A 102,058-nucleotide genomic window follows, 5' to 3' on the forward strand; every position below is an offset into this window, starting at 1 on the left:
GAAAATAATCTGGCCGCCTTTCGCGCATGCCGGCCATCGTACATGCGGGCCTTGCGGAACAAGGAACGGGACGGCTGGAGCGGCCCCGATCCCACTTATAATCGCGGGTTTTGATGACGCGTATTTTGTCCATTTTAATGCCTAGCCGCTCCGCCGCCGCCAACCCGCCGCCTTCGGGCGCCCTGCCGGCCGCCTTCCGCTCGCGCGGCTGCCCCGCATGCTGAAGCGATTCGGCAACCCGGACGTCGCGAAGGCCGTCGCGAATCTCGTCTGGCTGGGGCTCGAACGGCTCACGCAGATCGGCGTCGCGATCGCGATCAGCGGTCTTCTGGCCCGTTATTTCGGGCCGGACGTGTTCGGCAAATGGCAGTATGCGAATACGCTTCTCCTCGTACTGGCGCCGCTCACCTGGGTGTGCGGCGCCGAAATCCTGGTTCCGACCATCGTCCAGCGCCCGCCCGCGCAGCTCGGCGCGGTGCTTGGCAGCGCCTTCGTGCTGCGCATCGGCGTGTCCGCCGTCGCGCTCGTCGCGACCTGGATCGCGATCGGCGCCGGCGCGTTCGACCCGCTCGTCGGCGCGATGCTCGCGGGCCTCGCGGTCACGATGGTGTTCCGCGAGCCGTTCGTCGGCGTGATCAACGCGTGGCTGCAGAGCCTGACCTACAGCAAGCCGCAGCTCGTGACCAGCATGCTCACCGCGCTGGCGAAGGCGCTGCTCGTCTGGCTGCTGGTCCGCGCGGCCGCCGGCCCTGCCCGCTTCGCGTGGCTGTGGGCGCTGGAGGCCGCCGTGATCGGCTTCGCGCTGCTGCTCTACTTCCGCCATCGTAACGGCGGCGCGCTCGGCTGGACGTTCGACAAACCGCTGTTCAGGCACTTTGCCACCGCCGGCACCGTGTTCTGGCTCGGCCTGATCTGCATGTACCTGTTCCTGAAGCTCGACCGCCTGATGCTCGAGCGTCACGTGTCGTTCGCCGACCTCGGCCGCTACTCGGCGGCCCAGCAGCTCAACGAGAACTGGATCACGCTCGCGCTGATGCTCGCGCAGACCATCGCGCCCGCGTTCGTGTACCGCGTGCAGGACGTCGCGCGGCTGCGCCGCAACATCGTCCGGCTGATCGCGATGACCGCCGGCCTGATGACGGCCGGTGCGCTGGTGCTGGACGCGGCCGCGCCGCTCATCGTCGGCAAGGTGTTCGGCCGCGGTTACGAGGCGTCGGTCGACATCTTCCGCTGGGCCGTCTGGCTGTCCGTGCCGGCCGGCATCGAGGCGATAGGCAATCTTATCGTTCTCAAATATCAAGCAAAATTCGTGTTGCTGGCGAAATGGGTGCTCGCGCTCGCGATCGCCGCGCTCGTCAACGTGTTCGCCATCCCCCGGCTCGGCCTGTACGGCGCGCTCGTCGGGCTGGCGGCCGGCTATGTCGCCGCCGCCGCCGTTAATTTTTATTACATTCGTTTCAAGCTGCGCCCATGACGTCTCCCGATTGCCCGCCCCCGCTCGACGATGTGGCCGTGCTGATGCCGGCCTACAACGGCCACGACGACGTCGTGCGCACCCTCGCGTCGTTTCGCGAGGACGCGCCGGTGCACGTGCTGATCGTCGATGACGGCAGCACGCCGCCGATCGTGGCGCCCGACCTGCCCGGCCTTGCGGTCGAGGTGCTGCGCATGCCGCGCAACGGCGGCATCGAGCGCGCGCTCGAGGCCGGCATCGACGCGCTCGCGGCGCGCGGCTTCCGCTTCGCGGCCCGCATCGACGCCGGCGACCTCGCCGCGCCGCGGCGCCTCTCGAAGCAGCGCGCGTATCTCGATGCGCACCCGCGCGTGGCCTGCGTCGGCATGTGGACCCAGGTCGTGTCACGTGCCGGCGAGCCGCGCTTCATGCTGACGCCGCCCGCCGACCCGCGCACGCTGCGCCGCACGCGCTTCCTGCGCTCGCCGCTCGTGCATCCGTCAGTCATGCTGCGCATCGACGCCGTGCGCGAAGTCGGCAATTACCGCGCGAAATATCGCGCGGCCGAGGATCTCGATCTTTTTTTACGGTTAATGCAACGCTACGATTGCGCGAACCTGCCCGAGCTCGGCCTCTACTACGAGCTCAACGAGGGCGGGATCAGCGCGACCAAGCGCCGCCGCCAGCTGATATCGACGCTATCGCTGCTGCTGCGGCACTTCAACGTGCTGAACCCGTACGACTGGGCCGGCCTCGCCAAGAACCTGCTGCATTTTGTTACGCCGTACCGTACGCTGCAGCGGATCAAGCAGACGCTGTTCGCGGCGCGGCCGTCCGCGTAGCCCGCCTCCGGCATTTTCGACGCTTTATTTTTTGCTTTTTTTCATGTCCGCTACCTCCTCGCTGCGCATCGCGCTCGTCTGCAACACGGCCTGGGCGATCTACACGTACCGCCACGGGCTGATCCGTGCGCTCGTCGCGCGCGGCGCCGAGGTCATCGTGATCGCGCCGCACGACCGCACGGTGCCGCTGCTCGAGCAGATGGGCTGCCGCTACGTCGCGCTCGCCGTCGCGTCGAAAGGCACGAGCCCGCGCGAGGATCTCGGCACGCTTGCCGCGCTGGTGCGCCATTACCGCGCGCTCGAGCCCGATCTCGTGTTCCATTACACGATCAAGCCGAACATCTACGGGTCGATCGCCGCGTGGCTCGCGCGCGTGCCGTCGATCGCGGTCACGACCGGCCTCGGCTATGTGTTCATCCAGAAAAGCCGTGCGGCGAGCGTCGCGAAGCGCCTGTACCGGTTCGCGTTCCGCTTTCCGCGTGAAGTCTGGTTCCTGAACCGCGACGATCTCGCGACCTTCACCGACGAGCAGCTGCTCGCGCACCCCGAGCGCGCGCGGCTGCTGCACGGCGAAGGCGTCGATCTCGACCAGTTCGCGCCGGTGCCGCTGCCCGCCGGCCGTGGCCCCGTGTTCATCCTGATCGGCCGGCTGCTGTGGGACAAGGGCGTGCGCGAATACGTCGAGGCCGCGCGCGTCGTACGGGATCGCTACCCGGACGCGCGCTTCCAGCTGCTCGGGCCGCTCGGCGTCGACAATCCGAGCGCGATCGGCCGCGCGGACGTCGACGCGTGGGTCGGCGAAGGCGTCGTCGAGTATCTTGGCGAGGCGCACGACGTGCGCCCGCACATCGCGGCGGCCGACTGCGTCGTGCTGCCGTCGTACCGCGAGGGCGTGCCGCGCACGCTGATGGAGGCGTCCGCGATGGGCCGCCCGATCGTCGCGACCGACGTGCCGGGTTGCCGCGACGTCGTCGCCGACGGAGAAACCGGCTTCCTGTGCCGCGTGCGCGACAGTGCGAGCCTCGCGGAGCAGCTGATCCGCATGATCGAACTCGGGACCGCCGGACGCGACGCGATGGGCGCGTGCGGCCGCCGCAAGGTGAGCGCGGAATTCGACGAGCAGCAGGTCGTCGAACGCTACCGGCAGACCATTCATACATTGACCGGCATCACACTCTGAAGGAGCGCATCAGCATGACCGCTAAAGGCACCATCCTCGTTACCGGCGGTGCGGGCTATATCGGCTCGCATACGGCCGTCGAGCTGCTCGACAACGGCTACGATGTCGTGATCGTCGACAACCTCGTCAACAGCAAGGCCGAGTCCGTCCGGCGCATCGAGCGGATCACCGGCAGGACGCCCGCGTTCCACCAGGTCGACGTGTGCGACGAAGCCGCGCTCGCGAAGGTGTTCGACGCGCATCCGATCACGGGCACGATCCATTTCGCGGCGCTCAAGGCGGTCGGCGAATCGGTCGCGAAGCCGCTCGAGTATTACCAGAACAACCTTGGCGGGCTGCTCTCGGTGCTCAAGATCATGCGCGAGCGCAACGTCCGGCAGTTCGTGTTCAGCTCGTCGGCGACCGTGTACGGCGTGCCGGAGCGCTCGCCGATCGACGAATCGTTCCCGTTGTCGGCCACCAACCCGTACGGCCAGTCGAAGCTGATCGCCGAGCAGGTCCTGCGCGATCTCGAGGTATCGGACCCGTCGTGGCGCATCGCGACGCTGCGCTACTTCAACCCGGTCGGCGCGCATGCGAGCGGGCTGATTGGCGAGGATCCGGCCGGCATCCCGAACAACCTGATGCCGTACGTCGCGCAGGTCGCGGTCGGCAAGCTCGAGAAGCTGCGCGTGTTCGGCTCCGACTACCCGACGCCGGACGGCACCGGCGTGCGCGACTACATCCACGTCGTCGATCTCGCGAAGGGGCACATCGCCGCGCTCGACGCGCTCGCGAAGCGCGATGCGAGCTTCGTCGTGAACCTCGGCACGGGCCAGGGCTACAGCGTGCTGGAAGTCGTGCGCGCGTTCGAGAAGGCGTCGGGCCGCCCGGTGCCGTATGAACTCGTCGCGCGCCGCCCGGGCGACATCGCCGAGTGCTACGCGAATCCGCAGGCTGCGGCCGACCTCATCGGCTGGCGCGCAACGCTCGGGATCGACGAGATGTGCGCCGACCACTGGAAATGGCAGGAGGGGAACCCCCGCGGTTTTGTATAATCCGCTGTCCATTTTTCGAGCGATCCCATGCTCAGCTTCGCGTCCGGCTTCATCGTCTCCCTGCTCGTCACGTTGTTCATCGTGCGCTATGCACATCTGCACGAGAAATTCTCGGTCGACAGCGACCTGGCCGGCGTGCAGAAATTCCACGTACGGCCGGTGCCGCGTGTCGGGGGCATCGGGATCCTCGCCGGGGTCGTCATTGCCGCGCTACTCGTGTCGCGGCGCTATCCGACGATCGCCGGCAGCATTCTCGGGATCGTCGCGTGCGGGATGCCGGCGTTCCTGTCGGGCCTCGTCGAGGACCTGACCAAGCGCGTGTCGCCGCGCGCGCGGCTGCTCTGCACGATGGGCGCGGCCGCGCTGGCGTTCTGGCTGCTGGGCATCGCGGTCAAGCGGATCAGCGTGCCGCCGCTCGACTTCCTGCTCGGCTACGTGGCCATTTCGGCGTTCATCACGGTGCTCGCGGTCGCGGCGCTGGCCAACGCGATCAACATCATCGACGGCTTCAACGGCCTCGCGTCGATGGTCAGCTTCATGATGTTCGCGTCGCTTGCGTATGTCGCATTCCACGTCAACGACCCGGTCGTGATGTCGGCGTCGATCATCATGATGGGCGCCGTGCTCGGCTTCTTCCTGTGGAATTTCCCTGCGGGGCTGATCTTCCTCGGCGACGGCGGCGCGTATTTCATCGGCTTCATGCTCGCCGAACTCGCGATCATGCTCGTGATGCGCAATCGCGAAGTGTCGGCGTGGTATCCGGTGCTGCTGTTCATGTATCCGATCTTCGAGACGTGTTTCTCGATCTACCGGAAGAAGTTCATCCGCGGGATGTCGCCGGGGATTCCGGACGGCGTGCATCTTCATATGCTCGTGTACAAGCGGCTGATGCGCTGGGCCGTCGGGACGAAGCATGCGCACGACCTCACGCGGCGCAATTCGCTGACGTCGCCTTATCTTTGGCTGCTGTGCCTCGTTGCGGTGATTCCGGCGACGCTGTTCTGGCGGCACACGGTGCACCTGTTCGTTTTTGTCGTGCTGTTCGCGCTGACGTATGTGTGGCTTTATCTCAGCATCGTCAGGTTCAAGGTGCCGCGGTGGATGGTGGTGAGAAAGGAAAGACGCGGGCAGTGAGTCCAGCACCCAAAACGAAAAAAGCGCCTCGCGGGGCGCTTTTTTCATGCTCGGGGCCAACGTGGGCGGCGTCCGCGGGCGCTCATTCGTTCGATACGGCTCGCGCCATCGGCACGCTCTGCAGCACCGGGGCGACGGTCGTCTGATATTCCGGCACCCAGCGCCGCAGATCCCGACGCACCTCGTCGTCGCTCAGCACGCGGTGCTGCATCAGCCACGGCAACAGCTCGTCAAGCAGATGGTCCGGCACTTCCCGCGCACGTGCAATCCGCAGCTTCGGATGCGGCGTGCGCGTGGTCGTCTCGTCGTCCGCGAGCAGTTCCTCGTAGAGTTTCTCGCCCGGACGCAGCCCCGTGAATTCGATCCGGATCTGCCCTTCCGAGAAGCCGTAGAGACGGATCAGATCGCGCGCGAGATCCACGATCTTGACCGGCTCGCCCATGTCGAGAATGAAGATCTCGCCGCCGTGCCCCATGCTCGACGCCTGCAGCACGAGTTGCGACGCTTCAGGAATCGTCATGAAGAAGCGTGTGATCTCGGGATGCGTGACCGTCACCGGGCCGCCCTTCGCGATCTGCTGCTGGAACTTCGGGATCACGCTGCCGGCGCTGCCGAGCACGTTGCCGAAACGCACCGTCTCGAACTGCGTGCCTTCGCTCGTCTGCTGCAACGCCTGGCACGCCATCTCCGCGAGCCGCTTGCTCGCGCCCATCACATTGGTCGGATTGACGGCCTTGTCGGTCGAAATCAGCACGAAATGGCGCACGTTGTGGCGGATCGCCGAGCGGGCGACGCGATAGGTGCCCAGCACGTTGTTGCGCAGCGCCTGCCACGCGTTGTGCTCCTCCATCAGCGGCACGTGCTTGTACGCGGCCGCGTGGAAAACGATATGCGGCGCATAGCGCGACATCACCTGGTCGAGCAGCAGCGAATCCTTCGCGTCGCCGATGATCGGTACGACAGGCTGGTCGGGGAAGCGCTCGCGCAGTTCCTCGGCGAGCCGGTACATCGCATATTCGGAGAGATCGAACGCGACCAGTTGCGCCGGCTTGAAACGTAGGATCTGCCGGCACAGCTCGGAACCGATCGAACCGCCCGCGCCGGTTACCATCACGACGCGGCCGCGCAGCAGCGCCTCGACGTGCGGCGTGTCGATCGTGACGGCATCGCGTCCGAGCAAGTCCTCGAGATCGATATTGCGCACCTGCGACAGGAACCCCTGCCCCGGCATCAGCGCGGTCAGCGATGGCAGCACCATCGCCTTCACTCCGGCGCGCACGCACAATGTCGCAACGCGGCGCTGTGTTTCAACGGATGCCGACGGAATCGCGATGATCGCGTATTCGACCTTCATCGCATCGGTCCAGTGCTTCAGGTCGTTGAACGAGCCGAGCACCTTGTAGCCGTAGATCTCGCGCCCCTGCTTGGTCGGATCGTCGTCGAGGAGGCCCACGAGACGCCATTCCCCCGAACGCGACAGTTCGCGCGCGAGGCTCGCGCCGGCCGTGCCGGCGCCGAGCACGAGCACCGGCTTGCCCTGCCCGACGAGCCCGCCGTACAGGTAGAACTCCTTCGTTGCGCGGTACAGCGCGCGGGCGCCGCCCATCGCGAGGAACAGCATCAGCGGCGACACGAGCAACACCGAACGCGGGATGATCGGCGACGGCTGGAACATCACGGCGCCGATCATCACGATCACGCCGCCGCCAATCACCGCCTTCGAAATCCGAACCAGGTCCGGAAGGCTCGCGAACACCCACAGGCCGCGATACAGGCCGAATACGTGAAACATCAGCGCGTAGACCGGCAGCACCCAGACGAGCGCCGTCAGCGCGCCGCCCATGAAATCGGACGGAACGCTGCCGTTGAATCGGACGAGATAGGCGAACAACCACGCGGCGGTGACCGCCGTCAGGTCAAACAGGAAAGCGCTCAGCGAAAGCCATGATGCTTTGGATCGCAACATCGGCAGGAAACCTCAAGAGTTATTTTCGGCGGCCGACTGAAACCGGCGCCAGCGCATGTCGATTACCAGTCCGATACATGCCAGGACGCCGTACCACGCGAAGAACGACAGCCACTGCTGCAGTTCCGGGCGGCCCTTTGCCCACACGGCGACGATTATGCCCGCGAGCATGATGAGGTACCAATAAAGAGCGGTCCGGCGGTGACCTACGCCCGCCCGGACCATCCTTTGATAATAATGCTCCCGGTGCGCTTGCCAGAACTTTTCGCCACGTAACAGACGTCTCAAAAGTGTTACAGATGCGTCGGCAATAAAGGGCGCGAACACCAGCGCCGGGAACCAGATCGGCCAGACGCCGGCCCGCCAGCCCCAATAGCCGAGCGCACCAGCCAGGAATCCGAGCGGAATCGAACCCGCATCGCCGAGAAACAGCCGGGCCGGATGGAAGTTCAGCAGCAGAAAGCCGAGCGCGGCGCCGGCGACAGCCGAGCCGGCCACGGCCAGATCCGGTGACGGCATCGGGCCGGTCAGCGCCGCGACCGCATATGCGCCGAAGCCGAACAGCGCCATGCCGCCCGCGAGGCCGTCGGCGCCGTCCATGAAGTTGTACAGGTTCGTCAGCCACACCATCGCGAAGCCGATGCCGACCAGCAGCCACCACGGTGCGTCGGCCGGGAACACGGCGATCAGCGCGACGACCGCCGCGAGGTGCGCCGAGAACCGCACGCGGGCGGGCAGCCCGCGCCGGTCGTCGATCTGCGACATCGCGGCGAGTCCGGCGGCGGCGACGGCGATCAGCCACAAGTGCGGCGCCAGCGCGAGCAGCGCAACGACGCAGACCGGTACGATGCCCCATCCGCCGACGCGCGGCGTCGGCAGCGTATGGAGCGAACGGTCGTTCGGAATGTCGGTGGCAAGGCGCCACGCGAGGCCGGTCGCGAGCAGCATGCGCAGGATGGCCGTGGACGCAAGTACGGCGGCGAACGTCACCGCAGCTGCAGTGATCCATGAGGGAGTTGCGAGAAGCATGTGTTTATATTTGGGTACCGCGCGAACGATACCATGTAGCGGTCGCTTCAAGTCCCTGCTGCGTCGTGAACGGAGGTTGCCAGTCCAACGTGCGTTTCACGTGGGCGGTATCGAGCCGCAAGCTACCCGTTAGACGGTCGACAGCAGCATGTCGACCAGTCAGTTTGCCAAGTGCATGCAACGCCGCAACCGGCACTGGAAACAGCCTCGTCGGCCTGCCGAGCACATCGCCGAGCGCGCGCAATAGCTCCACGATGGAAAGAGCGTCGTCATCGGCGATATGAAAGCACTCACCGGCAGCGCGTGGATCGCTTGCGCATCGAAGCAGGCTGTCGGCCAGATTTTCGACATACACGAGACTGCGGCGAGCGGTGACGCTCGCCAGCGGAAGCGGAATCGCCATGTCGACCGCTTTCATCAGCCCCAGAAAATTGGCGCCGACGCCTGGGCCATAGACGAGGGGCGGTCGCACAACGACGACTTCAAGACCTTGCGTTTGCCCGAATTCCCGGATCGCCAGTTCAGCCTCGAGTTTTGACATGCCATACGGATCTGTCGGCATCGCCTCGTCGTCCTCGCGCCACGGCCGTCCCGGCTCCCCCTCTCCCAGCGCCTTGATACTGCTTACCAATACCAAGCGGCGAGCACCAGCTCGCAATGCCGCCCTTGCGACGTTCAAGGACCCTTCGACATTTACCGCCCTGAAGGCAGCAAGCGGGTTCGCAACTCGATCCCGCATAACATGGACGCGGGCGGCTAGGTGAATAACGACATCGCAACGGTCGAGCCCAGGGAAACCATTCGCAACACCGGCAAAGTTGTCGTCGCCAATCACACACTCATGAACGTAGGACTCGCACACACCGGGCCGACGCACCAGCCCGATCACGTGATTGCCGTGTGCGTTGGCACGTAAACTGACGGCGCGACCCACGAATCCGTTTGCACCGCTGATCGCAATTCGCATCACGCATACCTTCCAATGAACGGCACGACTGCATGTCGCGCTGTTGCAGTATTCACGCCGCCACCGAACGGTACACGTCGCACGTTTTCTCGACCGTTGCGGACCACGTAAAGTCGGCTGCCCGGCGCAAGCCTTTCGCAACCAGTTCGCCACGCAGTGACTCATTGTCCAGCGTGCGTTCAAGGCCATCCGCGATCGCGTCAACAGCATACGGATCGACCTCCCATGCCGCTCCTCCAGCCACCTCGGGTAACGAGGTGACGTTCGAGGTCAGCACGGGCACGCCGCTCGCCATCGCTTCCGCCACCGGCAGACCAAATCCCTCGTAAAGCGAAGGGTACGCAAATACCGCCGCGGATGCGAACAACTGCACGAGATCGTTGCGGGACACATATCCGGGTGCGATCAATTGACCGCGCATGGCCAACGGTTCGATTTCCCGCATCAGCTCCGAATTCATCCAACCCTCGGCGCCGATCAACACGAGGGGAAACGCCTGGCGGACCGCAACCGGCAAGCGCGAGAACGCCTCCACGAGACGGCGCAGGTTCTTCCGGGGCTGAAGTGTGCATACCGATAGCACGAAGCCCTGGTAGCGCAATCCAGAACGCGATAGCACCGACTCGCATTCTTCCTCGCCCCGAGGCCTAAAACAGGGCTCCACGCCAAGATGGATCGCGATCACCTTGTCGTCCGGCAAACCGTAGATCTCATGAATGGCCTGCTTCGTGTAGTGGCTCACTGCAATCACGGCCCGCGCCTGCTCCAGAGTCCGAGGTAGTCCATCGTCTACGTATTTAACGGCGGCTTTGGGATGAAATTCCGGATGGCGACGATGCGATAGATCATGAATCGTAACGACGGTCGGTCCGCGATAGCGGGACGCGATGAAATTTGTCTCATGATAGATATAACCGCGAGCTGCAAACTCATCGCGCGGCCGCGCCGAAGCAAACCCTCTGAGCAATGTGCGGGCCTCATAGACTCCTGGAACATTCCGCGCCGCACGAACTGCTGACGCTACCGGCCCGCGGGTCAGCCGAGCCGCCTTTTTCAGCGCGGATTGATCGCACATCAATTCGCTAAGGCTGTCGTCCTCGTATACTTTCGGACCGATCCATCCTGCCAGAGCTTCGATATCCCGTTGCGTTCGCAGTCCTTCCAGCAAATGCTGGGTGTAGTAACCGACACCGCTTCTCGGAGGTCGCAGCGAATTCAGATCAAAAACGAGCTTCATGCGGTCCACTAACGACTGATTGGAGACTGTTTGAGGTTTGCCAGAGGCGGCAGTTAAACATCGATCGCTGCGCGCTTTTGCTTCGATTGCGAGATCCTCGTCGTGCCGCACCCGCAACGAATTGTGCCGAGTGGGAACGAAACCCACGGAATACGGACGTCATGTGAAGCAATAGCAGCCACGGACGGGGGCAATAGCTTAACACTCCGCCTGTCATGAAAGCGTGCCCGACAATCACCTTGCGCACCTCACCACTGCGACCTACTGCACGACGCCGCCCCAGTTCCTCCGACACGGACAGCGCGCTTACGTGCGGCGCGGGTTCAGGCTCGAAAAGGGCGCGATTATGTCGCCAAATGTAGTCAATGATGGTGCGAGCCCGTGCATCCCGGATCGATGCCAACCCAGAAGCCGCCGAAGCAGTCCGGTGCAGCCCCGGTGGGGCTGGTACAGGACTCGCCCCCGTCGGCGAACCACAAAAAGTTTGTAACCTAATGCGTCGGATGGGGCGGGAGCTAGCGGAATCTCGGCTACAATCGTCCATTGCACCATAGATTCCTGCCGCTTAAGTTCACATGAGCATTGTTCCCATCATCATCTGCGGTGGCGCGGGCACCCGCCTTTGGCCGGTATCGCGCGAAGCGTTTCCGAAACCCCTGCTCAAGCTGGCGGACGGTCAATCATTACTGCAAAAGACTTACCTTCGCGCGTGCGGCATTCCAGGCGTCGAGGAAATCGTCTTCGTCACGAATCGCGATACATACTTCCTGACCAAGGACGAATGCACTGAAATTCGCCACGACGGTGTGAAGATGGGGTTCGTACTCGAACCGGTTTCGCGCAATACCGCGGCAGCGATCGAAGCCGCTGCGCTGGTCGTGCGTGAGCGCCATGGTCCGGAAGCGGTCATGCTCGTCATGCCGGCGGACCATTTGATCAACGATCTCGCAGCGTTCAATGCGGCAGTCCAGAAGGCATCGGACGCAGCCAATGCCGGCAAGGTGGTGGCGTTCGGCGTGAAGCCGACCCGCGCTGAAACGGGCTTCGGCTATATCCAGTACGACCGCGGCACGCGTGAAGAAACTGACGCTTGCGACATCGTCAGCTTCGTCGAGAAACCGAACGCCGAAGTGGCTGCAAAGCTTGCGACTGACGGTCAGCATGCGTGGAATGCGGGCATTTTCTGTTTCGCCGCCCAGACGATGCTCGACGAAATGGAAACGCTGGCGATCGACGTTGCCGAGCCGGTCAAGCAAGCCGTTCCCGACGGAAGCTGGACCTCGATCGGCGAGGATTACGTCGTGGAACTCACGCGCACAGCATTCGAAACGGCAAAGGACATCTCGATCGACTACGCCGTGATGGAGCGCACGAAGAAGGCGGCAGTCGTGCCGTGCGACATCGGCTGGAGCGACATCGGCTCCTGGCTCGCCATCAGCGACCTGACCCAGCCCGACGATCAAGGCAACCGGATTGAAGGTGCCGCCCTTCTGCACGATACGTCGAACTGCTATTTCCGTTCCGAAGACCGGATGATCGGTGCCGTGGGTGTCGAGGATCTCGTGGTCGTGGACACCCCCGACGCACTGTTGATCGCCCGGCGCGACCGCGCGCAGGACGTCAAGCAAATCGTCGCGCAGTTGAAGCAATCGAATCACGACGCGTATCGAATCCATCGGACAGTTCATCGTCCGTGGGGCACTTATACGGTGCTCGAAGAAGGTGATCGCTTCAAGATGAAGCGCATCGTCGTCAAGCCCGGGGCGTCGTTGTCGTTGCAGATGCACCATCATCGCAGCGAACACTGGATCGTCGTGCGCGGATGTGCAGACGTCGTCAACGGTGAACGCGTCATTTCGCTACAACCGAACGAGTCGACATACATTCCCGCTGGGCACAAACATCGGCTGATCAATCCGGGTGTCGTCGACCTCGTACTCATTGAAGTGCAGTGCGGAGAATATCTCGGGGAAGACGATATCGTCCGCTTCGAGGACGTCTACGGACGGGCGCCTGCAACCTGACGCCAAGCGGCGCAATACTCAAGGGGGCGATACGATATCGCCCCCTGCCGTTTGCGCTCCTTTGGTGACCTGAAGCGATATGCACGTTTTACATTTCTACAAGACCTACCGCCCGGACTCGATGGGAGGGGTAGAAGAACTAATCGGCCAGGTATGCTCGGGCGCTAGCAAGCATGGAATCACCAGTGAAGTCCTGACCGTTAGCACGGACACGACTTCCGTCGACTTTGGCGACCATGTTCACCATCGAGCCAAGGTGAACGTCCAGATTGCGTCCTCTCCATTCTCGATTGCGGCATTCCAGCGCTTTGCCGAACTTGCCCGACGGGCCGATGTCATCCATTACCACTTTCCGTGGCCCTTCATGGATGTCGTCCATTTCGCCACGCGTTGTCGGAAGCCGTCTGTCGTCACGTACCATGCCGACATCACGCGGCAGAAGGTTCTGCTTCAGGCTTACAAGCCACTGCAGCGCCTCTTTCTGCGCGACGTCGATCGAATCGTGGCGACATCGCCAAACTACCTCGAGACAAGCCCCGTATTGCGTCAATTCAAGGACAAGGTTGACGTCATTCCGATCGGTCTCGATGAAACTCGCTACCCTACGGTCGACCCAGAGCGAGTGGCCTATTGGCACAACCGGGTAGGTTCAAAATTCTTCCTGTTCGTCGGCAATTTGCGCTACTACAAAGGCCTGCACATCCTGTTGGATGCGCTCGTCAATACGTCGATGAAGGTGGTAATCGTCGGAGCCGGGCCAGTCGAGAGCGAGCTCAAGGCCCAAGCCGCACGCCTCGGGCTGGGTGACCGCGCGATATTCGTCGGCGCGGTGCCCGACGAAGACAAGGTTGCCCTTCTGAGTATGTGCCACGGGCTCACGTTTCCGTCGCACCTCCGTGCCGAGGCATTCGGCATCTCGCTAGTCGAAGGAGCAATGTTCGGCAAAGCGTTGGTTTCCACCGAGATTGGCACGGGTACCTCGTATGTGAATGTCGCGGGCAAGACGGGACTGGTTGTTCCCCCGAACGATCCCGCCGCCCTGCGCGCTGCAATGACCACCCTGTGGAACGATTCCGACCTGGCTGCAACACTTGGTAAACATGCACGCCAGCGATTCGAGCAAAATCTAACCGCCGGACAGATGGTCGATCGCTACGTCGATCTTTACCATCAATTGTCCCGGTAAGGGTGCGACGGCGACGGCGGAGACACCAGCGCGGCCGAATCGCCTCAGGCCAATCAATTCCCTTGCAAGCAAACGATGTCGCAGCGCATTGATAAAACAACGCTCCTGAGCCGGCTGGAACAAGCCGGCATAAACAGAACCTTTACGATCGCATTTACCCCTCGCTGCGGCAGTACCGTCTTGTCCAATGCATTGACCGGCGCCGGCATTGGACGACCGACCGAGTACTTCCAGTATCCCTACTCCGAACAGTCTCCATTTGGTGTAACACCTGGGGAACGCTTCGAAGAAAATTTTGAAACGCTGGTGCTCGATCGAAGTGCCAATGGTATTTTCGGTTCAAAGATCATGCACGATCATCGTGCGCACCTCGATGACTGGTTGGCAAGCAGCGTTGACGGCTACGCAACGCTGGACGACATCCTGCCCAACCATCGCTGGGTTTATATCCGGCGAGAAAATTCGATCAAGCAAGCCGTATCCCTCTACATTGCGGACGAAACCGGTGTATGGCACATGCCGGCAGGCAGTGATTCAGGCACATCTCCGCCGGAAGTTCGATACGACTTCTTCGCGATCCTGACGAAGCTGATGATGCTTTTATCACATGAAGCTAACTGGGACGCGTATTTCGACAAGACCGGCATCCAACCGCTGCGGATGACGTACGAATCACTAATAGCTTCGCCGTCCAAGTTCCTTACGGCGATGGCCGATCATCTCAACGCTCCCGCGCACGAGATAACCAGCGCCCATTTGAGCCGCAGCGGAGGCCTGGATAAAATATCCGACCGAATGAGCGACGTTTATCGAGATATTCGTGAGCGCTTTACTAAAGATTTTCTCAACATCGGACGGCGTGATAATCGTGCAATGCTCGGCGCCGGCCTAGAGCGCTGGGTCGATTTCTTCGGCAACCAACGATGGCGAACCGAGGATCCCAAATAAGCGAGATATCTGCCGACACGCAGGTACCCTGCAATCAACACAATAGCTACCTGAGTTCATCCTCCTGCGCCCCTGATCATCGAGCGCATTCGGTCTTCGCGCGGCTCAGCAAGAAAGAGCTGCCGCCACGAATTGACGGTCCTGAACTCCACGAAACGATACGTCATCGCGGAAAGAAATACCATCGCCCCAATGAAGCAGACGATGCGTATCGCCCCCGCCCCGCCGAGATCGATCTGCAACGCGCGCAGTACGGGCAGATGCCAGAGATAGACGCTATAGCATCCCATGCCGAACACCTGCAACACACGGGAACGCAATAACCTTGCGAGCAGCGACCCGTCGCTCAGCGCAGTGACGATAAACAACGCCGACGCGATATCGAGCACGTTGTTCAGGACGGCCGTCCATTCCGCCGGAATCCGTTTGTCGAAGCACCCGGTAAAACCGCAAGTTGCCACAACCAGCAACGCCGTCGCAACAAGAGGCAGAACGCCGCGACCATTGTCCGATCACATAAGAGCGCGCAAGCCACATGCCGATAACGAACTCATCGAGTCGGCCAATGAGAAGTGCGTCGATGATCCAGTCCGGTCCGAAGAATACCGGGTAGTAAATTCTCCGGAGCAGCCTGACGCACAATGAGAAAACAATTGCAAAGCCAAGCAGTCGCGTCAAGCCGATCCGCTCTGCAATCGCGACCAGGAGTGGAAATATCAGGCTGAACAGCACTTCCGTTCCGATGGACCGGAGCGCTCAATTCGAAGATGGCGAGTACGTATCCGGAAAAAGCGGGAACGTAAAGGTCAGGCACCGGACGATCTCACGGATCGCCCGTTCATTTGCATTGACGAATTGTCCGCTCAGAGCGAACGTCGCCACCACGACCAGAATACATTGGCATCAGGCGAAGGAAGCGATGCCTGTAGAACTGAGCAACATCTTCGCGCCCGGTGAAGCTCCGTTTACCGGCCGCATACGGCAAATAGAGCACGAAACCCGAAAGGATGAAGAATAGGTTCACGCCCATCCAACCATTCCATAGTACCAGCTCAGTAGGCGTACCCCAAAGGCGCGGCGGCGTCGGCACAAGCACAAAACTCAAGCGATGCCAGACAACCGCAAGAATGGCGATTCCGCGCAGCCCATTGATCTCAGCAAGGCGGGGGATTCGAACTCCGTGCTCCGGAACAGTGGCCATGATTTCCGTCGATCACCCTTTACCGCCACGTCACGCGTATCGCAAATATCTGCGATACGCGTGACGCACGACCCAAATTTGCCGACTCGAACCTATTACAACAACTTCAACATTAGCGATTCGAAGCCCGGTAGTACGCGCAAGTTGCCATATCCGCTAATGTGGTCTCCGTCGAAGAACAGGGGTCTTCTGCCGTCATATGCTGAACACGCCTTATCCGAACACAGCATCGGCAGCGGATCCCAAGTATATACATTCGGCACCTTCGCTTCCATCTGCTCATACGATTTCAGAATCGGAGCTCGCATTTCATCGATTTCACTACGACTGATCAACGGACCGCGCTCACAAATCGGATTGTGCCGATTGAACCAATCCGAGCAACGATATGGAACCATACGGAAAATCGGCTTTGGCGCTTCCAGCACAACTTTGCCACCACGCTTCTCTATATCCTGCAGTATCGGAATGGCCTCTTCGACTGATCGAGTTCGGCCTTTGACTGCCTCGTCACCAAACAACTGATTCCGCGCAGTCTCATCGCCAAAATAAGCCCATTGATCGATCATTCGGGGCAAACGCAATGAGGGCAGGAAAACCACGTCACCAGGCTGCAGCTTCGCCAGCATATCCTTCAACGCCGAATCGCCGTACTGATGGCAGACCGGGTTTCCGTCCTCGCGCCACGGCTGCAAACTAAGGAACGGACAACCGGCATTGTTGTAAGCGTAAACCGTTACACCTGTTTGCACCACGAATTGCTTGAACATTCCCGAATAGGCCATCGCATGAGAGTCACCGATTACGAAGACCCGATGCGAACTCCTCGCCGGCAGATCGCAGTTTTTACGCGAATAGACCCAGAGCTGCCCGCCTTGCACGTCCTGAGGCGCGACGTCGGTATGACAACCGGGGAAAGCGGGACTCGTGTCGGTTCCATACGGATACCAATCGTCTCCGTGTCTAGTCACGGTGCTCAAGGAAAACTTGGGTTGAGCTTCAGCCATCATTGACGACAGCCCTGCGCCACCAATCATCAGGCAAAGTCCACATCCCACGATGACGAGGCGGGGAATTCGGGCTGCCGACAATCCATGTCGGAACGGTTCCTCAATGAATCGGTATGACGCCATCGCCAACGCGAACGTCAGCACAATGGCGCAAACGATCGCGAGCGGCGACTCAAGCCCCGCCGTCCAGCGCAACACGACGTAAACTGGCCAGTGCCACAAATAGAGCGAATAGGAAATTCGCCCCACAAAACGAGCCGGACCACTTTCAAGTACCGTCGAGATGAAACCCGCATGCTCGCGACGATACAAAAATCCCAGCAGGCCGACCGTGCCGATTACTGGAACGATCGCGCCTGGAAACGGATAATGATCTGACTTCGAAATCACGAGTCCGGCCATCACCGTCGCTAATGAGATCCATGCCCCTATCTTGACGCCCGCGGTAGCAGGCGCTCGAGTCGATTCATTCGTGATGAACCCGGAGAGCGCGAAACATTGGTACAGCAAAACGCCAGCGGCCAGCTCCCAGAATCGACCGAAAATGAAATAGAACGCTTGCGTTTGATTCGCCTGCCCGAGCCAGTGCCCCCACACGAATGACGCACCGAACGCCGCAGCAATCAGAATGACCGACAGATGTCGCCAGTTCTTTCGGGCGAGCCAAGCCCAGAACAAAAACGGAAAGGCCAGATAGAACTGCTCCTCAACGCCAAGCGACCAAGTGTGCGTGTATGGGTTGAATTCAGCGGTCGGAGAAAAATAGTCGTTGCCGACCGAGCCCAAAATGAAGTTACTCAGGCCGAAGAATGCATAGAGACCGGTCTTTTGGCTCTTATCACTCAGATACGACGACGGGATGAACAATGCGGAAACGAGTCCCGTCACCAGCAACACGACGATCAGTGCAGGCAAAATTCGCCGCATCCGCCGTGCATAGAACAACAGCAGAAATCGCCCGATCGAGATCGAACCGAGATTCGCGACCGAGGAACTGACGACGAATCCGGAGATCACGAAAAAGATATCGACCCCGGAAAATCCACCAGGAAGCCAATGGGCGTTCAGGTGGAAAAGCATGACGGACAATACCGCCAATGCACGTAGGCCGTCGATATATGGAAAATAGGCTGTCTTCGCACTCGCCATTGCTAGTTATCTTAAAAATTGGACGCCTTTATCACTGCCCGAGCGACATCCCACACAGGCAGGCCGCCTTGAATTATTGGATCTTGCTTACGAGATTGACGAAATTCCTTGCTACCCTGCTCGGCGAAAACTGCTCAGCATACCGGGTCGCATGTCTGACAAACGTCTCATAACTCTCGCCACCCTGACCGCGCCATGCAGCCGACGTGACTTTCTCCACTGCTTGAGCAAGCTCTGCGGAAAGACTGTTAATGCAGCCCGTGTCGACGAGTCGACCGAAGCCGTTCGTCACCGACGGTACGTTGGAGTTGTCGTAGGCGATGACATAGCATCCGTTGGAGATCGCCTCGACAATCGGTACTCCGAATCCTTCGTGATACGTCGGCAAGACGAACAAATCGGCATCCTGCAGGATCTCGTGCTTCTGCTCTTCCGAAGCGTTGCCATGAATGTTAACGTCGACGCGTCGGCCATACTGTCGCACCAGCGCGGCAATGATCGTCTCGATCTGCGCCAGAAGTTCAGGATCCGAAAACAACAGATTGCCGACCATATCGACTTTGAGTCCGCATGTCGGGTTCGATGCCAATACGTTGCTGAGCGCCATCAGCAACTCATGCGGCCCTTTCGACTTCACGAACCTGCCGATGAACGCGATGCGTACGATGTTATCCACAACGCTCGGCTTTCTCGATGGAGGGTGCGACATCGAGTGAATTGCAAGTGGCAACACCGTGGCAGGCGTGTTGATACCGGCCTTGCGGAGCACCTCGAGATTCGTATCGCTCACGCAGATGACGTGATCGGCCCACGCAATATTCGACATCTGCGAAAAGGACTGGTCGATCAGTGCACGACTTTCCGGTTTGACGAACTCCCGCGGCGTGACATTATGAAACACCACCAGACGTCGTGCGTTCGCCGGAACGATCGACAACAGATCGAACAGCGGATAGTAGATGCCGAAGTGAAAGATGACGACATCACTCGCCAGAAAATGCGGATCGAACGCAATATCCCTGACGTCAGACACCACCGTCGACGGAATGTCTTCATACTCGCATGCGTACGCGTACAAGCGAACGTCGTCGACACCGCTCTTGCGCAAAGCGCGTACTTCGTCACGGATGCTGTTGGAAATTGCGTCGTTCTTCACGCAAATTCCGTTCACGTATGAGACTTTCATTACGCAACCGAATTGAGGTGGTTGTTGATCGCAAGCGAATAAAGTGCCGAACTCTCGGATGCCATACGCGTTGCCGTAAACCGCTCCGCGAACAGGCGTTTTCCGGCAGCCCCCATACGCTCACGCAGTTCGGACGAGTCGACAAGCCGCCGAATTGCTTGCGCCAGCGACTTCGCGTCACCTGGTGTCACTAGTAATCCGTTGACATCGTGCGAAACCACCTCTGGCATCCCGCCCGCGGCGCATCCGATCACAGGCTTTCCTTCGCGCATGGCCTCGAGGAACACGAGACCAAACGATTCGAATCGACTCGGGGCGATAAAGACGTCGCATTCGGCATAAGCCGCGCGCACCACCTCATCCGGCACACGGCCCTCGAACGACAAACGATCGCCCCACTTGCGCCCAGCATCCGAATCGATAAAAACGTCCTTGAAGGGACGTCCGGTCGGACCCGGCAGCGTGTCATCACCGATCACCCGCACCTTCAGGTTCGGTGTTTCTGCGAGTACATCCGGAAGCGCCTCCAATAACACGTCAATGCCTTTGCGCGGCTCAAGTCGACCGACAAACAGCAGCGTGACAACATCGGGGTTTGACGTAGGCTTCCCCTTCGATGTGGGCGCATTTGCCGCAAGGCCGTGCGGCACGACGATCGTCTTCTGTTGATCGAATTTGAATCCGTACGCTGCCTCGATCTCGGTCACGATCGCCCGACTATTGGCGCGAACCGCGTTTACGCGAGTCATCATTTCCTGCTCCAGCGCGAGCATCGGCTTGCCGAACGACTTCATCCACGCGGCATCGGCGGCGTACTCGGGATGCGTCTGAATCCAGAAGTGCAGCGTCGTGTGCAAACTCGTCACTACCGGCCAACGACCGTCGAACAGGAATGCGCATCCCTCGCAGTCCCAGATCGGCGCTTCGACCACGCCGATCTTGCGATGCGACGCAATGCGCTCGACTTCCTCGAGCGCCGTTGCCGACCAGTTCCAGATGTGGGCGGGAATATTCCTCTCGACGGCATCGCTGGAACGCCCCATCTCTTTCGTTACGATACGGTGAATCCACGCCCCATTTTCGAAATCGACACGATTGAAATCCGGGCTCTGTGTAATCACGTGAACGATTCGGCCTTCCGAGCCGAGCCCTTCGGCAAGATCCTTGTTGAACGTGGCAATTCCACCTGCTTGCGCCGGCGGATAATCGCGTGCGATCAACACAATTGCGTCCTGACTCGAATCACCGAATGTCTGGAATTTCTTGAATTCGCCAGCGACACGTGCCTTCTTTTCGGCGGTGATCAGTTCCGCGTGCCCGTTCAATCCATGTTCAACGCCGGTATCCCAGGCGCGGGCATTCTCCTCCTTGAATTTGTCGAGTTCCGACTTGTCAAGACGGCCGCCGTCTATATGGAAGCGAATATCGTTTTGGTGCCCTTGCGAAAACTTCCGGTTGTCGTCGAAGATCTCGTCCAGCGGCAGATATTTGCGTGCGTGCTTGAGCGAAAAATAGATCTTGTTCTTGATCACCGGATACCGGTAACGCGTGATCTTGTGATCGTCGCGAACATGGCTCGGCGCAAATTTATGGTGCACGTACGCGTTCGACAACTGACGAATGACGTATCCGGCGTCGACCAATCGGCAGCACAGCTCCGTTTCATCGAGGTAGTACTCGATCTCCTCGTCGAAGCCGCCCACCTCCATCAGGGCTGACCGACGAAATGATGCGTTTGTCCCCTGAAGGTAAGGAAATTCATAGGATCCCGGAAAGCACAGATGCTCGGCACTCTTCTTTGCGGCCCAGTTCGAATTTCCCAAGCGATTGGCGGTACTGTACTCATACTGGAATGTGTAACCCGTCTGATCGAACACGAGCCCACCCGCACCGCCGATTTCTGGAGAGTCGTAAGCTGCCGCGAGTTGTGTGAGCCATTCCGGCTCCGGGATCGCATCGTCATCGATAAAGGCAACGACGTCACCTTCGGCCATGCAGATGCCGACGTTTCGAGAAACCGACAGGTTCGCGACCGGACACGTCCCGGCGCGGATGAACGACGACCAGGACGAAATCACGTCCGCCGACCCATCAGTCGACGGCCCGTTCACTACGATGACTTCGAAGTCACCAGCGTACCGAATCCAGCGAAAACTCTCTAACGTCTTCTGCAACAATGCGGCACGATTGAGCGTATTTATGACAATCGAAAAGCTCAACATGGGTTACCTCGATATTTCGGTACAGTGTTTGATGGTGATACTCGACAAAGCGGCGTCGCTCGCACATTCGGTGGTTCGGTATGCTTGCCGTTTCGTTTCGTCACGGCCATCGAGGGCCTGACCGAACGAAGGCAGGTGACGACTGCACTCGATCGCAGACGTTGCATCAGGCCGGTATCGCACGTTTCGCCACGATTTCAAATTCGTAGCAGTTTCCGTTGCGTCGTCCAGTCTGGATCACCGAAATATCGACAAACCCCGCCTCCTTCAGAATGGCCGACATGGATTCAGGGGTGAACATGTTGAAGTGAAAATCGCCATCGTAATCCTGACCACCGAACGTCACCTCGCGCAGGTACGCGTACGGGTAATCACCGTCGATGTAGTTCTTCATCATCGCCTGTGCATCGGGAACGACCGCGTGGAACTCGCCACCCGGCTTCAGAAGGCCGAACCAGTATGGCAACAACTCGCGGGCCATCTGCTCCTGAGGAAAATGCTCAAGCAAGTGCGCGGAGAAAATTTCAGTCAACTCACCATTCTTGAATGGCAGTTCGTCGACCTCCGAGACGATATCGACACCCGGCAATGCTCGGCGGTCGACATTCAAATAGCCATCCAGCGCGATATGGCCGCAACCCAGATTAAGCCGCAACTGACCGTTGCTGGCTGCTGCGGCCACCTTCTCCTTCGCGATGATTTCTGTCTTCGCCTTCAGTGTGTCTTCCTTCTCGCCCGGCGACGAAGCGCCATAGCGCATTTCGAACATCAATTCCCGGCGAACGAATTCGACGCGGCCAAGCAGATATCGAACAGAGTCGTCCATGCCGCCCAAGCGCTCGTCCAGGCGACGTACAAGCGCCTCGACTTCCGGCAGGCGTGCGTCCGCACTTTCGCGCTGCTTCGCCAATGCCTCATGGTCCGACGCCTTGCGTTCTTCGAGTACGGCCTTCAGTTGTTTGACGTCCGCATGAAGCCGTCGCAACGCAACGGGCACCGATCGTACGAGATTGTCTTGGTCGTTATCGATCAACCGTTGACGATCGTTCAACTCCGACAACGTGCGCAAGAGCATCGGAAGCTGATCTCGTTCATAAACGTCCTGACGATGCATGACGTCGGCGCGGAACTCAGGGAGCCGTATCGCGGCGACCACGATGCGTACGAGTCGGCCCACTACCGGCCAGTTCGCAACGGCTCGCACCACCTTTCTAATTTCAGCCTTCATATTCAATCAACTCTCAAAATACGCTCAATGATTCTCTGCCGCGACTAGGCGCGGTGCTCACGAAGTTCCGTCCCTGGCTTCCGTTCGACAGTGCGAAAGGTCTGCTGTATCGAGGTCGCCCTGAAGCTCCGTGCGTACACTCAAATCAACTTCCGGATCTTGCGCGCTGGAACGCCACCGTACAGCCAACCCGCCTCGACTTCGTCGCACGTCACGACTGCGCCCGCGGCGATCACCGCATGGTCGCCGATCGTACACGGGCCCGCGACGATCGCGTTGGATGCAATCCAAACCCCTTTCCCAATCACGATATCGCGCCCTTCCCGCGGATAGTCGTGCCGGGCGGACATCTGCTCAGTCAACGGATGCGTGCCCGTAATCAAACTGACGTTATGACCGAAGAACGTCTGATCGCCAATGACGATGCGCCCTGATGACACATTCATGAGCGTGTTCACCAATTGCACGCCCTCTCCAAGCGAGATGCGGTCCCATTCACCGCCGAACACGACCGGCGTCATGACCAGTCGCTGCGCGATTCCCGGCGTCATCCGCTCGATGAGGCGCTCGACGACAGAATCTGACTCCCATGGCACGGACTGCGACGCGTTTGACGATTGCTCCGCCGCCACGCGCCGGGCAACTTGAGCCATGAAGTCCGCCGATTCAGCAAGACGCGAGATGACACGATCGGTCACGGCTTCAATCAATCGTTCCCGGATTCTTGTCCTAAGACGCTCAAACATGTGAATATCCGACTGGCAACGACGCGATCGCTCAATCGAGCGAATGCATCGAAACATCGTAGTCCACGTGCACAACGCCCCACAAATCCCGCTTCACCATTTCGTCGGGGAATCGCACTGCGAACCGCGCGCCGCCTACGCAGTAATCAATCACGGTCGTGACGAGACTCTGCCCTCGATTTTCGGGATGCTCCGTGGTCACACCAACCCCCGCGATCAATCCATACTCGCCGGGACACAACGGGTTCGCGAAGGTGAATTCCATCATATGCTGGATATGCGGTGTCGCCTCCGACGGGAACACGTCCTGTACTGCGGAACTGAAATGCAGGATTTGTCGCCCCGATGAATCGGTGATGCCAAGCGCGAGGGAACTGCGCTCGGGAGGCGGCGATACCACGTGAAAGAAAACGCGAACGCGCATCTTCTTCTCGATGTCGATGGTGTCGCACTCATTGCCCTCCGGATCGATGACGCTGATATCGTCAATCCGGATCTCGCCGGTGCCGGTACGCAACGGCTCGACACGCGATGAAAATGCGCGCGTCCGGGCCTTGTCGGGGCGCACATGCGTACGCGTCGTCACCGGTTCGCCGGCCGTGGCTTGCGTATCCGCCGAGACGTCGTCATCATCGACTTCGGTGACGTCGATACCAGCTCGTACCATCCGGCTGAACACTTCACTCTGGTATGCGGCGCCGACCTGCTTCGAACTGCCGAGCAGTCGAACGCGCCCTTTCTCGAGCCAGAGGCCTCGATTGCAAAGTGCACGCACCGAATCCGCAGCGTGCGTCACGTAGATGAACGTCGTCCCTTCATCAAGCATCGTGCGGATCTTGTGCAGGCACTTGTTCTGAAAGTATGCATCGCCGACGCTCAGCGCCTCGTCAACGATCAGAATGTCGGGTTGCACGTAGACTGCGCATGCAAACCCGAGCCGCACTGCCATCCCGCTGCTGTATGTCTTGACGGGATGATCGACTGCATCGCCCAGTTCACTGAACCTGATGATTTCCGGCTGAGCGGCAATGGCCTGCTCTTGCAGCATGCCATGCAGCATGCAGAACTGGACGATGTTTTCGCGTCCAGACAGTTCCGGATTAAACCCTGCGCCCAGTTCGAGAAGCGCCGATACGCGCCCGGAGACATTGACCAAACCGGTACTCGGATTGAGTACGCCGGCAAGGACCTTCAGGAGCGTACTCTTGCCGCTGCCGTTTTCCCCTACTACACCGAATCGGTCGCCTTTCTCAAGCGAGAATGAAACGTCGTCCAGCGCACGAGTTTCGCGAAAATATTGCCTCTTGCCCGCCGACATCAACTCGAGCAAGCGATGTCGCGGCGAAGAATACGAACGGTAGATCTTGCTGATATTGCTCAGCTCGATAACCTTGGAGCGATCTTGTGTCGACATGAACTAACTCTTGACCTTTAAAGGACGTCTGCGAAGCCAGGCTTCAGCTTGCGAAAAATATATGCACCGATCGCAACGGCACCCACCGCTACAACGATCAGAATTCCGACATATTCCCAATTGAACGGAATCCCGGGAAACACGGCTTGCCGAGATGTCTCCACCATGTAGTAGAACGGATTGAGCGTCATGACGATGTTGCGCATCCAGATCATGCGCGATGCCTCCACCATCGTCGCCGGATACAGGATCGGCGTGAGCCAAAAGATGATGTTCGTGCAAAGCGGAACGATCGGCACCATGTCCGGGACATAGACCGAAATGGCCGAGATGCCATAGGCAAAGCCGATCGAAATCGCAAGCGAGAGAGCCCAGATAATGGGAAACATCCAGATCATGGCTCCCGGCACGACACCCTTAATGATCAACAGGCCGATTACGAAAACAAAAATGATGCCCTGACTGATCAGCGCCGACGTGAGTGGAATCAGCGGCAAGACCCAGACCGGAAACGCGATCTTGCTGATGAGATAGCTGTATTCCCGCAGGATGCCGGTGCTGCGCCCCGTCACTTCGGTGAATACTGTCCACAGCGAGAATGGCACGAAATAGAAAAGGGCAAACGGAATGTCACCGTATTGGGCCCCCATTCGTCCCCGCATCAGGATCGAGAACACGACCACGTTGATGAGGGAGTAAAGCAGCGGTACGCCGACGTTCCATGCCGTACCCGCGTACGAGCTGGCGTAGCGATTCTTCAGATCTCGCTTCGCAAGCATCCACGCCAACCTCAGTGAACTCCCGACGGAGTGATGTGCTTTGTCCTGCATCGGTTTTCGATACCCAATTAATTAGAGTCCCTTCGAAGGCGAACTCGAATGACACGCGCCTCGCGAACGTGTTGCGCGACGAACTCAGGCGCCTTTTAGCCCTTTTGCACGGGGCCGACGGAGATGGCGATCAACAGCGGTGACACGCGTCCCTTGCCCGGCTCCCGCTTGGCAAACTCATCATTTTATCAGCCACCTCGGCTGACAGACGACCGCTCGGCGACGAGCCCGCGGACAATCCCGCCGAGCCGCGCCGACATCTCGTCCCACGACCGGGCTTGGATCCACGCCGCCTGAGCACCGGCCTTGCTTCGCAGCAGCGAGGAATCGCCGAGCAGCGTAGCCAGATCAGCGGAAATCGCGCGCGCATCGGTGCCCGAGAACCGATGTACGAGGTCGCCGAGATCGTCAAAGATCGGTATCGGTGTGCAGGCCACCGGCCGATTGGCAGCCAGTCCGTACCGCACGGCACCGCTCGCCGATTCGGCCGTATCCTGATATGCAAACACGACGAGGTCGGCCGCATCCAGATACGCAAAGCTCTCGCGATCGGGCAGGAAGTCGGTAATCATCTGCACACGGCCTTCGAGATTGAGCGTCTTGATCAGATTGCTGCATCGTTCCGCCGTCAACTCCGAATCGCGAACCGGATACAGCGCGTTGACCATTAACAGACGCGCCTGCGGCAGCTCTTTTGACATCATCGAGAACGCTTCGATGATCTCCTCCAGGCCTTTGTGCGGAAGCAGGAATCCATACGTTGCAATTACCGGAGCATCGGCGGGAATGTTCAGCGCCGTCCGGCACGCAAGCCGGTCGGACGACTCGCGTGCATGCACGCCATGCGGAAACAGCGTCGCGTTATCAACGAGGCCCAACATCCGCAGCCGATTCAGGTCGTCGATACTATGCACGAGCAAGCGGTCGGCACCACGCAGCGCGCCAGCGATTTCCGACAGCGATGCCTGATAGTCCGGCGTATCGACATCCTTCGTCGAGTGAAAGGTAATCACGATCGGAATGTCGTGTGCGTTCGCATACTCGACGATTCGAGACGTCGAAGGCATGCTGAAGAAGCCGAAGTTGTGCTGCAACATGATCGCGTCCGGCCGGCATCGATCGAGTTCTGCCAGCAAGTCGTCGATGCGGCCACGCTGATCCGTCCAGCAGCGCGTCACTCCCGGACCGTCCTCGATGACGACGGCGGGATCGCGCGAGGCGAGAATCCTGACATCGAACCATGCCGGATCGAGACCACCGACCAGGAATGATGAATAGGTCGCGATTCCGCATTTCGTGTTCCACGACGAAATCCATGCGAGCCGCATTCGCCGAGCGGACCCAGGCTCCAGACGCCGGACCGACGCTTCCAGCGCCATCAGTCGCTCGGCACAACGGTCCCACGTGAAACGCGACTCGAGCAATGCACGACCGCGCTCCGCCTTTTCGGCACGTGTTTCAGCCGTCGCTTCACGCACCGCTTTCAGTTGAGCGACAAGACTGTCGACGTTGGGTTCCGCCCAGACGGAGTCGAACAACCCAAGGTGCGTCTTGGCGCGCTCGAACGTAAAGTCGACAAGCCACGCGGTCTCGGCCGTACAGAAGTCGGCCTGGCCACCAAACGCCGTGGTGATAACGGGTAGACCGAACCACATCGCCTCGCCCATGGGCAACCCAAAACCCTCCCCGCGAGACGGCGCCACGAATGCATGGCACCGTTGGTAAAGGTCCACGATCTCGCCAGCGTTCAGGTCTTCCTCGACGAGGACAATCTCCGGACAGTCGGGGTAGCGCCGGCGCAAAGCCTGGATCTGGGCAGAAACCTTATTGTGAGGATTGGGAAACGTCTTGATAGTCAGCGATACATCGTCGCGCGTGGTGAAGGCCTTCGCGAACGCGTCGAGCAACACGTCGACACTCTTGCGCGGAAAGCAGGATGATATGTGCAGAAAACGAAAGCCCTTTCCGAGCGGGCCGCGATATTCGAGCCGCTCGGCTCGGGCGACATGATCGACGCCATTGCCGACAGAAGCAATCAGCCCTGCATAGCCATTGTCTCGCATGACCTTTGCGACGAACGTCGATATCGCGGCCACTCCATCGAGATGCTCGTTGAATGCACCGACCCAGGCAGCAGGCAGTTCCGACTCTTCCCATGCGAAATGCAGGAAATTGTACAGTCCGTCCATGTCGTGAACGCGCGGCGGATAGAGGTCGCGGACCACAACGTCCGCACCACTGCGCTTGCTGCCACGCGCCGCGAGCTCGGGAAGCCCGCGGATCGCGCTGATTTTTCGAACGTCTGGCGCATAGTCGCCCGGCCCCTCAGTCGCAAACAAGCCGACTTCACCCGGATTTGCACGGTCCAGCGCGAAAGCCAGTTCTCGATTGGTCAGTGCGAGACTGTATGACGTCTCGAACGGCCCCTCGACTTGATAGCGTGGTGGACGCTCCCCATCGGTACGAGGGTACGTGTCGATCGGCTGCGGAATCTCGATACCGTGCTGGCGCAGGAACTGCTGCAACTGCTCCAGCAGCGCGGGACGCTCAAATTGTCGAACCCGCTTGCGCTGCTCGACAACTATCGCGCGACGCAGCGCGCGGTCTTCGGATACGGCGCGCAAAAGCGCGGCGACGGCTTGCGGGTGCTTGTCGTGAATGAGCAGCCCGGCGCCGCCAAGCGTCGACTCGATATTGCTACTCGCATACGCGATCACCGGTACGTCGAAAGTCATCGCCTCGATTAGCGGAACACCAAACCCCTCATGATCGCTGAGACACAGAAACGCACTTGCCGCCCGGTACCAGCCATAAAGATCCGCATCAGGAACCTTCCCCGCAAACCGAACGATCTCGCCCAATTCGAGCTCGTCGATCAGTTGCCGCAGTTCGAGATAGTAAGGCTCCTCTTCTCCGTACCCCCCGACAAACACGAACTGGAACGGCCGGGGCATCATTGCCCGCAGTTGGGCCGCTGCTTCGACGAGATCCCGATGCGCCTTGTTCGGCGAGATGCGGCCGACGAACAAGACCGTCATCACCTGTGACTGCTCCTGAACGAGCACATCGTTCCATTCTGCCGAGCGAATCTTTGCCGCATCGATCAGGAGCGGAATCGTCGTAACCTTTTCGTAGCCGCGTTCGGTCAGCTCTCGCGCATTGAGATCGGACACCGCGATTGCTGCCGCGAAGTGCTCACGAAACGCATCGAGTTGGGCACGGCCCTTGGCCGAATAATGTCTGAAAGGGGAACGCTCGTCGAAAAACGATTCGGGCGTAATGTTGTGATAGATCAGAATCGTCGTGCACGACAGATTCATGACCCACTCGTCCTGATCATGTCCCATCGAATGATGCAACAACATTACGTCTTCTTTGGACTCGGCGTACTCCCTGAAATAGCGGATACTGCCCGTCAGTTCCGGCGCGACGTGTTCGGCAAAGATATCGGATTCGAAACCCAGCTCGCGCAGCAGCGCCTGGATCATGAACATACTATTGGTCACGGCATCCGCAACGGCACTTCCGGAATGAAACTGATGGATGGCGCCCGTTCGCCGTGACTGCGCAGGGAATGACTTACCCTCGATGTCGGCCATGATTCCCGATACGGTGTTTGATGAACCCACTGCGCGTGTTACTCCGTTGTGCATGATGTAAGAGCTGCTACCTGATTTCGTCGCAGTCAAGGCGCAGCCGTTCCGCTATCGCGGCCCGGCATGGTAGCGGCACAGATTTCGGCAAGGCGTCCGGCAAGCTTTCGGGAGTCGACGCCTCTCATGCTTGCGTCGAGAAAACCATCGATGGTGGCTCGATCACATTGCGGCGCCCGTGCGGCAACCAGTTCAGCGTAGTTCCGGCGAGACACGCTCCCTTCCTTCCAGCGTGTAACCGAGATGGACTGCGCCCCGGCAAAGCGAGGAGCCGCCAGCGGCGCAAGTCGCGCCCAAAGTCGCGGATGGCGATCGCGCACCCAAAACACCACCGCCCGCGCCAATGCGCTCCGGCGCGCTGCTTCGCGAAGCAGCGAGATGCTGCGCCGCTTCAATACCGACCACGATGGATCACGCGCGAACCGGATTGCAGATTTCGCGACATGCGCCACAACGCGAACCGGAGCGGTGATGCGCCAGGACGAACTGGACAGAACCGAACTCAGTTGGCGCTCTGCCGCATCTGCATGCGCCTGCGCTGCGGATGCCTGATAACTGTTCCGCCGCGCACGCATCGTTGCCTCACGAGCCAGCGCCCGCGCCTGGACAAGCTCGGCCTCGAGCTCCTCTATGCGAGTCTGCAGCACCGCGAGAGCATCGGCCGACTGAGCAGGCTCGCCGGAAGCAAAATTTTGTGACGTTGAGTCCATCGCTACAGCACCATTCATTGAATCGATTCGCCGGGCATTGTCTCCCATCGACAATGCCGACGCATCCGACCTCGAGACATCCGCACGCAATTGCGGCGCACTCGCCGGCGGACCGACAGGGCAACGCACACGGAGCCGATTAGTTTATCGCAACGGTCGCTTTGCCCAACCGCAACCAGATCGCCATCCATTCAGGAATCCAGACATAGTCGGAGCGCCTCATTCCATGCCGGCATCCGTATGCCGAACGTACCGGCCAGTTTCGCCCCGGACATGCGCGAGTTTGCGGGGCGCCGCGCCGGCGTCGGGTATTCGCTCGCGGCGATCGGCAACACTCGCGGCGCCTTGTCGCCCAGCGCCAGTCGGAAAATTTCCTGCGCAAAGCCATGCCATGATGTCTCCCCGCCGGCAGCAAGATGATAGACACCCGATTGTGGCGCCCGAACGTTACCGGCATTCGGTGCCAGGCACTGCGCCAGAATATGTGCGGTTGCAGCGGCAATCGAATTCGACCAGGTCGGCGCCCCGAGTTGATCGACCACAACCCGCAGCTCGGATCGCTCGGCAGCAAGCTTGAGCATCGTGAGCAGGAAGTTCTTGCCTCGACGCCCGTAGACCCAACTCGTACGCAATATCAAGTGATCGCAACCCGTCGCTGCAATGGCCCGCTCGCCGTCAAGCTTGGTCAGGCCGTACACATTCTGCGGATTGGTCTCGTCCGTTTCGACATAGACCCCTTCCTTCGTGCCGTCGAACACATAGTCGGTCGAGTAATGAACGAGCAACGCGTTGAGCCGCAACGCTTCCTGCGCAAGCACGCGCGGCACATCGGTATTCAGGCGCCGTGCGGCATCGATGGCCGTTTCGGCCTGGTCCACGGCGGTATAAGCCGCAGGATTCACGATGACCGCCGGCTTCAGGTCACGCACCACGGCCCGCACCTGATCCAGATCCGACAAATCGAGCATCGTCCGGTCGCACGCCACCACATGGCCGAGCCCCTGCAGCGTACGCAATAGTTCGAATCCCACTTGCCCGTTGACACCCGTCACGAGAATCGTCGGGGCAGGACGCATGTGGCCCTCACGCATAGACTTCGGCCTCGCTCAGACATTTGCCCGCCGCATCTTTCGCTGCCAGTAGCGGCTCGCCATCGATGGGCCACTCGATGCCGATCTCCGCATCGTTCCATACAATGCAGCGCTCGTGCTCGGCGAACCAGTAATCGGTCGTCTTATAAAGGAACTGCGCTGCCGCCGATAGCACAACGAAGCCGTGCGCGAAGCCGGGCGGCACCCAAAGCTGGCGATGGTTGTCCGCCGACAGCATCACGCCAACCCACTTGCCGAAGTTCGACGAACTGCGCCGGATATCGACCGCGACATCGAATACCTTACCTTCCACCACACGCACAAGCTTCCCTTGCGCGTGCTCGATCTGATAGTGGAGCCCGCGCAACACGCCCTTCGTCGAACGCGAATGATTGTCTTGAACGAATTCGATGCGTGGCCCGATCTGCTCCGCGAATTCGCGCTCGTTGAAGCTCTCGTAGAAATACCCTCGCGCGTCGCCGAACACCTTCGGTTCGATGATCTTGACTTCGGGCAGCGCCGTTGCCGTTACCTGGATAGCCATGCGACCTGATTCGTGAGAAGGTTCCTGAGGTACTGCCCGTAAGCGTTCTTCGACAGCGGTTGCGCCAGCTTCAGCACCTGCTCCGCGTCGATCCAGTGCCTGCGGTACGCAATCTCTTCAGGGCATGCAACGACCAGTCCCTGCCGCTTCTGCAATGTCGCGATGAAGCTTGCCGCTTCGATCAGCGAATCGTGGGTACCCGTGTCGAGCCATGCGTAACCGCGCCCCATGATTTCGACGTTCAGCGCATCATCCGCGAGATATCGCGAGTTGATGTCGGTAATTTCCAGCTCGCCGCGCGCCGACGGCTTGATGTCGGCGGCGATGTCGCACACGCGGTTGTCGTAGAAATACAGCCCCGTGACCGCGTAGTTCGAACGCGGTTTCGCGGGCTTCTCCTCGATCGACAATGCACGGAACGACGCATCGAATTCGACGACGCCATAACGCTCGGGATCGTGCACGTGGTAGGCAAACACCGTAGCCCCGGCCTCGGCCGCATATGCGCGCTCGAGTTGCTTCGCGAGATCGTGCCCGTAAAAGATGTTGTCGCCGAGGATGAGCGCCGAAGGATCGTTACCGACGAAATCCCGGCCGATGATGAAAGCCTGCGCAAGGCCGTCCGGTGACGGCTGCACCGCATACTGGATGTTCATCCCCCACTGGCTGCCGTCGCCGAGCATGGCTTCGAAGCGCGGCGTATCCTGCGGGGTCGAGATGATCAGCACATCGCGGATGCCCGCGACCATCAGTGTCGAAAGCGGGTAGTAAATCATCGGCTTGTCGTACACCGGCAGGAGCTGCTTCGATACGACGTGCGTGACCGGATACAGTCGCGTGCCGGAACCGCCGGCGAGAATGATGCCCTTGCGCGCCATGTCCGTTCCCCTTACGCGCGTTCCGCGTAGTTGGTTTCAACCCACTTGAGGTATTCGCCCGAGGCCACCTCGTCGACCCATACCTGGTTGTCGAGATACCAGCGCACCGTCTTCGCGAGACCGGTCTCGAACGTCTCGGCGGGCTTCCAGCCGAGTTCGCGCTCGAGCTTGCGCGCATCGATCGCATAACGACGATCATGGCCGGGACGGTCCGTCACGTAGGTGATCTGATCACGGTACGAACCGGTTGCCTTCGGACGCGCCTGATCGAGCAAATCGCACAGCGTATGCACGACCTCGAGGTTCTTCTTCTCGTTCCAGCCGCCGACGTTGTACGTCTCGCCGGGCTCGCCGCGCGCGAGCACTTCACGAATCGCGCTGCAGTGGTCGCCGACATACAGCCAGTCGCGCACGTTCTGCCCGTCGCCGTAGACGGGCAGCGGCTTGTCGGCGAGCGCATTGGCAATCATCAGCGGAATGAGTTTCTCGGGGAACTGGTACGGGCCGTAATTGTTCGAGCAGTTCGTGGTGAGCGTGGGCAGGCCGTACGTATGATGATAGGCGCGCACGAGATGATCGGAGCCGGCCTTGGTCGCCGAATAAGGACTGTTCGGCGCATACGGCGTGGTTTCCGAGAACTGCGGATCAGTCGCCGACAACGAGCCGAACACTTCATCCGTCGATACGTGCAGAAAACGAAAGGCCAATTTGTCCGCTTCGCCGAGGCCGTTCCAGTATGTCCGTGCGGCTTCGAGCAGCGTGAACGTGCCCACCACATTGGTCTGAACAAAATCCGCCGGCCCGTGAATCGAGCGATCGACGTGGCTTTCCGCAGCGAAATGCAGGACTGCGCGAGGCTTGTGGTGCGCGAACAGCGCATCGAGTGCTGCCCGGTCGCAAATATCGGCCCGTACGAACACGTGTTCCGGGTTCCCGTCCAGCGACTGCAGCGTGCGACGATTGCCGGCGTAGGTCAACTTGTCGACATTGAGCACGGCCTCGTCGGATTGACGCAGCCAGTCGAGTACAAAATTGGCGCCGATAAAACCCGCGCCCCCCGTCACCAGGATCATGAGGCTCCCTCTAGTCATACACGGCAGGCCTCAAGTACGAGCCGCCATCATTTCGAACAGCGACGGCATCGATGTACGCGTCGCTCAAGGCGGGAATTCTAACTTCTCACCGTGACCGTCAAAGTCATGAAATGCTAATTCTGTCGAGGAAGCCGCAATTATAGGAAGCAAGCCTCCGCAAAAGCCACGCTGCTAACAACTTGAAACAGTGGTCCGCATCGGCAGAACGCATGAAATTATGTTTTAAATCAATACGTTAAACTGGCACAATATTGTGCATGGGCGCGCTTCCGCAGTGCGCCTTTTCCCATCCAGTGTCAAGACCTGTAACAACTGCCTCTCATGCCGCCCACCCCCATCGCCATCGGCGACATCCAAGGCTGTCATTCAGCTTTCCAGTCGCTGTCCGAAAAGCTTTCAGCCCCTGCCGACACCCCGCTATGGATCGCCGGCGACATCGTCAACCGCGGCCCCGACTCCCTCGCCGCGCTGCGCGCGCTGGTCGACCTCGGCCCGCGCGCGACCGTCGTGCTCGGCAACCACGACCTCCATCTGCTGGCGGTGTCAGCCGGCATCCGCACCGAACGCCCGGGCGACACGATCAGCGAAATCCTCGACGCACCCGACGCCGACGCGCTGCTGGACTGGGTCCGCCACCGCCCGTTCGCGCACTTCGAAAACGACATGCTGCTCGTGCACGCGGGCGTACTGCCGCAATGGGACACATCGCTCGCGCTCGAACTCGCTGACGAACTCCAGCGCGCACTGCGCGCCCCCGACTGGCGCGACACGCTTCAAGGCCTGTACGGCAACGAACCGAATCAATGGAGTCCGAACCTGAAAAAACGCGACCGCATGCGTGTCGCGTTCAACGCGTTCACGCGCTTGCGGTTCTGCACGCCCGATGGCGCGATGGAGTTCAAGGCGAACGGCGGCCCCGACAGCGCGCCACCGGGCTACCTGCCGTGGTTCGACGTACCGGCGCGCCGCACCGAAAACGTAACGGTCGTGTTCGGACACTGGGCCGCGCTCGGCCTGATGCTGCGCGACAACGTCGTCGCGCTCGATTCGGGGTGCGTATGGGGAAATCAGCTGTCGGCCGTGCGACTGACGGCCGACCCGGCACAGCGTACGGTCACGCAGGTGCAGTGCGACGCGTGCCGCACGCCGGGCGGCGAATGACCCGCACGCGCGGCGTGCGGGCGGAATGAAGCATCACCCCTCCCGCCCCGGCACCGGCTCCTCGGCCGCCGCCTCACCCGCCGCACCGCCACCGAGCTCGGTCGCCGGATATGCATGCTTCTGCAGCTCCGCGAGCGACTCGGCCGACGGCTTGCCGACCTTCTCCTGCAACGTCGCCAGCGCGGCGGCGATCGCATCGCGGGCCGCCGCCGACGTCGTGCGCCGATCACCGCCCGGCGCGATCGGCTCGCACACGTAGAGATGCGCGACGAGCGGGCCGCCGCGCAACACCATGTCGAGCGACGTCCCGAGCGACAGTTCGCCCGTATAGGCCGGCGCGACCGACTGCCGCCGCTGCGCGTCCTCGTACATCAGGCAGACCGGCTGCACCGCGCAGCCGGCCGACACAGCGGCCTGGAACAGGTTCGCATGGAACGGCAGCAGCCCCTGCCCGTCCGACGTGGTGCCTTCCGGAAACACGCACATCAGCCCGCCGCCGCGCAGGCGCTCGGCCATCTCGTGCATGATCCGCATCGCCTCGGTACGCTTCTCGCGCTGCAGGAACACGGTATCGAGCTTCTCGGCGAGCCAGCCGACGACCGGCCACTGCCGCACCTCGGCCTTCGACACGAACGGCGTCGGCCGCCATGCGTTGATCGCGTAGATGTCGAGCCACGACACGTGATTGCCGACCACGAGCGCGCTCGCGTCGAGCCGCGCGCCGTCGTTGTGGACGACGAGGCGCATCCCGCAGAACCGCAGCATCTTGAGCGACCAGCGGCGCGTCATTTCGGCGCGGCGCGCGGGCGTGACATGCGAAAAGCGCAGCGCGACGATCGCCATGCCGCGCAGCAGGTGAAAGACGAGACGCAGCTTGCGAAGAGCGGTCATGGCGAAGATCCGGCTGGGTTCAGTGACGCTCGAACGCGACCTGCCCCGCCACGAGCGTCGCACGCACGCAGGCCGGCAGTTCGTAGCCGAGGAACGGCGAGTTGTGGCCCTGGCTCTTCAGCACGCGCGGCTCGACGCGCCAGTGCGCGCGCGGGTCGAACACGCACAGGTCGGCCGCGCCGCCTTCGGCCAGGCGGCCCGCCGGCAACTGCAGCACGTCGGCCGGCGCGGCCGTGATGCGGCGCAGCGCCTGCGCGAGCGGCGTGCCGGTTTCATCGGCCCACTTCACCGTGAGCGACAACAACAGTTCGAGCCCCGTCGCTCCGGGTGTCGCCTCGGCGAACGGCAGCAACTTCTCGTCGTCGTCGACCGGCGTGTGATCGGAGCAGATCGCATCGATCGTGCCGTCGGCGAGCGCCGCGCGGATCGCTTCGCGATCGCGCTCGCCGCGCAGTGGCGGGTCCAGCCGGAACTGCGAATCGAAGTAGCCGATGTCGACGTCGATCAGGTGCAGGTGGTTCACGCCGACGTCGCACGTCACGGGCAGCCCCTCGGCCTTCGCTTCACGCACGAGCGCAAGGCCGGCCGCCGACGACAGGCGCGCAAGGTGCACGCGCGCGCCCGTCACGCGCATCAGTTCGAAGATCGTGTGCAGCGCGATCGTCTCGGCCGCGACCGGCACGCCGGACAGCCCGAGCCGCGACGCGAGCGCGCCGCTCGCGGCGACGCCGCCGCGGCCGATGAAAGCATCGAGCGGACGCAGCCACGTCGTGTAGCCGTAGGTGCTCGCGTATTGCAGCGCGCGCAGCAGCACCTGCGTGTCGCGCACCGGCACGTTCGCATGCGTGAAGCCGACGCAGCCCGATTCGGTCAGCGCGACCATCTCGGTGATCACTTCGCCCTTGAGGCCGACGGTGAGCGCGCCGAGCGGATGGACGTTCGCCTGGTGCAGGTTGCGGGCACGGAACTTGAGCATCTCGACGAGGCCCGGCTCGTCGAGCACGGGGTCGGTGTCCGGCGGGCACACGAGGGTCGTCACGCCGCCCGCGACGGCCGCGGCCATCTCGGACGCGAGCGTCGCCTTGTGCTCGTAGCCGGGCTCGCGCAGCCGCGCGCACAGGTCGACGAGACCGGGCGCGACGATCAGGCCCGACGCGTCGATCGTCTTGTCCGCGTCGAAACCGGCCGGCGCCGCACCTGCTGCCGCGAGCGCGGCGATCTTGCCGTCCGCGACGAATACGTCGGCCTGCCGCTCGGTGCCGGCGACCGGGTCGATCAGCGTGCCGCCTTTGATATGAATCTTCATGCGCTGTCTGTAAATGCGTTGATTGCGTGAATAAGGATGCGCGAAAGCGGGCTCAGTCGCTGTTGCCGGCGACGATGCCCATCACCGCCATCCGCACGGCGATGCCGAACGTGACCTGGTTGAGGATCACCGACTGCGGGCCGTCGGCGACCTGCGAGTCGATCTCGACGCCGCGGTTCATCGGGCCCGGGTGCATCACGATCGCGTCGGGCGCGGCGAGCGCGAGGCGCTCGGGCGTCAGGCCCCAGGTCTTGAAATATTCCTGCGCGGACGGCAGCAGCGCGCCGCTCATCCGCTCGTTCTGCAGGCGCAGCATGATGATCACGTCGACGCCCTTCAGCCCTTCGTCGAGGTTGTGGAACACCTTCACGCCCATCTGCTCGAGGCCGCCCGGCAGCAGCGTGCGCGGGCCGATCGCGCGCACTTCCGGCACGCCGAGCGTGGTGAGCGCGTGGATGTCCGAGCGCGCGACGCGCGAATGCAGGATGTCGCCGACGATCGCCACGCGCAGCTTCGTGAAGTCGCGCTTGTAGTGACGGATCGTGTACATGTCGAGCAGGCCCTGCGTCGGGTGCGCGTGCCGGCCGTCGCCCGCGTTGATCACGTGCACGTGCGGCGCGCAGTGCTCGGCGATCAGGTACGGCGCGCCGCTCGACGCATGGCGCACGACGAACAGGTCGGCATGCATCGCCGACAGGTTGTTGATCGTGTCGAGCAGCGACTCGCCCTTGCTCGTCGACGACGCGTTGATGTTCAGGTTCAGCACGTCGGCCGACAGGCGCGTCGCGGCGATCTCGAAGGTCGTGCGCGTGCGCGTCGAGTTCTCGAAGAACAGGTTGAACACCGACTTGCCGCGCAGGAGCGGCACCTTCTTCACCTCGCGGTCCGTCACGCTGACGAACTGCTCGGCCGTGTCGAGGATGTGGTTGACGATCGAGCGCGGCAGGCCCTCGATCGACAGCAGGTGTTTCAACTCGCCGTTTTTCGTGAGCTGCGGGTTGCCCTTCAGGAAACCGTAGCGGAACCGCTCGGGGCTCGCGGCCGCGGCGGGATTGCCGGTGCGGCCAGTGGTGTCGGTGGTCATGGTGTGCGTGATTCCAACTATGCAAACGGGCCGCGGTACGAACCGGCGGCCCGGGATACGGTTGCGCGGTTCGCTCAGGCGCCGTGCGCCTCGATGCGCAGCGTGAGCTGCGCGGCTTCGTCGCGCGCGAGCACGAGCGTCGCATCGGTCGGCACGTCGAGGGTGCCGCCCGCGAAACGCGCGGCGACCGGCAGTTCGCGGCCGCCGCGATCGGCGAGCACCGCAAGCTCGACCGCGGCCGGACGGCCGTAGTCGAACAGTTCGTTGAGCGCGGCGCGCACGGTGCGGCCGGTGTACAGCACGTCGTCGACGAGCACGATGCGCGCGCCGTCGACCTCGAACGGCAGCGACGTGGGGCTCGCCTGGCTGTGCAGCCCCTTCTTCGCGTAGTCGTCGCGATGCAGCGCGACGTTCACGACGCCGAATCCCGGCGCGCCGAGATCGCGCGCGAGGCGCTCGGCGAGCCAGGCGCCGCCGCTGTGAATGCCGGCGAGCCGCGGGCCGCCCGGCTCGGCGAAGGCCGTGCCGTATGCGTCGCGGATCTGGTCGAGCAGGATGCGGTAGAGCGCGTCGGCATCAATGGTGCTCATGGTCGGACAATTGATCGAGATACTGTTGAAGGATCACGCGCGCGGCCTCGGCATCGAGCATCTCGGCGCGTGCGCGGCCGCGCACGTTGCGCTCGCGCAGCCCGGCCTCGGCCTCGACCGACGAATAGCGTTCGTCGACCCACGTGACGGGCAGCCCGAAGCGGCCGTTCAGCTGATTGCCGAAACGCTTCGCCTGCTGCGTCATGTCGTGTGGCGTGCCGTCCGGATGCATCGGCAGGCCGACGACGAGCGCGTCCGGCCGCCATTCGGCCAGCAGTTCGCCGACCGCCTTGAAGCGGTGCTCGCGGTTCAGGTTGGGAATCACGACGAGGGCGCGGGCCGAGCGCGTCAGCGCATTGCCGATCGCGACGCCGATCCGCTTCTCGCCGTAATCGAACGCCAGGAGCGTCGCATCGCGCGCGCTCGCGCCACTCATGCGTGCCCTGCTTCGCCGGACAGCATCGACGAGCTGACGCCGAGCAGGCCAAGTGCGGCTTCGAAACGCTCCTCGGCCGGCGTGTCGAACACGATGCGCGGATCGGCGGCGACCGTCAGCCAGCCGTTGCGGGAAATTTCTTCCTCGAGCTGCCCTGCGCCCCAGCCGGCGTGGCCGAGCGTCAGCAGGAAGCGCTTCGGGCCGGTGCCCGTCGCGACCGCCTCGAGCACGTCCTTCGACGTCGTCATCTCGAGCCCGCCCTCGACCGACATGGACGAGTTGTAGTTCGCGCCCTCGACCGGCTCGTGCAGCACGAAGCCGCGCTCGGTCTGGACCGGGCCGCCAAAGTACACGGGAATGTGCAGCAGCGGCTCGATGTCGAGCTTCAGGTCGATGCGGCTGAACAGCGATTCGAGGTCGATGTCGGTGGGACGATTGATGACGAGGCCGAGCGCACCTCGCTCGCTGTGATCGCAAAGATAGACCACCGTTCCTGAAAACGTCGGATCCGCCATGTTCGGCATGGCGATCAGGAACTGGTTGGTGAGATTGATGCGATCGGAAGGCTTTGACATGGTTTGAATTTTAGCAAAGACGCCGCGGCCTGACCGGGCCGCGATCAACAAGCAACGCCGCACGACGCTGGCAACGACGCGCGCGGATCACATGGCACTCTAACACGCGCGCGGGTGCTGTCGGCAGCGTGTTGCCGGCCCGCGCGGCAAGGGCTGCCGCCGCGGTCGCGCCCCGTTGCGCATCAGGTCCGGGCGAGCGCCGCGCCGAGCGCCTCGGACGCCGCGGTCAGGTCCGGCGGCGCCACCCCCGCGGCGATCTTGAGCAGTGCGCCGCGCAGCAGGTCGGATGCCCGGCCGTGCGCGTCGAGCCCGCCGTCGGCGAGCGGCAGGCCGTGTGCGGCACGGCGCCACGCGAGCCCGAGCGTGTCGGCCAGCAGCGCCGCGTGACCGAGCCCGAGCGCGCATGCGGCCGTACCGACCCGGTAGGCGGCCGCGGATGCGCGCCATGCGGCCCCCGCATCGGCCGCACCCGCATCGACGGCCAGATCGGCCATCGACGCGTCGGCCGTCTGCAGGAAATCCTCATACGCATGCGCGTTGACGGTCACGACGCCGAGCATGCGGGTGGGTGCCGCCGCGACCGCCTCATGCTCGGCCTGCGCCGCGCCGGCTTCCCACAGCGCCTCGGACGCGGGCGTGCCGGCGACGTGCCAGTCCACGGTCAGCCCATAGTCGTGCAGCACGTCGACGAGCGCGACGTCTTCCGCGGCCGCGCCGAACAGCGCGAAATCGCGCCACAGCAACGCAACCGTCTCGCGCACGAGCGCCGGCGGCGCGCTGCGCCTGCCCTGCGCGTGCTCGCCGAGCAGCAGGTTGGTCCGTGCGAGGAAACGCTTCAGTTCGGGCGCGGCGCACGCGCGCAGCGCGCGCAGGCACGCGGCGGCAAGCCGCCAGAAGTCGTACGGCGCGTCGTCGGCCAGCGCGGTCAGGGTCGTGTCGAGCTCGTCGAGCGCCGCGTCCGGCGTGCCGTGCGGCGCGCGCAGCACGCCGAGCAGCGCCTGCTCGTAACGGGCCCGCGCGCGGCTCGCGAATGCGTCGGGCAACGCGCGCAGCGTCGCCGGCGGCGTCGCGCGCCCGACGAGTGCCAGCGCGTCGAGCGGCACGCTCGCGTGCAGGTCGGCCGAGCTTTGCGCACGCAGCGCACGGAAATGGTCGAACAGGATGGGCGAGCAGGCCAGCTCGCGAAGATTGTGGCGCCCGACCGCCGCGCTGAAATCGCGCAACGCGAGGCGCCAGGCGGCGCAAGCCGGTTCGGCGGCGACGAGCGGCGCCGCGGCGGCGAGTTGCCCCGCGAATCGGGCGGCCGGCAGCCAGCCGGCCTCCGCCAGCACGGCGGCAGCGGCCGACAGCGGCGCGGCCGCGTCGTCGCGACGCTCGAATGCGTCGGCGGCCGCCGCGAGCCACGCGTCGGCCGCGCGCACGGCCCCGCCGCGCGGGTTGGGTAATGCGTCAGGGTGGGGAACGTTCGCCGGATCGGCCGTCATGGACACGCGCGCCTGTCATCGTCAAGTCGCTCGCGCCGGCCTCGGTGCGCAAGCACCGGGCAACCGCGAGGCCGCAGCCGGGTGTCCGTTGGCCAAGGGTCCGGTCAGATCTGGACCATCTCGAAGTCTTCCTTGCGAGCGCCGCATTCGGGGCACGTCCAGTTGATCGGGACGTCTTCCCAGCGCGTGCCCGGGGCGATGCCCTCTTCGGGCAGCCCGGCTTCTTCGTCATAAATCCAGCCACAAATCAGGCACATCCAGCTCTTGTATTCCATCTTAAGCCGCGTCGGGAAAAGTCGGTAAATTCGGGAGCCATGATGGTACCGTGTCGGGGCCGGACTGCCTAGCAATCGCGCTGGAGTACGGCGACTACGTTGCGCTGCGCTAAAAAATCCGTCGTGCGGGCCGGATTCCGCCGCATAATGGCTGGAAAGTGCGGCCTGCCGGGCAACACAGGGCCCAAACGCCCACTTCGCCTCGCCGTCCGCAGTTCCGTCGCTTCCCCGTTTTTTTCTTGCCCCATTTTTACATGTCCAGCAACGCCCCTCCGATCGTCCTCACCTTCGGCCTGTCCGATCCCACCGGCGGCTCCGGCCTCCAAGCCGATCTGATGACACTGGCGAGCATGGGCTGCCACGGCGTGTCCGTCCTGACGGGCTATACCGTGCGCGACTCGGCCGCCTGCGACGAAGTGACCGGTCTCGATCCCGATGTCGTCGCCGCCCAGGCGCGCATGCTGCTCGAGGACATGCCGGTCGCCGCGTTCAAGATCGGCGCGGCGACGCGCGCGGAAGTCGTGAGCGCGATCGCCGAAGTGGTCGCCGACTACGACGGCGTGCCGCTCGTGCTCGCGCCGGACTTCACGCTCGACGACGAGCACGTGCTCGCCGCCGACGACCTGCGCGAATCGATCGCCGACCTGCTCGCGCCGCAGACGACGCTGCTGGTCGCCGACCACGCGACGCTGATCGCGCTCGCGCAGCCGGACGGCGATGCCGAGGCGCCGAATCTCGACGCGGCCGTGTCGCACCTGCTGTCGCAGGGCTGCGAGTACATCCTGTCGTCGGAGACGGGCTCGCACCGGCTCGTCAACACGCTGTACGGCGAGGAAGGCCAGCTTCGCGAAGACATGTGGGATCGTTCGCCGCACCGGTTGATGGGCATCACCGATACGCTCGGCGCGGCGATCGCGGCCCTGCTCGCGAATGGCCAGGAGCCGCCCGAGGCGGTGCGCGAGGCGCAGGAATACCTGTACCAGGCCGTGCGCGACGCGTTCCGGCCCGGCATGGGCGCGTACCTGCCCGACCGGTTCTTCTGGGCCCGCAGCAACGATGAGGAAGGCGGGCGCCCGGTGACGGAAAGCAGCAAAACCTCCCCGCGGATCGCCCGGCATTGAACCCGCACGGCGGCCCCGCGCCGCCGTTGCACGCGGCTCACCCTCGCGCGGGGGCGGCAGGTCCGCCCCCGAATGTCCGCCTCTTTTTGCGCGCACATAAAAAAAGACCCGCATCGCTGCGGGTCTTTTTCTTTGGCTGGAACGCGCATCGCTGCGCGCCCCGGACACCATCGACCGAAGTCGATTACATGTCCATGCCCATGCCGCCCATGCCGCCCGGCATGCCGCCCGGCATCGGTGCATCTTCCTTCGGCAGTTCTGCGACAGCTGCGTCCGTCGTCAGCAGCAGGCCTGCAACCGAAGCTGCGTTCTGCAGCGCGGTGCGCGTGACCTTGGTCGGGTCGACGACGCCGGCTTCAACCATGTCGACGTACTCGCCCGTTGCTGCGTTGTAGCCGTAGTTGCCCGTGCCTGCAGCCACTGCCGCCACCACGACGCTCGCTTCTTCGCCGCCGTTCGTGACGATCTGGCGCAGCGGCTCTTCCATTGCGCGCAGCACGATCTTGATGCCGGCGTTCTGGTCGGCGTTCGCGCCGGTCAGGCCTGCGATCGCGGTGCGAGCGCGGATCAGCGCAACGCCGCCGCCTGCCACGATGCCTTCTTCCACAGCTGCGCGCGTTGCGTGCAGTGCGTCTTCGACACGCGCCTTCTTTTCCTTCATTTCGACTTCGGTCGCAGCACCGACCTTGATCACTGCCACGCCGCCGGCCAGCTTGGCCACGCGCTCTTGCAGCTTTTCACGGTCGTAGTCCGACGTCGCTTCTTCGATTTGCGTGCGAACTTGCTTGACGCGCGCTTCGATGTTCACGGCTTCGCCTGCGCCGTCGATGATCGTCGTGTTTTCCTTGCCCACTTCGATGCGCTTCGCCTGGCCCAGTTCTGCCAGCGTTGCCTTCTCGAGCGTCAGGCCGGTTTCTTCCGCGACGACTTGACCGCCGGTCAGGATCGCGATGTCTTCCAGCATCGCCTTGCGACGATCGCCGAAGCCCGGCGCCTTGACCGCAACGGTCTTCAGGATGCCGCGGATGTTGTTGACGACCAGCGTTGCGAGCGCTTCGCCTTCGACGTCTTCTGCGATGATCAGCAGCGGACGGCCAGCCTTCGCGACTTGCTCGAGCACCGGCAGCAGATCACGGATGTTCGACACCTTCTTGTCGTGCAGCAGCACGAACGGGTTGTCGAGGACGGCAACTTGCTTGTCCGGGTTGTTGATGAAGTACGGCGACAGGTAGCCGCGGTCGAACTGCATGCCTTCGACGACGTCGAGTTCGTCAGCCAGCGACTTGCCGTCTTCGACGGTGATCACGCCTTCCTTGCCGACCTTGTCCATCGCTTCAGCGATGCGATCGCCGATCGACGTGTCGCTGTTCGCCGAGATCGAGCCGACCTGTGCGATTTCCTTGTTCGTCGTGCACGGCTTGCTGATCTTCTTCAGCTCTTCGACAGCCGCTGCGACTGCCTTGTCGATGCCGCGCTTCAGGTCCATCGGGTTCATGCCCGATGCGACGTACTTCATGCCTTCGCGAACGATCGATTGCGCGAGGACGGTTGCCGTCGTCGTGCCGTCGCCCGCGTTGTCGCTGGTCTTGGAAGCGACTTCCTTGACCATTTGCGCGCCCATGTTCTGGAGCTTGTCCTTCAGCTCGATTTCCTTCGCGACCGACACACCGTCCTTGGTGACCGTCGGGCCGCCGAAGCTGCGCTCGAGCACGACGTTGCGGCCCTTCGGACCCAGCGTGACCTTGACTGCGTTGGCGAGAATGTTCACGCCTTCGACCATCTTCGAACGGGCGGAATCGCCGAATACGACGTCTTTAGCTGCCATCTTCTAACTCCTTGAATTCTTGGGAATATGTACCGTCGGTGGACGCTTACTGCGCGTTGACCACGGCCATGATGTCTTCTTCACGCATGACCAGCAGTTCCTGGCCGTCGACCTTGACGGTCTGACCAGCGTACTTGCCGAACAGCACGCGATCGCCGACCTTCACGTCGAGCGCGATCGCCGCGCCCTTGTCGTCGCGCTTGCCCGGGCCGACCGCGAGGATCTCGCCTTGATCCGGCTTCTCAGCAGCAGCTTCGGGGATCACGATGCCCGAGGCGGTCTTGGTTTCCTGATCCAGGCGCTTGACGATCACGCGATCGTGCAAAGGACGAAGGTTCATATTCACTCCTCTCTTGACTGAGATTGAAGAACGCTTAGGGAATCTGCCCGGCGGGTCGCCCGGCAGAGAATTGTTAGCACTCTCGTGCAGCGAGTGCTAATTATATGGACGGGTTTTGACAAATTCAAGAAGGGGAGCCGGAGGTTTTTTCGTGCGGGGCGGAACGGCGGAAAAACGGGGATAAATCAAAAAAGATCATTCAAAACAATCACATACACATCAACCCCGCACACCGGGAGCGGACGGGGATACGGGATATCCCGACCATCGCCCCAATTTGACACGGGGCAGGCACCGAGTTCCCGCGGTCGTCCGGTATCGCATGAAAAGAGCCGCTCGGACGCCAACGAGGCCGGGACAGACCGCGAGATCGTCACATGTCCGGACAGCCGGCGACCGGCTGGAACGTCCGGCCGTCGGTCTCGACCGTCGCGCCCAGCCGGCGCGCGAGTCCTTTCGCGCCTTCGCGCATCACGACGTCGTGATTCCAGGCGAACAGCGGGCGCGCGACCGGCTCCAGCCAGTTCATCCAGCGCTCGCGCGTGCGGATGTGCCAGTCGTAGCGCACGACGGTGCGCGTGCCGTCGCCGGCGAACGACCAGCAGCCGTCGCCTTCGATCGCGCCGCTCGCGCGGCCTTCGAGCGCATGCAGCCGCTCGACGCGCAGCACGCGCATGTCGAAGGTCAGCCGGTACGGCAACGCGCCTTTCCACGTGTAGCGCTGCAGCGCGCCGACGCCGCGGGCATCGCCGGGTTCGATCTCGACGGTCCGCACGGCGCTCTTCCACCAGTCGGGCCAGCGATCGACCTGGTAGATCGCGTCCCAGACCGCCGCGAGCGGCGCGTCCACGCGCCACGTCGTCGAAAACCGGTATTCCGCCATGCTGCCTCCGGCATGAGTCGTCGGGATCAGGAATCAGGGGGAGAAAAAGCGGGCGGGAAACGCGACGTCGATCTCGACGTCGTCGAGCGTGACCGTCTCGAGCGGCGCGCCGTCGTCGTCCGCGAAGCTGACCACCTTCAGCGGAAAGCCGTCCTCGGTGTCCAGCCACAGACGATAGCGATGCACGCCGTCGACCACGTGCGCGGGTGCGCCCGTCACCGACACGCGCAGCGTGGTGCGGCCGCCGACGGTTTCCTGGCCCTCCGTCACCGTCGCACCGCCCTGCTGCAGCGCATGCACGTTGCGCAGCAGCACGCCGACGTCCGACCGGTCGACGCGATGGCCGCTGCGATTGCGCAGGAGCGGATTGGATGGCGACAGCGTCAGCGCGGGCAGCGCATGCTCGCCGAACGGGCGCAGCCGGACCTTGCCGTCGCCGGGATCGTACGCGAGCACCGCGCCGTGATGCGGCGACACGAAGTCCATCCGGACGAAACCGGGTTTCAGGTATGCATAGTGGAATTCGGCGTGCTCGCCGCTTCGCGCCGACGAGCGGATCGTCGCGCGGTACGAGTGGACCTGGTCGAAATGCGTCTGCGCGACGGTCACGGGATCGGCTGTCATGCTCGCTCCTATCAGGCTCGCGGCCAGCAACGCGGCGATCATGGCGCCGCCTCGACGTCGAGCACGCCTTCCATTCCGCGCTCGCGATGACTGCGCAAGAACAGCAGCCGATGCGTGCAATAGTAGGCGAAGCGGCCGGGCGTCGTCGGCGTGAAGCGCAACGTGCGCGGCGTCGTGCCGAGTTCGGTGCGCACCGCGATGCCGGCCTGCGGCGCGTCGATCGCGAAACTGTGCGGCACGACGCCCGGTTCGGCCGATACGGTCAGCTCCACCGGCACGTGCGCGCGGACGATCACGTGGTTCGGGCGAAAGAAATAGCTGCCGCCGACGATCGCCACCCGCTGCACGCCGTCGGCGTCGACCGGCACGCGCACCGGGGCATCGCCGTCCGCCCGCGCGAGCCCGGCGCATGCCGCGAGCGCCACCGTCACCATCGCCACCTTCGCGTTCATCATTGGCTCCCTGCGGATGCCGCGTGCATCACCCCTTCCACGCGTCGGTCGGCCCGCCGAGCGCGCCGCATGCCTCGATCGCGAGTTCGCGCAGGCGTCGTTCGTCGGCGCGCCCGGAGAGCGCAAAACCCATGCCGCGATCCGACCAGAAATACGTATGGCGGCCGTCGGCCGACATCGCCCGGGGCGCGAAGCGCCGCGCGTCGTAGGCCGTCATGTAGAGCGTCACGCGCTTGCCGTCCGCGCGCTGGTACATGAGTTGCGCCGCCGGCCCCGCGTCGCCCGGCAGGAGCCGGCCGCCCAGCAATGCATAGCCGTATTCGTCGAGCGACGGCGCGCGCACGGGCCGCCCGAGACGCGCGGACAGCCACGCGGCAAGGCGCGCCGGATCGCGTGCGTCGACCTCGACCGGATGCTCCCGCTCGGCCGCGTACACGGCGTAAGCGACGTCCGCGCGTGCGGCGAATGCCGGCTCGGCGCCGAACGTCGTCCAGCCCGCGTGCAGCGCGATGCCGATCACCAGCCCGGCCGCCAGCCCCGCGAACGCATAGGCAAGGCCACGCCAGCGCGGCGCGCGCCGCTGCACGAACAGCGCGGGTGCGGCAGCCGGCAGCGGGAACAGCGCGTGCAACGCATCGCGCTGCGCGCCGTAATGCGCGAACCGGTCGGCCTCCCGCGGATCGGACCGCAGCCGCTCGAGCACCTCGCGGCGCTCCTGCCCGGACAGCTCGCCGTCGAGCAGCGCCGACAGCAGCTGGGCCGACACGGCATCGTCCCGATCGTTCGAAGGTTTGCGCGGATCGTCGTCGTCCATCATGTCTTCCCGATCACCCGTAACGCGGCCGCGCCGTGCGCCGGCGGCTCGCCGGACAACAGCGCACGCATCTGTTCACGCGCCCGTGACAGCCGCGACATCACAGTCCCCACCGGCACGCCGAGCACCTGTGCGGCGTCGCGGTAACTCAGCTCCTCGAGCGCCACCAGCAGCAGCACCTCGCGCTGCTCGACCGGCAGCCGGTACAGCGCGCGCTGCACGTCGCGCAGCAGCAGGCCGCCGATCTCGTCGTTCGGCGCGGCCATCGTCTGCCATGGCGCGGTCGCATCGTCGACCGCGATCTCGCGCCGCGCGCGCAACTGGTCGATGAAGCGGTGGCGCAGCAGCGTCAGCAGCCACGCGCGCAGGTTGCCGCCGTCACGCGGCGGCCGGTTCAGCGCGCGTTCCAGCGTGTCCTGTACGAGATCGTCCGCCCAGGCCCGATCGCCCGTCAGCGCGCGCGCATACCGGGTGAGATGCGGCAGCCACACCAGCAGGTCCGATTCGTAGCTCATCCGGATGCCTTGCGCGTCGCCGCGCCGTCAGCCCGTCAGTCCGTTCTCAGGGGCGCGCAACGTGCCACATTCCGCCGACGCCGTCACCGCCCGCGTCACCGGCCTTGTGGTCCATCTTCCAGCGGTATAGCGGACGGCCGCGGTACGCCCATTGCTTCTTGCCGTCGTCGCGCGTGACGAGGCTCAGTGCGCCCGACGCCTTGTCGTATCCGTCGGCGAGCGCCGGCGGCCAGTTGGCCGCGCAGGTGCCGGTGCACGTGCTCTTGCCCGGCGCGTCGTGATCGAACACGTACAGCGTCATGTGATCTTCGTCGACCAGTTTCCCGTCACCGGCCTGCGGCGGCTCGGCGGCCGCGGGCCGCACGATCGCGGCCATCAGCGCGATGGCGAACAGCATCGTCTTCATTCCCGTTCTCCTTGGCATGGCATCGCGGCACGGCGGCGCCGGACGGGACGTCGACTACGTCATGACCATTATCCCGCTGTCCGGCTGCGCCGCGACTCGGTAAGTAAACGGACGAATCCGGCCGGTTATTCCATTCCGCCCCGCAATTCAGTGCCATTCCTCCCGTGAGACAGACCGGGAACCCCAAAAAAAACGCGGCATGACATTGCTGTCATGCCGCGTTGTGCGACCCGTTGCGCGCGGCAGGCGATGAACCGTCGCCGCGCGCACCGGCCGGTTACCTCGGCAATGCGCCCGTCACCGCCTGCAGCAGCGTCGACACCGGTGCGAGCGGATTGTTCGCCGAGTTGTTGCCCGAGTGCGGCGTGACCGACAGGCTCGGCGTGGAACCCAGCGCCGTGCCCAGCGTCGTGCCGGCCGCATTGACGACCGTCGCCGTCGCGTTGCCGCCCGTCGACAGCAGCGAACCGGCTGCCCCCGCCGTGCTGCCCGCCGCGCTCGCGCCCGAGCCGAGCAGGCTGCCGCCCGCTGCAGCCGTCGAACCGGCCGCGCCCGACAACGCGCCGGCCGCCTGCCCGAGGGCCGCCGGACCGTTCGCCAGGGCCCCCGTCACCGAACCGAGCGCACCGGTCAGCGCGGCGGCCGGGTTGCTGCCGCCGGTCAGGCCGCTGACGAGGTTCGTGATCGGCGCGATCGGGCTGCTGCCGCCTGCGCCCGACAGCGTGCCGACGACCTGGTTCACGACGCCCTGCACCGGCGCCAGCGGGTTCGTGCCGCCGAGGCTGCCGAGTGCGCCCGTCACCGAACTGACCGCGTTGCTCAGTGCGCCGGCCGGGTTGCTGCCGCCGAGCGTACCGACCACCTGGTTCACGACGCCCTGTACCGGGGCCAGCGGGTTCGTGCCGCCGAGGTTGCCGAGTGCGCCCGTGACCGAGCTGACCGCGTTGCTCAGTGCGCCGGCCGGGTTGCTGCCGCCGAGCGTGCCGACGACCTGGTTCACGACGCCCTGTACCGGCGCCAGCGGGTTCGTGCCGCCGAGGTTGCCGAGTGCGCCCGTGACCGAGTTGACCGCGTTGCCCAGTGCGCCGGCCGGGTTGCCGCCCGTCGGCAGCGCGTTTTGCAGGCCGCTGACGAGGTTCGTGATCGGCGCGATCGGGCTGCCGCCGCCGGCGCCCGATAGCGTGCCGACGACCTGGTTCACGACGCCTTGTACCGGAGCCAGCGGGTTCGTGCCGCCGAGGCTGCCGAGCGCGCCCGTCACCGAGTTCACAGCGTCCGTCAGTGCGCTGGCCGGGTTGCCATTGCCGAGCGTGCCGGCGAGTTGCGTGACGGCGCCTTGCACCGGTGCCAGCGGGCTCGACGCGCCACCGATGTTGCCGAGCGTACCCGTGATCGTATTGACCGCGTTGCTCAGCGCACCAGCCGGATTGCCGCTGCCCAGCGTGCCCGTGACCTGGTCGACGACGTTCTGGATCGGCGCCAGCGGGTTCGTGCCGCCAACGTTGCCGAGTGCACCCGTCACCGTGCCGAGAGTGCCGGTCAGTGCGCCGGCCGGGTTGCCGCCGCCGACGTTGCCGAGTGCACCCGTCACCGTGCCGAGAGCGCCGGTCAGTGCGCCGGCCGGGTTGCCGCCGCCAAGCGCACCCGTTACTTGATTCACCACGCCCTGAACCGGCGCGAGCGGATTCGACCCGCCAGCGACGTTACCCAGCGCACCCGTGACCGTACCGAGGGCGCCGGTCAGCGCGCCGGCCGGGTTGCCGCCACCGAGCGCCCCCGTCACTTGATTGACGACACCTTGAACCGGTGCCAGCGGGTTCGACCCGCCACCGACGTTACCCAACGCACCCGTGACCGTACCGAGGGCGCCGGTCAGCGCGCCGGCCGGGTTGCCACCACCGAGCGCCCCCGTCACTTGATTGACGACACCTTGAACCGGCGCCAGCGGATTCGCACCGCCGCCGACGTTACCCAGCCCGCCCGTCACCGTGCCGACCGCATTGCTCAACGTCCCCGTCGCCGTATTCAGCGCGCCGCTCAACGCACCGGCCGGGTTGCCGCCACCGAGCGCTCCCGTCACCTGGTTCACCACGCCTTGTACCGGCGCGAGGGGCGTCACCGCGCCGCCACCGCCGCCGAGCGCGCCCTGCAGCGCGTTCACCGCGCCCGACAACGCCTGCGCCGGATTGCCCAGCGACGTCTGAATCGCGCCGGCCCCACCCGTCGCAACGGTGACCGAACCCAGCGGCGACGTGCCGGTCGCGGCCAACCCGATCGATACGCTGTTGGTCGGCGGATTCACGACGACTTGCGGAATCGGCAGCGCATCGAGCGGCCCGGCGACAGCCGAACCGGAAACCAGTACCCCGAACACCGTCGTGACCGACAGCGCCACACCCGTCAATTTAAAGTTTTGTCTCATCCTTACCCCATCTCGTTGGCACTACGTTGATAAAGCATGGGGATCGATTGCACGAAGTGTGCCATCCGGATAAAACGGATTGATTCGTTGGCCTATTGCAAGCCAATAACGGTTTTATATGGATTTCCGGGTAAATAAACGGGTCGCGCAGCCGCAATCATCTGACGATAAATGTGTCGGGAGCGCGGATGTAACGTAACGTTTGCGAGGCCGGAAGTAACGTGTTCCGGTACATCCCGGGTCACATCGGAACGTCCGTTGCGAAACGTCGCCGGATGGCCCGGACGGACCGCCTGCTTCGCATTTCATCTTCATGAAAATGCATTAATAAATCGCGTGTTTTCTGTTTTGCTTATTTCGCGATTTCTTTCCGCTCAATTGCGCAGATCATTTCCGGCTGCAAGACTTCACACAATACGGACAGCCGAATGAAAAACTGTGACGGCCGCACACGCGGCGGCCGTCGTATCGCAACGGGTTCAGCCGAAGCGCGCGGGCCGGTACGGATGGGGATCGATGAAGGTCGGCGCGCCCGTCATCATCTCGGCGAGCAGACGCCCGGTCGCGGGGCCGAGCGTGAGCCCGTGGTGACAGTGGCCGAACGCGAACCACAGATGACGATGGCGCGGCGCAGGCCCGATCACGGGCCGCATGTCGGGCGTGCACGGCCGCATCCCGAGCCACGGCGCCGGATCGAGCCGCTCGCCGATGCCGAACGCGTCGCGCGCCAGCGGCTCGGCACGCGCGAGCTGCACGCCGGTCGGCGGCGCGCCGCGCAACGCGATCTCGACGCCGGTCGTAAGCCGCAGGCGGCCGCCTTCCATCGGCGCGACGACGAAACCCTCCTCGGTATCGCACACGGGCACGTTCAGCGGCGCGCGGGTCGGCCGGTAATGCATGTGATAGCCGCGCTTCGCGCGCAGCGGAATCCGGTAGCCGAGCGGCGCGAACACGTGATCGGACCACGGCCCGAGCGCAACCACGGCCGAGCCGGCCGCAATCGGCCCATGCTCGGTATCGACCTGCCAGCCGTCGCGCACCTGCGCGAGCGTCGTCGCGTCGCCGCGTACGAACGTGCCGCCGTCGCGCTCGAACAGCCGCGCGTACGCCTTCGTGAGGCCGCCGGGGCTCGACACCGTCTTCGGGTCCTGCCAGTGGAATGCGCCGCAGAACGCGTCGCCGATGCCGGGCTCGCGTTCGCGCAACGCGCGCGCGTCGAGCACACTCATCCGCAACCCGTGCGCGTCGGCCACCCGCTGCTGCGCGCGCGTTTCCGCGTCGAACAGCGCGGGCGAACGGAACGCCTCGAGCCACCCGCCGTCATGCACGAGCGGCTGCGCGTCGGTGCGCGCGATCAGCGCGTCGTGCTCGACGACGCTCGCCGCGACGAGCGGCAGCATGTCGCGTGCGGCGGCCGCGAGCCGCTGCGGCGACGATTCGCGCCAGAAACGCGCAAGCCAGCCCGCATACGCAGGCAATGCTTTGTAGTCCCAATAGAGATCGACCGAGCGGTTGCGTGCGTAGCGCAGCAGCGTGCCGAGCCGGCGCGGGAACGCGTACGGCACGACCGACGAGCGCTCGATCAGCCCCGCATTGCCATGGCTCGTTTCCTCGCCGGGCGCGCGCCGGTCGACGAGCGCGACACGCAGCCCGCGATCCTGCAGATGCAGCGCCGACGACACGCCGACGATGCCGGCCCCCAGAACGATGACGTCGAAATCCATGCTTCCCCGTACTGCGTCGAGATTCGGTGCGACGCGCGCCGGCACCGCGGCCGGCGCGCGGCCTGGCTTACTTCGCGACGATGTCGCGCTTGAAATACTTCTGCGACAGCGCGCTCAGCGTGCCGTCCTTCTTCAGCGCGTCGAGCGCGCCGACGATCTTCGCCTGCAGCGCCTTGTCGCCCTTGCGCAACCCGAAGCCGGTGCCTTCGCCGAGCGTCGCGGGATCCTTCAGCGGCTCGCCGACGATCTGGTAGTCGCGGCCGGCCGGCTTGTCGAGGAAACCGTCCTGCGCGGTCTGCGCTTCCTGCACGGCCGCGTCGAGACGACCGGCGACGAGATCGGCATAGATCTGGTCCTGGTCCTGATACGACACGACGTCCACGCCCGCATTGGCCCAGTGCGCCTTCAGGAAATCCTCCTGCGACGAGCCCTGCAGCACGCCGACGTGCTTGCCGCGCAGGCTCGCGGCATCGGGCCGCAGCGGCGAGCCGCGGTGCGCGACCATCACGATCGGCACCACGTAGATCGCCGGCGTGAAATCGATGCTCTGCTTGCGCTTCGCGGTGATGTTCATCGCCGAATTGATCGCATCGAACTTGCGCGCCTGCAGCGCCGGGATCAGCCCGTCGAACGCATTCTCGACCCACACGCACTTCATGTTCAGCTTCGCGCAGACGGCATTGCCGACGTCGACGTCGAAACCCTGCAGCTGGCCGGCCGGCGTCTTGCTCTCGAACGGCGGATAGGCGGCTTCGATCCCGAAGCGCAGCGTGGTCTGTTCCGCGTGGGCGGTGACGGCCGCGCACGCAAGCGCCGCGACGGCGCAGAGGGAAAGCTTCCAGTTCATGACGATGTCCTTCGATTCCGGATTGAGGCGATGAAGACCGTTCGCGCGACGCCGTCGCCGGGCGCCGGATCGGCATGCGATGCATGCCGGCCGCCGGGCGGCAACATGCCGGTCCGCATGTGAAATATAGACTCTTAGTCTACTATAGACTATAGGGGATACGATAATCGCGGCCTCGCTGCCGCCCATCGAGATTCCGTCGATTACACAAAATGCCTTTGATTCATCGATGTTTTTTTCGACTAACAGCGGCTCGGGCCTGTCCTGAAAAGAAAAATTCACCCGACTTCTTTTGTCTATATTAGACTTTTAATCCATCACGAACACCGCCGGACGCCCGCTTTCGAGACTGTCCTGTCCGGCCCCGACCGGAGAAGTTCCATGACGCAACCCGCCCCGACCCTGCCGCTGACCGTCGACGAAGCCGCGGTGCGCGCGGCGCTGCCGTCGCTCGACGTGCTCGGCACGCTGCGCCGCATGTTCGCGTCGCTCGCATCGGCCCGCGCGGTGCAGCCGCCGCAAACCCTCACGCTGTTCCCCGAGCAGGCCGGCGATTTCATCACGTATCTCGGCGCACTCGCCGACGAGCAAGTGTTCGGCGCGAAACTGTCGCCGTACGTCGTGACGGGCGGCAAACCGATCGTCACGGCGTGGACCGCGCTGATGTCGATGCGCACCGGCCAGCCGCTGATGTGGTGCGACGCGGGGCTGCTGACGGTCGAGCGCACGGCCGGCACGACGGCGCTCGCGGTCGACTGCCTCGCGCCGCGCGATGCGCGCAGGCTCGCCGTGATCGGCGCGGGCGCGGTGGGCCTCGCACATCTGCGCCATACGGCGGCATTGCGCGACTGGGCATCGATCAGCGTCCATTCGCCCGCGCTCGCCGGCGACCCGGCGCTGCAGGCGACGCTCGCGCGGATCGATCCGCGCGCCCGTGCGGCCGCCAGCGTCGAGGCGTGCGTGCGCGACGCGGACGTCGTGATGCTGTGCACGTCGTCGGGCACGCCGGTGCTCGCCGACGGCATGCTCACGCGCCCCGCGCTCGTCACCTCGATCAGCACCAACGTCGCGCGCGCGCACGAGATCCCGCCCGCATGGTTGCCCGACATGGACGTGTACTGCGACTACCGGCACACGACGCCCGCGAGCGCGGGCGAGATGCAAATCGCGGCGGCCGGGCACGGCTGGACGCCGGAGCGGATCGTCGGCGACCTGCCCGCGCTCGTCGCAGGCACCTGCGCGGCGCCGTCGCGCACGCGTCACGCGTTCTTCCGCTCGATCGGCCTCGGGCTCGAGGACATCGCGATCGCACACGCGCTGTACATGCATCTGACGCGCGCATGAGCGGCACGCGCATGCGGGGCCGATACAATGGCGCAACCGCCGCGGCGGCAGCGCGGGGGCGCACGGGCGAGCCGGTGGACGGCACGCCGGCGCGCCGTGCCGACGCACCGCCCGGCTCCCGCTCACCCGAGATGGCGATTCCGATGCGCAAGAAGCAATCCCCCGTCAAAGACCTGCTGCTCACCCGCTACGCACCGATCGCCGACGGCATCGCGGCGCTGTTCTTCCCGTACGCGGAAGTCGTGATCCACGACCTGCACGACCAGACCGTGCTGTACCTCGCGAACAACCTGTCGAAGCGCGAGGTCGGCGACGATTCGGCGCTCGAGGAAATCGATCATTCGGCACGCGAGCGCGTGATCGGCCCGTACGAGAAACTGAACTGGGACGGCCGGCGCATGCGTTGCGTGAGCAACGTGCTGTTCGACGACGAAGGCCGGCCGGCCGGGATGATGTGCATCAACTTCAACATCGCGGTGTTCGACGACGTCCGCGCGACGCTCGACGTGTTCATCAAGGGCGCGGGCATCGTCGCGCAACCGGACGAGCTGTTCCGCGACGACTGGCAGGAGCGCATCAACACGTTCCTGCACGGCTGGCTGCGCGAGCGGCAGGTCGGCCTGAACGGCCTCACGCGCGAGCACCGGCGCGAGCTCGTCGAGGCGCTTTATGCGGAAGGCGCGTTCCGCGGCAAGAGCGCCGCGAACTACGTCGCGAACGTGCTCGGGATGGGGCGCGCGACCGTCTACAAGCACCTGAAGCATCTGAAGGAAACGCAGGGCGACGTGTGAGCGACCTGTGCTGCGGGCGTGGTTGCTTGGTCGCCAAGCTTGCCGCCTTCACCGTTCACCATCACTGACATCGGCCCCGCTACCGGTTCGCGCGGTCCGTGACTATGCTTCGTGATACGTCAGGGGCCGGCCCGTTCCACGCGGGCCAGCCCACGGCAAAGCATCGAAGCGTCGAAGCACAAAAATGCTATAGTCCCGGTTACATTTATTTGCCGCCCCGGACCACCCATGACGACCACACCCGCCCCGACTGCCCGCCCGATCCTGACCGTCGAAATCTGGTCCGACCTGATCTGCCCGTGGTGCTGGATCGGCAAGCGCCGCTTCGACGAGGCGCTCGCCGCATTCGCGCACGCGGAGCACGTCGACGTCGCGTTGCGTGCGTACCGGCTGATGCCGGGCCAGCCGGTCGAACCGGTGGAGGCGATGCTCGCGGGCAAGTACCGGATGTCGCCCGCGCAGGTCGACCAGATGTTGCGCCAGGTGACCGACGCGGCAGCGAGCGTCGGGCTGAGCTACGACCTGCCCGGCACGTTCGTCGGCGACACGCTCGACGGCCATCGGCTCGTGAAGCTCGCGGAAGCCACCGGCCGCGCCCATGCGCTGACCGAGCGCCTGTACCGCGCCTATTTCTGCGAGCACGGCTCGCTGTTCGACCATGCGGCGCTGATCGACTTCGCGGTCGAAGCGGGGCTCGAGCGCTCGGCCGTCGAAGCCGTGCTGCGCAGCGATGCATACCGTGACGAAGTCGAGGCCGACATCGCGCGCGCCGCGCAGATCGGCGGACGCGGCGTGCCGCTGTTCGTGTTCGGCGGCCGCTACGCGGTATCGGGTGCGCAGCCGGCCGACGTGTTCGCGCAGGCGCTCGAGCAGGCATGGCGCGACGGCGCCATCGTCGAATTCGCCGGCGACGACGCCGCCGCTTGCGGCCCCGACGGCTGCGAACTCCCGCCGCGCGGATAACGTCCGGCGCCGCGCGACACGCGCTGCCGCTACGCGTCGCTCCTGCCACAAACCGGCAGGAAGCGCACGCGAACGACGTCTACAATTGAGCCTTTCAAATAACTATCAGAGAGAAGGCTGCCAGCCATGACCCACGGGATCCACGGCGAGAAGCGCTGGTACGCGCTGATCGTCCTCTGCCTCGGCGTGCTGATGATCGTGCTCGACAGCACGATCGTAAACGTTGCACTGCCGTCGATCAGCACCGACCTCCATTTCACCGAGACGGCCCTCGTGTGGGTCGTCAACGCCTACCTGCTGACGTTCGGCGGCTGCCTGCTGCTCGGCGGCCGGCTTGGCGACCTGTACGGGCAGCGGCGCATGTTCCTCGCCGGCCTCGTCGTGTTCACGCTCGCGTCGCTCGCCTGCGGCCTCGCGCAATCGCAGACGATGCTGATCGCCGCGCGCGCGGTGCAGGGCTTCGGCGGCGCGATCGTGTCGGCCGTGTCGCTGTCGCTGATCATGAACCTGTTCACCGAGCCGGGCGAACGGGCGCGCGCGATGGGCGTCTACGGTTTCGTCTGCGCGGGCGGCGGCAGCATCGGCGTACTGCTCGGCGGGCTCTTGACGAGCACGCTGTCATGGCACTGGATCTTCCTCGTCAACCTGCCGATCGGCATCGCCGTCTATGCGATGTGCGTCGCGCTGCTGCCGCGCCTGCGCGCGCCGGCCGGCGCCGCGCGGCTCGACGTCGCGGGCGCGATCACCGTGACCGCGTCGCTGATGCTCGCGGTCTACGGGATCGTCGGCGGCAACGAGGCCGGCTGGCTGTCGACCCAGACCGTCGTGCTGATCGGCGCGGCCGTCGTGCTGCTCGCGCTGTTCGTCGCGATCGAGGCGCGCGTCGCGCATCCGCTGATGCCGCTCACGCTGTTCGCCGCGCGCAACGTCGCGCTCGCGAACGTGATCGGCGTGCTGTGGGCGGCCGCGATGTTCGCGTGGTTCTTCCTGTCCGCGCTCTACATGCAGCGCGTGCTCGGCTACGGACCGCTGCAGGTCGGGCTCGCGTTCCTGCCGGCGAACCTGATCATGGCCGCGTTCTCGCTCGGGCTGTCGGCGCGGATCGTGATGCGTTTCGGCATCCGCGGCCCGATCGCCGCCGGCCTGCTGATCGCGGCGTGCGGCCTCGCGCTGTTCGCGCGCGCGCCGGCCGACGGCAGCTTCGTCTGGCACGTGCTGCCGGGCATGACGCTGCTCGGCATCGGCGCGGGCGTCGCGTTCAATCCGGTGCTGCTCGCCGCGATGAGCGACGTCGATCCGGCCGATTCCGGGCTCGCGTCGGGCATCGTCAACACCGCGTTCATGATGGGCGGCGCGCTCGGCCTCGCCGTGCTCGCGAGCCTCGCGGCCGCGCGCACCGATGCGCTCGCGGCGGCACACGCCTCGCCGCTCGACGCGCTGAACGGCGGCTACCACGCCGCGTTCGCCGTCGGCGCCGCATTTGCGGCCGCGGCCGGGCTGCTCGGCCTCGCGCTGCGCATCCGCCGCCAGGACGCCGTTGCGGGCGCCGGCCCCGCGATGCATTGACGGCCGTCCGGCCTGAATCGGGGAGAGTTCCGCCCCGCCGCACCCGATGGCCCGCCATCGGCGTCGCAACCCGGCAACGCCGGCACGCCACCCCGCCCGGCCCGGCGCCTGTTCAAACGTTCGTTTGACCCGCCGGGAACGGCCCGTCCGGCGGGCCTTCCCGGCCGATTTTTAACGTAGTCGTACACCGAAGCGCCACTTTTGCGACAATGGCGGACTTTGATGCGCGCGCCGCGGCCGCGCGCCGCCGCCGAACGCCGCATAACCGCCTGCTTCCGATGTCGCTTCCCCATATCGATCTGCTGTACTCCCTGTCCGGCCTGTTCGTCGGCGTTCTCGTCGGCCTGACGGGCGTCGGCGGCGGTTCGCTGATGACGCCGATCCTCGTGCTGCTGTTCGGCGTCCACCCCGCGACGGCGGTTGGCACCGATCTGCTGTACGCGGCCGCGACCAAGGCCACCGGCACCCTCGTCCACGGACTGAAGGGGTCGATCGACTGGCGCATCACCGGCCGGCTCGCGGCCGGCAGCGTCCCGGCCGCGGCCGTCACGCTGTGGCTGCTGCACACGCACGGGATGAACTCGCCCGGCACCGCGCGAATGATCCAGCTGGTGCTCGGCATCGCGCTGCTGCTCACGTCGCTCGCACTGATCTTCCGGCCGCAGTTGACCGCGCTCGCCGCGCGCAACCCGCTCCCGCCGAATCCCGCGCGCACGTTCTGGTCGACCGTGCTGACGGGCGCCGTGCTCGGCGCGCTCGTGTCGATGACGTCGGTCGGCGCCGGCGCGATCGGCGTCACCGTGCTGCTGCTGCTGTACCCGCTGCTCGCGACCGCGCGCATCGTCGGCTCCGACATCGCGCACGCGGTGCCGCTCACGCTCGTCGCCGGCATGGGCCACTGGCTGCTCGGCTCCGTCGACTGGTCGATGCTGCTGTCGCTGCTGCTCGGCTCGCTGCCCGGCATCGTGCTCGGCAGCCTGCTGTCGGCGCGCGCGCCCGAGCGGCTTCTGCGCAACCTGCTCGCCTCGACGCTCGTCGCGGTCGGGGTGCGGCTCGTGCTCGCGTAAGCGGCACGGCTGCCGCCCGCCACGGCAGACATCGCCGTCTTCCCGCCCCTGATGGAAGAGATCGGCACGATTTGTCGGTGGGGAATTTCCGGCAAATCCTCGATACAGGGACATGCATTCCCCTTTCGAGGATCAAGCCGCTGCGAATCTCACGCGGACCCGACAACGCCCCGTCGGTCGACGACTCTCGGCCACCGTGGAAGATCACAGCATCGCGAGCCACATGCGCGATGTGATGCATGACCGGCCAGCACGCGACGCCGGCACCCCGCCGCAAAAAACAGCCCGACCGGCCTGCGCCGATCGGGCTGTCGTCCATCCGGGGCCTCGCGAACTCGGGCCGCCCGGCGCACGGCCGGGCAGCGCAAGTCGCTCGCGATCCTTACTGCCCCTGCTGCTTCAACTGTTGCTGCTTCATCTGTTGCGTACGCGCCTGCAGTTTCAGCACGCGCTGCAGCGCGGTACGGTTCGCGAGGATCCCGTCGTAGAAGTTGCCGAGGTCGCCCTTCAGCGCGGTCCGCGACGCGTCGTTCAGGTAGATCATGTGGCCCGACGGATAGTTCTTGATCGTCAGGTTCTGCGCCTTGAGCGTCGGATCGAGCGGCATCTGCGCGAGCGTCAGCTCGGTCTGGTGGAACGGCGTGACCGCATCGAAATAGCCGTTCGCCGACAGCACCTTCAGGTCCGGGTTCACGCTCATCGTCGCCGCGAGGTCGCCGGCCGTGTACAGCGTATTGCCGCCGCCCCTGTTTGCGCCGGTCGGGTCGGTGTGGCTGAAGTCCCAGTTGTTGAAGACCTGGTCGTTCAGGTCCACGAACGACGACGTCGACGTGTACTTGAGGTCGGTGTTGATGTAGCTGTTCCACAGCACCGTGTACGCGCCGCCGACGTTCGTGATCGACGGATCGTTGCTGCCCGAGTTCGGCAGGATGTACGGCGCGATGCCCTTGCCCGTGAAGTTCGCGCGACCGTCGTACTGGCCGATCTGCGTGCCCGGCACGAGCGTCAGGAAGAACGTGTACGGCGGGTTGTCGTCCGACGACGGCACGTTGCCGAGCGCGGCCGGGTTGCCGAACGTCTGGATCAGCGACGTCGGATCCGTGCCGATGTACGAACCCATCTGCTGCGCGGTCTGCAGGTTCAGGTTCAGCCGCACGTTCACGAAGCCGCCGTCCTGCGGGTTCGGCTTCTGCGCGAGCGGCGCGAGCGTGTTGTCCGCGTAGTTGCGGGCCTGCACCATGTATGCGTCGAGATCGGTCGGCGTCGGGTTGAGCGTCGTCTTCTTCCAGTAGAACGCGTCGGCCGCGAGCGTCGGGAAGGTACCCGGCGCGGACAGCGCATTCGCATAGTCGAGGATCGACGACTGCAGCGTGATCCCGTTCAGGTCGATGCCGTCCTCATGCAGCACCCACGACACGACCGCGCTGCGCGCGGTGCCGTACGACTCGCCGTACAGGAACTTCGGCGAGTTCCAGCGCGAGTACTTGGTCAGGTAGCGCTGGATGAAGCGGTCGATCGAGCGCGCGTCCTGGTCGGTGCCCCAGAAATCCTTGTTCTTCGCCGGGGCGATCGCCGCCGAGTAGCCGGTGCCGACCGGGTTGATGAACACGAGGTCGGTGCGGTCGAGCAGGCTGTCCGGGTTGTCGAGCAGCTTGTACGGGGCCGGCGGCGTGAAGTTCGGGAACGACGACTGCAGGCGCTTCGGCCCGTACGAGCCGAGCAGCAGGTAGACCGACGACGAGCCGGGGCCGCCGTTGTAGAAGAACGTGACCGGGCGCGGCTTCGACGGGTCCGGGTTGTCCTGCGTGTACGCGACGTAGAACATCTTCGCGTTCGGCGCCGACGTGATCGGGTCGATCGTGGTCAGGTGGCCGGTGGTGGCCGTGTACTGGACGGTCTTGCCGCCGATCGTGACCTGGCGGTGCACGACCGCGGCCCCTTCGGTCGAATCCGTGACCGCGTCGTTCGGCCCGGTGCCGTACACGTCGTTGTCGACGTACGGCTGGTCGGCCGGGACGGCGGCCGTTGCGTTGGTGCTGGCCGACGTGCTGCCGTTCGACGTCGTCGCGGCTGCCGCGGTGGCGGCGGTCGGGCCCGCCCCGTCGTCGCCGCCGCATCCCGTGACGAGCAGCGCCGCGGCCGCGGCTGCGGCGAGCGGCACGCTCAGCGTCGTTCCAAATAGCGCGAAACCGTCTTTCAAGGACTTCAGTGTCGTCATTATTGCCTCTCGAACAGAACGATAAATACCGCCGGTCGCAAAGGATCATTTGCGCCGGCGCTCCGCACCGGGAGCGCATTCGTTTTGCGATGCACCCCGAGTTTTTTACCGCATCGGCGAATACCGACCGGCATGATTTACCCCACCCATATTCCGCGATCGCACAATGGAATCAATTCCATTGCAAACGACGATTCAATAATGTGCGGCACTGCGAATTCGCCCTCGCCATCCGCACGCGCGAGAAACCGCAAGCAAAAGCATCCCCTGCAAAGGCCGCCAGACAAGGCGCCTTCGCTTCGAACAGACGAACGACTCCCTCGACGAAATGCCGGTCAATCGCGAAAGGGCGACCAACCGCAACTCGAGTCGATTTAATAAAATCGAAAGGATCGATTAACTATACGGAAAGGAATACTGTCTTTACGGGAATTTATTAAAATAAGTTAAAATATCGGCGCATAATAGATTCCGGATTTTCCGCCGTAAAGCAATAATTTGTTACAGCGCATGCCGTTCGAACCAAGTGCAATGCGGGACCGATTCCAGACGCTGAAAATAAAAAAGCCGGACGAGCGTCCGGCTTCCGTATCGCGGTGGGGCGGGTGCCGTCAGAGTGGCACATCGATCGCGCCCGCGCCGGCCGTGATCGCGTTCGCGCCGGGGGACGCCGAGATCGGCGGCAGGTTCGCGCTCGTCAGCGCCGGCGCGGCGCCCGGCGTGCCGCCGCGCGGCAGCGTGCGGACCACCTGTGACGGCGGCAGCGCGGCACCGTTCTTCAGGTGCCGCCACATCAGGTTCAGCGCCTGCAGGTTGTAGTAGTGGACCGGCACGAAGCGCGTGTCGAAGCCCGCGACGGGCAGGAACGCATCGAAGTGCTGCCCGTTCGTCACCTCGTAGAACACGAGCTGGCTCCGGCCGCCTTCACTGATGCCGTTCTGCGCGACGTACGCGCGCGACGCGTGATTCACGGGCACGAGCGCGTCGCTGCGGCCCTGCACGATGATCGCCGGCTTGCCCTGCAGGTTCGCGTTCACGCGCACCGCATCGACGTTCGCCGGCATGTCGAGCATCCCGTTGGTCCACAGCTGCCGCAGGCACAGCGCGCCCGCGAAACTCGCGTCGGGCGTCGCGAGCCGGTGGTCGACACCCGCGCCGGTGTTGAACACGAGATTGACGCCTGCCGTCGGCGGCACGCCGTTGCCGAGGCCGAACACGGCCGGCATCGGCGACGCGGCGGGCGGCGCCACCGCGCCCGTCGCCGCATTGGTGGTCGCGAAGCTGAAATTGCACAGGTTGTCGGTCACGCGCGAGCGCGTGTACGCGTTCGCATAGGTGACCGCGATCGCCGGAATCGCCTGCGAATCCCACATCGGCGCCTGCAGCAGGTCGGAATCCGCGAGATAGCCGGCCGCGTGCAGTTGCGCGAGCGCGTCGGCGGCCTGGCTCTGCGTATCGGCCCCCGACACGAACCCGGCCGCGGCGAGCGTCGCGCAGCGCTGCGTGCGGATCGACTGCGTGGTGGCGGCCGGCAGCGCGCTCAGGTACGGCGCGCCCGCGAGCGACGACGACGCGGCCGCACACGGCTCCAGCAGGTTCGCGAGCGTCGCGTAGTCGGCGAGCGGCCGGCCGAACGACGGCACCGGCTGGCCGCCCTCGCGCACGACCGCGTTCGGCGCCATCCGCACGTTGACTTGCGGCTCGCCGACCACGACCGCGGTGATCCAGCGGCGCGTGTCCTGCTCGGCCGCCGCGAGCGCCGCGCCGCCGCCGTTGCTGACGGACGCGGCGATCGTCGTGATGTCGCCCGGGCGGTAGCGCACGCCGTGATGCGAGCCGTCGACGAGCGGCCCGAACTGTTCGTTGAGCGCCCAGTACGCGAATTCGACCGCCTGCAGCGTCGCGTGCCCCCAGTCCTGCTCGGGATTCTGTTGCGAATGCGCGTGCTTGAACGCGTAGCGGTTCGGGAAGCGGCTGTTGGACGCGGCCAGGTCGCTGCTCGTCACATTGGCGGTAAAGAGACTCGCATTGCCGGCGAGCACCGCGTCGGCGAGCGTGCCGTCGATCAGCGTGATCGTGTCGGTGCCGAGCTCGTGCGCGCCGTTGCCGCCGCCCTTGTCGTTGTACGCGACCGCGCAGCCGCGCTTGAGACCCCACTCGCCGGCCGCCGAGATCGCGCCGTACACGCCGCGCGAACCGGACGACGTCGCGGTGACGATGCACGGCTGTGCGGGGTCGAAGCTGGCGGGCACCTGGACGAGCAGCGTCACGTTCTTGCGGCCGCTGCCGTCGTCGGAATACGCGAGATATTCGGTGCCGGGAATCTTGCCTTCGCCGAGCGTGTCGTTGCCGTCGAGGTCGACGTTCGGTCCCCAGAAGCGGCCGTAGCCGCCGTTGGCGCTCATGTCGACGAGCGCGCGGTAGTTCGACCAGATCGCGAGCCGGCGCAGCTCGGCGCTCGTCGGCCGCGACGGATTCGCGAACGCCGGCGCGGTGGCGGCGGCGAGGCCCGTCTTGCCGAGACCGGCCGTCAGCAGGTCGTCGCCCGTACCGTCGTAGGCGGTGGTGCGCACGCTGCCGGACACGAACCCGGGCAGCCGGTTGCGTTCGGACGACTCGTCGCCGTTGCAGGCGCCGAGCAACGTGACCGCGACCAGCGCCGCGCCCCAAAGAATCCGACTGCCCCACCCGTGCGTTGTCATTGCCGCCCTCTCGATATCGTTATCGGTGCGCCGCTGCGTCGTGCCCGGCTCGCGGCCTGTCGGGAAAACGCCGGGCCGCCCAAGGTTTTCCGCCCCGAAGGAAGTTTCCTTGGGGGACGCCCGCTCGGGGGCCTGGCGCGAAGCGACGGGCCCGGGGGCATTCAAAAGTGCAAACGGGCCCCGGCACGCCGGGGCCCGCGTGAAAGCGGGCGCGCGGCGCTGGCGCGCCGCCGCCCGGCATCATTGCTGCTGAACCGTCAGCTTGTTCGTGACCGACGTCACGCCCTTCACGCCCTTCGCCGCCTCTTCCGCCTTGTCGATCTGTGCCTGGTCGGGCACCGTGCCCTCCAGCGAGATCGCGCCGCCCTTCGAGCGCACGACGATGTTCGCCACGTCGATGCCGCCTGCCTTCGTAATGGCCTTGCGCACCGCATAGCCGAGCTGGCGGTTGGCCTTCTTCGCGGTCTTGGCCGCCGCCTTCGGCGAACTCGCTGCCGCGGCCGGCGCTTCGGTCGCCGCCGCATCGCTCGACTGCGCGTACACGCTGCCCGTCAGACAGGCCGCCACGGCCGCAACACCCAACGCTCTCAACACGATCGACTTCATGCTATCTCCTTGTAACTCCGGAACGGCCGTGCACAGTACGGCCGGATACCCCCAAAGGCAGCCGGCCCGCGCGCGAACGGGCGGGACGGCCGATGATTTCCACGGCGATGCGAGAGAGGCGACACGGGCCGGCGGCCGGCGCGCGCGAATGCGGGCCGGCCGGGCCGGACAGCCGCCGGCCGGGCGCGCCCGGTCTCATAACGTGCCGGGTCGTGCGCGAATCGGGCGCGGCTGCGTCGCACAATGTAATCCAGCGCCAGCCGAAGCGCAAAGCTTTTGACGCGTGGCCGCCCGCCATCCGCCCGCGCGCGCCCGTGTCCGCCGCCGCGCGACGGCGCCGGACTCGCGCACGCCGGGCGAAACCGGGTACCATCGCCGCCAGAACGCGCATCGCGTGCCTTGTCCGCGACGGCCGTCATCGCTGCGTCACGCCCGTGTCATCCGCCGACTCCATGAAGCCAGCCCGCCCGCCCCGCCGCATCCTCGCCCGCTTCGTCGCGGTGTCGTGGCGCGACCTCGCGCTGTCGATCGGCCCCACCGTGCTGCTCGCGGTCGCAGCGGTCTGGTTCGCGGTCAAGCTGATCCAGCCGGCGCCGCCGTCCACGCTCGTGATTTCGTCCGGCCCGCCCGGCAGCACCTACTGGAACGCCGCGCAGAAATACAAGGCGATCCTCGCGAAGAACGGCGTCACGCTCGACGTCCAGTCGTCCGAAGGATCCGCGCAGAACCTCGCGCGGCTGTCGAATCCGGACGCGCCGGTCGACGTCGGCTTCGTGCAGAGCGGCATCGGCCCGAAGGAGCGCGATGAACACCTGGTCTCGCTCGGCAGCATCGGCTACGTGCCGCTCGCGATCATGTACCGCGGGCCGGTGGTCGCACGCCTGTCCGACTTCAAGGGCAAGCGGCTCGCGCTCGGCGCGGAAGGCAGCGGCGCGCGCGAATTGAGCCTGGCGCTGCTGAAGATGAACGGCATCGTGCCGGGCGGCTCGACCGAGCTGCTGCCGACCGCCGGCGAGGACGCCGCGGCCGCGCTGCTCGACGGCAAGATCGACGCCGCGTTCCTGTCCGGCGACTCGACGCAGATCCCGGTGATGGCGAAGCTGTTCCGCGCGCCCGGCGTGCACGTGTACTCGTTCACGCAAGCCGAGGCCTACGCGCGGCGCTTTCCGTACCTGACCGCGATCACGCTGCCGATGGGCGTCTACGATCTCGGCCTCAACCTGCCGCCCGCCGACATCCACACGGTCGCGCCGACGATCGAGCTGGTCGCGCGCGATACGCTGCACCCCGCGCTGTCCGACCTGCTGATCGAGGCCGCGCGCGAAGTGCACGGCCACGCGACGATCCTGCAGCACGCGGGCGAATTCCCGTCGGCCGTCACGCGCGGCTTCCCGCTGTCCGACGACGCGGGGCGCTATTACAAGTCGGGCAAGTCGTTCCTGTACCGGCGGCTGCCGTTCTGGGTCGCGAGTCTCGTCGACCGGCTGCTCGTCGTCGTGGTGCCGCTGATCGTCGTGCTGATCCCCGGGTTGCGGCTGGTGCCGTCGCTGTACGGCTGGCGCGTGCGTTCGCGCATCTACCGCTGGTACGGCGCGCTGATCGCGCTCGAGCGCCGCGCGCTCGGCGAGCATACGGCCGAAGAGCGCGTCCAGCTGCTCGACGAACTCGACGACATCGAGGAAGCCGTGAACCGGATGAAGATGCCGCTCGCGTACGCGGGGCAGTTCTACGTGCTGCGCGAGCACATCGGCTTCGTGCGCGAGCGGCTCACCGCGCACGATCACGACGTCGCATCGGGCACGCCGGGCACACCCGGCGCCGGCGGCCGCGCAGCGGCGCGCGGCGGCGCCGCGGCGCCGGCCGGCGAGCCCCCCCGGGCGACTCCCGGTTCCGCGTGAGCGGCCGATCCGCGATCATTGCTGCATCCGCGCGGTTGCATCCGCGCGCCGTCACGTAACATGAAGGCCGCCGCCAGGCGCGCACGCCCCACCCTCTGGAGATCGCCATGACAACCGGCCTCGACACTGCCCAGCCTGCCTGGTTCTTCGACTTCGTGTCGCCGTTCTCCTACCTGCTGCTCGAACAGCACGACAAGTGGCCCGACGTGCCGTTCGACCCCGTCGCCGTGTCGCTGCCCGACCTGCAGCGCCACTGGGGGCAGCGCCCGAGCGCCGACGTGCCGGCCAAGCGCGTGTTCACGTACCGCCACGCGCTGTTTCGCGCCGAACAGCTCGGCATCCGCTTCAAGATGCCGCCCGCGCATCCGTTCGACTCCGACAAGGTGTTGCGCCTCGCGATCGCGCTGCGCGCCGACATCGCGACCGTACTCGAAATGTTCCGCTTCATCTGGCACGACGGCAACGATCCGTCGACGCCGGACGGGTTCGCGGCGCTGTGCGAGCGCGTCGGCGTCGGGCATGGCGACGAGCTGATCGAATTCGAGGAGACGAGCGCGCAGTTGCGCCGCAACACCGACGACGCGATCGCGCTCGGCGTGTTCGGCGTACCGACCTTCTGGATGAACCAGCAGCTGTTCTGGGGCGAGGACGCGCTGCCGATGGTGCTGTACTGCGCGCGCACGCCGAACTGGCTCGAGTCGCGCGAGGTCAAGCGGATCAGCGTGCTGCCGAAGGGGCGCACGTGATGGCCGGTATCACGCACGGCAACGTGCGGCTGCGGTAAGGTTACGCTTCTCCCGAACACCGCTCGCCGATGGAAGACGACGATCGTACCGCCTCGCTCGATATCTGGCTCGTGCGCGTATTGCGCACGCTGCTGCTCGAGCGCAGCGTCACGCAGGCCGCGCTGCGCCTGAACCAGACCCAGCCCGCGATCAGCACCGCGCTGCGCAAGCTGCGCGAGACGCTGAACGACCCGATTCTCGTGCGCGGCAAATCCGGGATGGTGCCGACCGAGTACGGCGCATCGCTGCTCGGTGCCGCGTCGCGCGCGCTGCGCGAGGTCGACTTCATCGCGACGCCGCACGGCGACTTCGATCCATCGTCCGCGCGGCGCACGTTCCGCGTGGCCGCACCCGACTACCTGAACGATTTCTTCATGCCGACGCTGATCGAGCGCTTTCGCGACGCGGCGCCGCATGCGCATCTGGAAATCGACTCATTGAATCCCGCGCTCGATCACGCGGAGGCGCTCGAATCGGGCGCGCTCGATCTCGTAATCGGCAACTGGCCGAAGCCCGACCCGCGGTTCGCGCGCCAGGACCTGTTCTCCGACACGATCGTGTGCCTGATGCGCGACGCGCATCCGCTCGCCCGCGAACCGCTCACGCGCGAAGCGTACGCGTCGGCCGCGCACGTCGCGCCGACGCCGTACACCGGCGACAAGCGCAACGCGATCGAGATCGGCCTCGCCCGCGCCCGTCTCACGCGACGGATCGTGACGACGCTGCCGTACTTCGGCATCGTGCCGCAGGTGCTGCTGCAGTCGGACCTGATCTTCACGACGACGCGCCGCTTCGCGACGCACTACGCGCAGCTGCTGCCGCTCGTCGTCGTCGCGCCGCCCGTGCCGTTCCCGCGCATCAAGAGCTACCTGCTCACGCACCCGCACCCCGATCGCCCGACCGACATCGCGTGGCTGTGTGCGCTGATGCAGAGCGTATCCGACGAGCTGACCGCCGCACGCGGCCGCAAGCGCTGAAGCGGCGCTCAACCCGCGCGGAATCGCCCGCGCACGATCACGCGGCGCGGCCGCTCAGGCCGTGCAGAAGGTTTCCTGCAGATGGGTCCAGCGCACGACGCCTGCCGCGTCGCGCGCGAACACGGCGGTCGCGCGACGCGCGGGCAGTTCGCCCGACGCCGCCTGCTGCGCTTCAAGATAGGTGAGCACCGCATGCGACGCGTCTGCCGCGAGCACGCGGATGTCCGACAGTGTGATGCGCAGCCCCGGCTTCGCGCCGCCGAGCTTCGCGAACAGCGCGCGCGTGTCGTCGCGGTCGAACGCGCGACCGTCGGTCATGATCATCGTGAATTCGGCGGAGAAAGGCGCGAGCAGCGCATCGAGCGCCGCGGGGGAAGTATCGGCGCCGGACAGCCAGCGCTCGATGACGACGAGGCTCGCATCGAGCGCATCGAGATAGACCTGATGATCGGACATGGTACCTGCACGAAAGAACGCGCGGCCCGCTGCCGCGCGATCCGTGCAGTGTAGGCAAAAACGCGCGGACGTGGGTCGGGCGTGCCGCCCCTGATCGCTACCGCGCGCAGCGCGCGTCGTCGCGCAAGCGCCCCGCCGCGGCCGCCTTCGCATCGGCCACCGGCATGCCCGAGCGGGTCTGCAGCAGTTCCGCGCAGACGGCCACCGCGATCGCACCGGGCGCCTTGTCGACGATGCCCGCGACGCCGATCGGACACACCATCTCGGCGAGCCGCGCCGGATCGACGCCGCGCGCGGCGAGCCGGCGCTCGAACTTCACGCGCTTGGTACGCGAACCGATCATCCCGAAGTACGCGAAGTCGCGCCGCCGCATGATCTGCGCGGCGAGCGAGAAGTCGAGCGCGTGGTTGTGCGTCATCACGAGGAAGTACGCGCCGGGCGGCGCCGCGTCGACGACGGCCTCGGGTATGTCGGTCGGCTCCGGCTGCACGTTCGGCGGACATTCGTCCGGGAACAGCTCGTCGCGCGTATCGACCCACTGCACGACGCACGGCAATGCGCCGAGCAGCGTGACGAGCGCATGGCCGACGTGCCCCGCGCCGAACAGCACGATGTGCATCGGCGCGGACGTACCGGTCGCGCGGTTGCGCTGGCCGGTACCCTGCGCGAATGCCGGGGTCGTCGCGGTGCGAAACGAACGTGCAGGCCCGTTCATCTCAACCTGCCTGACCGGCGCGCGCAGCACGCACCGCAGTGATCGCGCGCAGGATCGACTCGCCGGTGGCCGGCGCGTCGAGCGGCGGATTCACCCGGTAGTCGCCGACCGCCGCAATCGCGTCGCGCACCGCGAAGAACACCGAGAACGGCAGCAGCAGCGGCGGTTCGCCGACGGCCTTCGAACGATGGATGCTGTCCTCCACGTTGCGGTTCTGGAACAGCCGCACGTTGAATTCGGGCGGCGTGTCGTTGACCGTCGGGATCTTGTACGTGGACGGCGCATGCGTCATCAGCTTGCCGCCCTTGTTCCACCACAGCTCCTCGGTCGTGAGCCAGCCCATTCCCTGGATGAACGCGCCTTCGACCTGGCCGATGTCGAGCGCCGGGTTCAGCGATGCCCCCACGTCGTGCAGCGCGTCGACGCGCAGCGTGCGCATCTCGCCCGTCAGCGTGTCGATCACGACCTCCGACACGGCCGCGCCGTACGAGTAGTAATAGAACGGCCGGCCCTGCAGCTTCGACTGATCCCAGTACAGCTTCGGCGTCGCGTAGAAGCCGTCGGACCACAGCTGCACGCGCGCGAGATACGCCTTCGCGATCACCTCGCCGAACGGCACGCTCGCGCCGCCGATCCACACGAAGTCGTTGCCGAACTTCACGTCGGCCGCATCGACCTTGCCGTCGCCGAACTGCTTCGCCGCGAATGCCGCGAGGCGCTCGCGCAGCTGGCGCGCCGCGTCCTGCGCGGCCTTGCCGTTCAGGTCGGAGCCCGTCGACGCAGCCGTCGCGGACGTGTTCGCGACCTTGCTCGTGTCGGTCGCCGTCACGCGGATCCGGCCGAAGCGGATGCCGAGCTCGTGCGCGACGACCTGCGCGACCTTCGTGTTGAGCCCCTGCCCCATCTCCGTGCCGCCGTGGTTCACGAGCACCGAGCCGTCGGTGTAGATGTGCACCAGCGCGCCGGCCTGGTTGAAGTGCGTGACGTTGAACGCGATGCCGAACTTCACCGGCGTGAGCGCGATGCCCTTCTTCAGCACCGTGTTGCGTGCGTTGAATTCGCGCACGCCCGCGCGCCGCGCGCGGTAGTCGCTCGTCGCCTCGAGTTCGCCGAGCAGTTCGTGCAGCACGTTGTCCTCGACCGTCTGCCCGTAAGGCGTCACGTTGCGCTCGGTCTTGCCGTACAGGTTCGCGTAGCGCACGTCGAGCGGATCGCGGCCGAGCGCGCGCGCGACGTCGTCGAGGATGTATTCGATCGCGAACGCGCCCTGCGGGCCGCCGAAGCCGCGGAACGCGGTGTTCGACTGCGTGTTGGTCTTGCCGCAGTAGCCGGCGATTGCGACGTCCTGCAACCAGTACGCGTTGTCGAAGTGGCACACCGCGCGCGTCATCACCGGGCCCGACAGGTCCGCCGAGAAGCCGCAGCGCGACGTCATGTCGAGCGCGACGCCGTCGAGGCGGCCGTCGTCGTCGTAGCCGACGTCGAAGCGGTAATGGAAGTCGTGCCGCTTGCCGGTGATCATCATGTCGTCGTCGCGGTCCGGACGCAGCTTCACCGGGCACAGCAGCTTCCACGCGGCGAGCGCCGCGCAGCATGCGAACAGGCCCGACTGCGATTCCTTGCCGCCGAACCCGCCGCCCATCCGGCGGCATTCGACCAGCACGTTGTGCGACGCGACGCCGAGCACGTGCGCGACGAGGTGCTGCATCTCGCTCGGGTGCTGCGTCGAGCAGTACACGTGCATCCCGTCGTCGTCCTTCGGCACCGCGTACGCGATCTGCCCTTCCAGGTAGAACTGCTCCTGGCCGCCGAGCAGCATCTCGCCCGATTCGCGATGCGGCGCGGCGGCAAGCCGCGCGGCCGCGTCGCCCCGCGCGAGTTTCAGCGGCGGGATCACATAGGTTTCGGCCTGGCGCGCTTCCTGCGCGGTCAGGATCGCGGGCAGCTCCTCGTAGTCGACCTGCGCGCGGCGCGCGGCGAGCCGCGCGGTTTCGTGCGACGTCGCGACGACGATGAACATCGGCTGGCCGACGAACTGCACGATGCCTTTGGCGAGTACCGGATCGTCGTGGATGATCGGGCCGCAATCGTTGACGCCGGGGATGTCGTCGGCCGTGAACACGGCGACCACGCCGGGCGTCGCGCGCACCGCGTCGAAGTTCATCGACACGATCTTCGCGTGCGGCTTCGCGGACAACCCGAGCGCAGCGTGCAGCGTGCCCGCGACGAGCGGGATGTCGTCGGTGTAGGTCGCGCGCCCGCTCACGTGCAGGTGCGCGGATTCGTGCGCGCGCGAGACGTGCACCTGCGCGGCGTCGGCCTGCGGGTCGAGGGTGTTCAGGAACGGTTCTGCTTGCTGGTTCATGTTCGGTGTTCTCCCTCGTCAGACGCGCGCCGCGTCGTTGGCAACTTCGGCGGCCACTTCACGCACGTTCAGCGCCTGCGGCGGCAGCGGGTCGTGCGGGCGCGTCTCCAGCCAGAATCGGTACATCAGGTTCTTCGCGGTATCGAGGCGATACGCGCTCGTCGCACGCATGTCGGTGAGCGGCTGGTAGTCGCGCTCGAGCGCCTGCATCGCGGCCTGCGCGGTGGCTTCGTGCCACTGCGCGCCGTCGAGCAGGCTCTCCGTATGCGTCGCGCGCTTCGGCGTCGCGGCCATCCCGCCGAACGCGATGCGCGGCTCGCGGATCAGCTCGCCGTCCGCGATGAACGCGAACGCCGCGCACACCGCCGAAATGTCGGAGTCGAACCGCTTCGACAGCTTGTAGGTGCGGAACTGCAGCTTCGCGCGCGCGCCGGTGCGGGTCGGCACCTTCAGGCCGACGACGAATTCGTGCGGCGCCATGTCCTTTTGCTGATAGCCGGTGTAGAGCGCCTCGAGCGGCAGCTCGCGCACCGTGTCGCCGCCGCGCAGCACGACCCGCGCGCCGAGCGCGATCAGGCCCGGCATCGAGTCGCCGATCGGCGAGCCGTTCGCGACGTTGCCGCCGATCGTCCCCGCGTTGCGGATCGGCAGCGACGCGAAGCGCTTCCACATTTCGGTCAGTTCCGGATACGTGCCGGCGAGTGCCGCATAGCCGTCCTCGACCGTCACGCCCGCGCCGATCTCGATCCAGTCGTCGCCGTGCACGACGGTCCGCAGTTCGGCGATCTGGCCGACGTAGATCAGGTCGTCGAGGCGACGCATCTGCTTGGTGACCCACAGGCCGATGTCGGTGCTGCCGGCGAGCAGCCGTGCATCCGGGCGCTCGACCTTCAGCGCGGCCAGCGCGTCGAGCGTGCGCGGCGCGGCGAAGCGCGCGCCGTCGAGCGTCGTGTAGTCGAACGTGTCGTCACGCTCGAGCGACGCGAGCGTGCGGGCCAGCGCGGCCGTATCGACCGGTGCCGTCGGCGCCGGCGCACCGAACATCTGCACGGCCGCATCGACGATCGGGCGATAGCCGGTGCAGCGGCACAGGTTGCCGGTGAGCGCATCGGCGATCTCGGTGCGCGTCGGCACGTCCTTCGCCTTCGCGCACGTGCCGGCGCAGCCTTCATGGCCGTGCTTCTCGTACAGCGCCCACATCGACATCACGAAACCCGGCGTGCAGAACCCGCATTGCGAGCCGTGGCAATCGACCATCGCCTGCTGCACCGGATGCAGCGAACCGTCCGGCTGGCGCAGGTCTTCCACCGTCAACAGCGCCTTGCCGTCGAGCGTGGGCAGGAACTGGATGCAGGCATTGACGGCCTTGAACGCGACCGTACCCGTGTCGGTCAGCTCGCCGACGACGACCGTGCACGCGCCGCAGTCGCCTTCCGCGCAGCCTTCCTTGGTGCCGGTGCAATGCGCATCCTCGCGCAGGTACTGCAGCACGGTGCGGGTGACGTCCGCGCCGCTGACTTCGCGGACCGCGTGACGATGGTAGAAGCGGATCGGCTCACTCATGTCTCTATCGTTCTTCCGGTGGGGGCAAGGCGGCCTGCGCGGGGCGCTCGACCGACGTTTCTCTGACAGTTTGCACGCTATCACCGTCAAATTCCGCAACCCATAGCCCATCACGCATGGGGCCCATATAACTGCCGCGATATGCGCGCCGCGGCCGCCCAGCAGGCGTCGGGCGCCTTGCCCGGCCTGGGTTCCGGCCTGCCCGCAGCGCCCCGTCGGCAATTCTTCGGTGATGAAAATGGGTCGCGATTAACTAAATGGTACCTGCGTGAAAACCGGTTCCATGGGAAAATCCCGATTCCGTTTTTCGCCGCTTTCCGCTCCGTTTCGCCCATTCGATCCGACCCCATGTCAACCGATTCCGCCACACCGCCGCGCAGCGGCTTTGCCGTCACGCTGCAAATCGTGTCCGTCGTCTGTTTCACGTTCATCTGCTATCTGACCATCGGCCTGCCGCTCGCGGTGCTGCCGGGCTTCGTCCATGACGACCTCGGTTTTTCCGCGATCGTCGCGGGCGGCGCGATCAGCGTCCAGTATTTCGCGACGCTCGCGTCGCGCCCGCTCGCCGGGCGCTTCGCCGATACGCTCGGGCCGAAGCAGACGGTGCTTCGCGGGCTGATCGGCTGCGGCGTGTCGGGCGTGCTGCTGCTCGTCGCGCTGCTGCTGGCCCACTGGCCGGTCGCGAGCCTCGTGCTGCTGGTCGCGAGCCGGCTCGTGCTCGGCGTCGGCGAGAGCCTGTGCGGCACCGGTGCGATCCTGTGGGGCATCGGGCGGGTCGGCGTCGCGCACAACGCGAAGGTGATCTCGTGGAACGGCATCGCGACCTACGGGGCGCTCGCGCTCGGCGCGCCGGTCGGCGTCGCGATCGCGCACACGCTGAATCCGGCGCTGATCGGCGTGATCGTGATCGCGCTCGCCGCGATCGGCTTCTATCTCGCGCGCCTGATCGCTTCCGTGCCGCTCGTGCACGGCGAACGGATGTCGTATGCGAGCGTGTTCACGCGCGTACTGCCGCACGGCCTCGGCCTCGCGCTCGGCTCGGCCGGCTTCGGCTCGATCGCGACCTTCGTCACGCTGTACTACGCGGCGCGCCATTGGCCGAACGCCGCGCTGTCGCTGACCGTGTTCGGCACGCTGTTCATCGGCGCGCGGCTGCTGTTCGCGAACACGATCAAGACTCACGGCGGCTTCCGCGTCGCGATCGTGTCGTTCGCGTTCGAATGCTCGGGCCTCTTGCTGCTGTGGCTCGCGCCCGTGCCGCACGTCGCGCTCGTCGGCGCCGCGCTGACCGGCTTCGGCTTCGCGCTGATCTTCCCGGCGCTCGGCGTCGAGGCCGTGGCGCTCGTCCCGCCGGCGAGCCGCGGCGCGGCGCTGTCCGCGTATTCGGTGTTTCTCGACCTGTCGCTCGGCATCACGGGCCCGCTCGCCGGCTATGTGGCCGGTGCGTTCGGTTATCCGCAGGTGTTCCTGTTCGCGGCGGTGGCCGCGGCGGCCGGCGTCGCGCTGTCGATGGTGCTGTACCAGCGGCAGGCGCGGCTCGCCGGGAGCGGCGCGGCGGCGTGAGTCGTGCTGCCGCGCGCGCAACACCGTTCAACGCAGCAACACGTTGAAGTCGCGCAATACGCGGACGGCTTGAGGATGACGCCGGAACGGAACGGCGTCCCGGAGCGAGAGCTTGGGTTCGGCACGATCGAAGAGCACGAGGGCTTCCGACGTGTTCAGATGGCGGGACATGTACAGGAACCCGTCGACCCGCCGCTGATGCAGGTGGACGGCCAGCGACCACTGCTGCGGAACGTCGTACGGCACGATCGTCGACAACGCACCGTCGCCGCCAAGGTTCTTCAGCGGCACAAGCCATGCAGGACGGCCACGGCCAACGGCGCACCGTCGAATGAAAGCACGTAGCGATCGAGCTCGGTCGTGACGAGCGGGAAGCCGCCCAGCACCAGATCGGCGACTTCGTCGTGCAGCACCGTCTCCGCGAATGCGCAAGAGTGCCTGATGCCCCGGTCAAGCCACGCGCAGGAACAACCGGCGCGTCAGGTCGAACGCAACGAGATTGCCGGCCAGCACGAGCAGCAGCCCGATCACCGCGAGCGGCGACCACTGGTAGCCCTCGAAGACCGTCGACACGGCCAGCGCGACGATCGGGAACAGCACCGTGCAGTACGCGGCGCGCTCCGGCCCGATCCGCCCGACGAGCGTCAGATACGCGGTGAACCCGATCACCGAGCCCGGCACGGCCAGATAGACGAGCGCGCCGAGATAACGCGGGCTCGGGTCGATCATGAACGGCAGCCCGGCCACCGCACTGCCGACCGTCAGGATCGCCGCGCCGATCAGCATCGCCCAGCCGTTGGTCGCGAGCGGATGCAGCCCCATCGATTGCATCCGGCTCGACAGCAGGTTGCCGGCCGAGAAGCACATCGTGCCCGCGAACGCGATCGCGAGGCCCGTCCAGGTCGCGTGATCGTCGAGGTGGCCGGCCATCTGCTGCCAGAACAGGCAGGCGATGCCGGTCAGCCCGAGCAGCGCGCCGGCAATCGCGGACGGCCGCAGCGGGCGGCCCATGAACAGCCGGCCGTTGATCGAATTCAAGAGCGGCGCGGTCGAGAAGATCACCGCGACGAGGCCGCTCGGCACGACCTGCTCCGAGTAGTAGAAGCACAGGAAATTCAGGCAGAACAACGCGAAGCCCTGCGCGACGAGGTAGCGCCACGCCTCGCGCGGCGGACGCACCGGCCGGCGCATCACGCGCAGCAGCGCGAACAGCACGGCGGCCGCGAGCCAGAAGCGCCACGCGATCGACACGGGCGGCGGCACGGCGCCGAGCTGCCATTTGATCGCGATCCAGGTGGTGCCCCAGATCAGCACGGTGACGAAATAAAGCGACAGGTTCATGGCGGCAACGAAGCGAAACGAGTGAAACGGACTCAGACTGTGCCGCCGCCCCGCCCGCGCGGATTGTCCGGAATTGCGGTCTTTTTCGGGCGGCCGCACGGCGCGTCGCGCGCGCGCTTATACTCGTCGCACCATGAGTCCGCCCCTGTACGCCCCGCCCGCCGATCACGCCGCCGCCCTTGCCGGCGGTGCGATGCCGTTCGGCCTGCAGTCGGTGTGCCGCACGCTCGCCGAGGCGAACGCGACGCTCGAGCGCTTCACGTGGCTCGGCGATCATCTCGCGATCGCCGAATGGACGCGCATCACCGACGAAAGCGAGACGATCTACGAACAACCGGGCCACCACACGCTGTCGTGCTATCTCGACGGCGGCTACCGGACGGAGCGCGAACGCGTGCCGCGCTACGGCGCGCCGAGCCTGCTGTGCGCGCTGCCGGGTGACCATGAATCGCGCTGGTGGGTGCGCGGCGAGATGCACTTCATCCACCTGTACTTCCTGCCCGAGCACTTCACGCAGCGCGCGATCCGCGAACTCGATCGCGAGCCGCGCGAGCTGAAGCTCGCCGACCGCACCTATTTCGAGGATGCGCGTGTCGCGGCGCAGTTCCGTTCGCTCGCGCTGGAGCGCTGGGACGATGCCGACGGGCGGCTGCGCGTGAACGAGGCCGCGCACGACGTATTGAGCCTGCTGCTGCGCGGCCAGAGCACGACGCGCACCGACGTGCCGTTCCGCGGCGGACTCGCGCCGGCCGTGCGCCGCCGCGTGCGCGACTACATCGACAGCTACCTGTCGCAGCCGCTGACGCTCGGCGAACTGGCGGAGGTCGCCGCGCTGTCCGAATACCACTTCTCGCGGATGTTCCGGCTGTCGTTCGGCCGCGCGCCGCACGCGTGGGTGGCCGAGCAGCGGCTCGCGCGGGCGCGCCTGCTGCTGCGCACGACGGCGCTGCCGCTCGCGCAGGTCGCGGCCGAATGCGGCTACGCGAACGCCGGCCACTTCAGCCATCGCTTTCGCGACGCGCACGGCACGACGCCGAACGCGTACCGGCGCGCGATGCAGGGCGGCTGAGCCCCGCGCGCACCTTCAACGTGCCGGCTGGCGCAGCGCGCACCCGGCACGCATCACCGTCTCCCTGCTTACGCGCCTCGCTGCGACAATTCCTGCTCGAGCGCGGCCACGCCGGCCGGCAGGTCCACCGGCACCTTCAGGTCCATCATCGTGCGGCCGAACGCGTGCAGCGTGCGGAACAGGTTGTGTTCGCGGCACTGCTCGCCCATCTGCCCGATCCGCACGATCGGCAGCCCGAACGAGCCCGAGATCTCGACCTGGTACTGCTTCGAGATATGGCCGCACACCATCCCGGGCGTCAGCCCTTCGGGCGTCTCGATCCCGACCACCGAGTTGAGCCGGCAGTCCTTCGGCGCATAGAGCGCGAGCCCCATCGCCTCGACGCCCGCCTGCAACGCGAGCGAGCAGCGCAGGTGGCGCGCGAAGCGGCTTTCGAGCGTCTCCGCGCAGACGAGCCGCAGCGCCTCGTGCAGCGCGAGCACGCCCGACACCGGCGCCGTGTAGTGGTAGCCCGCGTTGTGCCAGAAGTTCTCCGCGAGCGCCATGTCGAGGCACCAGTGCGCGTTCGGTTCCGGACGCTGCTTCATCCGGTCCCACGCGGCGTCCGAGAACGCGATCAGCGATACGCCGGGAATCGACGACAGCCCCTTCTGGCCGCCCGTGATCACCGCATCGATGCCCCACGCGTCCATCTCGAGCGGCATCGTCGACAGCGTGCACACCGCGTCGACGACGACCAGCGCGCCGGCCGCCTTCGCGAGGGCCGCGATGTCGCGCAGTTCGCGGTTCCACACGGTGTTCGACGTCTCGCCCTGCACGATCGTGACGATCTCGGGCCGCTCGCGCGCGATCGCGTCCGCGATCTCGTCGAGGCTCGCGACCGAGCGGTCGGCCACTTCGAGCGTGGCGACGTCGGCGCCGACGCGCGTGGCCATCTCGGCCATCCGCGCGCTGAAGAAGCCGTTGCGGATCGACAGCACGCGCGTGCCGCGCCACGCGAGGTTCGAGATCGCCATTTCCATCGCGGCGGAACCGGGGCCGGCGACGCCGAGCACCCACTTCGTGCGGGTCTGGAACACGTAGCGCGCCATCTCCTTCACCTGCTCGATGATCTTCGCCATCGTCGCGCCGAGGTGGTTGATCACGATCGTGTTCGCCTTCGCGACGGCGGCCGGGATCGGGACCGGGCCGGCCCCCATCATCAGCAGCGGTTCTTCGGGCAGGATCGCGTCAAGCGGCACGACGACGGGACAGGGAATCGGCGAGTAATCGATGGACATGGCTGGTAAAAGAGGAACGGAGAAAACGCTCGGACGTCGTTCGCCGCACGGCACGGCGAACTGATCGATCATTCCGCGTTCCGCGCCCGTGCGCAAGAGGCACGCGCGCCCGGACAGCGTGACGCTGGCCCGGTCGACGGACCGGGCCAGCCGGCCGCGCCCGCGTCGCACGACCGGGTTTCGTATTGCCGCGGCATTGCCGGCCGCATGCGAAACGGTTCCAACGGACGGTCGATGCCCGCGATTTTCTCCGGCAATATTGAGACGCGCATCCTGACGCCCGAGTTCAGCATGCCGCATGCATCTACCGGAATACCGGTCACCACGATAAAAATCGCGCGACTGGCATCGGCACACGAAAACCAGACCGGCACAAAAACATCCACTATCGCAGCATCTATTGGTGAGCGATTTCACCCATTACCGCACGACGTCGCATTCCGACCGCATCAACATATTGATTTATATGAGTAATATTAAAATACACGGCGGACCTTCCGAATACACGCCGGACTAACCCAGGCGCGTGCCAGCGCCGCCGATCCGTTAAATCGATACCCGCGATTTCGATTTTACGCAAGCCGCCCCTTTTCTCAGGTTGACGATATCGCTTCCGTAATGAACAATCGTCTGCAGAATCGAAAACCGATTTTTCGAGACGAACGAGACCCGGGGGTTGCGCGACGGTTTTCCAGGTCGTTTGACGAAAAATCCCAACCAAAATCAATCAACCGGGCCAGAAATTCGCGAGCCATGAACCAGATTCAGACCATGCGTGTGTTCGTCTGCGTCGCCGAGCAGCAGAGCTTCCGGCGCGCGGCGCACCATCTAGGCGTGTCCAACGCGCTCGTCACGCGCTCGATCGCGATGCTCGAGTCTCACCTGAACACGCGGTTGATCCACCGCACCACGCGCAACCTGTCGCTGACCGAGGCCGGCCTGCGCTACCTCGACGGCTGCCGTGCGCTGCTCGAGGAATTCGACCACCTCGAGGCATCCGTTGCGCACGCGGTGCGCGAGCCGGCCGGCACGCTGCGCGTCGTCGCATCGGGCCTGCTGTCGCCGCTCGCGCTGACGCCGCTCGTCAGCAGTTTCCGGCACCGCTACCCCGAACTGCGCGTGCAGCTCACCGTCGCCGAGGGGCCGCTCGACGTGCTCGATTCGGGCTACGACGTCGGCATCGTGACCGGCAACCGGCTCGACGGCAACCCGACGCTGATCGGCCACGCGCTCACGCCGAACCCGTTCGTCGCCTGCGCGGCGCCTGCCTATCTCGAACGGCGCGGCGAGCCGCGCGCCCCCGACGACCTGCCGGGCCACGACTGGATCGCGCTCGCGCCGCACCAGCATGCGCCCGCGTGGCGGCTGGTCGGCCACGACGGCGTCACGCATTCGGTCACGGTGCGCCCGACCTGCACGGTCAACCAGCTGGCGCTCGTGCACGCTGCAACCGTCGCCGGGTCCGGCATCGCGGTACTGCCCGAGCCGAGCGTCGCCGACGCACTCGCCACCGGCACGCTGGTGCGGCTGTTGCCCGCTTACCGGATCGACGACCCGGACGCGCAGCTGTCGCTCGTCTACCCGAACCGCCAGTACGTGCCGGCCCGCACGCGCAGCTTCGTCGAGCATGCGCTCGAGCATTTCGGCGCGCAGACGGCCCGCGAGCGGACCGGCTACGGCTTCCTGCACACGCCCGATCGCGCCGAGATCGTCGCGGGCCGGCAGACGGGCCTGCAGTAAACTGCACGCGACAGCCATCGGAGGTGCAGCGTGCGCGTGATCCTGTTCAGCAGCCGGCAGTACGACGACGAATCGTTCACCGCCGCCAATCGGTCATTCGGTTATCGGCTGCACTTCCAGCCGTCGCACCTCGACGCGGAAACCGCGATCCTCGCGCACGGCTATGAGGTCGTCTGCCCGTTCGTCAACGACACCGTCGACGCGGCCGTGCTCGAACGGCTCGCCGACGGCGGGACGCGCCTGATCGCGCTGCGCTCGGCCGGCTTCAACCATGTCGACCTGGCGGCCGCCGAGCGGCTCGGCATCGCGGTCGTGCGGGTGCCCGCATATTCGCCGCATGCGGTCGCCGAACACGCGGTCGCGCTGATCCTCGCGCTTAACCGCCGGCTGCCGCGCGCGGTCGCACGCACGCGCGAAGGCGACTTCTCGTTGAACGGCCTGCTCGGCTTCGACCTGCACGGCAAGACCGTCGGCGTGATCGGCACGGGCCTGATCGGCCGCGTGTTCGCGAAGATCATGATGGGCTTCGGGATGCATGTGCTCGCACATTCGATGCCGCCGTACGACGACGAACTGATCGCGTACGGCGCGCGCTACGTCGAGCTCGACGAACTGCTGCACCATGCCGACATCATCAGCCTGCACTGCCCGCTGCTGCCGTCGACGCACCATCTGATCAACGCGCAGACGCTCGCGCGGATGAAGCACGGCGCGATGCTGATCAATACCGGCCGCGGCGGCCTGGTCGACGCGCCGGCGCTGATCGACGCGCTCAAGAGCGGCCAGCTCGGTCATCTCGGGCTCGACGTGTACGAGGAGGAGAGCGGCCTCTTCTTCGAGGATCACTCCGACCTGCCGCTGCAGGACGACGTGCTCGCGCGCCTGCTGACGTTCCCGAACGTGATCGTCACGTCGCACCAGGCGTTCTTCACGCGCGAGGCGCTCGCCGAGATCGCGCACACGACGCTGCTGAACATCGAGGCGTGGCACGCCGGCACGCCGACCAACGTCGTCACGACGGGGCGCTGAGCCGCGTCGTTCCGCACGGCGGTGGCGCAGCGCCTGAGCGCACGCGATCCATCAACGATTCGTCAATTTATTTCGACTGATGTAACGCTGCGCGCGCGGCGTCTGCTATCGTTGCGCCGACCTCCCCCTGCTTCTGCCGCTCATGCGTTTCGACGACTCCGCCATTGCCGCGGTCTACCGCGCCATCTTCGAACGGCGCGACATGCGCCACTTCACGCCGGCACCCGTCGATCCGGCCACGCTCGCGCGGCTGCTGCGCGCCGCGCACCACGCGCCGAGCGTCGGCTTCATGCAGCCGTGGCGCTTCATCCGCATCACCGATCCCGCGCTGCGCACCGCGATCCATGCGCTGGTCGAGGCCGAGCGCCGCGCGACCGCCGACGCGCTCGGCGAGCGGCAGGACGAATTCATGCGGCTGAAGGTCGAAGGCGTGCGCGAATGCGGCGAACTGCTGGTCGTCGCGCTGACCGACGACCGCGAGCGCCACGTGTTCGGCCGCCGCACGCTGCCGGAGATGGACCTCGCGTCGGCCGCCTGCGCGATCCAGAACATGTGGCTCGCCGCGCGCGCCGAAGGGCTCGGGATGGGCTGGGTGTCGCTGTTCGATGTCGACGCGCTGCGCACGTTGCTCGGCATGCCGGCCGGCGCGAAGCCGATCGCTGTGCTGTGCGTCGGGCATGTCGACGCGTTTTATGCGAAGCCGATGCTCGAGGAAGAGCGGTGGGCCGCGCGGATGCCGATCGAGGCGTGCCTGTTCGAAAACGGCTGGGATGCGTCGGCGGCCGGGGTCGCCGATGGCAACGCAGCATCCGGCGCGACTGGCGGATCATCGCCGTCGCCCGAGGTTGCCGCAGCGGACGACCGCTTCGGCTCGACACCCCCCGGCGCCGTGTCCGACCGCTGACGGGACGCACGAGGGGCGGAACGGCCGCTTCGCCGGTCTTGCTCCGACCCGATATTTCGCCTCGCCCTCGCCCTCGCCCTCGCCCTCGCCCTCGCCCTCGCCCTCGCCCTCGCCCTCGCCCTCGCCTTCGCCCTCGCCCTCGCCTTCGCCCTTGCCTTCGCCCTTGCCTTGCCACCGAGCACTGAGCACCAAGCACCGAGCACCGCCAAATCCCACACTGTGGGCGCACCTTGGCCGTCACCCGTCGCACGCCGGCAACAACCATTTTGACCCCGAGCGTAGGGGTTTTCACTGAAGTAGAATCGCGGCTGATATCTCCTCGCCTCGCCCCTTCCGCGCATGCCGCGCCGATCTCGGGCCGCGGCCTTTTCCGTAGCCCACCGCGATGCCATTACCTCTTTTCGCCCTTGCCGTCGCCGCATTTGGAATCGGTACCACCGAGTTCGTGATCATGGGGCTGCTGCCCAACGTCGCCCGCGACCTCGGCGTGTCGATCCCGGCCGCCGGGATGCTCGTGTCGGGCTACGCGCTCGGCGTGACGATCGGCGCGCCAATCCTCGCGATCGTCACCGCGAAGATGCCGCGCAAGCGCGCGCTGATGGGCCTGATCGGGCTGTTCATCGCGGGCAACCTGTTCTGCGCGATCGCGCCCGGCTATGCGGTGCTGATGGCCGCGCGGGTCGTCACGGCGTTCTGCCACGGCGCGTTCTTCGGGATCGGCTCGGTGGTCGCGAGCAACCTCGTCGCGCCGAACCGCCGCGCGCAGGCGATCGCGCTGATGTTCACCGGCCTCACGCTCGCGAACGTCCTCGGCGTGCCGCTCGGCACCGCGCTCGGCCAGGCGTACGGCTGGCGCGCGACGTTCTGGGCCGTCACCGGCATCGGCATCGCCGCGGCCGCCGCGCTCGCGGTGTGCCTGCCGAAGCACCTCGCGATGCCCGATACCAGCATCACGCGCGAATTCAGCGTGATGAAGCACCCGCAGGTGCTGATGGTGCTCGGCATCAGCGTGCTCGCGTCGGCGAGCCTGTTCAGCGTGTTCACGTACATCACGCCGATCCTCGAGGACGTGACGGGCTTCTCGCCGCGCCAGGTCACCTACGTGCTGCTGCTGTTCGGTCTCGGCCTGACCGTCGGCGGCACGCTCGGCGGCAAGCTCGCCGACTGGCGCCGGATGCCGTCGCTGATCGCGACGCTCGCGCTGATCGGCATCGTCCTCGCGGTGTTCGCGGGCACGATGCACCTGCCGTTCGCGGCACTCGCGACGATCTTCGTCTGGGGCATCCTCGCGTTCGCGATCGTGCCGCCGCTGCAGATCCTGATCGTCGATCGCGCGAGCGACGCGCCGAACCTCGCGTCGACGCTGAACCAGGGCGCGTTCAACCTCGGCAACGCGACGGGCGCGTGGCTCGGCGGGATGGCGATCGGATCCGGCGTGTCGCTCGTGAACCTGCCGTGGGTCGGTGCAGCGATGGCGGTCGCTGCACTCGCGCTCACGCTGTGGTCGGCGTCGCTCGAACGCCGCCCGGTGAGCGGGCCGACCGGATACGTATGACGCGCGCGCGGCGGCGACGCGCGGCGGCACGGCGCGCGTCCGCGCCCGCGCGCCGCCGCGATCGTTGCGCACGCAACCCCATTCGATCCTGACGGCCTTCATGGACCTTTCAGGGGCCACGGTGTAGCATCGCGGCCGATGAAAGCCATTCTCAATCGTGATTTCCTCGCGCTGATCCTGAGCGTCGCGGTGGTCGGTCTCGGCACCGGCGCCACGATGCCGCTCACCGCGCTCGCCTTGACCGAAGCCGGACACGGCACCAACGTCGTCGGCATGCTGACGGCCGCGCAGGCCCTGGGCGGCCTCGCGATCGTCCCGTTCGTCACCGCGCTCGCACGGCGCATCGGCGCTCGCCGCGCGATCGTCGTGTCGGTCGTGCTGCTCGCCGCGGCCACCGCGCTGATGCAGTTCACGTCGAACCTGATCGTATGGGGCGCGCTGCGCGTGCTGTGCGGCGCGGCGCTGATGCTGCTGTTCACGATCGGCGAGGCATGGGTCAACCAGCTCGCCGACGACTCGACACGCGGCCGCGTGGTCGCGATCTACGCGACCAATTTCACGCTGTTCCAGATGGCGGGCCCGGTGCTCGTCAGCCAGATCGCCGGCGCGACGCGCATCCGCTTCGCGCTGTGCGGCGCGCTGTTCCTGCTCGCGCTGCCGGCGCTCGCGACGATCCGGCGCGCGCCGCTCGCCGGCGACGACGCACATCACGCAGCGCACGACAGCTGGTTCGCCGTACTGCCGCGCATGCCCGCGCTGATCATCGGCACGGGCTTCTTCGCGCTGTTCGATACGCTCGCGCTGTCGCTGCTGCCGCTCTATGCGATGGATCACGGCGTCGCGAGCGCGACCGCCGTGCTGCTCGCGTCGATCATGCTGTTCGGCGACACCGCGATGCAGTTCCCGATCGGCTGGCTCGCGGACAAGCTCGGCCGCGAACGCGTGCACCTCGGCGCCGGCTGGATCGTGCTCGCAGGCCTGCCGCTGCTGCCGTTCGTGATCGCGAACCCGTGGCTATGCTGGCCGCTGCTGTTCGTGCTGGGCGCGGCGGCCGGCAGCATCTACACGCTGTCGCTCGTCGCGTGCGGCGAACGCTTTCGCGGCGCGGCGCTCGTCACCGCGAGCTCGCTCGTGTCGGCGTCGTGGAGCGCCGCGAGCTTCGGCGGTCCGCTGGTCGCCGGCGCGTTGATGGAGCAACTCGGCAGCAATGCACTGATCGGCGTGCTGGTCGTGTGCGTCGCCGCATTCGTCGCGGCAGCGCTGTGGGAACGACGCGCCGCGTTGCAGCGCGCGGTGTGACGTTGGCGCTGACGCTGGCGTTGGCGTTGGCGTTGGCGTTGGCGTTGGCGTTGGCGCTGATGCTGATGCCGATGCCGATGCCGATGCCGACACCGACGCGCACGCTGGCGCAGACTCAAACACCCTGACGCTGAAACACGTGCGCAGCATCACCCACCCGCACGCATCGGCGCACACGCGCGCCACTCGCCGACAAAACGAAAACGGCCCACTTAATGCGGGCCGCCCTGTCCTTCCGGACTACGCGCTACATGTCGCGCCGCGATCCGTCACGCGCCCCGCGCGGGAAGGATCTTGCCGGCACAGGTGCCGAAGCCGACGCGATAACCATCGCCCTGGCACCACCCGGCGAGCGTGAGCTCGTCGCCGTCCTCGATGAACGCGCGGCTGCCGCCGCCGTTCAGCGCGAGCGGCTCCTTGCCGTTCCACGTCAGTTCGAGCAGGCTACCGAACGAATCCTTCGTCGGCCCGCTGATCGTGCCCGAACCCATCAGGTCGCCCACGCGCGTGTTGCAGCCCGCGACCGTGTGATGCGCGAGCTGCTGCGCCATCGTCCAGTACATGTGCCTGAAGTTGGTGCGGCAGATCGACGTCGCTTCGGCCGCACCTTCGGCGCGCAGCGTCACTTCGAGCGCGATGTCGAATGCATGCTTGCCCGCGTGCCGCAGATACGCGAGCGGCTGCGGCGACTGTTCGGGCTGCGCGACGCGAAACGGTTCGAGCGCGTCGAGCGTGACGATCCAGGGCGAGATCGTCGTCGCGAAGCCCTTCGAGTTGAACGGGCCGAGCGGCACGTATTCCCACTGCTGGATGTCGCGCGCGCTCCAGTCGTTCAGCAGCACCATCCCGAAGATGTGCGCTTCGGCATCCTCGCACGCGATCGGCTCGCCGAGCGCATTGCCGCGGCCGACGATGAAGCCCGTCTCCAGTTCGATGTCGAGCTTGCGGCACGCGCCGAACACCGGACGCTCCTGGTCGGGCAGCTTCAGCTGCCCGTTCGGGCGCCGCACCGGCGTGCCGCTCACGACCACCGACGACGCACGGCCGTTGTAGCCGATCGGCATCTCCGACCAGTTCGGCAGCAGCGCATTCTTCGGATCGCGAAACATCGAGCCGACGTTGGTCGCATGCTCCTTCGACGAATAGAAATCGGTGTAGCCGGGAATGTCGACCGGCAGGTGCAGCGTCGCGTCGCGCTGCGCGACGAGCGCTTGCGCACGCAACGCGGCGTCATCGCGCAGTCGCGCGTCGTCGCGCGAAAACAGCGTCGACAGCTGCACGCGCACGCCGCGCCACGCATCGCGGCCGAGCGCGATGAACGCATTGAGCGTCGGCGCGGCGAACACGTCGGCGCCGGCCGGCAGCGTCACGAGGCCCGCACGCGCGAGCGCGGCGAGGTCGACGATCTGGTCGCCGAGCGCGACGCCCGCGCGGCGCGCCGGTTGCTTCGCATCGCTGAAGATCCCGAACGGCAGGTTCTGGATCGGGAAATCGCAGGCGGGATCGTTCGCCGTCTCGACCCAGCTCTTGCGAGCCGGGTCGAGCGTCGCGCGCCAGTCTTGGGTATCGCTCATCGTTGCTCCGGATTGAAGTGTTTCCTGATGCCTTGCCAGCATTCGAAGTAGTCGGCCTGCAGCTGCGCCGTGTCGAGCGCATAGCGCGTCGGCCGGATCAGCGTGCGGGTTTCGAACATGAACGCCATCGTCGCGTCGACCTTGTGCGGCTTCGTCGTGTCGCTCGCCGACGCCTTCTCGAACGTGTCCGCGTCCGGCCCGTGGCCCGACATGCAGTTGTGCAGGCTCGCGCCGCCCGGCACGAAGCCTTCGGCCTTCGCGTCGTACGCGCCGTGCACGAGCCCCATGAACTCGCTCGCGACGTTGCGGTGGAACCAGGGCGGGCGGAACGTATCCTCGGCCGCGAGCCAGCGCGGCGGGAAGATCACGAAGTCGATCGTGTCGACGCCCGGCGTGTCGCTCGGCGACTGCAGCACGAGGAAGATCGACGGATCGGGATGGTCGAAGCTGATCGAGCCGATCGTGTTGAACAGGCGCAGGTCGTATTTGTACGGCGCGTAGTTGCCGTGCCACGCGACGACGTCGAACGGCGAATGGCCGATGTCCGCGCGCCACAGGCGCCCGTTCAGCTTCGCGACCAGCTCGAACGCGCCCTCGCGATCCTCGTACGCGGCCTGCGGCGTGAGGAAATCGCGCGGGTTCGCGAGCCCGTTCGAACCGATGGGGCCGAGGTCAGGCAGGCGCAGCAGCGCGCCGAAGTTCTCGCAGATGTAGCCGCGCGCATCGCCGTCCGGCAGCGCGACGGAAAAACGCACGCCGCGCGGAATCACCGCGATCTCGAACGGCTCGACGTCGAGCCGGCCGAATTCGGTCGCGATGAAGAGCCGCCCCTGCTGCGGCACGATCAGCAGCTCGCCGTCGGCGCTATAGAAAAAGCGGTCCTGCATCGAGCGGTTCGCCGCGTACAGGTGGATCGCACAGCCGTTCATCGCGGCCGCCGAACCGTTGCCGGCCATCGTCACGAGCCCTTCGACGAAATCGGTCGGCTCGACCGGCATCGGCAGCGGATCCCAGCGCAGCTGGTTCGGCGGCGTCGGCGGCACGTCGGCCGAATCGCCGAATTCCGACACGAGCCGCTGCGGCCCCGTGAACGGCTCGAACGGCCGGTGCACGGCCGCCGGCCGGATCCGGTACAGCCACGAGCGGCGGTTGTGGCTGCGCGGTGCGGTAAACGCGGTGCCCGATAGCTGCTCCGCATACAGCCCGTACGGCGCGCGCTGCGGCGAGTTGCGGCCGTGCGGCAGCGCGCCGGGCAGCGCCTCGGTCGCGAATTCGTTCGCGAATCCGCTCAGGTAGCCGGCGGTTGCCGGTTTCGACAGGTCAAGCGTCATCGTTTCCTTTCTCCATCAATTCAAGGCGGCGTTCGGCGCCTGCGCCCCGCTGCGCCGCGTGACGCCGGCCAGGCCCAGCACGAACAGCGCCGAGCACAGCACGGGCACCGCGGCCGCATGGAACAGCGCGCCGTTGGTCCAGTTGAGCGCAATCAGTTGTCCGCCGACGAGCGGCCCGAGCACCGAGCCGATCCGGCCGATACCGAGGCTCCAGCCGATGCCGGTCGAGCGCAGCGACGTCGGGTAATACTGGCCCGCGAGCGCGTTCACGGCCGGCTGCCCGCCGACCACGCAGAACCCGCCGGCGAACACGACGAGCAGCAGCCACGGCAGCGCATGCGCGACCGAGCCGATCAGCCCCACCGACACGGCCGCGCATGCGAAGCACGCGAACAGCACGCGCACGAAGCCGTAGCGTTCGATGAACCAGCCGAGCGACAGCGTGCCGATCACGCCGCCCGTCTGCAGCACCGTGCCGACGATCACCGCCGTGCCCGGCGAATAGCCCGCGTCGCGCATCACCGTCGGTAGCCAGTTCGACAGGAAGTACAGGTCGATCAGGTTCATGAAGCTGATTGCCCACAGCAGCAGCGTGACCGGCAGGCGGCCATGACGGAACAGCTCGGCGACCGGCGCGCCGCTCGCCGCGCGCTCGCGCACGACGAGGCGCGTGGTCGCGTCGATGCCGGCCTGCGGCGCGAAGCGCGCGAGCCAGGCGCGTGCCTGCACGTCGCGCCCTTTCAGCACGAGGAACTGCAGCGACTCGGGCAGCCGCGCGAACATCGCGAGCGTCAGCACCAGCGGCACCGCGCCGCCGACGAAGAACACCGAGCGCCAGCCGAGCGCCGGAATCAGCGCGGCGCTGATGAAGCCGCCGATCGCGGCGCCGAGCGTGAAGCCGCACGACACGATCATCATCCGCTTCACGCGATGGGCGGCCGGGCTGAACTCGCCGACCAGCGCCATCGCGTTCGGCATGATGCAGCCGAGGCCGAGGCCCGTGACGAAGCGCAGCGCCATCAGCACCGGGATCGAACCCGCGAACGGCGTCGCGAGCATCGTCACCGCGAAGAACAGCGTCGAGCCGATCAGCACCGGGCGCCGCCCGATCCGGTCGGCCAGCACCGACAACCCGAGCGCGCCGAGCAGCATCCCGAACAGGCTCGCGCTGAACACGGGCCCGAGCGCCTGCTTCGGCACGCCCCATTCGGCGATCACGCTCGGCGCGACATACCCCATCGCCTGCGCATCGAAGCCGTCGATCACGAGACACAGCCCGCACAACACGAGCAGCATCCAGTGAAAGCCCGGGCGATGCGTGTCGTCGATCACGCGCTCGACTTCGAGCACGCGCGCGTCGGCCGGCGCCGCGCTCATTGCGCCGCCTCGGCGGCCGGATGCACGGGCGGCGTCACGCCCTGGCGCGCGAGCGCCATCGCTTCGCGCAGCACGTCGGCGTCGCCGATCTGGTTCGCGAGCAGCAGGATCAGCTTCGCGTTGACGAGCTGGCTGTCGGCGTCCGACAGGTCGCGATGCATGTCGATCAGCGCTTCGTAGAACGCGTCCGGATCGGCCAGGCGCGGGCGGGTGTCGAGTCGGGGCATGACGGGTGTCTCCGGTATCGTTGTCGTAGTCAATGCGCGGTTGCGCGTGCGCAGGTCGCACGCGCCAGTGCGTCGGCGATCGCCTGGCGCTCGAGCGTGCGCATCCGTGCGCAGACGTGCTGGTCGGGACGCAGCAGGTAGAACGTGCCGGGCTTCGCGTCGTAGCGTTGCGCGACGAAACCGTCGACGTCCTCCACGACGTCGACGCCGGCCACCGGTTGCGCATGCCCGGCCGGCACGACCAGCACCGGCCGCACCGGCAGCGCGAGGCCGTCGAGCGCCTGCGCGAGCGCGGCGGCGTCGCCGGGCAGCCCGAACAGCATGCCCGCGAAGCCGTCGCCCAGATGCCGCAACAGCCAGCCGGACGCACCCTGCGCGCGCACCGGCGCATCGGCCGCCGCCGCGCCCGGCCGCATCGCGCACGCGAACGCGTCGCCGTTGCGGTCCGGCGTGTTCAGCGGCGAATCGGTCAGCACGGCAGGCACCGACAGGCGGCCGCTGTTCACGAGCTTGCGCGCGAATTCGCAGTCGCGTGCAAGCTTCAGCGTCGCGTCGCGGAACACGCGCGACACCGCGCTCTTCGGCGTGATGAAGTCGGTCGAGCGCGTCGAATTGCGGATGTTCTCGTCGGCCGCGAACTCGCGCTCGCTCGCGTAGGTGTCGAGCAGGCGGTCGTCAGCGCGGCCGTCGAGCACGAGCTTCAGCTTCCACGCGAGGTTGTCCGCGTCCTGCACGCCGCTGTTCGCGCCGCGCGCACCGAACGGCGACACGCCGTGCGCGGAATCGCCCGCGAACAGCACGCGGCCATGACGGAACGTGTCCATCCGCTGGCAGCGGAACGTATAGACGCTCACCCATTCGAGCTCGAACTCGACGTCCGGCCCGAGCAGCGCGCGCACGCGCGGGATCACGCGTTCCGGCTGCTTCTCGGCGACCGGATCGGCGTCCCAGCCGAGCTGGAAGTCGATGCGCCACACGTTGTCGGGCTGGCGGTGCAGCAGCACCGACTGGTTGCGGTGGAACGGCGGATCGAACCAGAACCAGCGTTCGGTCGGGAATTCCGCCTTCATCTTCACGTCGGCGATCAGGAAGCGGTCCTTGAACGTGCGGCCGCGGCTCTCGAGGCCCATCGCCGCGCGCATCGGGCTGCGCGAGCCGTCGGCCGCGATCACGTATTGCGCGCGCAGCGTCTCGATCCCTTCCGGCGTCTCGACGGTGAGCGTGGCGTGTTCCGCCGATTGCGCGACACCCGTCACCCTGTGCTTCCAGCGAATCTCGAGGTTGGGCAGCGCGAACGCGCGCTCGGCCAGATAGCCTTCGACGTAGTACTGCTGCAGGTTGATGAACGCGGGACGCGCGTGGCCTTCCTCCGGCAGCAGGTCGAACGCATACAGCTGTTCGTCCTGCAGGAACACCTTGCCGACATGCCAGCTCACGCCCTTGTCGACGAAGCGCTCGCCGCAGCCGAGCCGGTCGAAGATCTCGAGCGTGCGCTTCGCGAAGCAGATCGCGCGCGAGCCCGTCGACAGCGTGTCGTCGTCGTCGAGCAGCACGACCGGCACGCCCTGCTGCGCCAGGTCGATCGCGGCCGACAGGCCCACCGGGCCCGCGCCGACGACGATCACCGGGTGGAGGGCCGCGTCATCCCCGGCGGCGCGCGTCGCGCGCGGCCGGTAGTCGAACTTCAGCGTCTGGTAATCGATGCTCATGGTCGCCATCCGCTCCTCAACCCTGCCGTGCGCATGCCGGCGCGCGCAGCGTCGTTCCGCTCATGCCCGTTGCCCGCCGCCGCCGCGGCCCGCCCTGTTCCGTCCACTTCCTGTCAACCGCCACGTCTCGCTCCTTGCTTCCTGTTGATCCGATTCGGGAAACGGCACCGCTGCGGGCGCCCGAACGCCGCTTTTCTTGATCGGCGACATATTCTTGGATTTACGAATAGTAAAACCAATTACGAATAGTGAAATCAACGTAAACCCTAGCCGCCGGTTCCGGAACGGGATAACCATATGAGCGAAACGCCAAGCCGAGCCGGGCTCGCGCTGCTAATATCGAGAAATGAGGCGGCCCTTTCGGCCGCCATTTTTTCCTTCCCACGCCGATGATTCCGCCCAACATTCCCGAGCTGGTCGTCCGTGCCGGGCAACTGCCGTATCTGCGGGAACACCTTGCGCTCGCCGAGGGCGGCACCGCGTGCGCCAATCTGCCGGAGCGCACGCTTGCGAGCGCCTATGAACCGATCTACGACGTGACGATGCCCGGCGCGCCGCAGTCGACGTCGTTCGCGGACGCGATCGAGCGCTACGGCGACGAACTCGGCTTCCAGGCCGTCACGCTGGTCACGGGCACGCCGCACGACCCGGTCGATTCGGCCGTCGACGACCAGACGCTCGTCGCGATCGACCGGCTGTCGCGCGCGCTGCACGCGATCAACTTCTTCGGCGCGCAACGTCACGGGCTGCTGTTCCTGCGTGTGCACGAACGGCTGCTCAAGAGCGTGAAGTACGACCACGGCAAGCATTTCTCGTCGGTGCTGCAGCGCTTCGGGCTGCCGACCGAACGGGTCGTGATCGAGCTGCCGGCCGTCGCGGTCGCGCACAAGACCTTCCTCGGCTACCTGACGCGCAGCTACCAGCATCACGGCTTCAAGGTCGCCGACAAGCTGCCCGACCCGGGCCGGATCCTCGCGGTCGAATCGGAGATGGCGCGGCCCGACTACATCAAGATGGATGCGGGCATCGCTCTGCGCGACGGGATGGTGAAGGCGCTGGTCGCGTATGCGCAGCGCGTGCGGATTCCGCTGATTTTCGACGGCGTCGTCGACGAGACGCAGTGCGAGCTGCTGCGCCAGCACGACGTGCGGTTCATGCAGGGGCCGGTGTTCGCGAAGGTCGTCACGGCCTGATTGGTGGTGTGGCTGCCGGCGCGCGGGGAGCGCCGCGCAGGATCGTGGATTCGATTCAGCGAGCGGGTTGCGGTGGGGATCGGGATGTCGGCGCGCCTATTCGCGTGCCCGGACACCCCGGCGACGCGCCGCGCGCAGGGCCCGTTTCAGACCGTCTGCCCGAGCCGCTGCGCGAGCGCCTTCAGCTTCGGCCCGACCTGCGTGCGGAACACGTCCTCGTCCATCGACGACGCAGGCCCGCTGCAGCTCAGGATCAGCCAGCGCCCCTCGCGCGGCTCGCGAAACGGCACGGCCGCCGCGTTCACGTCCATGTGCCACGCGCGGAACGAATAACAGCATCCGCCCGCGGAGAATTCGGCCACCGCGTCCTGTGCGGCCGCGACGAGTGCATCCGCGTCGGCCGCGCCGCCCGCCGCCCGGTGCAGATCCGCGTAGAGCGCGCGGCGCACGTCCTCCGGCTGCACGGCCAGGTACGCGCGCCCCATCGAGCTCGTCAGCATCGACAGCCGCGAGCCGGGCGCCAGCCCGAGCGTCAGCGCCGTTTCGCTGCGGATCGTCTCCAGATAGATCATGTCGAGCCCGTCCCGGCAGCCGAGCGACACGGCCGCGCCGATCTCGCGCGCGAGCGCCTGCATGTGCGGCCGCGCGAGATCGAGCGTCCCCGAGCCGGACAGCAACGCGTAGCCGAGCGACAGCACGCCGGCGTCGAGCGCATACTTTCCGAGCGTCTCGTCGTAGCGCAGGTAGCCGAGCACGGTCAGCGTGTAGGCGAGCCGGTTCACCGTCGCCTTCGGCAGCCCGGTGCGCTCCGCGAAGTCGCGATTGCCGAGCATCGTCTCGCCGGGCCGGAATGCGCGCAGCAGGTCGAGCCCGCGCGCGAGCGCAACGACGAACTTGCGTTCGTCGATCGTGGTTTCGTCGATGGTTGAAAGCGTCATCTGATGCTACACTTGGTTCGTTTTGCAAAACATTGTTCCGCATAGCGGAACTTGAGTCAAGCGACCTTTAGACATCGGGCCAGGCAGCGAAGCGCCAACCCGGGACGACCGCAAAGCATGGGGCCCGAGGCAGCGCTGAAGCACCGACTCGGGCCGACCGCGAAGCCGACAGGAGATGAAACGATGGCTGCTGCAACTTTTCATTGGGACGATCCGCTGCTGCTCGACCAGCAACTGACCGAAGAAGAGCGGATGGTGCGCGATGCCGCGCACGCGTACGCGCGGGACAAGCTCGCGCCGCGCGTGACCGAAGCGTTCCGCCACGAGCGCACCGATGCCGAGATCTTCCGCGAGATGGGCGAGATCGGCCTGCTCGGCCCGACGATTCCTGAAGAATACGGCGGCCCCGGCCTCAATTACGTGAGCTACGGGCTGATCGCGCGCGAAGTCGAGCGCGTCGACTCCGGCTACCGCTCGATGATGTCCGTGCAGTCGTCGCTCGTGATGGTGCCGATCCACGAATTCGGCTCGGACGCGCAGAAGCAGAAATACCTGCCGAAGCTCGCGAGCGGCGAATGGATCGGCTGCTTCGGGCTGACCGAGCCGAACCACGGCTCCGACCCGGGCAGCATGGTCACGCGCGCGAAGAAGGTGCCCGGCGGCTACTCGCTGTCCGGCGCGAAGATGTGGATCACCAACTCGCCGATCGCCGACGTGTTCGTCGTGTGGGCGAAACTGGAAGAAAACGGCAAGGACGCGATCCGCGGCTTCATTCTCGAGAAGGGCTGGAAGGGCCTGTCGGCGCCGGCGATCCACGGCAAGGTCGGGCTGCGTGCGTCGATCACCGGCGAGATCGTCCTCGACGAGGTGTTGGTGCCCGAAGAGAACCTGATGCCGGACGTGAGCGGCCTGCGCGGCCCGTTCACGTGCCTGAACTCGGCGCGCTACGGGATCGCCTGGGGCGCGCTCGGCGCAGCCGAGTCCTGCTGGCATACCGCGCGCCAGTACGTGCTCGACCGCAAGCAGTTCGGCCGCCCGCTCGCCGCGAACCAGCTGATCCAGAAGAAGCTCGCCGACATGCAGACCGAAATCACGCTCGGCCTGCAAGGCGTGCTGCGTCTCGGCCGGATGAAGGACGAAGGCACGGCGGCCGTCGAGATCACGTCGATCATGAAGCGCAACTCGTGTGGCAAGGCACTCGACATCGCGCGGCTCGCGCGCGACATGCTCGGCGGCAACGGCATCTCGGACGAATTCGGCGTCGCGCGCCACCTCGTGAACCTCGAAGTGGTGAATACGTACGAAGGCACGCACGACATCCATGCGCTGATCCTCGGCCGCGCCCAGACGGGCATCCAGGCATTCTTCTGATCATTCTGATGCGCGGCGCGGCGCCCTTCGCGCCGCATCGTCGCCGCTGAAACGACACGGCCCGCCCGGCATCGCTGCCGGGCAGGCCGTTTTCATCGACGCGCGTTCGTCACGCGCCGCCGAGGCGGCAGCCGCTCCTTACTTGTTCGGCTGCGGCGTGAGGCGCAGGTACGGCCGCACGGCGTTGAAACCCTTCGGGAAGCGTTTCTTCAGCTCTTCCGGATCCTGCAGCGACGGCACGATCACGACGTCGTCGCCGTCCTTCCAGTTGCCGGGCGTCGCGACCTTGTAATTGTCGGTCAGCTGCAGCGAGTCGATCACGCGCAACACTTCGTCGAAGTTACGGCCGGTGCTGGCCGGATAGGTGATAGTGAGCCGCACCTTCTTGTTCGGGTCGATCACGAACAGCGAGCGCACCGTCAGCGTTTCGTTCGCGTTCGGGTGGATCATGTCGTACAGCTGCGAAACCTTGCGGTCCGCGTCGGCGATGATCGGGAAACCGACCACGGTCGACTGCGTTTCGTTGATGTCGTTGATCCAGCCCTTGTGCGATTCGACGCCGTCGACCGACAGCGCGATCACCTTCACGTTGCGTTTCTCGAATTCGCCCTTCAGCTTCGAGGTCAGCCCGAGTTCAGTCGTGCACACCGGCGTGTAATCGGCCGGGTGCGAGAACAGGACACCCCAGCTGTCGCCCAGCCACTCGTGAAACTTGATGGGGCCCAGGCTCGATTCCTGCTCGAAATCCGGTGCGATGTCGCCAAGACGCAGACTCATGATGTTCCCTCCTCGAACGATGCTGGTTGAAACCGCGCGCTGGATGGCGCGGGACAGTCCATCAGCTTACGGGAAGCAATGAGACATGCGAACGATTATTACGTTTGATATTCATACTTTTTTGTCATTTTTGCCGGGTGGCGGCGCGGCACGAATGGCGCCCAGGGAAACTTTTCGTATCGTCTGAAGCTCTGTTGACGATTACGAGTCGTTTACCATGCAGTCTTGCACTGCCGCCGTTTATTTGTCCCGGCTCGCCAGCGGGCAGGCGTTTCGCTAGGATGTGAACCTGCAGCATGACAGCATGAAGGGAGTTGCAATGTCGGAAATCAACAAGGAGAAACTGATGTCGGATATCAAAACCGTTCTCGCGGACGCCGAGGATCTGCTCAAGCAAGCGGCGAGCAGCACGGGCGACCGTGCGGCCGAACTGCGCGAAAAAGCCCTGTCGCGCCTGAAGCAGGCCAAGGAAAAGGCAACCGACGTCCAGGTCGTGGTGGTCGAAAAAGGCAAGAAGGCCGCGCGCGCGACCGACGACTACGTGCACGAGCATCCGTGGACGTCGATCGGCGTCGCCGCCGGCGTCGGCGTGTTGATCGGCCTGCTGATCAACCGCAAGTAACGCGCTCGGCGCCGTTCCGCCCCATGCGCCGCCCGGTGCGGCACATGGGCGCCGAAGCCGGCCGGCGGTTCGCCGCCGGCCAGCTTTGACCTAGACGCTCACTGCGCGCGCAAGCGCCTTATTCATGACGACAGACACCCACTCGCAGCCGTCCGGCCAGGGACCGTTGCGCCGCTTCGTCGGCTCCGCGATCGGCCTGCTGCAGACGCGCCTCGAACTGGTCGGCATCGAACTCGCCGAGGAGAAGGAACGCCTGATGGGCGTGCTGTTCCTCGGGCTCGCGGCGATGATGCTCGCGACGATGGCGCTCATCAGCCTGACCGTGCTCGTCACGATCGCGTTCTGGGACACCTACCGGTGGCAATCGCTCGCGGTCATCACCGCGCTGTACGCGATCGCCGGTATCGCATGTGCGCTGAAGGCGCGCACGGGCCTGCGCGAGGCGCCGACCGTGTTCGAAGCAACGCTCGCCGAGCTCGAGAAAGACCGCGAGGCTTTCCGCGGCAAGCCGTGAACGCAGTCGCGTTCACCCCTCTCACCTACTTCGCCGACGCGCCATGAGCCAGAACGTCACGGGCCACTCGCCCCGCCCCCATTCGTCGCGATCGAAGTGGAGCGCGTCGCAGCATCGCGCGCTCCGCAAGGAATTGCTGATCCTGCGATCCGAGGTCGAGCGGCTCGAGCTTGCCGAAGCCGCCGCCGAAATGCGCCACGCCGTCACGCGCTTCAGTTGGCTCAAGGTGTTCATCCCCGGCCTGTCGAGCGGCAAGTTGAGCCAGTCCGCCAAGAACCTGAACGCGAACCTCGGCCAGCTCGTCAATCAGTATCCGATGCTGAGTTCGCTCGCGTCGCTCGTGCTGGCGAAACCCATTCGATCGCTGCTGCGCGCGAGCGCGGGCCCCGCGCTGAAGTGGGGCACCGTCGGCTTCGCCGCGTGGGAGTTCTACCGGATCTGGAAACAGTCGCGCGATGAACGCGCAATGGCCGCGAACGACGACTGATGCGCAACGACGGGCGTGCACGGCCATCCGGCGGTGCGCGTTTTCCGTGCGTGATCGGACGATCGGGTAATCGGGCGATCAGCGCACGCCCCAGCATGTCCGCTCCAGTGTCTCGGACGCTGCGTCGCTCGATCCCGTATTGCCTTTCGTGCCGTCCGAACGCAGCGTGAATGCGCCGCATGCATCGGCACGCATCGGGCCTGCCTCGAGCGGGTTCGCAACGAGTTCGTAGACGACCTGCGCATCGTCGCCGACCGATCGTTTCAGCCCCACGCGGTAAATCGCCTGCCCGTCCGGCGGTGCCTGTGCGTATGCATCCGGCAACGTCTGCGGCGCCGGGCCGTCGAGCGTTTCGAGATATTGAGCGGCGCGATACAGCGCGGCAACCGCGGACGCGCGATGCATGCGCGCGACATGTTCGCGATATGACGAGACGCCCCACGCGGCCAGCACGGCGACGATCGCAAGCACGATCATCAGTTCGAGCAACGTGAACGCCGCCAACCGGCGCAGCAATCCAGGCGCTTTCATCGATGCACCGCCGCGACGCGACGCCAGCGCTGCGCCACGATGCGTCCGTCGCGCAGCGCGACCTGGCTCTGCAGCCAGACCACGCTCGACGCATGGCCGCCGACACCACGCGCGGTGACGAGGTAAGCGCGACTCCCTTGCGGACCGACGCCTCGCCAGGCTTCGATCAGGCAACGCGGCGGCTGGGCCGCCATCGGCCAGGAGGCGAAGCCCAGCGCGGGCGTACGCCGCCATGCATCCGGCTCGCCGGGTGACAGGGGTTCGTCCATGTACGGCGCCCCGCCGCGGAGCAATCGCGCGGTACAGGCGGCCAGCGCTGCGTCGGCCGCGTGAAATGCAATCAACCGGTCCGACAATGCACGCGTGCGGCGCGATTCCGTCAGCGCGGATTCGAACCATGTACCGGTCAGCGCGGCGACCGCCGCGCCGACAGCGATCACGGCAGGCAATGCAAGGCCCGCGTCGCGACGCCAGCCGCGGCTGGCGGATGGAAAGCGTGCGCGCGTCGTTCTTCCGCTCAGCATGAGGCCCTCACCGCATGTTGCGAGTCGAAGAAAGCAACGATGCGCCCCCTTGCGCGGACGGCCGCGATTCGCATCGCAAGCTCGCCGACGAATCCGGTTGCATGGATCATCGCGCTACCTCGTGGTCCTGCGCCGCGTCGCGGACGGGATCCGCGAATGCGACCGCGGCATTGCGCAACGCGACGATTCGATGCAGCACCAGATGCGCGCGATCGTCCCGCGAAACGGCCGTGCGGCCGTCGCAATCGACATGACGCGCGGGCCCGTACATCGGTTCGCCACGCGCCCGCACGCATACGTGCACGGCGACGACATCGCGCCAGTCGCCGGCGCCCATCGCGTCCGCGTCGACGAACCGCGCGCCTGCGCGACGCAGGTAACGGACCCGCAGTTGATCGATGCCGGACATGACGGGTTGCGGCGTACCCGGGCGCCCGCTTCCCTCGCAGTACAACTCGGGCTCGCCCGTCGACGGGCTGACACGCGCGTCGAAACGGTTTTCCACGAGCGTCCGCTCACCGGGAGCGCCGACACCCTGCCCGAGACAATCCGACACCTGTGCACCGACCGTCGGCCACGTCGACACGGCATCGCCGACATACCGAACCAGCACCGCATCCGACGCTGCGCGCACGGCTTCGCAGCGCACCTGCGCGCCATCGCCTCGCACGCGCCCCGCGGAACAACCGAACACCGGCGGCAGCGATGACGCCCCTTCGACATCGAGCGGACGAAACCCGGCCATCTGGATCTGCTGGCCGATCAGCATCAGCGCGGTCGCGGCCGCATCGCGCATCCGAAACCCGTCTTCCGCGCGCCGCTGCGCGATGCGCTGGGCGTGGTACAGCGCACCGGCCGCGGCAAGCACGAGCAGGCCGACGGTCATCGCGATCAGCACTTCGAGCAGCGTATGCGCGCGGCTGCGGCGATCAGCGTTCGTCCGCATCGGCATGGGCCTCCCGAAACGGTATTCGCACGCACGACGCCGGCTTGACCGTCGCCCCCGCACCTTCACATCGCGTGGAAGTCGCCGCGTAGGCGTTGGTGTCGCGCCAGCCGACCACCACGTAGCGGACACCGACCGGCCCATCGTCGAGCGTCATCGTGCCGCCGGGCAGCGATGCAGCCGCGAGCGCCGCGATGCCGTCGTCGGCGCCCGTCGCCGCACGCCGGCGCTCGATGCGAGCGTCGGCCAGCCACAGCGCGCGTTCACGCCAGATCGTCGCCCGCTGCGCGCGCGTCATCGCGAGCTGACTGCCGGCCACGGCCAGCATCACGGTTGCGAGCAACGCGATGGCCAGCACCGCTTCGAGCAGCGACGTGCCGCGCATCGACTTGCGCGCGCACTTCATGCCGCGTCGCAACGACCGGCGACGACGCGTGCCCGACCGCCCGCCGCGATCCGGATGCAGCGCGACACGCGTGCGTCGTCGCCGGGCAGCGCACGCTGCGGACGCAATTCGAAACGCCGGATCCCGCCGATCACCTGGCCTGCCGACGGCGCAAATGCCAGATCGTGCGCCGCGCCCGCGATAGCGACGTCGGCATCGCGCGGATAGCGCCGCAGCACGCGCGACCGCCCGTCGAACTGCCCGCTGACGATCCAGCCGCACGACCATTCGGCCGGTTCGCACCGCTCGCCCGAACGCACGCAGTCGCCATCGCGCCCGGCCCTGCACAGCGTGACACGCACGCCGAGACGCGTCGCCTCGGTGCGCGCGAACGACAGCGCACCGAGCAACGCGAGCGAGCGGGCCTCCACGCGTTCGCGCATGCGCCACTGATCGAATGCGGGTGCGGCGTAAAGTCCGATCGCGGCTGCCAGCGCGATCGCGACCATCAACTCGACGAGCGTGAAGCCGCCGCATCGCATGCGTTTTTCAACACCCTGCCGGTGCAGTCCCATCGCGCTCGCCCTCCGTCAACGTGATGCGTCGACTGTAGCGACGCGAGCGAACGCGCGCCATTAGCCGAACGGCCGACTGGCGACATGCGATCGCAGCCGACACAATCGGCGCGAACTGAACCCACGGAGAAGACGATGAACGGACGCAGCGCGTCAGCGCTTACGCGGAGGCTTGGAGGGGGACGCGCGACGGAACTCTTCGATCACGTCGGCAAATTCGGAAACGTCCTCGAACCGGCGGTAAACCGACGCGAAACGGACATAGGCGATCGTATCGAGGCCGCGCAGCTCGTTCATCACGAGTTCGCCGAGCTTCTCGCTACGCACTTCACGCTCGCCGGTTGCGAGCAGCTGATATTCGATGCGGGCGACCGCCGCGTCGATCGCGTCAGCCGCAACCGGCCGCTTGCGCAGCGCGAGTTGCATGCTGGCGACGATCTTGCGACGGTCGAATTCCGTGCGGCTGCCGTCCTTCTTCACGACGGCCGGCAGGTTCAGCTCGACCCGTTCGTACGTCGTGAAGCGCTTGTCGCAAGCCGAGCAACGACGGCGCCGACGAATCGCGGCGCCATCTTCGGACACGCGCGAGTCGACGACCTGCGTGTCCTCATGCCGGCAGAACGGGCAGCGCATGCCGGATCAGCGATAGACCGGGAAACGCTTGGTCAGCTCGGCCACTTGCGCGCGCACGCGCTCGATCGTCGCTGCATCTTCCGGGTTCTCGAGCACGTCGGCGATCAGGTTGCCGACCTGCTCGGCTTCCGCCGTGCCGAAGCCGCGCGTCGTCATCGCCGGCGAACCGAGGCGGATGCCGCTCGTCACGAACGGCTTTTCCGGATCGTTCGGGATCGCGTTCTTGTTCACCGTGATGTGCGCCGCACCGAGTGCCGCTTCCGCTGCCTTGCCCGTGATGTTCTTCGCGCGCAGGTCCACCAGCATCACGTGGCTTTCGGTGCGCCCCGACACGATCCGCAGGCCACGCTTGACCAGCGTTTCAGCCAGCACGCGTGCGTTCTCGACCACCTTCTGCTGATATTCCTTGAACTCCGGCGACAGTGCTTCCTTGAACGCCACCGCCTTGCCGGCGATCACGTGCATCAGCGGGCCGCCCTGGATACCCGGGAAGATTGCCGAGTTGATCTGCTTCTCGTACTCGGCCTTCATCAGGATCACGCCGCCGCGCGGGCCGCGCAGGCTCTTGTGCGTCGTCGTCGTGACGAAGTCCGCGTGCGGCACCGGGTTCGGGTACACGCCCGCTGCGATCAGGCCGGCGTAGTGCGCCATGTCGACCATCAGGTACGCGCCGACCGACTTCGCGATCTTCGCCAGACGCTCGAAGTCGATCTTCAGCGCGAACGCCGATGCGCCCGCGACGATCAGCTTCGGCTTGTGCTCGTTTGCCAGCTTCTCGGCCGCGTCGTAGTCGATGTCTTCCTGCTCGTTCAGC

95 protein-coding genes are annotated in these 102,058 nt (G+C 65.7%); 32 read left to right on the forward strand and 63 right to left on the reverse strand.

All coding sequences use genetic code 11. The features are described from left to right. Positions 1-217 precede the first annotated feature (217 nt). Genes U4Z31_RS23930 through U4Z31_RS23950 form a run of 5 tightly spaced genes read left to right on the forward strand, consistent with a single transcriptional unit; the run spans position 218 to position 5,646 of the window. Positions 218-1,474, forward strand: a complete 1,257-nt coding sequence (locus U4Z31_RS23930) for an oligosaccharide flippase family protein (protein WP_124893603.1) — start codon at positions 218-220, stop codon at positions 1,472-1,474. Next, positions 1,471-2,295 (forward strand): glycosyltransferase, encoded by an 825-nt coding sequence (locus U4Z31_RS23935; RefSeq protein ID WP_321811541.1) that lies wholly within the window; start codon positions 1,471-1,473, stop codon positions 2,293-2,295. The genes U4Z31_RS23930 and U4Z31_RS23935 overlap by 4 nt, the downstream gene beginning before the upstream one ends. Positions 2,296-2,338: 43 nt before the next feature. After that, complete coding sequence (locus tag U4Z31_RS23940) at positions 2,339-3,475, forward strand: glycosyltransferase family 4 protein (RefSeq protein WP_124488763.1); 1,137 nt, start codon at positions 2,339-2,341, stop codon at positions 3,473-3,475. Positions 3,476-3,489: 14 nt separating this feature from the next. Next, positions 3,490-4,512 (forward strand): UDP-glucose 4-epimerase GalE, encoded by a 1,023-nt coding sequence (gene galE / locus U4Z31_RS23945; protein ID WP_044846276.1) that lies wholly within the window; start codon positions 3,490-3,492, stop codon positions 4,510-4,512. A gap of 27 nt (positions 4,513-4,539) precedes the next feature. Next, complete coding sequence (locus U4Z31_RS23950) at positions 4,540-5,646, forward strand: MraY family glycosyltransferase (RefSeq protein WP_044846277.1); 1,107 nt, start codon at positions 4,540-4,542, stop codon at positions 5,644-5,646. An 82-nt stretch (positions 5,647-5,728) separates the two neighbouring features. Here the strand turns inward: U4Z31_RS23950 and U4Z31_RS23955 are convergent, their stop codons facing one another. The 4 genes from U4Z31_RS23955 to U4Z31_RS23970 are packed head-to-tail and all read right to left on the reverse strand — an operon-like array spanning position 5,729 to position 10,845. Then, positions 5,729-7,612: a polysaccharide biosynthesis protein gene (locus U4Z31_RS23955; protein WP_044846278.1), complete on the reverse strand. Its 1,884-nt coding sequence runs from the start codon at positions 7,610-7,612 to the stop codon at positions 5,729-5,731. 12 nt (positions 7,613-7,624) lie between these two features. Beyond that, a complete protein-coding gene (locus tag U4Z31_RS23960; RefSeq protein ID WP_124573000.1) occupies positions 7,625-8,641 on the reverse strand; it encodes an MraY family glycosyltransferase in 1,017 nt (338 codons plus the stop codon). 4 nt (positions 8,642-8,645) lie between these two features. Further along, entirely contained in the window at positions 8,646-9,611 is a 966-nt protein-coding gene (locus tag U4Z31_RS23965) for an NAD-dependent epimerase/dehydratase family protein (protein ID WP_321811542.1), read from the reverse strand. 49 nt (positions 9,612-9,660) lie between these two features. Next, positions 9,661-10,845, reverse strand: coding sequence for a glycosyltransferase family 4 protein (locus tag U4Z31_RS23970; protein WP_124529047.1), 1,185 nt, complete (start codon positions 10,843-10,845; stop codon positions 9,661-9,663). A gap of 575 nt (positions 10,846-11,420) precedes the next feature. On the opposite strand from U4Z31_RS23970, the gene U4Z31_RS23975 reads away from it, so the two are divergent. The 3 genes from U4Z31_RS23975 (at position 11,421) to U4Z31_RS23985 (ending at position 15,003) form a co-directional block, all read left to right on the forward strand. Further along, complete coding sequence (locus tag U4Z31_RS23975) at positions 11,421-12,869, forward strand: mannose-1-phosphate guanylyltransferase/mannose-6-phosphate isomerase (protein WP_124529045.1); 1,449 nt, start codon at positions 11,421-11,423, stop codon at positions 12,867-12,869. A 121-nt stretch (positions 12,870-12,990) separates the two neighbouring features. Continuing rightward, positions 12,991-14,055, forward strand: a complete 1,065-nt coding sequence (locus tag U4Z31_RS23980; protein WP_321811581.1) for a glycosyltransferase — start codon at positions 12,991-12,993, stop codon at positions 14,053-14,055. Between the two features lie 75 nt (positions 14,056-14,130). Beyond that, positions 14,131-15,003 (forward strand): Stf0 family sulfotransferase, encoded by an 873-nt coding sequence (locus tag U4Z31_RS23985; protein ID WP_321811543.1) that lies wholly within the window; start codon positions 14,131-14,133, stop codon positions 15,001-15,003. A gap of 56 nt (positions 15,004-15,059) precedes the next feature. Here U4Z31_RS23985 and U4Z31_RS23990 read toward each other — a convergent pair whose 3' ends face one another. The 15 genes from U4Z31_RS23990 to rfbB all read right to left on the reverse strand — a co-directional run bounded on the left by U4Z31_RS23990 (position 15,060) and on the right by rfbB (position 33,938). Then, positions 15,060-15,473 carry a hypothetical protein gene (locus tag U4Z31_RS23990; protein ID WP_321811544.1) on the reverse strand — a complete coding sequence of 138 codons (414 nt, stop codon included), beginning with the start codon at positions 15,471-15,473 and terminating at the stop codon, positions 15,060-15,062. Between the two features lie 368 nt (positions 15,474-15,841). Then, positions 15,842-16,204 (reverse strand): acyltransferase family protein, encoded by a 363-nt coding sequence (locus U4Z31_RS23995; protein ID WP_124573010.1) that lies wholly within the window; start codon positions 16,202-16,204, stop codon positions 15,842-15,844. Between the two features lie 95 nt (positions 16,205-16,299). Then, on the reverse strand, positions 16,300-18,363 hold the full coding sequence (locus U4Z31_RS24000) for an acyltransferase family protein (protein WP_124529035.1): 2,064 nt from the start codon (positions 18,361-18,363) through the stop codon (positions 16,300-16,302). A 73-nt stretch (positions 18,364-18,436) separates the two neighbouring features. Next, entirely contained in the window at positions 18,437-19,519 is a 1,083-nt protein-coding gene (locus U4Z31_RS24005; RefSeq protein ID WP_185500340.1) for a glycosyltransferase family 4 protein, read from the reverse strand. A 29-nt stretch (positions 19,520-19,548) separates the two neighbouring features. Next, on the reverse strand, positions 19,549-21,771 hold the full coding sequence (locus U4Z31_RS24010) for a glycosyltransferase (protein WP_321811545.1): 2,223 nt from the start codon (positions 21,769-21,771) through the stop codon (positions 19,549-19,551). 166 nt (positions 21,772-21,937) lie between these two features. Further along, a complete protein-coding gene (locus U4Z31_RS24015; protein WP_124529029.1) occupies positions 21,938-23,005 on the reverse strand; it encodes a hypothetical protein in 1,068 nt (355 codons plus the stop codon). Between the two features lie 134 nt (positions 23,006-23,139). After that, complete coding sequence (locus U4Z31_RS24020) at positions 23,140-23,745, reverse strand: acyltransferase (protein ID WP_321811546.1); 606 nt, start codon at positions 23,743-23,745, stop codon at positions 23,140-23,142. A 31-nt stretch (positions 23,746-23,776) separates the two neighbouring features. Then, entirely contained in the window at positions 23,777-25,159 is a 1,383-nt protein-coding gene (locus U4Z31_RS24025) for an ABC transporter ATP-binding protein (protein ID WP_124529025.1), read from the reverse strand. A gap of 17 nt (positions 25,160-25,176) precedes the next feature. Then, the gene (locus U4Z31_RS24030) at positions 25,177-25,989 is read right to left on the reverse strand and encodes an ABC transporter permease (protein ID WP_124529023.1); all 813 of its coding nucleotides are present in this window, start codon (positions 25,987-25,989) and stop codon (positions 25,177-25,179) included. A 188-nt stretch (positions 25,990-26,177) separates the two neighbouring features. Beyond that, on the reverse strand, positions 26,178-29,588 hold the full coding sequence (locus U4Z31_RS24035; protein ID WP_321811547.1) for a glycosyltransferase: 3,411 nt from the start codon (positions 29,586-29,588) through the stop codon (positions 26,178-26,180). 86 nt (positions 29,589-29,674) lie between these two features. Further along, positions 29,675-30,352 (reverse strand): hypothetical protein, encoded by a 678-nt coding sequence (locus U4Z31_RS24040; protein WP_124529019.1) that lies wholly within the window; start codon positions 30,350-30,352, stop codon positions 29,675-29,677. A gap of 191 nt (positions 30,353-30,543) precedes the next feature. Then, a complete protein-coding gene (gene rfbD / locus U4Z31_RS24045) occupies positions 30,544-31,443 on the reverse strand; it encodes a dTDP-4-dehydrorhamnose reductase (protein WP_124529017.1) in 900 nt (299 codons plus the stop codon). Then, on the reverse strand, positions 31,436-31,987 hold the full coding sequence (gene rfbC, locus U4Z31_RS24050) for a dTDP-4-dehydrorhamnose 3,5-epimerase (RefSeq protein WP_124529015.1): 552 nt from the start codon (positions 31,985-31,987) through the stop codon (positions 31,436-31,438). Before rfbC ends, rfbD begins: the two co-directional genes overlap by 8 nt. Then, on the reverse strand, positions 31,972-32,865 hold the full coding sequence (rfbA, locus tag U4Z31_RS24055; RefSeq protein ID WP_321811548.1) for a glucose-1-phosphate thymidylyltransferase RfbA: 894 nt from the start codon (positions 32,863-32,865) through the stop codon (positions 31,972-31,974). Before rfbA ends, rfbC begins: the two co-directional genes overlap by 16 nt. A gap of 11 nt (positions 32,866-32,876) precedes the next feature. Then, positions 32,877-33,938 (reverse strand): dTDP-glucose 4,6-dehydratase, encoded by a 1,062-nt coding sequence (gene rfbB / locus U4Z31_RS24060; protein ID WP_321811549.1) that lies wholly within the window; start codon positions 33,936-33,938, stop codon positions 32,877-32,879. A 342-nt stretch (positions 33,939-34,280) separates the two neighbouring features. On the opposite strand from rfbB, the gene U4Z31_RS24065 reads away from it, so the two are divergent. Further along, positions 34,281-35,120, forward strand: a complete 840-nt coding sequence (locus U4Z31_RS24065; protein ID WP_321811550.1) for a symmetrical bis(5'-nucleosyl)-tetraphosphatase — start codon at positions 34,281-34,283, stop codon at positions 35,118-35,120. Positions 35,121-35,153: 33 nt separating this feature from the next. On the opposite strand, the gene U4Z31_RS24070 is transcribed toward U4Z31_RS24065, so the two are convergent. From U4Z31_RS24070 to U4Z31_RS24105, 8 genes are all read right to left on the reverse strand, one after another. Then, positions 35,154-36,011 (reverse strand): lysophospholipid acyltransferase family protein, encoded by an 858-nt coding sequence (locus U4Z31_RS24070; protein ID WP_321811551.1) that lies wholly within the window; start codon positions 36,009-36,011, stop codon positions 35,154-35,156. A 19-nt stretch (positions 36,012-36,030) separates the two neighbouring features. Beyond that, positions 36,031-37,317 carry a dihydroorotase gene (locus U4Z31_RS24075; RefSeq protein ID WP_321811552.1) on the reverse strand — a complete coding sequence of 429 codons (1,287 nt, stop codon included), beginning with the start codon at positions 37,315-37,317 and terminating at the stop codon, positions 36,031-36,033. Positions 37,318-37,369: 52 nt separating this feature from the next. Then, positions 37,370-38,401, reverse strand: a complete 1,032-nt coding sequence (locus U4Z31_RS24080; RefSeq protein WP_044846292.1) for an aspartate carbamoyltransferase catalytic subunit — start codon at positions 38,399-38,401, stop codon at positions 37,370-37,372. Positions 38,402-38,475: 74 nt separating this feature from the next. Further along, a complete protein-coding gene (gene pyrR, locus U4Z31_RS24085; RefSeq protein ID WP_321811553.1) occupies positions 38,476-38,991 on the reverse strand; it encodes a bifunctional pyr operon transcriptional regulator/uracil phosphoribosyltransferase PyrR in 516 nt (171 codons plus the stop codon). Beyond that, positions 38,978-39,427 carry a Holliday junction resolvase RuvX gene (gene ruvX / locus U4Z31_RS24090; protein WP_059820149.1) on the reverse strand — a complete coding sequence of 150 codons (450 nt, stop codon included), beginning with the start codon at positions 39,425-39,427 and terminating at the stop codon, positions 38,978-38,980. The genes pyrR and ruvX overlap by 14 nt, the downstream gene beginning before the upstream one ends. Further along, positions 39,424-40,002 (reverse strand): YqgE/AlgH family protein, encoded by a 579-nt coding sequence (locus tag U4Z31_RS24095; protein ID WP_044846295.1) that lies wholly within the window; start codon positions 40,000-40,002, stop codon positions 39,424-39,426. Before U4Z31_RS24095 ends, ruvX begins: the two co-directional genes overlap by 4 nt. 182 nt (positions 40,003-40,184) lie before the next feature. After that, the gene (locus tag U4Z31_RS24100) at positions 40,185-41,486 is read right to left on the reverse strand and encodes a hypothetical protein (protein WP_321811554.1); all 1,302 of its coding nucleotides are present in this window, start codon (positions 41,484-41,486) and stop codon (positions 40,185-40,187) included. 104 nt (positions 41,487-41,590) lie between these two features. After that, the gene (locus U4Z31_RS24105; RefSeq protein ID WP_004186709.1) at positions 41,591-41,761 is read right to left on the reverse strand and encodes a rubredoxin; all 171 of its coding nucleotides are present in this window, start codon (positions 41,759-41,761) and stop codon (positions 41,591-41,593) included. Between the two features lie 254 nt (positions 41,762-42,015). Between U4Z31_RS24105 and U4Z31_RS24110 the strand changes: the two genes are divergently transcribed. After that, on the forward strand, positions 42,016-42,882 hold the full coding sequence (locus U4Z31_RS24110) for a hydroxymethylpyrimidine/phosphomethylpyrimidine kinase (RefSeq protein ID WP_044846297.1): 867 nt from the start codon (positions 42,016-42,018) through the stop codon (positions 42,880-42,882). 184 nt (positions 42,883-43,066) lie between these two features. On the opposite strand, the gene groL is transcribed toward U4Z31_RS24110, so the two are convergent. The 11 genes from groL to U4Z31_RS24165 form a co-directional block, all read right to left on the reverse strand. After that, positions 43,067-44,707, reverse strand: a complete 1,641-nt coding sequence (gene groL / locus U4Z31_RS24115) for a chaperonin GroEL (protein ID WP_044846298.1) — start codon at positions 44,705-44,707, stop codon at positions 43,067-43,069. A gap of 46 nt (positions 44,708-44,753) precedes the next feature. Next, the gene (gene groES / locus U4Z31_RS24120) at positions 44,754-45,047 is read right to left on the reverse strand and encodes a co-chaperone GroES (RefSeq protein WP_014897904.1); all 294 of its coding nucleotides are present in this window, start codon (positions 45,045-45,047) and stop codon (positions 44,754-44,756) included. Positions 45,048-45,420: 373 nt separating this feature from the next. Beyond that, a complete protein-coding gene (locus tag U4Z31_RS24125) occupies positions 45,421-45,930 on the reverse strand; it encodes an SRPBCC family protein (protein WP_124488740.1) in 510 nt (169 codons plus the stop codon). 33 nt (positions 45,931-45,963) lie between these two features. Continuing rightward, a complete protein-coding gene (locus tag U4Z31_RS24130) occupies positions 45,964-46,596 on the reverse strand; it encodes a LolA family protein (protein ID WP_124522837.1) in 633 nt (210 codons plus the stop codon). Continuing rightward, positions 46,593-47,006: a quinol oxidase gene (locus U4Z31_RS24135; protein WP_124488738.1), complete on the reverse strand. Its 414-nt coding sequence runs from the start codon at positions 47,004-47,006 to the stop codon at positions 46,593-46,595. The genes U4Z31_RS24130 and U4Z31_RS24135 overlap by 4 nt, the downstream gene beginning before the upstream one ends. Positions 47,007-47,034: 28 nt before the next feature. After that, entirely contained in the window at positions 47,035-47,820 is a 786-nt protein-coding gene (locus tag U4Z31_RS24140) for an anti-sigma factor family protein (protein WP_415750299.1), read from the reverse strand. After that, a complete protein-coding gene (locus tag U4Z31_RS24145) occupies positions 47,820-48,335 on the reverse strand; it encodes a sigma-70 family RNA polymerase sigma factor (RefSeq protein WP_044846302.1) in 516 nt (171 codons plus the stop codon). Before U4Z31_RS24145 ends, U4Z31_RS24140 begins: the two co-directional genes overlap by 1 nt. Positions 48,336-48,381: 46 nt before the next feature. After that, positions 48,382-48,741, reverse strand: coding sequence for a hypothetical protein (locus U4Z31_RS24150; RefSeq protein WP_124488735.1), 360 nt, complete (start codon positions 48,739-48,741; stop codon positions 48,382-48,384). A gap of 277 nt (positions 48,742-49,018) precedes the next feature. Then, positions 49,019-51,163, reverse strand: a complete 2,145-nt coding sequence (locus U4Z31_RS24155; protein ID WP_321811556.1) for a hypothetical protein — start codon at positions 51,161-51,163, stop codon at positions 49,019-49,021. A 479-nt stretch (positions 51,164-51,642) separates the two neighbouring features. Beyond that, positions 51,643-52,887 (reverse strand): FAD-binding oxidoreductase, encoded by a 1,245-nt coding sequence (locus tag U4Z31_RS24160; protein WP_321811557.1) that lies wholly within the window; start codon positions 52,885-52,887, stop codon positions 51,643-51,645. Positions 52,888-52,954: 67 nt separating this feature from the next. Beyond that, positions 52,955-53,734: an ABC transporter substrate-binding protein gene (locus tag U4Z31_RS24165; protein WP_124522832.1), complete on the reverse strand. Its 780-nt coding sequence runs from the start codon at positions 53,732-53,734 to the stop codon at positions 52,955-52,957. A gap of 381 nt (positions 53,735-54,115) precedes the next feature. On the opposite strand from U4Z31_RS24165, the gene U4Z31_RS24170 reads away from it, so the two are divergent. The 5 genes from U4Z31_RS24170 (at position 54,116) to U4Z31_RS24190 (ending at position 59,465) form a co-directional block, all read left to right on the forward strand. Beyond that, on the forward strand, positions 54,116-55,078 hold the full coding sequence (locus tag U4Z31_RS24170) for an ornithine cyclodeaminase family protein (protein ID WP_044844133.1): 963 nt from the start codon (positions 54,116-54,118) through the stop codon (positions 55,076-55,078). Then, positions 55,075-55,869: a transcriptional regulator gene (locus U4Z31_RS24175; protein ID WP_321811558.1), complete on the forward strand. Its 795-nt coding sequence runs from the start codon at positions 55,075-55,077 to the stop codon at positions 55,867-55,869. Before U4Z31_RS24170 ends, U4Z31_RS24175 begins: the two co-directional genes overlap by 4 nt. A 228-nt stretch (positions 55,870-56,097) precedes the next feature. After that, the gene (locus U4Z31_RS24180; protein WP_124488730.1) at positions 56,098-56,832 is read left to right on the forward strand and encodes a DsbA family oxidoreductase; all 735 of its coding nucleotides are present in this window, start codon (positions 56,098-56,100) and stop codon (positions 56,830-56,832) included. Positions 56,833-56,958: 126 nt separating this feature from the next. Then, a complete protein-coding gene (locus U4Z31_RS24185) occupies positions 56,959-58,398 on the forward strand; it encodes a DHA2 family efflux MFS transporter permease subunit (RefSeq protein ID WP_124488729.1) in 1,440 nt (479 codons plus the stop codon). Between the two features lie 278 nt (positions 58,399-58,676). Beyond that, a complete protein-coding gene (locus U4Z31_RS24190; protein WP_044844146.1) occupies positions 58,677-59,465 on the forward strand; it encodes a sulfite exporter TauE/SafE family protein in 789 nt (262 codons plus the stop codon). A 382-nt stretch (positions 59,466-59,847) separates the two neighbouring features. Here the strand turns inward: U4Z31_RS24190 and U4Z31_RS24195 are convergent, their stop codons facing one another. The 3 genes from U4Z31_RS24195 to U4Z31_RS24205 all read right to left on the reverse strand — a co-directional run bounded on the left by U4Z31_RS24195 (position 59,848) and on the right by U4Z31_RS24205 (position 64,991). Next, the gene (locus U4Z31_RS24195) at positions 59,848-61,683 is read right to left on the reverse strand and encodes a S10 family serine carboxypeptidase-like protein (RefSeq protein WP_321811559.1); all 1,836 of its coding nucleotides are present in this window, start codon (positions 61,681-61,683) and stop codon (positions 59,848-59,850) included. Between the two features lie 611 nt (positions 61,684-62,294). Next, positions 62,295-64,385, reverse strand: coding sequence for a D-(-)-3-hydroxybutyrate oligomer hydrolase (locus U4Z31_RS24200; protein WP_321811560.1), 2,091 nt, complete (start codon positions 64,383-64,385; stop codon positions 62,295-62,297). Between the two features lie 240 nt (positions 64,386-64,625). Further along, entirely contained in the window at positions 64,626-64,991 is a 366-nt protein-coding gene (locus U4Z31_RS24205; protein WP_044844127.1) for a BON domain-containing protein, read from the reverse strand. A gap of 452 nt (positions 64,992-65,443) precedes the next feature. On the opposite strand from U4Z31_RS24205, the gene U4Z31_RS24210 reads away from it, so the two are divergent. The 3 genes from U4Z31_RS24210 (at position 65,444) to U4Z31_RS24220 (ending at position 68,651) form a co-directional block, all read left to right on the forward strand. Then, positions 65,444-66,889 carry a TAXI family TRAP transporter solute-binding subunit gene (locus U4Z31_RS24210; protein ID WP_321811561.1) on the forward strand — a complete coding sequence of 482 codons (1,446 nt, stop codon included), beginning with the start codon at positions 65,444-65,446 and terminating at the stop codon, positions 66,887-66,889. Between the two features lie 107 nt (positions 66,890-66,996). Further along, complete coding sequence (locus tag U4Z31_RS24215; RefSeq protein WP_044844125.1) at positions 66,997-67,635, forward strand: 2-hydroxychromene-2-carboxylate isomerase; 639 nt, start codon at positions 66,997-66,999, stop codon at positions 67,633-67,635. Between the two features lie 68 nt (positions 67,636-67,703). Continuing rightward, positions 67,704-68,651 (forward strand): LysR family transcriptional regulator, encoded by a 948-nt coding sequence (locus tag U4Z31_RS24220; RefSeq protein ID WP_044844124.1) that lies wholly within the window; start codon positions 67,704-67,706, stop codon positions 68,649-68,651. A gap of 54 nt (positions 68,652-68,705) precedes the next feature. Here U4Z31_RS24220 and U4Z31_RS24225 read toward each other — a convergent pair whose 3' ends face one another. From U4Z31_RS24225 to xdhA, 4 genes are all read right to left on the reverse strand, one after another. Continuing rightward, positions 68,706-69,107, reverse strand: coding sequence for a polyketide cyclase (locus tag U4Z31_RS24225; protein ID WP_044844123.1), 402 nt, complete (start codon positions 69,105-69,107; stop codon positions 68,706-68,708). Positions 69,108-69,204: 97 nt separating this feature from the next. Beyond that, positions 69,205-69,822, reverse strand: a complete 618-nt coding sequence (gene xdhC / locus U4Z31_RS24230; RefSeq protein ID WP_321811562.1) for a xanthine dehydrogenase accessory protein XdhC — start codon at positions 69,820-69,822, stop codon at positions 69,205-69,207. Position 69,823: 1 nt separating this feature from the next. Continuing rightward, entirely contained in the window at positions 69,824-72,187 is a 2,364-nt protein-coding gene (gene xdhB / locus U4Z31_RS24235) for a xanthine dehydrogenase molybdopterin binding subunit (RefSeq protein WP_321811563.1), read from the reverse strand. 18 nt (positions 72,188-72,205) lie between these two features. Further along, positions 72,206-73,750, reverse strand: coding sequence for a xanthine dehydrogenase small subunit (gene xdhA, locus U4Z31_RS24240; RefSeq protein ID WP_321811564.1), 1,545 nt, complete (start codon positions 73,748-73,750; stop codon positions 72,206-72,208). Between the two features lie 348 nt (positions 73,751-74,098). Here xdhA and U4Z31_RS24245 point away from each other — a divergent pair, with 348 nt between their 5' ends. Then, the gene (locus U4Z31_RS24245; RefSeq protein ID WP_044844119.1) at positions 74,099-75,313 is read left to right on the forward strand and encodes an MFS transporter; all 1,215 of its coding nucleotides are present in this window, start codon (positions 74,099-74,101) and stop codon (positions 75,311-75,313) included. Positions 75,314-75,340: 27 nt separating this feature from the next. On the opposite strand, the gene U4Z31_RS24250 is transcribed toward U4Z31_RS24245, so the two are convergent. From U4Z31_RS24250 to U4Z31_RS24260, 3 genes are read right to left on the reverse strand one after another with little or no spacing between them, the layout of a single operon-like run. Then, entirely contained in the window at positions 75,341-75,604 is a 264-nt protein-coding gene (locus tag U4Z31_RS24250; protein ID WP_321811565.1) for an RES domain-containing protein, read from the reverse strand. Continuing rightward, positions 75,595-75,726, reverse strand: coding sequence for a hypothetical protein (locus U4Z31_RS24255; protein WP_321811566.1), 132 nt, complete (start codon positions 75,724-75,726; stop codon positions 75,595-75,597). The genes U4Z31_RS24250 and U4Z31_RS24255 overlap by 10 nt, the downstream gene beginning before the upstream one ends. A 37-nt stretch (positions 75,727-75,763) precedes the next feature. After that, positions 75,764-76,654 (reverse strand): DMT family transporter, encoded by an 891-nt coding sequence (locus tag U4Z31_RS24260; protein WP_124488722.1) that lies wholly within the window; start codon positions 76,652-76,654, stop codon positions 75,764-75,766. 133 nt (positions 76,655-76,787) lie between these two features. Between U4Z31_RS24260 and U4Z31_RS24265 the strand changes: the two genes are divergently transcribed. Beyond that, positions 76,788-77,723 (forward strand): AraC family transcriptional regulator, encoded by a 936-nt coding sequence (locus U4Z31_RS24265; protein WP_124522823.1) that lies wholly within the window; start codon positions 76,788-76,790, stop codon positions 77,721-77,723. A 68-nt stretch (positions 77,724-77,791) separates the two neighbouring features. Here the strand turns inward: U4Z31_RS24265 and U4Z31_RS24270 are convergent, their stop codons facing one another. Next, positions 77,792-79,003 carry a pyridoxal-phosphate-dependent aminotransferase family protein gene (locus tag U4Z31_RS24270; RefSeq protein WP_124571665.1) on the reverse strand — a complete coding sequence of 404 codons (1,212 nt, stop codon included), beginning with the start codon at positions 79,001-79,003 and terminating at the stop codon, positions 77,792-77,794. A 234-nt stretch (positions 79,004-79,237) separates the two neighbouring features. On the opposite strand from U4Z31_RS24270, the gene U4Z31_RS24275 reads away from it, so the two are divergent. From U4Z31_RS24275 to U4Z31_RS24305, 7 genes are all read left to right on the forward strand, one after another. Continuing rightward, a complete protein-coding gene (locus U4Z31_RS24275) occupies positions 79,238-79,477 on the forward strand; it encodes a hypothetical protein (protein WP_321811567.1) in 240 nt (79 codons plus the stop codon). 279 nt (positions 79,478-79,756) lie between these two features. Further along, positions 79,757-80,743 (forward strand): LysR family transcriptional regulator, encoded by a 987-nt coding sequence (locus U4Z31_RS24280; RefSeq protein ID WP_321811568.1) that lies wholly within the window; start codon positions 79,757-79,759, stop codon positions 80,741-80,743. 30 nt (positions 80,744-80,773) lie between these two features. Then, complete coding sequence (locus U4Z31_RS24285) at positions 80,774-81,772, forward strand: 2-hydroxyacid dehydrogenase (RefSeq protein ID WP_321796994.1); 999 nt, start codon at positions 80,774-80,776, stop codon at positions 81,770-81,772. 142 nt (positions 81,773-81,914) lie between these two features. Further along, positions 81,915-82,676: a 5,6-dimethylbenzimidazole synthase gene (gene bluB / locus U4Z31_RS24290; RefSeq protein ID WP_321811569.1), complete on the forward strand. Its 762-nt coding sequence runs from the start codon at positions 81,915-81,917 to the stop codon at positions 82,674-82,676. Positions 82,677-83,061: 385 nt separating this feature from the next. Then, positions 83,062-84,231 (forward strand): MFS transporter, encoded by a 1,170-nt coding sequence (locus U4Z31_RS24295; protein WP_321811570.1) that lies wholly within the window; start codon positions 83,062-83,064, stop codon positions 84,229-84,231. Positions 84,232-84,369: 138 nt separating this feature from the next. Beyond that, positions 84,370-85,530, forward strand: coding sequence for an MFS transporter (locus tag U4Z31_RS24300; RefSeq protein WP_124488715.1), 1,161 nt, complete (start codon positions 84,370-84,372; stop codon positions 85,528-85,530). Between the two features lie 2 nt (positions 85,531-85,532). Beyond that, on the forward strand, positions 85,533-85,658 hold the full coding sequence (locus tag U4Z31_RS24305) for a hypothetical protein (RefSeq protein ID WP_321811571.1): 126 nt from the start codon (positions 85,533-85,535) through the stop codon (positions 85,656-85,658). Positions 85,659-85,799: 141 nt separating this feature from the next. Here U4Z31_RS24305 and fahA read toward each other — a convergent pair whose 3' ends face one another. The 5 genes from fahA to U4Z31_RS24330 are packed head-to-tail and all read right to left on the reverse strand — an operon-like array spanning position 85,800 to position 91,757. After that, entirely contained in the window at positions 85,800-87,104 is a 1,305-nt protein-coding gene (gene fahA, locus U4Z31_RS24310; RefSeq protein WP_321796992.1) for a fumarylacetoacetase, read from the reverse strand. Next, positions 87,101-88,435, reverse strand: a complete 1,335-nt coding sequence (gene hmgA, locus U4Z31_RS24315; protein WP_044844108.1) for a homogentisate 1,2-dioxygenase — start codon at positions 88,433-88,435, stop codon at positions 87,101-87,103. Before hmgA ends, fahA begins: the two co-directional genes overlap by 4 nt. Positions 88,436-88,450: 15 nt before the next feature. Next, complete coding sequence (locus tag U4Z31_RS24320) at positions 88,451-89,812, reverse strand: MFS transporter (protein ID WP_321811572.1); 1,362 nt, start codon at positions 89,810-89,812, stop codon at positions 88,451-88,453. Continuing rightward, a complete protein-coding gene (locus U4Z31_RS24325; RefSeq protein ID WP_044844106.1) occupies positions 89,809-90,039 on the reverse strand; it encodes a DUF2783 domain-containing protein in 231 nt (76 codons plus the stop codon). The genes U4Z31_RS24320 and U4Z31_RS24325 overlap by 4 nt, the downstream gene beginning before the upstream one ends. Positions 90,040-90,068: 29 nt before the next feature. Next, a complete protein-coding gene (locus tag U4Z31_RS24330; RefSeq protein WP_321811573.1) occupies positions 90,069-91,757 on the reverse strand; it encodes an FAD-dependent oxidoreductase in 1,689 nt (562 codons plus the stop codon). Positions 91,758-92,137: 380 nt separating this feature from the next. On the opposite strand from U4Z31_RS24330, the gene U4Z31_RS24335 reads away from it, so the two are divergent. Continuing rightward, complete coding sequence (locus U4Z31_RS24335; RefSeq protein WP_321796989.1) at positions 92,138-92,941, forward strand: EAL domain-containing protein; 804 nt, start codon at positions 92,138-92,140, stop codon at positions 92,939-92,941. 146 nt (positions 92,942-93,087) lie between these two features. Here the strand turns inward: U4Z31_RS24335 and U4Z31_RS24340 are convergent, their stop codons facing one another. Further along, the gene (locus U4Z31_RS24340) at positions 93,088-93,879 is read right to left on the reverse strand and encodes an IclR family transcriptional regulator (protein WP_044844103.1); all 792 of its coding nucleotides are present in this window, start codon (positions 93,877-93,879) and stop codon (positions 93,088-93,090) included. A gap of 183 nt (positions 93,880-94,062) precedes the next feature. Here U4Z31_RS24340 and U4Z31_RS24345 point away from each other — a divergent pair, with 183 nt between their 5' ends. Next, the gene (locus U4Z31_RS24345; RefSeq protein ID WP_321811574.1) at positions 94,063-95,250 is read left to right on the forward strand and encodes an acyl-CoA dehydrogenase; all 1,188 of its coding nucleotides are present in this window, start codon (positions 94,063-94,065) and stop codon (positions 95,248-95,250) included. 138 nt (positions 95,251-95,388) lie between these two features. Here U4Z31_RS24345 and U4Z31_RS24350 read toward each other — a convergent pair whose 3' ends face one another. Beyond that, complete coding sequence (locus U4Z31_RS24350) at positions 95,389-96,027, reverse strand: peroxiredoxin (RefSeq protein WP_034182833.1); 639 nt, start codon at positions 96,025-96,027, stop codon at positions 95,389-95,391. A gap of 319 nt (positions 96,028-96,346) precedes the next feature. On the opposite strand from U4Z31_RS24350, the gene U4Z31_RS24355 reads away from it, so the two are divergent. From U4Z31_RS24355 to U4Z31_RS24365, 3 genes are all read left to right on the forward strand, one after another. Further along, the gene (locus U4Z31_RS24355; protein WP_044844101.1) at positions 96,347-96,649 is read left to right on the forward strand and encodes a DUF883 family protein; all 303 of its coding nucleotides are present in this window, start codon (positions 96,347-96,349) and stop codon (positions 96,647-96,649) included. A gap of 124 nt (positions 96,650-96,773) precedes the next feature. After that, the gene (locus tag U4Z31_RS24360; protein ID WP_044844100.1) at positions 96,774-97,163 is read left to right on the forward strand and encodes a phage holin family protein; all 390 of its coding nucleotides are present in this window, start codon (positions 96,774-96,776) and stop codon (positions 97,161-97,163) included. Positions 97,164-97,206: 43 nt separating this feature from the next. After that, complete coding sequence (locus U4Z31_RS24365; protein WP_124488708.1) at positions 97,207-97,650, forward strand: DUF3318 domain-containing protein; 444 nt, start codon at positions 97,207-97,209, stop codon at positions 97,648-97,650. A gap of 78 nt (positions 97,651-97,728) precedes the next feature. Here the strand turns inward: U4Z31_RS24365 and U4Z31_RS24370 are convergent, their stop codons facing one another. The 7 genes from U4Z31_RS24370 to glyA form a co-directional block, all read right to left on the reverse strand. After that, positions 97,729-98,181 carry a type IV pilin protein gene (locus tag U4Z31_RS24370; protein WP_321811575.1) on the reverse strand — a complete coding sequence of 151 codons (453 nt, stop codon included), beginning with the start codon at positions 98,179-98,181 and terminating at the stop codon, positions 97,729-97,731. Next, on the reverse strand, positions 98,178-98,705 hold the full coding sequence (locus tag U4Z31_RS24375; RefSeq protein WP_321811576.1) for a hypothetical protein: 528 nt from the start codon (positions 98,703-98,705) through the stop codon (positions 98,178-98,180). Before U4Z31_RS24375 ends, U4Z31_RS24370 begins: the two co-directional genes overlap by 4 nt. 106 nt (positions 98,706-98,811) lie before the next feature. After that, complete coding sequence (locus U4Z31_RS24380) at positions 98,812-99,651, reverse strand: PilW family protein (protein WP_321811577.1); 840 nt, start codon at positions 99,649-99,651, stop codon at positions 98,812-98,814. After that, positions 99,635-100,057, reverse strand: coding sequence for a hypothetical protein (locus tag U4Z31_RS24385; RefSeq protein WP_321811578.1), 423 nt, complete (start codon positions 100,055-100,057; stop codon positions 99,635-99,637). The genes U4Z31_RS24380 and U4Z31_RS24385 overlap by 17 nt, the downstream gene beginning before the upstream one ends. Continuing rightward, positions 100,054-100,611: a GspH/FimT family pseudopilin gene (locus tag U4Z31_RS24390; RefSeq protein WP_321811579.1), complete on the reverse strand. Its 558-nt coding sequence runs from the start codon at positions 100,609-100,611 to the stop codon at positions 100,054-100,056. The genes U4Z31_RS24385 and U4Z31_RS24390 overlap by 4 nt, the downstream gene beginning before the upstream one ends. Positions 100,612-100,764: 153 nt before the next feature. Further along, positions 100,765-101,244 (reverse strand): transcriptional regulator NrdR, encoded by a 480-nt coding sequence (nrdR, locus tag U4Z31_RS24395; protein ID WP_006760615.1) that lies wholly within the window; start codon positions 101,242-101,244, stop codon positions 100,765-100,767. Between the two features lie 6 nt (positions 101,245-101,250). Continuing rightward, positions 101,251-102,058 (reverse strand): serine hydroxymethyltransferase (gene glyA / locus U4Z31_RS24400; protein ID WP_321811580.1); only part of this gene is annotated, 808 nt, incomplete at its 5' end.

It is taken from the genome of Burkholderia sp. BCC1985 (assembly GCF_905339915.1).
In the GTDB taxonomy this organism is placed as follows: Bacteria; Pseudomonadota; Gammaproteobacteria; order Burkholderiales; family Burkholderiaceae; genus Burkholderia.

Coding starts and splice junctions, on each gene's coding strand:
- U4Z31_RS23930 (WP_124893603.1), top strand. CDS start 218: ATGCTGAAGCGATTCGGCAACCCGGACGTCGCGAAGGCCGTCGCGAAT.
- U4Z31_RS23935 (WP_321811541.1), top strand. CDS start 1,471: ATGACGTCTCCCGATTGCCCGCCCCCGCTCGACGATGTGGCCGTGCTG.
- U4Z31_RS23940 (WP_124488763.1), top strand. CDS start 2,339: ATGTCCGCTACCTCCTCGCTGCGCATCGCGCTCGTCTGCAACACGGCC.
- galE (WP_044846276.1), top strand. CDS start 3,490: ATGACCGCTAAAGGCACCATCCTCGTTACCGGCGGTGCGGGCTATATC.
- U4Z31_RS23950 (WP_044846277.1), top strand. CDS start 4,540: ATGCTCAGCTTCGCGTCCGGCTTCATCGTCTCCCTGCTCGTCACGTTG.
- U4Z31_RS23955 (WP_044846278.1), bottom strand. CDS start 7,612: ATGTTGCGATCCAAAGCATCATGGCTTTCGCTGAGCGCTTTCCTGTTT.
- U4Z31_RS23960 (WP_124573000.1), bottom strand. CDS start 8,641: ATGCTTCTCGCAACTCCCTCATGGATCACTGCAGCTGCGGTGACGTTC.
- U4Z31_RS23970 (WP_124529047.1), bottom strand. CDS start 10,845: ATGAAGCTCGTTTTTGATCTGAATTCGCTGCGACCTCCGAGAAGCGGT.
- U4Z31_RS23975 (WP_124529045.1), top strand. CDS start 11,421: ATGAGCATTGTTCCCATCATCATCTGCGGTGGCGCGGGCACCCGCCTT.
- U4Z31_RS23980 (WP_321811581.1), top strand. CDS start 12,991: ATGGGAGGGGTAGAAGAACTAATCGGCCAGGTATGCTCGGGCGCTAGC.
- U4Z31_RS23985 (WP_321811543.1), top strand. CDS start 14,131: ATGTCGCAGCGCATTGATAAAACAACGCTCCTGAGCCGGCTGGAACAA.
- U4Z31_RS23995 (WP_124573010.1), bottom strand. CDS start 16,204: ATGGCCACTGTTCCGGAGCACGGAGTTCGAATCCCCCGCCTTGCTGAG.
- U4Z31_RS24000 (WP_124529035.1), bottom strand. CDS start 18,363: ATGGCGAGTGCGAAGACAGCCTATTTTCCATATATCGACGGCCTACGT.
- U4Z31_RS24010 (WP_321811545.1), bottom strand. CDS start 21,771: ATGTTGAGCTTTTCGATTGTCATAAATACGCTCAATCGTGCCGCATTG.
- U4Z31_RS24020 (WP_321811546.1), bottom strand. CDS start 23,745: ATGTTTGAGCGTCTTAGGACAAGAATCCGGGAACGATTGATTGAAGCC.
- U4Z31_RS24025 (WP_124529025.1), bottom strand. CDS start 25,159: ATGTCGACACAAGATCGCTCCAAGGTTATCGAGCTGAGCAATATCAGC.
- U4Z31_RS24030 (WP_124529023.1), bottom strand. CDS start 25,989: ATGCAGGACAAAGCACATCACTCCGTCGGGAGTTCACTGAGGTTGGCG.
- U4Z31_RS24035 (WP_321811547.1), bottom strand. CDS start 29,588: ATGGCCGACATCGAGGGTAAGTCATTCCCTGCGCAGTCACGGCGAACG.
- U4Z31_RS24040 (WP_124529019.1), bottom strand. CDS start 30,352: ATGGACTCAACGTCACAAAATTTTGCTTCCGGCGAGCCTGCTCAGTCG.
- rfbD (WP_124529017.1), bottom strand. CDS start 31,443: ATGCGTGAGGGCCACATGCGTCCTGCCCCGACGATTCTCGTGACGGGT.
- rfbC (WP_124529015.1), bottom strand. CDS start 31,987: ATGGCTATCCAGGTAACGGCAACGGCGCTGCCCGAAGTCAAGATCATC.
- rfbA (WP_321811548.1), bottom strand. CDS start 32,865: ATGGCGCGCAAGGGCATCATTCTCGCCGGCGGTTCCGGCACGCGACTG.
- rfbB (WP_321811549.1), bottom strand. CDS start 33,938: ATGATCCTGGTGACGGGGGGCGCGGGTTTTATCGGCGCCAATTTTGTA.
- U4Z31_RS24065 (WP_321811550.1), top strand. CDS start 34,281: ATGCCGCCCACCCCCATCGCCATCGGCGACATCCAAGGCTGTCATTCA.
- U4Z31_RS24070 (WP_321811551.1), bottom strand. CDS start 36,011: ATGACCGCTCTTCGCAAGCTGCGTCTCGTCTTTCACCTGCTGCGCGGC.
- U4Z31_RS24075 (WP_321811552.1), bottom strand. CDS start 37,317: ATGAAGATTCATATCAAAGGCGGCACGCTGATCGACCCGGTCGCCGGC.
- U4Z31_RS24080 (WP_044846292.1), bottom strand. CDS start 38,401: ATGACCACCGACACCACTGGCCGCACCGGCAATCCCGCCGCGGCCGCG.
- pyrR (WP_321811553.1), bottom strand. CDS start 38,991: ATGAGCACCATTGATGCCGACGCGCTCTACCGCATCCTGCTCGACCAG.
- ruvX (WP_059820149.1), bottom strand. CDS start 39,427: ATGAGTGGCGCGAGCGCGCGCGATGCGACGCTCCTGGCGTTCGATTAC.
- U4Z31_RS24095 (WP_044846295.1), bottom strand. CDS start 40,002: ATGTCAAAGCCTTCCGATCGCATCAATCTCACCAACCAGTTCCTGATC.
- U4Z31_RS24100 (WP_321811554.1), bottom strand. CDS start 41,486: ATGACGGCCGATCCGGCGAACGTTCCCCACCCTGACGCATTACCCAAC.
- U4Z31_RS24105 (WP_004186709.1), bottom strand. CDS start 41,761: ATGGAATACAAGAGCTGGATGTGCCTGATTTGTGGCTGGATTTATGAC.
- U4Z31_RS24110 (WP_044846297.1), top strand. CDS start 42,016: ATGTCCAGCAACGCCCCTCCGATCGTCCTCACCTTCGGCCTGTCCGAT.
- groL (WP_044846298.1), bottom strand. CDS start 44,707: ATGGCAGCTAAAGACGTCGTATTCGGCGATTCCGCCCGTTCGAAGATG.
- groES (WP_014897904.1), bottom strand. CDS start 45,047: ATGAACCTTCGTCCTTTGCACGATCGCGTGATCGTCAAGCGCCTGGAT.
- U4Z31_RS24125 (WP_124488740.1), bottom strand. CDS start 45,930: ATGGCGGAATACCGGTTTTCGACGACGTGGCGCGTGGACGCGCCGCTC.
- U4Z31_RS24130 (WP_124522837.1), bottom strand. CDS start 46,596: ATGATCGCCGCGTTGCTGGCCGCGAGCCTGATAGGAGCGAGCATGACA.
- U4Z31_RS24135 (WP_124488738.1), bottom strand. CDS start 47,006: ATGAACGCGAAGGTGGCGATGGTGACGGTGGCGCTCGCGGCATGCGCC.
- U4Z31_RS24140 (WP_415750299.1), bottom strand. CDS start 47,820: ATGGACGACGACGATCCGCGCAAACCTTCGAACGATCGGGACGATGCC.
- U4Z31_RS24145 (WP_044846302.1), bottom strand. CDS start 48,335: ATGAGCTACGAATCGGACCTGCTGGTGTGGCTGCCGCATCTCACCCGG.
- U4Z31_RS24150 (WP_124488735.1), bottom strand. CDS start 48,741: ATGAAGACGATGCTGTTCGCCATCGCGCTGATGGCCGCGATCGTGCGG.
- U4Z31_RS24155 (WP_321811556.1), bottom strand. CDS start 51,163: ATGAGACAAAACTTTAAATTGACGGGTGTGGCGCTGTCGGTCACGACG.
- U4Z31_RS24160 (WP_321811557.1), bottom strand. CDS start 52,887: ATGGATTTCGACGTCATCGTTCTGGGGGCCGGCATCGTCGGCGTGTCG.
- U4Z31_RS24165 (WP_124522832.1), bottom strand. CDS start 53,734: ATGAACTGGAAGCTTTCCCTCTGCGCCGTCGCGGCGCTTGCGTGCGCG.
- U4Z31_RS24170 (WP_044844133.1), top strand. CDS start 54,116: ATGACGCAACCCGCCCCGACCCTGCCGCTGACCGTCGACGAAGCCGCG.
- U4Z31_RS24175 (WP_321811558.1), top strand. CDS start 55,075: ATGAGCGGCACGCGCATGCGGGGCCGATACAATGGCGCAACCGCCGCG.
- U4Z31_RS24180 (WP_124488730.1), top strand. CDS start 56,098: ATGACGACCACACCCGCCCCGACTGCCCGCCCGATCCTGACCGTCGAA.
- U4Z31_RS24185 (WP_124488729.1), top strand. CDS start 56,959: ATGACCCACGGGATCCACGGCGAGAAGCGCTGGTACGCGCTGATCGTC.
- U4Z31_RS24190 (WP_044844146.1), top strand. CDS start 58,677: ATGTCGCTTCCCCATATCGATCTGCTGTACTCCCTGTCCGGCCTGTTC.
- U4Z31_RS24195 (WP_321811559.1), bottom strand. CDS start 61,683: ATGACGACACTGAAGTCCTTGAAAGACGGTTTCGCGCTATTTGGAACG.
- U4Z31_RS24200 (WP_321811560.1), bottom strand. CDS start 64,385: ATGACAACGCACGGGTGGGGCAGTCGGATTCTTTGGGGCGCGGCGCTG.
- U4Z31_RS24205 (WP_044844127.1), bottom strand. CDS start 64,991: ATGAAGTCGATCGTGTTGAGAGCGTTGGGTGTTGCGGCCGTGGCGGCC.
- U4Z31_RS24210 (WP_321811561.1), top strand. CDS start 65,444: ATGAAGCCAGCCCGCCCGCCCCGCCGCATCCTCGCCCGCTTCGTCGCG.
- U4Z31_RS24215 (WP_044844125.1), top strand. CDS start 66,997: ATGACAACCGGCCTCGACACTGCCCAGCCTGCCTGGTTCTTCGACTTC.
- U4Z31_RS24220 (WP_044844124.1), top strand. CDS start 67,704: ATGGAAGACGACGATCGTACCGCCTCGCTCGATATCTGGCTCGTGCGC.
- U4Z31_RS24225 (WP_044844123.1), bottom strand. CDS start 69,107: ATGTCCGATCATCAGGTCTATCTCGATGCGCTCGATGCGAGCCTCGTC.
- xdhC (WP_321811562.1), bottom strand. CDS start 69,822: ATGAACGGGCCTGCACGTTCGTTTCGCACCGCGACGACCCCGGCATTC.
- xdhB (WP_321811563.1), bottom strand. CDS start 72,187: ATGAACCAGCAAGCAGAACCGTTCCTGAACACCCTCGACCCGCAGGCC.
- xdhA (WP_321811564.1), bottom strand. CDS start 73,750: ATGAGTGAGCCGATCCGCTTCTACCATCGTCACGCGGTCCGCGAAGTC.
- U4Z31_RS24245 (WP_044844119.1), top strand. CDS start 74,099: ATGTCAACCGATTCCGCCACACCGCCGCGCAGCGGCTTTGCCGTCACG.
- U4Z31_RS24260 (WP_124488722.1), bottom strand. CDS start 76,654: ATGAACCTGTCGCTTTATTTCGTCACCGTGCTGATCTGGGGCACCACC.
- U4Z31_RS24265 (WP_124522823.1), top strand. CDS start 76,788: ATGAGTCCGCCCCTGTACGCCCCGCCCGCCGATCACGCCGCCGCCCTT.
- U4Z31_RS24270 (WP_124571665.1), bottom strand. CDS start 79,003: ATGTCCATCGATTACTCGCCGATTCCCTGTCCCGTCGTCGTGCCGCTT.
- U4Z31_RS24275 (WP_321811567.1), top strand. CDS start 79,238: ATGCCCGCGATTTTCTCCGGCAATATTGAGACGCGCATCCTGACGCCC.
- U4Z31_RS24280 (WP_321811568.1), top strand. CDS start 79,757: ATGAACCAGATTCAGACCATGCGTGTGTTCGTCTGCGTCGCCGAGCAG.
- bluB (WP_321811569.1), top strand. CDS start 81,915: ATGCGTTTCGACGACTCCGCCATTGCCGCGGTCTACCGCGCCATCTTC.
- U4Z31_RS24295 (WP_321811570.1), top strand. CDS start 83,062: ATGCCATTACCTCTTTTCGCCCTTGCCGTCGCCGCATTTGGAATCGGT.
- U4Z31_RS24300 (WP_124488715.1), top strand. CDS start 84,370: ATGAAAGCCATTCTCAATCGTGATTTCCTCGCGCTGATCCTGAGCGTC.
- fahA (WP_321796992.1), bottom strand. CDS start 87,104: ATGAGCGATACCCAAGACTGGCGCGCGACGCTCGACCCGGCTCGCAAG.
- hmgA (WP_044844108.1), bottom strand. CDS start 88,435: ATGACGCTTGACCTGTCGAAACCGGCAACCGCCGGCTACCTGAGCGGA.
- U4Z31_RS24320 (WP_321811572.1), bottom strand. CDS start 89,812: ATGAGCGCGGCGCCGGCCGACGCGCGCGTGCTCGAAGTCGAGCGCGTG.
- U4Z31_RS24325 (WP_044844106.1), bottom strand. CDS start 90,039: ATGCCCCGACTCGACACCCGCCCGCGCCTGGCCGATCCGGACGCGTTC.
- U4Z31_RS24330 (WP_321811573.1), bottom strand. CDS start 91,757: ATGGCGACCATGAGCATCGATTACCAGACGCTGAAGTTCGACTACCGG.
- U4Z31_RS24335 (WP_321796989.1), top strand. CDS start 92,138: ATGATTCCGCCCAACATTCCCGAGCTGGTCGTCCGTGCCGGGCAACTG.
- U4Z31_RS24340 (WP_044844103.1), bottom strand. CDS start 93,879: ATGACGCTTTCAACCATCGACGAAACCACGATCGACGAACGCAAGTTC.
- U4Z31_RS24345 (WP_321811574.1), top strand. CDS start 94,063: ATGGCTGCTGCAACTTTTCATTGGGACGATCCGCTGCTGCTCGACCAG.
- U4Z31_RS24350 (WP_034182833.1), bottom strand. CDS start 96,027: ATGAGTCTGCGTCTTGGCGACATCGCACCGGATTTCGAGCAGGAATCG.
- U4Z31_RS24355 (WP_044844101.1), top strand. CDS start 96,347: ATGTCGGAAATCAACAAGGAGAAACTGATGTCGGATATCAAAACCGTT.
- U4Z31_RS24360 (WP_044844100.1), top strand. CDS start 96,774: ATGACGACAGACACCCACTCGCAGCCGTCCGGCCAGGGACCGTTGCGC.
- U4Z31_RS24365 (WP_124488708.1), top strand. CDS start 97,207: ATGAGCCAGAACGTCACGGGCCACTCGCCCCGCCCCCATTCGTCGCGA.
- U4Z31_RS24370 (WP_321811575.1), bottom strand. CDS start 98,181: ATGAAAGCGCCTGGATTGCTGCGCCGGTTGGCGGCGTTCACGTTGCTC.
- U4Z31_RS24375 (WP_321811576.1), bottom strand. CDS start 98,705: ATGCTGAGCGGAAGAACGACGCGCGCACGCTTTCCATCCGCCAGCCGC.
- U4Z31_RS24380 (WP_321811577.1), bottom strand. CDS start 99,651: ATGCGGACGAACGCTGATCGCCGCAGCCGCGCGCATACGCTGCTCGAA.
- U4Z31_RS24385 (WP_321811578.1), bottom strand. CDS start 100,057: ATGAAGTGCGCGCGCAAGTCGATGCGCGGCACGTCGCTGCTCGAAGCG.
- U4Z31_RS24390 (WP_321811579.1), bottom strand. CDS start 100,611: ATGGGACTGCACCGGCAGGGTGTTGAAAAACGCATGCGATGCGGCGGC.
- nrdR (WP_006760615.1), bottom strand. CDS start 101,244: ATGCGCTGCCCGTTCTGCCGGCATGAGGACACGCAGGTCGTCGACTCG.